General features: G+C 35.4%; 98 protein-coding genes and 2 tRNA genes (1 of these 100 cut by a window edge). 62 read left to right on the forward strand and 38 right to left on the reverse strand.

What is annotated here, in order from left to right; translation table 11 throughout:
- Positions 1-641 precede the first annotated feature (641 nt).
- A complete protein-coding gene (locus DIT68_RS05580; RefSeq protein ID WP_109358834.1) occupies positions 642-1,019 on the reverse strand; it encodes a hypothetical protein in 378 nt (125 codons plus the stop codon).
- A 466-nt stretch (positions 1,020-1,485) separates the two neighbouring features.
- On the opposite strand from DIT68_RS05580, the gene DIT68_RS05585 reads away from it, so the two are divergent.
- Genes DIT68_RS05585 through DIT68_RS05600 form a run of 4 tightly spaced genes read left to right on the forward strand, consistent with a single transcriptional unit; the run spans position 1,486 to position 5,657 of the window.
- Positions 1,486-2,280 carry a thymidylate synthase gene (locus tag DIT68_RS05585; RefSeq protein WP_109358835.1) on the forward strand — a complete coding sequence of 265 codons (795 nt, stop codon included), beginning with the start codon at positions 1,486-1,488 and terminating at the stop codon, positions 2,278-2,280.
- A 39-nt stretch (positions 2,281-2,319) separates the two neighbouring features.
- The gene (locus tag DIT68_RS05590; protein WP_109358836.1) at positions 2,320-2,832 is read left to right on the forward strand and encodes a dihydrofolate reductase; all 513 of its coding nucleotides are present in this window, start codon (positions 2,320-2,322) and stop codon (positions 2,830-2,832) included.
- A 3-nt stretch (positions 2,833-2,835) separates the two neighbouring features.
- Positions 2,836-4,953, forward strand: a complete 2,118-nt coding sequence (locus tag DIT68_RS05595; RefSeq protein ID WP_109358837.1) for a type IA DNA topoisomerase — start codon at positions 2,836-2,838, stop codon at positions 4,951-4,953.
- A gap of 35 nt (positions 4,954-4,988) precedes the next feature.
- Entirely contained in the window at positions 4,989-5,657 is a 669-nt protein-coding gene (locus DIT68_RS05600) for a hypothetical protein (protein WP_146194132.1), read from the forward strand.
- A gap of 482 nt (positions 5,658-6,139) precedes the next feature.
- Here the strand turns inward: DIT68_RS05600 and dinB are convergent, their stop codons facing one another.
- Genes dinB through xseA form a run of 3 tightly spaced genes read right to left on the reverse strand, consistent with a single transcriptional unit; the run spans position 6,140 to position 8,868 of the window.
- The gene (gene dinB / locus DIT68_RS05605) at positions 6,140-7,219 is read right to left on the reverse strand and encodes a DNA polymerase IV (protein WP_109358839.1); all 1,080 of its coding nucleotides are present in this window, start codon (positions 7,217-7,219) and stop codon (positions 6,140-6,142) included.
- Positions 7,212-7,421, reverse strand: a complete 210-nt coding sequence (gene xseB / locus DIT68_RS05610; protein WP_109358840.1) for an exodeoxyribonuclease VII small subunit — start codon at positions 7,419-7,421, stop codon at positions 7,212-7,214. The genes dinB and xseB overlap by 8 nt, the downstream gene beginning before the upstream one ends.
- Complete coding sequence (gene xseA, locus DIT68_RS05615; RefSeq protein ID WP_109358841.1) at positions 7,405-8,868, reverse strand: exodeoxyribonuclease VII large subunit; 1,464 nt, start codon at positions 8,866-8,868, stop codon at positions 7,405-7,407. Before xseA ends, xseB begins: the two co-directional genes overlap by 17 nt.
- Before the next feature lie 644 nt (positions 8,869-9,512).
- Here xseA and DIT68_RS05620 point away from each other — a divergent pair.
- Positions 9,513-10,082 (forward strand): hypothetical protein, encoded by a 570-nt coding sequence (locus DIT68_RS05620; RefSeq protein WP_109358842.1) that lies wholly within the window; start codon positions 9,513-9,515, stop codon positions 10,080-10,082.
- Between the two features lie 126 nt (positions 10,083-10,208).
- Here the strand turns inward: DIT68_RS05620 and DIT68_RS05625 are convergent, their stop codons facing one another.
- Genes DIT68_RS05625 through DIT68_RS05635 form a run of 3 tightly spaced genes read right to left on the reverse strand, consistent with a single transcriptional unit; the run spans position 10,209 to position 13,747 of the window.
- Positions 10,209-11,735, reverse strand: coding sequence for a Sau3AI family type II restriction endonuclease (locus DIT68_RS05625; protein WP_109358843.1), 1,527 nt, complete (start codon positions 11,733-11,735; stop codon positions 10,209-10,211).
- Positions 11,728-12,516: a BglII/BstYI family type II restriction endonuclease gene (locus tag DIT68_RS05630; protein WP_109358844.1), complete on the reverse strand. Its 789-nt coding sequence runs from the start codon at positions 12,514-12,516 to the stop codon at positions 11,728-11,730. Before DIT68_RS05630 ends, DIT68_RS05625 begins: the two co-directional genes overlap by 8 nt.
- A complete protein-coding gene (locus tag DIT68_RS05635; protein WP_109358845.1) occupies positions 12,506-13,747 on the reverse strand; it encodes a DNA cytosine methyltransferase in 1,242 nt (413 codons plus the stop codon). Before DIT68_RS05635 ends, DIT68_RS05630 begins: the two co-directional genes overlap by 11 nt.
- A gap of 266 nt (positions 13,748-14,013) precedes the next feature.
- Here DIT68_RS05635 and DIT68_RS05640 point away from each other — a divergent pair, with 266 nt between their 5' ends.
- Positions 14,014-14,259: a hypothetical protein gene (locus tag DIT68_RS05640; RefSeq protein ID WP_109358846.1), complete on the forward strand. Its 246-nt coding sequence runs from the start codon at positions 14,014-14,016 to the stop codon at positions 14,257-14,259.
- A 24-nt stretch (positions 14,260-14,283) separates the two neighbouring features.
- Here the strand turns inward: DIT68_RS05640 and DIT68_RS05645 are convergent, their stop codons facing one another.
- Positions 14,284-15,252, reverse strand: coding sequence for an HNH endonuclease (locus DIT68_RS05645; RefSeq protein ID WP_109358847.1), 969 nt, complete (start codon positions 15,250-15,252; stop codon positions 14,284-14,286).
- 553 nt (positions 15,253-15,805) lie between these two features.
- Between DIT68_RS05645 and DIT68_RS05650 the strand changes: the two genes are divergently transcribed.
- Positions 15,806-17,959, forward strand: coding sequence for a CHAT domain-containing protein (locus DIT68_RS05650; RefSeq protein WP_158276115.1), 2,154 nt, complete (start codon positions 15,806-15,808; stop codon positions 17,957-17,959).
- Here DIT68_RS05650 and DIT68_RS05655 read toward each other — a convergent pair.
- The 8 genes from DIT68_RS05655 to DIT68_RS05690 form a co-directional block, all read right to left on the reverse strand.
- Entirely contained in the window at positions 17,936-18,679 is a 744-nt protein-coding gene (locus DIT68_RS05655) for a tetratricopeptide repeat protein (RefSeq protein ID WP_109358849.1), read from the reverse strand. The genes DIT68_RS05650 and DIT68_RS05655 overlap by 24 nt on opposite strands.
- A gap of 4 nt (positions 18,680-18,683) precedes the next feature.
- The gene (locus DIT68_RS05660; RefSeq protein ID WP_109358850.1) at positions 18,684-19,232 is read right to left on the reverse strand and encodes an RNA polymerase sigma factor; all 549 of its coding nucleotides are present in this window, start codon (positions 19,230-19,232) and stop codon (positions 18,684-18,686) included.
- Positions 19,233-20,082: 850 nt separating this feature from the next.
- Positions 20,083-20,595, reverse strand: a complete 513-nt coding sequence (locus DIT68_RS05665; protein ID WP_109358851.1) for a transposase — start codon at positions 20,593-20,595, stop codon at positions 20,083-20,085.
- Between the two features lie 768 nt (positions 20,596-21,363).
- Positions 21,364-25,020: an AAA family ATPase gene (locus tag DIT68_RS05670; RefSeq protein WP_109358852.1), complete on the reverse strand. Its 3,657-nt coding sequence runs from the start codon at positions 25,018-25,020 to the stop codon at positions 21,364-21,366.
- A 12-nt stretch (positions 25,021-25,032) separates the two neighbouring features.
- A complete protein-coding gene (locus DIT68_RS05675; protein ID WP_109358853.1) occupies positions 25,033-26,235 on the reverse strand; it encodes an exonuclease SbcCD subunit D C-terminal domain-containing protein in 1,203 nt (400 codons plus the stop codon).
- 268 nt (positions 26,236-26,503) lie between these two features.
- Entirely contained in the window at positions 26,504-26,938 is a 435-nt protein-coding gene (locus tag DIT68_RS05680) for a DUF2147 domain-containing protein (RefSeq protein WP_233244164.1), read from the reverse strand.
- Positions 26,939-27,091: 153 nt separating this feature from the next.
- Positions 27,092-27,517, reverse strand: a complete 426-nt coding sequence (locus tag DIT68_RS05685) for a DUF2147 domain-containing protein (protein WP_233244165.1) — start codon at positions 27,515-27,517, stop codon at positions 27,092-27,094.
- A gap of 82 nt (positions 27,518-27,599) precedes the next feature.
- The gene (locus DIT68_RS05690; protein ID WP_109358856.1) at positions 27,600-28,025 is read right to left on the reverse strand and encodes a DUF2147 domain-containing protein; all 426 of its coding nucleotides are present in this window, start codon (positions 28,023-28,025) and stop codon (positions 27,600-27,602) included.
- Positions 28,026-28,200: 175 nt separating this feature from the next.
- Here DIT68_RS05690 and DIT68_RS05695 point away from each other — a divergent pair, with 175 nt between their 5' ends.
- Positions 28,201-29,484 carry a replication-associated recombination protein A gene (locus tag DIT68_RS05695; protein ID WP_109358857.1) on the forward strand — a complete coding sequence of 428 codons (1,284 nt, stop codon included), beginning with the start codon at positions 28,201-28,203 and terminating at the stop codon, positions 29,482-29,484.
- 47 nt (positions 29,485-29,531) lie between these two features.
- Here the strand turns inward: DIT68_RS05695 and DIT68_RS05700 are convergent, their stop codons facing one another.
- Positions 29,532-29,939 (reverse strand): hypothetical protein, encoded by a 408-nt coding sequence (locus DIT68_RS05700; protein ID WP_109358858.1) that lies wholly within the window; start codon positions 29,937-29,939, stop codon positions 29,532-29,534.
- Between the two features lie 210 nt (positions 29,940-30,149).
- Between DIT68_RS05700 and DIT68_RS05705 the strand changes: the two genes are divergently transcribed.
- The 3 genes from DIT68_RS05705 (at position 30,150) to DIT68_RS05715 (ending at position 33,262) form a co-directional block, all read left to right on the forward strand.
- The gene (locus DIT68_RS05705) at positions 30,150-30,779 is read left to right on the forward strand and encodes a 2OG-Fe(II) oxygenase (RefSeq protein WP_233244166.1); all 630 of its coding nucleotides are present in this window, start codon (positions 30,150-30,152) and stop codon (positions 30,777-30,779) included.
- A 497-nt stretch (positions 30,780-31,276) separates the two neighbouring features.
- Positions 31,277-31,792 carry a T9SS type A sorting domain-containing protein gene (locus tag DIT68_RS05710; RefSeq protein ID WP_109358859.1) on the forward strand — a complete coding sequence of 172 codons (516 nt, stop codon included), beginning with the start codon at positions 31,277-31,279 and terminating at the stop codon, positions 31,790-31,792.
- Positions 31,793-31,801: 9 nt separating this feature from the next.
- A complete protein-coding gene (locus DIT68_RS05715) occupies positions 31,802-33,262 on the forward strand; it encodes a fibrobacter succinogenes major paralogous domain-containing protein (protein WP_146194133.1) in 1,461 nt (486 codons plus the stop codon).
- 131 nt (positions 33,263-33,393) lie between these two features.
- On the opposite strand, the gene DIT68_RS05720 is transcribed toward DIT68_RS05715, so the two are convergent.
- From DIT68_RS05720 to DIT68_RS05755, 8 genes are all read right to left on the reverse strand, one after another.
- Positions 33,394-35,520, reverse strand: coding sequence for a M3 family metallopeptidase (locus DIT68_RS05720; RefSeq protein ID WP_109358861.1), 2,127 nt, complete (start codon positions 35,518-35,520; stop codon positions 33,394-33,396).
- 174 nt (positions 35,521-35,694) lie between these two features.
- Positions 35,695-37,545, reverse strand: coding sequence for a T9SS type A sorting domain-containing protein (locus DIT68_RS05725; RefSeq protein ID WP_109358862.1), 1,851 nt, complete (start codon positions 37,543-37,545; stop codon positions 35,695-35,697).
- A complete protein-coding gene (locus DIT68_RS05730) occupies positions 37,545-38,153 on the reverse strand; it encodes a T9SS type A sorting domain-containing protein (RefSeq protein WP_109358863.1) in 609 nt (202 codons plus the stop codon). Before DIT68_RS05730 ends, DIT68_RS05725 begins: the two co-directional genes overlap by 1 nt.
- Positions 38,113-41,973 (reverse strand): hypothetical protein, encoded by a 3,861-nt coding sequence (locus DIT68_RS05735; protein ID WP_146194134.1) that lies wholly within the window; start codon positions 41,971-41,973, stop codon positions 38,113-38,115. Before DIT68_RS05735 ends, DIT68_RS05730 begins: the two co-directional genes overlap by 41 nt.
- A 25-nt stretch (positions 41,974-41,998) precedes the next feature.
- Positions 41,999-42,847, reverse strand: coding sequence for an IS3 family transposase (locus tag DIT68_RS05740; RefSeq protein WP_109358865.1), 849 nt, complete (start codon positions 42,845-42,847; stop codon positions 41,999-42,001).
- Positions 42,844-43,122: a transposase gene (locus tag DIT68_RS05745; protein WP_109358866.1), complete on the reverse strand. Its 279-nt coding sequence runs from the start codon at positions 43,120-43,122 to the stop codon at positions 42,844-42,846. The genes DIT68_RS05740 and DIT68_RS05745 overlap by 4 nt, the downstream gene beginning before the upstream one ends.
- Positions 43,123-43,144: 22 nt before the next feature.
- A complete protein-coding gene (locus DIT68_RS05750) occupies positions 43,145-44,134 on the reverse strand; it encodes a WD40/YVTN/BNR-like repeat-containing protein (RefSeq protein WP_158276116.1) in 990 nt (329 codons plus the stop codon).
- 289 nt (positions 44,135-44,423) lie between these two features.
- Entirely contained in the window at positions 44,424-47,171 is a 2,748-nt protein-coding gene (locus DIT68_RS05755) for a T9SS type A sorting domain-containing protein (protein WP_109358868.1), read from the reverse strand.
- A 261-nt stretch (positions 47,172-47,432) separates the two neighbouring features.
- On the opposite strand from DIT68_RS05755, the gene DIT68_RS05760 reads away from it, so the two are divergent.
- The 11 genes from DIT68_RS05760 to DIT68_RS05810 all read left to right on the forward strand — a co-directional run bounded on the left by DIT68_RS05760 (position 47,433) and on the right by DIT68_RS05810 (position 60,586).
- Positions 47,433-48,026: a hypothetical protein gene (locus tag DIT68_RS05760; protein ID WP_109358869.1), complete on the forward strand. Its 594-nt coding sequence runs from the start codon at positions 47,433-47,435 to the stop codon at positions 48,024-48,026.
- Positions 48,027-48,101: 75 nt separating this feature from the next.
- Positions 48,102-48,992 (forward strand): hypothetical protein, encoded by an 891-nt coding sequence (locus DIT68_RS05765; protein ID WP_109358870.1) that lies wholly within the window; start codon positions 48,102-48,104, stop codon positions 48,990-48,992.
- Positions 48,993-48,994: 2 nt separating this feature from the next.
- A complete protein-coding gene (locus DIT68_RS05770; RefSeq protein ID WP_109358871.1) occupies positions 48,995-49,459 on the forward strand; it encodes a DUF4268 domain-containing protein in 465 nt (154 codons plus the stop codon).
- A 247-nt stretch (positions 49,460-49,706) separates the two neighbouring features.
- A complete protein-coding gene (locus DIT68_RS05775; protein ID WP_109358872.1) occupies positions 49,707-51,350 on the forward strand; it encodes an acyl-CoA carboxylase subunit beta in 1,644 nt (547 codons plus the stop codon).
- 12 nt (positions 51,351-51,362) lie between these two features.
- Entirely contained in the window at positions 51,363-51,818 is a 456-nt protein-coding gene (locus tag DIT68_RS05780; protein ID WP_109358873.1) for a GNAT family N-acetyltransferase, read from the forward strand.
- 9 nt (positions 51,819-51,827) lie between these two features.
- Entirely contained in the window at positions 51,828-53,876 is a 2,049-nt protein-coding gene (locus DIT68_RS05785) for a M13 family metallopeptidase (RefSeq protein ID WP_109358874.1), read from the forward strand.
- 15 nt (positions 53,877-53,891) lie between these two features.
- Positions 53,892-54,788 (forward strand): tRNA (adenosine(37)-N6)-dimethylallyltransferase MiaA, encoded by an 897-nt coding sequence (miaA, locus tag DIT68_RS05790; RefSeq protein WP_109358875.1) that lies wholly within the window; start codon positions 53,892-53,894, stop codon positions 54,786-54,788.
- Between the two features lie 73 nt (positions 54,789-54,861).
- Entirely contained in the window at positions 54,862-55,494 is a 633-nt protein-coding gene (locus DIT68_RS05795) for a carboxypeptidase-like regulatory domain-containing protein (protein WP_109358876.1), read from the forward strand.
- A 423-nt stretch (positions 55,495-55,917) separates the two neighbouring features.
- Positions 55,918-57,699: a 30S ribosomal protein S1 gene (rpsA, locus tag DIT68_RS05800; protein ID WP_109358877.1), complete on the forward strand. Its 1,782-nt coding sequence runs from the start codon at positions 55,918-55,920 to the stop codon at positions 57,697-57,699.
- A gap of 201 nt (positions 57,700-57,900) precedes the next feature.
- Positions 57,901-59,562: a YceI family protein gene (locus DIT68_RS05805; protein ID WP_109358878.1), complete on the forward strand. Its 1,662-nt coding sequence runs from the start codon at positions 57,901-57,903 to the stop codon at positions 59,560-59,562.
- Positions 59,563-59,677: 115 nt separating this feature from the next.
- On the forward strand, positions 59,678-60,586 hold the full coding sequence (locus tag DIT68_RS05810; RefSeq protein ID WP_146194135.1) for a DUF2279 domain-containing protein: 909 nt from the start codon (positions 59,678-59,680) through the stop codon (positions 60,584-60,586).
- A gap of 138 nt (positions 60,587-60,724) precedes the next feature.
- On the opposite strand, the gene fabF is transcribed toward DIT68_RS05810, so the two are convergent.
- On the reverse strand, positions 60,725-61,969 hold the full coding sequence (fabF, locus tag DIT68_RS05815; protein ID WP_109358880.1) for a beta-ketoacyl-ACP synthase II: 1,245 nt from the start codon (positions 61,967-61,969) through the stop codon (positions 60,725-60,727).
- 302 nt (positions 61,970-62,271) lie between these two features.
- Here fabF and DIT68_RS05820 point away from each other — a divergent pair, with 302 nt between their 5' ends.
- Positions 62,272-62,862 (forward strand): hypothetical protein, encoded by a 591-nt coding sequence (locus DIT68_RS05820; protein ID WP_109358881.1) that lies wholly within the window; start codon positions 62,272-62,274, stop codon positions 62,860-62,862.
- A 20-nt stretch (positions 62,863-62,882) separates the two neighbouring features.
- On the opposite strand, the gene DIT68_RS16295 is transcribed toward DIT68_RS05820, so the two are convergent.
- Entirely contained in the window at positions 62,883-63,056 is a 174-nt protein-coding gene (locus DIT68_RS16295; protein ID WP_158276117.1) for a hypothetical protein, read from the reverse strand.
- A gap of 398 nt (positions 63,057-63,454) precedes the next feature.
- Here DIT68_RS16295 and DIT68_RS05830 point away from each other — a divergent pair, with 398 nt between their 5' ends.
- A complete protein-coding gene (locus DIT68_RS05830) occupies positions 63,455-64,318 on the forward strand; it encodes a rhomboid family intramembrane serine protease (protein ID WP_109358883.1) in 864 nt (287 codons plus the stop codon).
- Positions 64,319-64,565: 247 nt separating this feature from the next.
- Here the strand turns inward: DIT68_RS05830 and menD are convergent, their stop codons facing one another.
- Genes menD through DIT68_RS05845 form a run of 3 tightly spaced genes read right to left on the reverse strand, consistent with a single transcriptional unit; the run spans position 64,566 to position 68,972 of the window.
- Positions 64,566-66,299, reverse strand: a complete 1,734-nt coding sequence (gene menD / locus DIT68_RS05835; protein WP_146194136.1) for a 2-succinyl-5-enolpyruvyl-6-hydroxy-3-cyclohexene-1-carboxylic-acid synthase — start codon at positions 66,297-66,299, stop codon at positions 64,566-64,568.
- A gap of 44 nt (positions 66,300-66,343) precedes the next feature.
- Positions 66,344-67,198: a substrate-binding domain-containing protein gene (locus DIT68_RS05840; protein WP_158276118.1), complete on the reverse strand. Its 855-nt coding sequence runs from the start codon at positions 67,196-67,198 to the stop codon at positions 66,344-66,346.
- Position 67,199: 1 nt separating this feature from the next.
- A complete protein-coding gene (locus DIT68_RS05845) occupies positions 67,200-68,972 on the reverse strand; it encodes an ABC transporter ATP-binding protein (protein ID WP_109358886.1) in 1,773 nt (590 codons plus the stop codon).
- 315 nt (positions 68,973-69,287) lie between these two features.
- Between DIT68_RS05845 and rlmB the strand changes: the two genes are divergently transcribed.
- The 4 genes from rlmB to DIT68_RS05865 all read left to right on the forward strand — a co-directional run bounded on the left by rlmB (position 69,288) and on the right by DIT68_RS05865 (position 74,522).
- Positions 69,288-70,043 carry a 23S rRNA (guanosine(2251)-2'-O)-methyltransferase RlmB gene (gene rlmB / locus DIT68_RS05850; protein WP_109358887.1) on the forward strand — a complete coding sequence of 252 codons (756 nt, stop codon included), beginning with the start codon at positions 69,288-69,290 and terminating at the stop codon, positions 70,041-70,043.
- Positions 70,044-70,372: 329 nt separating this feature from the next.
- On the forward strand, positions 70,373-71,884 hold the full coding sequence (locus DIT68_RS05855) for a DEAD/DEAH box helicase (protein WP_109358888.1): 1,512 nt from the start codon (positions 70,373-70,375) through the stop codon (positions 71,882-71,884).
- 98 nt (positions 71,885-71,982) lie between these two features.
- Positions 71,983-73,605 (forward strand): ABC-F family ATP-binding cassette domain-containing protein, encoded by a 1,623-nt coding sequence (locus DIT68_RS05860; protein WP_109358889.1) that lies wholly within the window; start codon positions 71,983-71,985, stop codon positions 73,603-73,605.
- 296 nt (positions 73,606-73,901) lie between these two features.
- Positions 73,902-74,522, forward strand: coding sequence for a LysE family translocator (locus DIT68_RS05865; protein WP_109358890.1), 621 nt, complete (start codon positions 73,902-73,904; stop codon positions 74,520-74,522).
- A 6-nt stretch (positions 74,523-74,528) separates the two neighbouring features.
- On the opposite strand, the gene DIT68_RS05870 is transcribed toward DIT68_RS05865, so the two are convergent.
- Positions 74,529-75,839 (reverse strand): NAD(P)/FAD-dependent oxidoreductase, encoded by a 1,311-nt coding sequence (locus DIT68_RS05870; RefSeq protein WP_233244167.1) that lies wholly within the window; start codon positions 75,837-75,839, stop codon positions 74,529-74,531.
- A 482-nt stretch (positions 75,840-76,321) separates the two neighbouring features.
- Here DIT68_RS05870 and DIT68_RS16645 point away from each other — a divergent pair, with 482 nt between their 5' ends.
- Positions 76,322-77,308, forward strand: a complete 987-nt coding sequence (locus tag DIT68_RS16645; protein WP_109358892.1) for a glucosaminidase domain-containing protein — start codon at positions 76,322-76,324, stop codon at positions 77,306-77,308.
- Positions 77,309-77,483: 175 nt separating this feature from the next.
- Positions 77,484-79,016 carry a hypothetical protein gene (locus DIT68_RS05880; protein WP_109358893.1) on the forward strand — a complete coding sequence of 511 codons (1,533 nt, stop codon included), beginning with the start codon at positions 77,484-77,486 and terminating at the stop codon, positions 79,014-79,016.
- On the opposite strand, the gene DIT68_RS05885 is transcribed toward DIT68_RS05880, so the two are convergent.
- On the reverse strand, positions 79,006-80,502 hold the full coding sequence (locus DIT68_RS05885; protein ID WP_109358894.1) for an OmpP1/FadL family transporter: 1,497 nt from the start codon (positions 80,500-80,502) through the stop codon (positions 79,006-79,008). The genes DIT68_RS05880 and DIT68_RS05885 overlap by 11 nt on opposite strands.
- Before the next feature lie 35 nt (positions 80,503-80,537).
- The gene (locus DIT68_RS05890; RefSeq protein WP_109358895.1) at positions 80,538-81,647 is read right to left on the reverse strand and encodes a hypothetical protein; all 1,110 of its coding nucleotides are present in this window, start codon (positions 81,645-81,647) and stop codon (positions 80,538-80,540) included.
- A 137-nt stretch (positions 81,648-81,784) separates the two neighbouring features.
- On the opposite strand from DIT68_RS05890, the gene proS reads away from it, so the two are divergent.
- The 7 genes from proS (at position 81,785) to DIT68_RS05925 (ending at position 86,823) form a co-directional block, all read left to right on the forward strand.
- Positions 81,785-83,254: a proline--tRNA ligase gene (gene proS, locus DIT68_RS05895; protein ID WP_109358896.1), complete on the forward strand. Its 1,470-nt coding sequence runs from the start codon at positions 81,785-81,787 to the stop codon at positions 83,252-83,254.
- Between the two features lie 4 nt (positions 83,255-83,258).
- The gene (locus tag DIT68_RS05900; protein WP_109358897.1) at positions 83,259-83,939 is read left to right on the forward strand and encodes a hypothetical protein; all 681 of its coding nucleotides are present in this window, start codon (positions 83,259-83,261) and stop codon (positions 83,937-83,939) included.
- A 74-nt stretch (positions 83,940-84,013) separates the two neighbouring features.
- Positions 84,014-84,085 (forward strand) — tRNA-Glu (locus DIT68_RS05905).
- A gap of 58 nt (positions 84,086-84,143) precedes the next feature.
- Positions 84,144-84,215, forward strand: a tRNA-Glu gene (locus DIT68_RS05910).
- A gap of 29 nt (positions 84,216-84,244) precedes the next feature.
- Positions 84,245-84,496 carry a 30S ribosomal protein S20 gene (gene rpsT, locus DIT68_RS05915; RefSeq protein WP_109358898.1) on the forward strand — a complete coding sequence of 84 codons (252 nt, stop codon included), beginning with the start codon at positions 84,245-84,247 and terminating at the stop codon, positions 84,494-84,496.
- A 118-nt stretch (positions 84,497-84,614) separates the two neighbouring features.
- Positions 84,615-85,655: a uroporphyrinogen decarboxylase gene (gene hemE / locus DIT68_RS05920; protein ID WP_109358899.1), complete on the forward strand. Its 1,041-nt coding sequence runs from the start codon at positions 84,615-84,617 to the stop codon at positions 85,653-85,655.
- On the forward strand, positions 85,639-86,823 hold the full coding sequence (locus tag DIT68_RS05925) for an OmpA family protein (RefSeq protein ID WP_109358900.1): 1,185 nt from the start codon (positions 85,639-85,641) through the stop codon (positions 86,821-86,823). The genes hemE and DIT68_RS05925 overlap by 17 nt, the downstream gene beginning before the upstream one ends.
- 370 nt (positions 86,824-87,193) lie before the next feature.
- Here DIT68_RS05925 and DIT68_RS05930 read toward each other — a convergent pair whose 3' ends face one another.
- Entirely contained in the window at positions 87,194-87,850 is a 657-nt protein-coding gene (locus DIT68_RS05930; protein WP_109358901.1) for an HD domain-containing protein, read from the reverse strand.
- A 94-nt stretch (positions 87,851-87,944) separates the two neighbouring features.
- On the opposite strand from DIT68_RS05930, the gene acs reads away from it, so the two are divergent.
- Together acs and DIT68_RS05940 are read left to right on the forward strand one after the other, a co-directional pair.
- The gene (gene acs / locus DIT68_RS05935) at positions 87,945-89,849 is read left to right on the forward strand and encodes an acetate--CoA ligase (protein ID WP_109358902.1); all 1,905 of its coding nucleotides are present in this window, start codon (positions 87,945-87,947) and stop codon (positions 89,847-89,849) included.
- Complete coding sequence (locus DIT68_RS05940; RefSeq protein WP_109358903.1) at positions 89,846-90,085, forward strand: hypothetical protein; 240 nt, start codon at positions 89,846-89,848, stop codon at positions 90,083-90,085. The genes acs and DIT68_RS05940 overlap by 4 nt, the downstream gene beginning before the upstream one ends.
- On the opposite strand, the gene DIT68_RS05945 is transcribed toward DIT68_RS05940, so the two are convergent.
- Positions 90,079-90,816, reverse strand: a complete 738-nt coding sequence (locus tag DIT68_RS05945; protein WP_109358904.1) for a biotin--[acetyl-CoA-carboxylase] ligase — start codon at positions 90,814-90,816, stop codon at positions 90,079-90,081. The genes DIT68_RS05940 and DIT68_RS05945 overlap by 7 nt on opposite strands.
- 65 nt (positions 90,817-90,881) lie before the next feature.
- Here DIT68_RS05945 and rsfS point away from each other — a divergent pair, with 65 nt between their 5' ends.
- The 8 genes from rsfS to DIT68_RS05985 all read left to right on the forward strand — a co-directional run bounded on the left by rsfS (position 90,882) and on the right by DIT68_RS05985 (position 98,094).
- Positions 90,882-91,256, forward strand: coding sequence for a ribosome silencing factor (gene rsfS / locus DIT68_RS05950; protein ID WP_199223384.1), 375 nt, complete (start codon positions 90,882-90,884; stop codon positions 91,254-91,256).
- A gap of 9 nt (positions 91,257-91,265) precedes the next feature.
- Positions 91,266-93,401: an ATP-dependent zinc metalloprotease FtsH gene (gene ftsH, locus DIT68_RS05955; RefSeq protein WP_109358905.1), complete on the forward strand. Its 2,136-nt coding sequence runs from the start codon at positions 91,266-91,268 to the stop codon at positions 93,399-93,401.
- Positions 93,402-93,477: 76 nt separating this feature from the next.
- Positions 93,478-93,627 (forward strand): hypothetical protein, encoded by a 150-nt coding sequence (locus tag DIT68_RS16680; RefSeq protein ID WP_233244168.1) that lies wholly within the window; start codon positions 93,478-93,480, stop codon positions 93,625-93,627.
- A complete protein-coding gene (locus tag DIT68_RS05965; protein ID WP_109358907.1) occupies positions 93,620-94,435 on the forward strand; it encodes a phosphatidate cytidylyltransferase in 816 nt (271 codons plus the stop codon). The genes DIT68_RS16680 and DIT68_RS05965 overlap by 8 nt, the downstream gene beginning before the upstream one ends.
- Before the next feature lie 110 nt (positions 94,436-94,545).
- The gene (locus DIT68_RS05970; RefSeq protein ID WP_109358908.1) at positions 94,546-95,211 is read left to right on the forward strand and encodes a phosphatidylserine decarboxylase family protein; all 666 of its coding nucleotides are present in this window, start codon (positions 94,546-94,548) and stop codon (positions 95,209-95,211) included.
- A gap of 36 nt (positions 95,212-95,247) precedes the next feature.
- The gene (locus DIT68_RS05975) at positions 95,248-95,481 is read left to right on the forward strand and encodes a hypothetical protein (protein ID WP_109358909.1); all 234 of its coding nucleotides are present in this window, start codon (positions 95,248-95,250) and stop codon (positions 95,479-95,481) included.
- A gap of 235 nt (positions 95,482-95,716) precedes the next feature.
- Entirely contained in the window at positions 95,717-97,195 is a 1,479-nt protein-coding gene (locus DIT68_RS05980; RefSeq protein WP_109358910.1) for a hypothetical protein, read from the forward strand.
- 359 nt (positions 97,196-97,554) lie between these two features.
- Complete coding sequence (locus tag DIT68_RS05985; protein WP_109358911.1) at positions 97,555-98,094, forward strand: MepB family protein; 540 nt, start codon at positions 97,555-97,557, stop codon at positions 98,092-98,094.
- A 10-nt stretch (positions 98,095-98,104) separates the two neighbouring features.
- Here DIT68_RS05985 and DIT68_RS05990 read toward each other — a convergent pair whose 3' ends face one another.
- Positions 98,105-99,091, reverse strand: coding sequence for a YihY/virulence factor BrkB family protein (locus DIT68_RS05990; RefSeq protein ID WP_109358912.1), 987 nt, complete (start codon positions 99,089-99,091; stop codon positions 98,105-98,107).
- A gap of 174 nt (positions 99,092-99,265) precedes the next feature.
- Here DIT68_RS05990 and DIT68_RS05995 point away from each other — a divergent pair, with 174 nt between their 5' ends.
- The 5 genes from DIT68_RS05995 (at position 99,266) to DIT68_RS06015 (ending at position 103,038) form a co-directional block, all read left to right on the forward strand.
- A complete protein-coding gene (locus DIT68_RS05995) occupies positions 99,266-99,688 on the forward strand; it encodes a DoxX family protein (RefSeq protein WP_109358913.1) in 423 nt (140 codons plus the stop codon).
- A 43-nt stretch (positions 99,689-99,731) separates the two neighbouring features.
- Positions 99,732-100,181, forward strand: a complete 450-nt coding sequence (locus DIT68_RS06000) for a MarR family winged helix-turn-helix transcriptional regulator (protein ID WP_109358914.1) — start codon at positions 99,732-99,734, stop codon at positions 100,179-100,181.
- A gap of 64 nt (positions 100,182-100,245) precedes the next feature.
- Positions 100,246-100,878, forward strand: a complete 633-nt coding sequence (locus DIT68_RS06005) for an NAD(P)H-dependent oxidoreductase (RefSeq protein ID WP_109358915.1) — start codon at positions 100,246-100,248, stop codon at positions 100,876-100,878.
- A 296-nt stretch (positions 100,879-101,174) separates the two neighbouring features.
- The gene (locus tag DIT68_RS06010) at positions 101,175-101,465 is read left to right on the forward strand and encodes a hypothetical protein (protein ID WP_109358916.1); all 291 of its coding nucleotides are present in this window, start codon (positions 101,175-101,177) and stop codon (positions 101,463-101,465) included.
- Between the two features lie 451 nt (positions 101,466-101,916).
- Entirely contained in the window at positions 101,917-103,038 is a 1,122-nt protein-coding gene (locus DIT68_RS06015) for a DEAD/DEAH box helicase (RefSeq protein WP_109358917.1), read from the forward strand.
- 122 nt (positions 103,039-103,160) lie between these two features.
- Here DIT68_RS06015 and DIT68_RS06020 read toward each other — a convergent pair whose 3' ends face one another.
- Positions 103,161-103,574 carry an OsmC family peroxiredoxin gene (locus DIT68_RS06020; protein ID WP_109358918.1) on the reverse strand — a complete coding sequence of 138 codons (414 nt, stop codon included), beginning with the start codon at positions 103,572-103,574 and terminating at the stop codon, positions 103,161-103,163.
- A gap of 346 nt (positions 103,575-103,920) precedes the next feature.
- Between DIT68_RS06020 and DIT68_RS06025 the strand changes: the two genes are divergently transcribed.
- The 10 genes from DIT68_RS06025 to DIT68_RS06070 all read left to right on the forward strand — a co-directional run bounded on the left by DIT68_RS06025 (position 103,921) and on the right by DIT68_RS06070 (position 114,149).
- Positions 103,921-105,393 (forward strand): T9SS type A sorting domain-containing protein, encoded by a 1,473-nt coding sequence (locus DIT68_RS06025; protein WP_109358919.1) that lies wholly within the window; start codon positions 103,921-103,923, stop codon positions 105,391-105,393.
- A gap of 528 nt (positions 105,394-105,921) precedes the next feature.
- Positions 105,922-106,305, forward strand: coding sequence for a peptidase associated/transthyretin-like domain-containing protein (locus DIT68_RS06030; protein WP_109358920.1), 384 nt, complete (start codon positions 105,922-105,924; stop codon positions 106,303-106,305).
- Positions 106,306-107,079, forward strand: coding sequence for a polyphosphate polymerase domain-containing protein (locus tag DIT68_RS06035; RefSeq protein WP_146194137.1), 774 nt, complete (start codon positions 106,306-106,308; stop codon positions 107,077-107,079).
- Positions 107,057-107,734 carry a DUF4956 domain-containing protein gene (locus tag DIT68_RS06040; protein WP_109358922.1) on the forward strand — a complete coding sequence of 226 codons (678 nt, stop codon included), beginning with the start codon at positions 107,057-107,059 and terminating at the stop codon, positions 107,732-107,734. Before DIT68_RS06035 ends, DIT68_RS06040 begins: the two co-directional genes overlap by 23 nt.
- Entirely contained in the window at positions 107,727-108,386 is a 660-nt protein-coding gene (locus DIT68_RS06045) for a DUF2490 domain-containing protein (RefSeq protein WP_109358923.1), read from the forward strand. The genes DIT68_RS06040 and DIT68_RS06045 overlap by 8 nt, the downstream gene beginning before the upstream one ends.
- A gap of 738 nt (positions 108,387-109,124) precedes the next feature.
- Positions 109,125-109,934, forward strand: coding sequence for an alpha/beta fold hydrolase (locus DIT68_RS06050; RefSeq protein WP_109358924.1), 810 nt, complete (start codon positions 109,125-109,127; stop codon positions 109,932-109,934).
- Positions 109,935-110,119: 185 nt separating this feature from the next.
- Positions 110,120-111,289, forward strand: a complete 1,170-nt coding sequence (locus tag DIT68_RS06055) for a serine hydrolase domain-containing protein (protein WP_109358925.1) — start codon at positions 110,120-110,122, stop codon at positions 111,287-111,289.
- 144 nt (positions 111,290-111,433) lie between these two features.
- Positions 111,434-112,054, forward strand: a complete 621-nt coding sequence (locus DIT68_RS06060) for an alpha-ketoglutarate-dependent dioxygenase AlkB family protein (RefSeq protein ID WP_109358926.1) — start codon at positions 111,434-111,436, stop codon at positions 112,052-112,054.
- Between the two features lie 23 nt (positions 112,055-112,077).
- A complete protein-coding gene (locus DIT68_RS06065) occupies positions 112,078-112,497 on the forward strand; it encodes a DUF1801 domain-containing protein (RefSeq protein ID WP_109358927.1) in 420 nt (139 codons plus the stop codon).
- Positions 112,498-112,640: 143 nt separating this feature from the next.
- Positions 112,641-114,149, forward strand: a complete 1,509-nt coding sequence (locus tag DIT68_RS06070) for a hypothetical protein (protein ID WP_109358928.1) — start codon at positions 112,641-112,643, stop codon at positions 114,147-114,149.
- Positions 114,150-114,198: 49 nt separating this feature from the next.
- Here the strand turns inward: DIT68_RS06070 and DIT68_RS06075 are convergent, their stop codons facing one another.
- Positions 114,199-115,343, reverse strand: partial view of a T9SS type A sorting domain-containing protein gene (locus tag DIT68_RS06075; protein ID WP_109358929.1) — the end only. 3,409 nt of this gene lie beyond the right edge of the window; 1,145 of the gene's 4,554 nt are visible here — the last part of the coding sequence; its start codon lies off the right edge, out of view; it ends in the stop codon at positions 114,199-114,201.

Consider the following 115,343-nt stretch of genomic DNA (forward strand, 5'->3'; position numbering starts at 1 on the left):
TTCTTAACAAAAAAATTTGTGGGTGTGCCTTGGGGGCCCCCCCCCCCCACCACTTCCAAACCCTGATTTTTGCCTTCTAGCACTATTGAGCTTGTCATCCTGATGTGAAAATAAAAAAATCTCTGTTTTTTATTTTTCGAAGGATCTGTTTTGATTTATTCCAATTCACAACAAGAGTATAGGGTGTTGATTATCAATATGTAGTCATAAACTTGGATGTACAGTAAATTGGCTGTTACAATCTGCGACTTAAAAGGGTAACCCTATTCATTTTTTTTAAAACTTCTCAATTGTCTGAAAAAAAGCTTGACGGTGACGATAAGATTTCCTTCAAATAAACTTTAGCTAACGTCCCACCTTGGTAACCCATTTATTTTATTTTATTTTATTTCTTTATGAGATGCCTTAGCATCAGCCGACAAGAAAAAAGATAAAATAAACGCAAAAGATTCAATTTTAAATTTGTTGTATTTCCGTCCAAGCATTACTTACAACCAATTAAAAAAAGAATTCCGCTTCGAGATGACATTGAGCTAGGGTCATATTTCAAATGAGAGGGGAAAAGCATTTTAGTAAAAAATAAAAAATTGCTCTGAATAGATCAAAAACCACGTAACAAACGTTATTGAAATGAGCAAGAATTACTCTGCTATGAAGATAACATCAGGTTTTGGAGCTATGCTCTTACGAATTAATTTTTCTCCTTTTTTCCATAATTGCCACTCTTCCACTACACCTGTTTCTAATTGAACGACCAAATTATAATACATCTCCGTTTCCAACTTCACTTCGTAGGTGGCTTCCAGTTTTTGTTTTGGAGAAGTAATCCAGAGCCTTCCATTATCTAAAAGCAGTTCGTATTCCGCAGCGGGAACTAAAATTGGTTCGCCATTCATACTTACCTCATAGGCTTCTTGGTTTCCTTTATATGTACCCAAATATTTTTTAGGGAAAACATTGCTCGTGCTACACGAAAATAAAAGTGTAAAAAGGATTCCGAAAAGTACTATGTTTTTCATTCAAATAATTTAAAGTGGAAAGTTAAAAATTAATTTGGAATTCAGGGATTGAAAAAATCAAAAATCCAATGATTCAATGATTATCAGAAAACATTATTCGAAGATATACTGTAGGGACGATTTGTAAACTTAGCGAAGCGATCTCATAACCAACGGGAGTTATCGTCCTTATAAATTTAAAATGCGATTTAAGAAATCCAATCGATTCAATAAAATATAATGTGGTTACCCGCTATCGTACCAGTTCTATATATTAGAAATAGCTATCGACTGCCATTCCGAAAATACCGAGTATTGAGGAATCTCTTTTGCTGATTAGAAAATCTTCATTAAATCATCTTAAACTAAACTCAAAGATTTTAAATTGAAATTAGTGGTAACTTTAAGTGGAGTCAAAAATATAAACATCAACCAGCGACAAAAATCGATAAAATCAACTATTTTTACCCCTTAAAATTTACAATTCATGGAGCAATATCATCAACTTTTAAGACATATACTTGATAACGGAACAGATAGAGGCGACAGAACTGGAACTGGAACACGTTCTGTTTTTGGTCACCAAATGCGATTTGATTTAAGTAAAGGTTTTCCTGTTATAACCACAAAAAAACTGCATTTAAGATCAATTATTCATGAATTGTTGTGGTTTATCAGTGGTGATACTAATATCAAATATTTAAAAGACAATAAAGTTTCCATTTGGGATGAATGGGCTGACGAAAATGGAGATTTAGGTCCTGTTTATGGTCACCAATGGCGTTCATGGCCCGATGGCAAAGGAGGAACAATTGACCAAATCAAAAATTTAGTTGAGCAAATCAAGAACAATCCGAATTCTCGCAGACATATCGTAAGTGCTTGGAACGTGGCTGATGTTGAAAAAATGGCTCTTCCGCCTTGTCACTTGTTGTTTCAATTTTATGTTGCCGACGGGAAACTAAGCTGCCAATTGTATCAACGTTCTGCGGATACTTTTTTAGGTGTTCCATTTAACATTGCGAGTTATGCCCTTTTCACCATGATGATGGCACAAGTTTGTGGTTTAGAAGCCGGAGATTTCGTTCACACGATGGGAGACACGCATTTGTATTCGAACCACTTTGAACAAGCAGAACTTCAACTTTCAAGAGAGATTTTACCGCTGCCAACAATGAAAATTAATCCTGATGTGAAAAGTATTTTCGATTTCAAATATGAAGATTTCGAATTAATTGGCTACGCGCCACATCCTCACATTAAAGCGCAAGTAGCCGTTTAGTCCCTTGATTGAAAGTTTAACACTAAAAATTCATATAATATGAAATGCTCGCTGATTGTAGCCATGGGGAAACACCGAGAAATTGGTAAAGACAATGATTTGCTGTGGAGATTGCCTCGTGACATGAAGTTTTTTAAAGAAACTACAGAAGGTCACACTGTGGTAATGGGAAGAAAAAACTGGGAATCCATTCCTGAGAAATTTCGTCCGCTTCCAAATAGAAAAAACATTGTCATTTCAAGAAATGTGGAGTACAAGGCTGAAGGAGCAATAGTGATTTCAGATTTAAAAGAAATAGAAGAACATTTTAATGCTGATTCAGATAAAAAGTGTTTTATAATTGGAGGAGCACAAATTTATCAATTGGCTTTAGCGGCTGATCTAATTGACGAAATGTACATTACACAAGTAAATGAAACTTTCGAAGCCGATACATATTTCCCATTTGTTAATTGGGATGACAAACAAGGCTGGGAGGAAGAGAAACTTTTTGAATCTGAAAAAGATGAGAAGAATCCGCATTCATTTACAGTAACAAAATATACACGATAATCCATGAAAGTTTGCATTGCCGAGAAACCGAGTGTCGCCAAAGACATTGCTAATACTATTGGGGCAACCCAACGTAAAGACGGTTACTATGAAGGCAATGGCTATCAAGTAACTTGGACTTTTGGCCACCTTTGCACATTGAAAGAGCCAAGAGATTATGTTGAAGATTGGCGTTATTGGAATTTGAGACACCTTCCCATGGTTCCTTCTCGATTTGGAGTTAAAGTCATAGAAGATGAAGGGATTCAACGTCAATTTCATATTGTAAAGAGACTATTGGTTGACGCCACAGAAATCATAAACTGCGGTGATGCTGGGCAAGAAGGAGAGGTAATTCAACGCTGGGTTTTCTTGAAATCTGGAACAAAAGCACCAATAAAAAGATTGTGGATCAGTTCTTTGACTGAAGAAGCCATTAAAGAAGGATTTGCCAACTTAAAAGACGGGAATAAATTCAATAATCTTTACGCTGCAGGAAGCGCTAGAGCAATAGGCGACTGGCTTTTGGGAATAAATGCCACACGTTTATTCACCAAGAAATTCGCTTTACAACGTCAGGTGCTTTCAATTGGAAGAGTACAAACCCCTACTCTAGCGATGATTGTGAATCGTCATTTAGAAATTGAGAACTTTAAACCACAGGACTACTGGGAATTGCGAACCGTTTATCGCGATACAGAATTCAACAGTGTTCTCGGGAAAATCAAGAAGAAAGAAAAAGCCGAATATGCTTTAAGTAAAATTAAAGATGAAGCTTTCGAAATCACTTCATTTGAACAAAAAGAAGGAAAAGAAAAGCCGCCAAGACTATTCGATTTAACAGCATTGCAGGTAGAAGCCAATAAAAAGCAAGGATATTCTGCCGATCAAACCTTGAAGTTAATTCAAAGTTTATATGAAAAGAAATTGGTGACCTACCCTAGGGTTGACACCACCTATTTACCCGATGATGTATATCCAAAAGTGCCTGGAATACTGCAAAACTTGACCTATTATTCTGAATTAACTGCTCCATTATTGCAGAAAAAATTACCGAAGAGTAAGCAAGTTTTCGACAATAAAAAAGTGACGGATCACCATGCAATTATTCCAACTGGAGTGAAAGTAAGTGGCGTAACTCCCGAAGAGCAAAAAATATACAACACTGTAACAAAAAGATTTATTGCTGTTTTCTATCCTGATTGTAAAGTGAGTAACACTACAGTTTTAGGCGAAGTTTTAAAATTGGAATTTAAGGCTACAGGAAAACAAATTTTATCTCCGGGATGGCGGGTAGTATATCAGAAAGACGATTCAAAATCGAAGAAAGATGAAAATTTAATGCCTGTCTTTGTGAAAGGGGAAAAAGGACCACACGAGGCGCGCATTGATACAAAACAAACTTCTCCACCAAAGCATTTTACCGAGGCCACTTTATTGCGTGCCATGGAGACTGCGGGAAAACATGTTGAAGATGAAGAAGCCCGTGAATTGATGAAAGACAATGGAATTGGTCGACCTTCTACTCGTGCAAATATCATAGAAACACTTTTCAGAAGACGCTATATTGAACGTTCGAAGAAAAATATTCTGGCCACACATACAGGAATTGATTTAATTCAGGTCATAGACAACGAAACCTTGAAATCACCTGAATTAACAGGAGATTGGGAACGTAAATTGCGTTTAATTGAGAAAGGAGAATATCAACCCGCTCAGTTTAAGCAAGAATTAATTGAAATGGTGGTGGAGTTAACCAACGAAGTACTGTTCAATACAGCAAAGAAAGCCATTCGAATTATGGATGATTCCAAAGAGGAGGAGAAAAAGGACAAACCGAAAAAGAAACGTGCAAAATCTGTAAAAGTTGACATTACGACTTTAACTTGTCCTAGTTGTAAAAAAGAAGGATTCTTAGAAGGGAAAAAAGCTTACGGTTGCGCGCATTATAAAGAAGGCTGCAAATTTGTAATTCCTTTTGAATTTATGGGGAAGAAATTAAGTAATAAACAGCTGAATGACTTAATTACAAAGGGAAAAACAACAAAGATTAAAGGATTTAAAAAATTAGGAAGCGAAGAAAGCATTGATGGAAAACTAGAGTTAACTTCCGACTTCAATGTGACTTTAAACGCTGATTAATTCTTATTTAAACACAATTAAAACACAAATCAAAAATGATTAGAATAGCACTTTCAGTAATCACATTAGTAGGATTGATTATATTTCATAATTCCATTATTTCATTTGGACTCAATCTTCGACTGTCCTTTACTTTTTCTAAAATTCTCCCATATATGTTGGAGTTTTTTGCTGTTTGTTTAATCATTTTTAATGTTTATCGTCAGTATTTAAGCAATGCTTCACTTACCCTGCGAAGATTAGTAAGCATCCTTATTCTTTTCGGAGGTTCGGGAATTGCATTTGCTGTTAACCCAATTTACGAAGGAGATTTTAGTCACCAATACAGAGAAATTAATTTAGCTGGCGAAAATGCCGATACTTTCCAACACGGCCTTACCATGATAGCCTTGCCAGGTTGTCCTTTCTGCTTTGAAAAATTGAAAGAAATGAAGATTGTCAACGAAATCTACCCAGAACTCCCGATGTTTGTCTTGGTCGTGAACAATGATTCTTTGGCGGTAGAAAGCTACAGAGAAGCGAGTAACGACAACATTCAAGTGAGCTTATTTCCTGAATCTACTTTATTGAAGTCAATTATTATGGGTGGATATCCAAACTTGATTTACAAAGATAGCGATGGTTCGTCAAGGTTAATTAACTGGAACAATAGTGGTTTTGGAAGTGCGAGTTGGGATTATATTCTTGAGGAGGAAGGGCTTTAGAGATTAACCGGAAGTTTTTTAACCACTGAGGAGGCAAAGGTTTCGCGGAGGTACGCAAAGGAGAAGAGATAAGCTGTGGGAAAAGAGAAAACAAGAATTACGCGGAGTTCCGCAAAGTTTTCGCAGAGATTCGCAAAGACACGGAGATACGCAGAGGAAAAAAAGGGATGCCTGTGGCATTAAAAGGTTCTTTCACAGAGATAAAGGCGATGCACTGAGCAGGTCGAATGTGAGGTTTTTCACAGAGGACCACAGAGAAAAAGGAAGAAATAACAAAATCTAACACCAACTAACCAACGAAAAAATCTGCGAAATCTGCAGGAGAATTACCTTATTTATAATCAATAAAAAACCCTGTTGCGTAAGCAACTTGTCCGAAAACTGACGGACGAATCATTCAACCTCAATCATTATTTCTTCTTCTTTGCGAAACTCCGCGCCTTTGCGAAACTCCGTATTATACTTCAAGTGGCGCAGCCGCTCTACCAAATAGTCAATTGCTGAACCTCCTTCTCCTCTTCCTCCAACTCAAACCCACTGATAGAAACCCCAATCAATCGCAATGGAACACCTTCCACTATCGATTCATGTAAAATCTGATCTAGTTTCTGACGAATATCTTCTTTGTCTGTCACAAATTCTGGTTCTGTGATGGAACGCGTAATCGTCTCGAATTCGTAATTCCTGAGTTTCAAAGTGACCGACCTTCCTCTAATTCCGTGTTTTTCATAGCGTGTCCACCAAGTATCAAAAACATGCGAAAACTTTTCATTGATGTCGATTTCTCCAATCACATCCTTAGAGAATGTCCTTTCTGCTCCAACGCTTTTCCTCACCCTTTCAGATTGTACTTCGCGGTGGTCAATTCCTCGGGCAATATCGAAAAGGAATCCGCCCGTTTTTCCGAAGAGTTGTTGTAATTCCCATTTAGAATAAGGCAACAAATCAGCACCCTTAAAAATATTATTGGCTTTCATTTTTTCAGCGGTAACTTTCCCCACACCAAAAAAATCTTCGATGGGTAATTCCTCCATGAATGCCGCTCCTTCATCGGGAGTAATCACAAAAAGTCCGTCGGGTTTGTCTTGGTCCGAAGCAATTTTCGCTAAGAATTTATTGTAAGAAACTCCTGCCGAAGCAATCAAATCGAGTTCGTTGCGAATGTCGTTTTTGATTTGCTGCGCGATTAAAGTAGCCGACTGCAATTCATATTTTGAATAAGTGACATCCAAAAATGCTTCGTCCAAAGAAAGGGGTTCAATAATGGAAGTATAGCGACTAAAAATTTCATTGATTTCTTTTGAAACCGCTTGATATTTCTCAAAAGTGGGTTTAACAAAAAGCAAAGTTGGACATTTTCGCAAAGCCACAAGCGAAGGCATGGCAGAACGCACTCCAAATTTCCTGGCCTCGTAACTTGCCGCGGCAATCACTCCTCTTCCATCCGAACCACCCACAGCCAAAGGTTTTCCACGTAAATCTGGGTTATCACGTTGTTCCACAGAAGCATAAAAAGCATCCATGTCAATATGAATTATTTTACGTGTGACCTCCTTACTCATTTTCGTCTTCTGGTGCAATAATGCGTTTGATGTCTTCTTCTGTTTTGTCCAACTTTTTTCGACAAAAATCTACCAATTCTTTGGCTTCGATTACCGTTTCAGAAAGATTATCAATTTTGACTTCTTTCAATTCCAAAGCGCCAACAATCTCTTTTAAACGTTGTAATGCTTCTTCGTAGGTGGTTTTATCCGTTATTTTCATGTTTTATATCTTTTTTTGAAACGACTTTACTCGTAATTAAATAATTGGAAGAAAGCGTTTTCATCTCGTCTCCTAGTTTTACTTCAATGTTCTTGATGTCTTGCTCAGCTATCGTTGAAATCGTATATCCTGATTCTAAAATTTTCAATGGATTCAACAAAGCCAACAATTCTTCTTGATTTCCAAAAACAATGTGCTCTCTGTCTATAATTTGCTGACTCAACAATTGAACAGAAGACAAAACTTGATTCAAATTTACATCTTTTTCTCGTTCAATTTGCTGTTGCACAAAATCTGAAATTCTGTCTAAAACCCTATCCAAATTACTTCCCTCCTGCTGAACCAAACGTTGCAATTGCGAAGAAGTTCGGTGACTCAAAACAGCCAAAGCGTCTTTCCCTTCAAAGAGTAAAGTTCTACTTTTCTGAACGATTTCATATTCTTTTTCTTGAAATATGCTTCGCCAATGGTGAATCAATTCGCGGCTATAATGAGAAAGATAATTGTTGTAATGCGAAAATTCTTCTTTGCTTTCGCCCAATAATTGAAGCGAAATCTGAATGGTTTTGTCATTTAATTCTCGCATAATTTCCTTGAAAGAACTGATTGCATAATGAATGTGTCGGGCAACTGCCGTTGGTGTAATAAAAGTGACCCTTGCCACCAAATCCGCCACCACCTCATCGTTTTCGTGCCCAATTCCAGTCATCACAGGCAATCTCGATTCACAAATAGCTTTTGAAATTTCATAATCATCAAAAAGCGCCAAGTCCATTTTACTTCCTCCACCGCGTAAAATCACAATTACATCCGCATCATGGAGATTAGCATCTTTTATGGCGGCCACAATTTCCTTCGCTGCGGCATCTCCTTGCACACGCACAGGAAATTCTTTAATCGCAAATTTATTATAGTCATGATTGACAAGCAATTCTTTTTGAAAATCGCGATACCCCGAAGTATTTGGCGATCCAATTAAAGCGATTCGTTTAATTATCGTTGGCAAACGCAATTGTTTCTGAAGATCAAAAACTTCTTCTTTTTTCAATCTTTTAATGACTTCTTGTCGCTTGCGTTCAATTTCTCCATAAGAATACGCCGGATCAATTCCACGAATTTTCAGTTTCAATCCATAAATCGTATGAAATTCAATTTTGACATTAATCAGCACTTTATTTCCCGCTTGAAGAATTCCCAAGACTTCATTGAGTCCAATTTCCTCCACAATAGTGCGATAAGTAGAAGCCCAAATCGTTGCGAAACTCCTTGCTGTCGTGGTATCGTTCACACTATCCGCCAATTCAATATAAAAATGACCACTTTTCTGATTGATTTTTATCAGCTCTGCAGTAATCCAAAAATCACGCTTAGAGAAAGTTTCCCAAATGTGCTTTTCGAATGATTGATTCAATTGTGTAAGCGAATATATTTTCCTTGTTTCTGGCATTAGAATAAAGGTAAGGGAAAATAATTATGAATGATGAATTATGATGAATGAATTTTTGGGAAAGGTGAAGATTTTGGCGGATGGGCGGTTAGGATATTGGCAAGGATTAGAGGGATTCATAGATTGAACAATAATACGGAGAGATAAAATCTTTAGAATTGTTGTTTGACAAGGTGCTTATTCCTGTAAAAAAGAATTACTCGAAGTAATTGGTTCAAATTTTTACTGCGAAATTAACTCCGAAGTTTTTCCAAAGTTAGTCCTAAGTCAACTCAACTGTCTGCACTCTGATTCTTTTGATTTTCAGATTTCCTTGATTTTTTGATACTAACTCAAAAAAACAACCAAACTTCAGGTAAAACAATCATAGCTTATCATTTAATCACACTAAATCACAGTGCAGATAATTTACTCAACTGTCCGCACTGTGATTCTTTTGATTTTCAGATTTACTTGATTTTTTTAATACATACCACTCAAACGTCAAACTCTTCAATAAATCCTTAAACTATCAGATTTAAATAGTTCAATGTTTTTTGAATCAAGCAATAACAAATTAAAATCCTTCCATTTCTTTTAGACTGGATTCATTTATATTCTGTATCTTCATTTGTAAACTTAACTTAAATCCTAAAATCACCACCATGAAAAATGACAACATTGGAAAATACCTAAACGACTTCAACTCACTTATTGACACGCCATTTATGAATCTGGACAAGATTGAATGGTGGCTATTAAAATATGCCGATTTCCATTTTGAAATCACAACGTATTATAGAGACAACAATATAAGTTATTCACCTAATTCGGACATAGAAGCCCACCCGCTTTACCCACTCATCATTAATCTTCATGCATTTTTAGATTTCTATCATTTTCTAAATGAAATTTCTGAATACGCCAGAAGAGAGGCTTATTTCAAAGAAGAAATAAAAGAATATCAGCGTGTAAAAACTTCAAAAGAAAAATCGAAAGAATGGCTGACTAAAAACTTAAAATTTGGACTTGGTCCTTACCCCCAATTTATTACAGACGCCAATGCCCTTGAAAACGACGAAATGATTGTGATTCATGAGCAACATGATGTGATTTTTTATTTGGATCGCAAGGACTTCAGCGCTGTGCTGGAGTTTATTGAAATTTTTGAGGAGGTGGTTTTTGAGAAGGAGTTGGAGGAAAAGGAGTTGGAGGGGTTTTGGGTTGGGGAGTGAGAGCAGACAGATTTCCCCTTTTTTTGTTTCTATAAGTGTCTTATTGAAGAATGAAATAGATGTATAAATAGCAATCCCCAATTAAGAAGATTTCAAAGAAAGATGCTTTCTGAAGCTAAAAAAAAATCAATAATAGTGCTGTTTAAAAATATTATCCCTCACATAACTTGCGTTCAACCAAAAGCAATGCTTAGTAAATTCAGTTAAACCGGTTAAAACATCTTTTACGGGCAATGGATATACATCTTCTTTATTTTGCGCATGAGGTCTAACGTGGCTTATTCTAAATTCCGATTTCTTAGGGAAATGAGTTTTTCTAATTCCTTTAGAGGTAACCTCTTTGACTATTTTACCAGTGGAAATCAACAATCTCATTCTATCCCATACCGTTTTAGCTTCTAATATATCTGAATAAGGCATGTTCCAAAAAGTAGCTTTCCTTAAGACTAACTCTTCACCACTATACTGATAAAAAATAAAGAAAAATTTACTTTCCAATACTGATTTAAACTCAGCGTCTTCCCAATCTCCAAGAATTAATTCTTCATATTTAAAAGTGGGAAAGGAAATATCCTCTTTTGGCAATAAATTTTCTTTAAGTCTAACTGTTTTTACTTGAATATCTGCTTTTTCAAACTCCTCTATTTTTTGTCCTAATTTAATACCTAATATGGCTTTTGAAAGATTTGCAAAATAGCTTTTTGCTTTTCTGTTTAAATCTAGAGACAAATCATTTTCTATTTCAATTGATGTACATCCATAGAAGGGTTCAAACTTAGAAACTACTACCTCTTCAATAGAAAGCTCATCGGAAATATCTTCTGAATTATTTAATACCTTGCCATAAGGTTCGAGGAAATCACTTGCAATACTTGGTAAGTCTTCCCTTTCTAAATATAATGGTTTAATTTTAGACTCGTTATCTCCAATCTGTTGGTCACGCTTATCTAGTAACTTTCCAAAAACATGTTTTTCATTCTGTGCTATTTTAGCAATTATATGATTTACATAGCCTTGTTTAAGTGAATAAGCTCTCTGCTTTGCTTTTTCTTCATTAAAAGGTTGTTTTCTATAAGATTTGAGAGCTGTTGAACCTTTGGTGCATGCTCCAAGGTAAAATGTATCTCCTTCGGAAAGCTCATGTGCTCTGCCCTCTTTAATTTTCTTGTTTATAAACTCCCAATCCCTTTTAATAATTTTCAAATCTTCTTCAGGATATTTCCAGCCATCAACCAATTTTATGAGATAATCTAATAAGTCTGTTTCTTTTTCATGTAAATAAAAAACCAATAAAAGATGTGCATTTTTTTGTAAGAACGAACTCGAATCAAACTCTTCTTTATGGACTTCTAAATAGTTAATAATATTTAGAACCAATCTTTCTTTTGAGCGGAACTCTCCATTTTTCAATACCTTTAATGGACTTGACTTCAATTCTAGTCCAGCCTCTAAAAAGTCAGGTGCAGCATCAGAATTTGGTTCATATCCAAAATAGAACTTTTCAAGTATTTGACCAAAATTTCCTTTTCCTTTATATCCATGTTTTTCAATTGCAGCTCCACAAACCTGCCTTAAAGTTTTGTTTTTAAGTTTTTTAGAAAACTCCACAATAGAGTCCGCAGAATGGATATCATATTTCAAATCGTTATCCATTTATTTTTATGTCTAAACCTATTACCCAGACAGGGACTGATATCACTTTTGAAAATTCTTCTAATATTTTTACCGTCTTGTCGAAAGTAACTATACCATCACTTAACATTAATTCTAAATCATTAGTAGGAACAATATATATTAGACAGTCAATAGAATTTTGAACATTAGCTTTCAGAACTTTGAAAAGATCCCTATAAACCAAAGCCCAATTTCCAAATTGAATTTCACCCACAATTAGGGGGAACATTGAATCCTCAGCAGGTAAAGGAATATCAATCCCTAATTTATCTTTTTGTTCTAGCTCTTTGGCAATTATTTTAAGCTCTGGATTTTTATTTAAAAAACTACTCCACTTTAAATCACCCTCAAAGTATTGCAATTCACCGAAACAAAGATTCCGCAAAGCAGAAATATTTTTTTTATGATTTAAAATGGCGAAATCAAAACCTCCTATTGCACTCTTTTCTGAGCTAAAATAAAAAACTCCTTTATCCTCAACAACTTCTAATTTTATATCATTTCTTAAACTATTCTTCAGCAAACTTCTAATCTCACTATTTAAAACATCAGCTTTAATTCCTCTTAAATTTTTCTTTTGTTGTTTTTTGATACGAGCTTCAATAGGAATTTCTGCTTTAAGTGATTTAATTATTTTATTCTTAAGATAATCATGTGTATTAAGAATTTCAAAAGCATGATGATGGTAAAATGTATTTCGAACATATAGCCGGCCACTTGTTTTACTCAACCACCTGTCGATCTCTCTTTTAGTGTTCATTTAATATATTTTTATAAAGTTCGACACCTATCTTTTCAATCACACCAACTACTAAAGCATTCCCCATAAAGAAAGCTCTTTTCGTATCTGATATTCCTTTGAACTCAGTATGGTTATCTGGAAACATATTTAACCTTTCCAATTCTACAGGAGTCAATCTTCGAAGTCCTCTATCCGTTTCAACGACATGTTTAAACCTTGAAGGTGATTTACCACCTTCTCCCGTAATTATAGTTCTAGAAGCATTATCAAGTGCGTCTGGATAAATCATTCCTCCCTCACTATAATTGTATTCAAAACCATCTTTAGTTGTCCTTTTCTCTTTTTTGGAACCTTTCAAATACTCCCATTTTTTAATATCCTTTTCATCAATGAAGAATTCTTCTGGTACTTCTCCATTTTGTAAAACATCCTTTAGGACAGTTTTTTCACCTTTATAATTAGGTTCAGTTTTAGTCGTATAGACCTTTCCATTTATAAGTAAACCCGTATTTAAAAATGGTGATAGTTTTTTCCCTTTATTAAAATTATCCGTGATTTCTACAAGATCCCCCTCTAATTTAATTTCGTGAATAGAGTTTGTGGTTTGAACAGGGAACGCATTTGCAATTGTCCCTTCTTCTGATAACCAATTCAATTTATTAGACTTTAGCAGTCTTTTATAAATCGGTGTAGACTTATGGTATCCAATAAAAAACACTCTTCTTCGTCTTTGAGGCATTCCATATTCTGCGGCATTAATTACGCGCCACTCAACTGCGTAGCCTAACATATTCAAACTTTGAAGCATAACTGCAAAATCTCGACCTCGCTGTGTAGCAGGTGATTTCAAAAGACGATCGACATTCTCTAAAAATAAATACTTAGGTTTGTTTTTTTTGTTGGCTAAAATTTCATGAATCGACCACCAGAGAACACCTTTCTTTCCTATGAGTCCTTTAGAATTGTGTAATGTTGTTGCAACCGAATAGTCCTGACAAGGAAACCCACCGACTAATAAGTCATGATCAGGTACTTCTTCTACATTGCGCGTAACAACTTCATTTATATCTTCATTTGAATGATTTTTCTTACCAAATTTATTCTCATAAACTAATGAAGCGTGTTGCATTTTTGTTGAAGGCTCCCATTGATTGCTCCACACAACTTCATAATTGCTTTTCTCCAACCCGAGTCTAAAACCTCCAACTCCAGCAAATAATTCAACTACTTTTATTTTATTTTCTCCCATTCTTATTTACATTGCAGTAATTAATGCTTCTCTGCCTCTCAAAACTAAAACCCTAAAAAAATTATGACCTTTTATTGTTTTTACAAAGCTTATCGATATTTTTTTTGGTTAAAAATAACTGATAAGTTCGTGTTATACAAATTGAGACATTTGCAATTTAAAAATAGTCTACCTCCAATAAATCTTTATCAAAACAACAACTCATAAATAATTGCTTAAAACTTTAAAATTCAGTATATTTACACTCACTCTAAATTTAAGTAAGTATGTATTCGAACAACAAATTCAACCATCCTTTTTATCAGCTCATGGAATTAAAAGACCAAGAGCTAAAAAATGAATTAACTTCATGGAGTCGCCTTGAATTAATAGAATGGTTATCTTGGAATGATAGAAACGGCGTTTATAACGATGAGGATTCTTTAAGAGAATTTGACAATATTCTAAAAAAGGATCAAGCCATTGAAATTATAACAAGACAAATAAACGAAGGTCGTCCTGTTGAAAGTTAAATTCAAATGAAAGCTTAAGAAACCTCACCCCAAAAAACACTCCCGCCTATGCCACCCCAAATTCTCCTGCAACGGATAAAATCGTTTTTCCAAAGGCAATAAAATCTTCTTGCCTTCAAACTGCTTCAACGAGTAAACCGAATCATTTTCAACAATACTTTTAGAAATTCGCACCAAATAATTCTCATCAATGGTGATTAAACCACGGTCGAAGGCACGATGAATTGTTGGGGTTAAGCTAAATCCATTTCCCACGGTGTCGTCTTGTGAAATTGAAAAGGGTTTTATATGACAGGCATCCACTAATTGTGCGTTAATTGTGGCTTCGATTCGTAATCCTGAAATTGCGCAGGTGTAATTGTAAAGTTTGGGGATTTCTTTTTTGAAAATTCCGTTTCTCACATAGATTTCTTCTTCAAAATCGCTGACTTTCATTTTACTTCGCAATTCTGCAATTCTCTCGGCATAGGTTAAACTATCACTCTCTAAAACTTGACTTGCAAGCTGATTGGCAAAATCGTTTTCTGAATTTATCAATCTTTCTTTTGTTTTCGGGAAGTAATGATTTAATAATTCAGATTTGATTACTTCTCTGGAAATTGGATTTAGCAAAAATGAAAACAACATCTTGTCCATTTCCGCAAGTTCAATAGCCTCTCTTAAGCCACTAAAAGATGAAATTGTTCTTGGGATAAACGCACCATGTTTGGAGTGGAGTTTCCAAAATCCATCTGATTTCAAACGAAAAAATGGCATTGCGAAATTCTGCAAATGATCTGTTTCCACTAGCTTCGACCAAATATCTTTAAAAGACAGCACCAATTCAGGAGAAATGGCAATGCGGTTGGAAATAATATCTCCATTTTCAATTCCTTCAATAATAGCCAACAACAAAACAGGTTTATGCGGTGCATCGCCCCTCACCTTATTCCTGTCTCGCCTTAATTTCTTAAGCTGAAATAGGTATTTTGAGATTTGTTCTTCGTTTTCCATAGCTTTCACAATAATACAAATTAATTAAGAACCCTCTTCCTTCCCTCTCTCCTCACTCCCTCTCCCTCTCTGCACAACCTCTCCCTCTCCCTCTCCCTCTCCCTCTCCCTTTTATTTTACTTCTCCCTAAGCTTCAGCGCAAACTCTCCCTCCCAATTTATCGGCTCCCCTGCCCCGACGAAACCAGAAAGCTTGGCGAACACAAAAGCTATTTGAACACGCAAAGAAAGAGCGACTTTAGAAGCTCCTTTGTTTGGGTTGTTTCAAAAGGATTTGGGGAGGCAACTTGGCGGTGTAGGCGGAAATAGGCCCTAAAAAAAAATGATAAGTAAGAATAAGGTGTTTTCTAGAATCTCATAATACTTTAGCTGACTCATTTACTGAGGAGTAATTGTTGTTCCTCTTGGAATGCTAGGGTAATTCGTCAATTAATTTTCGCCCATTAGTTATTGCCTAAACTCTTTTGAATGTTAAATTTGTAGGAATGAAGCTTAGCCGTTATATCGCGATATTTTTTATCTTTTTGTTTTGGAACAATTCCTACTCACAAAGCATGGAGAAGGAATTTGCTTCGGGAGATTACCTTAGCATAATTGATCATGCAGCGGAGATTGAAGCTGAGAATTCGTTTATGGATTTGTTTTATTTAGCGCGATCTTATACCAAATTGAATCTGCAGAGAAAGTCCATAAAAACGATAAACCGAATTAAAAAGTTTAATGAACCCTGCGAAAAGGTGGCGTATCACTCCCTACTCTCCTACTATTATCAGATCATGTTGTACAAGGATTCTTGCGCTTATCATGCTGATATTGCGATGAAAACACTTTACAATTCTCAATGTCAGGATTCTTTACTCATTTCTGAAACTTATCGACAATATGCCAACGCGATGCGAAATGGTGAAGGGTATCATAGTGTTTTAGATAGGTCACCCAATTTGAGAACGCGATTCAAATACCGGAATCGTTTTTTAAAGAAATACCTGGACACGGCCATGTTTTATGCTCCCTATGCAGAACAAAAGGGCAATGTATACCACACGATGGGGACAATGCTCTCAGATGCTATTTATCAATACTCGATTACGGGTGACCCGCAATATAAGCAATATTCAAAAGAGGCCATTGATTATTTAAACCAGTGTATTGCGCTTGAAACTTCGACTTTTCTGAATGCGAATGCCTATGCTATTATTGGTTTAATTCAGTATTATATTGAGGAATATGAGGATGCGGAACAAAGTTTTCTTCAAGGAATTGAATACACCAAAGTAGACGGAAAAGTAAAGTTTGCCCATCGATTTATTGTGATTTCTGACTGGTTGGGAATGACGTATGAAACCGTTTATCGGCACACGCAAAATAAAGAATACTTACACAAAGCGAATGAAATTTACAAGGCGAGCGTTAAAACTTGGGATTTAAACATTGGTAAAACTTTGTATAATGACGCTTATCACAATTCTGCGAAAGGTAAATTGATCAAAAACAATTTAGATCTTTTTGAGGTAAGCCATGACAGTACTTATCTTTTTGAAGCCTTTGATTACTTAGAAAGGTCTAAATATCCTGAATTTTATAATGAGCAGGTTTCTATCAATGAAATTCAAAATCGACTAAGTAATCATCAAGCTTTTGTGAGTTATGGTTCGGTAAATAGGCCGTGGAGAAACATTGCTTTTATTATTACCCAAAATGATTTTGAAGTCGTGGTTTCAAAGGGAGAATTGATGATGAATTCAATTGCTGAATTTCATACACTGTATCGTTTTAATGATTTTCAAGATTTCAAAAAAAGGAGCAATGAATATTACAAAGTGTATTTTGAAATGGTAGATACTCTTCTAACACAAAAGGGCATTGACAAAGTTATTGTTAGTAATTCGGACAATATGTCTTTACTTAATTTAGACGTTTTAGTTGCCGATACGCTGGGTGAAAAATGGAAGGATTTGAACTATGTTTTTCACCGCTTTAAATTCAGTTATGCACTTTCAGCGGGTGCTTTTCTCAATCAGAAAAAAACGGGTAATGCGCCTAATTCTTTCGGAATATCTTTAGGAAATTATAAAGAGGAAGCCAATTTGCGGTTCTCAAAACGTTTGACCCAAAACTTCAATGAATTGTATGGCGCGACGAACATTCCTATAGATGAAAACATATTAAAAAAAGACATCAGTTTATTATTAAGTCATGGAGAAGGGGGCTATAATCAGTCTAGCGCTGTGGTCAAACTCAATGGTGTTAAATCGGTATCTTCCAAAGATGTAGAAGAGATGAAACTCGACAATGAATTGGTGGTTTTCTCTGCTTGTAACACCAACGCTTCTCAACGTTATTTTAGCAGTGGCGCGATTGGGAGTTTTGCCAAAGCATTTCGAAAAGCAGGAAGCAAAGCGGTAATTACCACCAGTTGGGCGATTGATGATCAATCAAATGCTTTTATTTTGGAACGTTTTATAGACCATCTAGCGAAAGGAATAAGCAAAGACGAAGCTTTATGGCAAGCCCAAAAAGAATACTGGAATCAATGTTCTAGTGATGAAGAATACAATCCACTTTATTGGGCTCCTTATGTTTTAACGGGGAATAGTGAGGGATTGGTCTTAGAAAAGGAAACCCATAAATTTTATTTTAGCGTTTACTGGTATTTGCTTTTATTTCCGATTCCTCTATTTATTTTATTGAAACGCAGGTTCTCTTAAAAGCTGACTCGCCTTGGAATGATAATCGTGCTTTGAATTTTCGGTGATTTTTTTCAGCTCTTCTTTCGCCTTTTGTATTTCATCATTTTTCAACAACGAAAGGGCCAATCGATATTCTGCACCTTCTTTAAAAACACTATTGGAATTCACTTTTTCAAAATGAGTAATGGCTTCATCTATGTTATTCAACGCTAAGTTTGAACAAGCGACAAAATAATGCAAGGTGTCATTTTGTGCTTGATTTCCCATCAATTGTTCAAAGCCCATCAGCGCTTCTTCGTATGCTTCATCTTTAAACGCCGCCATTGATTCATCAAAATGTTTTTTGCTGTTTTCACTCATTAAAGTAGGGAGTCCGTTTTCTTTAATGGCATATTTAGCATAGAGCATGTCATTTTGTGAGGGCGTGAAAAACATGATGTAAAGAACAGCCCCTATTCCGATTAAAGGCACAAGCACCGCAGCCATTTTCAACCAGTTATTAGTTGACTTTTTGCGTTGAGGAATTAATTGTTCAAATTCTTGATGCGCTCTGTTTTCTCTTTCTTTTACTTTACCGTAGTCCCAATTGTTTTTCGCCAAGAAATCAATAAGTCCTTTCACGCTGTCTTCTTCGGAAGCTAGAACTTTTAATTGCTCAATAGTTTGTTCGTTAGTGCGGGGGTTATCCAATAACTCCTTTACTTCTTCGAAAGTGATATGTTTATTTAATTCTCTCAACTTTTTACATCAATTTATGCCACAAAACACGTAATTTCTTTTTGGATGTGCTCAATGTATTTCTGACTGTATTGTACGAAATATTTAGTTCTTCTGCAATAGATTGATTATCAAAACCATCTTTATGCATTTCAAAAATTTGTTTTTGTTGATCTGGCAATGCCGCAATTAATTCAAGATAATCAAACTCCGCTGTTCCATTGCTATATTCATAACGATTAAAAAGAACTTTTATACTATCTCGAATTGATTTTCTGTTCTTATCCGTTTTGATTTTATCCAAACATTTGTTCTTCACCATCACTTTTAGATAAATATTCAGTTTTTCATAAACTTCTGAGAGTATTACAGAGCGGTCATTAGTTGACATTTCAAGCAACTTTAGAAACACATCATTCACAATATCATTGGCTTCATTTTCATCTTGAAGATAATGATAGGCCGTAAAATAAAGTGGTGAATGCAATTCTTTATATACCACGGACAGTGCTGAGTTGTCTCCTGCAATATACTTTATCCAATTCGTATGAATATGATTAGGCTTATCTATCATCCCAGCAATAATATTGTTCTATCGAAAAGTATGGTTTGTAAAATTTCGTCTTCTTTCAAATATAGCACAACTAGCGATATACTTAGGGTTTATTGGGTATTGAATGTCATAATAATTTTCTGATTTTAGCGAAATGACATTTTAAAGTCTGTATAAAAAACTTTTAATCAGCACATTGAAATCAAAAACAGTGAATGAAATAAAATTGCTTTTTTTTGAAGTTGAGTTATGGTTTTAGACAACAAAGGCACTTGGGTTTAGATTTTTTATTTCATTCCAATAGTACAACTTTAAAAGTTACTCGTTCTGATATTGCATGCTTACTGTAAAAGGTCAGATGGTGCTAGTGTAGTTAGCTTTTCCAAGTATTTTTAAGGAGCTAACAAACATTTGATTTTTAAAGTTGAAATGCGGTTTTAATGATTTTCACATAAAAGAAATACTGTGGATTTTGTCTGCAGTCTTCTTTTATGAAAATTATGGTTTGAAAAATTGAATAAAATATAAGAACCGCCCCTAAATCGATAACTACCATCAAGACGGTCTGACAAAACTCAGCCGTTTTGGGGTATTTATTCAGCAAGTGAGCTGGAAAAGAAATACAAAAAATTCATCTTCTATTTTTATCTATGAGCATGCTCAGGGAAAATTTCATAAATGAAATTTTGGGGGGGAAAGTAATAGATTATTTTTCGGCTTCTTAATTGCTTTTTGAAAAGAATGGTTGGGCTTCGCTTTTGGGGTTTTGCTTTTTGGAATGAGCGGTAGAGGACGATTTGCTAATCGTCCGTACTACCATGCTCAGGAAAATTTCATAAATAAAATTTTGAGGAAAAGGGAATCAAAAAGCTCAAGTTCCTCCTCTTTTCTCTTCCCAATCTTTCACATTATTCTTTATATAATTTGTATGATATAAAAAGGATTTTTCGTTTCGGATGATGTGGTCATTGAATTTTCCATGCCAAACTGTTTTTTCGTTGCCTAATTCTAAAGATTTATATTTTCTGGTTACTGCTCCTTTGAATCCTCTCATTACGGCAGAAAGTGTATGTTTAGGGGCAATAAACTCACCTGGTACATTTTCTTTATTCAGGGAATAACAGATTTCCACGATGGCATGGAAGTGATTGGGCATAACGACATAAGAATGCAATTTTATATTTTTTCGAATTTCAGCGCTTGCTAGCCATTCTTCTTCGATAATCTCGCCCAATGTAGTGGGGTGCATTTTTCCTCCTGTGATTTTCCCGAAGATGTGTTTCCATTTTACTGCATTGATGGTTACAAAATACCATCCTTGTGATGCGTAATCATAGCGTTCTAAACGAATGCTTTTTCGATTGGGATACTTAGGTTTTTTCATTTCTTTTGATTTAGGTTTAGTTAAGATAGTGAAAAATGTGAGGTTATAGAAGAAGATTTGAGTTTTATTTTAAGTGGGTTGGATTGGAAAAAAGAAAGTGTTGATTAGAAAGGGAGTCTTGGGCTTTGATTATTGGGTTTTGCTTTTGGAAGGAGCGGTTGAGGACGGTTTGTAAACCATCCGAGCCATGCTAGTTGGAGTTTCAAAATTTAAGGAGAAAGGAAATTGCTTTTATAAAAAGAGAGATTGGGCTTCGCTTTTGGGGCTTTGCTTTTTGGAATGAGCATTAGAGGACGATTTGCTAATCGGCCGTACTACCATGCTCAGGAAAATTTCATAAATGAAATTTTTGGAAAAAAAAGAAAATCCATTATTCAAAAATGAGAATCATTTTTTGCCTCATTAATCGATTGCGATTAAGCATAAGAGTGGTACGGACGGTTTGTAAACCGTCTGCGCCCTGCTAGTTGGAGTTTCAAAATTTAAGGAGAAAGGAAATTGCTTTTTTAAAAAGAGAGATTGGGCTTCGCTTTTGGGGCTTTGCTTTTTGGAATGAGCATTAGAGGACGGTTTGCAAACCGTCCGTACTACCATGCTCAGGGAAAATTTCATAAATGAAATTTTTGGAAAAAAAATCCATGAATCAAAAATGAGAATCATTTTTTGCCTCCTTAATTGTTGCGAATAAGCATCAGATTGAATTTCTTAAATGAATTTTTTGGGGGAAAAGCGTCTCCTCTCCCCAAGCGCTTCAGCGCAATCTCTCCCTCACCCTGCGAAGCTCACTTCGCTTATTCCGTTGCTTCTTTTCTCAATCATAATTTGTGTTGGAATTCTTTCTTTCAAGTTCTCTACGTGTGAGATAATTCCTATCATTTTTCCTTGAGATTGTAGGGTTTCTAAGGTGGAAATAACTGTTTCTAAGGTGTTTTTATCTAGGGTTCCGAAGCCTTCATCAATGAAAAGGGAATCGATTTTGACGTTTTTACTGGCTAAATCGGATAATCCTAAGGCTAAAGCCAAACTGATGATAAATTTTTCTCCACCGCTGGATGTGTCGACGAGTCGGGCTTGATCGGTTTGGTAGTGGTCAATGAGATTGAAATTGAGCTCTTCTTTTGGCTTGTAGTCTTCCTCCATTTTTAAGGAATAGCGCTTGTTCAATTTGAATAAATGCACGTTGGCTAAATCCAACAAATGCTTTAGGGTTAAGCGCTGAACATAAACGTTGAAGGCGTCTTTGGAATTTCCGATGATTTTGAATAATTCCCTCCAAACATTGCAAATGGCTTCTTGGGCTTCGATTTGCTTGTAGACTTCCTGATTTCTGTCCTTGATTTCTTGGTCTTTCCGAAAGGCTTCTTTCACTTCTCCTTTTTCTGCTGAAAAACCATCTCTTTTGCTTTTCAACTCTTCAAAAAGTGTTTTACTTTCTTCTTCTATAGTTTCGAAAGTTTTCGTTTCGTTTTGCTTTTCTATGGCTTTGAGGTTCGTTTCTTTTAAGGTTTTTAATCTCAATTGTCTCTCCTTGATGCGCTCTTTATTTTCGGTATATTTCAGTTTATCCTCTCTGCTCAACAAAGCTTTTTCGATCCCTTCTTTTGAATCGAATTCACTTTCTGAAATTTGCGTATCCAAGGCCGATTTTAGCGAATCGTGCTCTGTTTTCAACGCCGTTTGCTCTTTCTTGTTTTCTAGTTTTACGGCTTCTTTCTCTCGTTGAATGTCTAACTGCTTTTGTAATTCGGTTTTACTCAATTCCAGTTTATCGGACAATTCTTTTCGGTTTTTTTGCAAACTATTGCGTTTACTTTCTACCGTAATTTCCAATGGTAAAACAGCTACTCTGTCTTTTTTGAGTTGCCTTGACCTTGTTTCACTTTCAGCAATAGTTTTTGTACATTCTATTTGGGATTTTTCAGCAGATTCACTTCGCTTTTTAACATCGATTAAACTGTTTTTATATACCCTTAAATCACCCTTTAAATTTTCTAATTTCTTCTCAGTTGAATTAAATTCAGCAATCTTGGCTTCAACTTCTTGAATGAATGAACTTGTATTTTCAATGGAAGGCAATTCATAATTGAAACGAGACAATTTAGATTTCAATTCGCCTTCTAAATCGGTACAAGTTTTTGTTAATGAATCAATCGTTTTTTGCTTAGATTCTATTTCTGATTCAAGATTTTTGATTTTCTCTTCGAGTGTTGCATCTTTCTTTTTTAAAGCTTCGATGGATTGATTTTGAACATTCAAAGATTCAGATAATTTATCTTTGTCCGATTGTAATTTCTGAGCAACTGTAATCTTCTCTCCCAAGGAATTTAACTGATTTGAAGATTGATTAATTTCGATTTCAATCTTTTGCAAATTGGATAAATCTGTTTCAATTCCTAATTCTTTGGACTTGGCCAAAATAGATTTTAAATCTTCATTAATTGAATTGATTTGCTTCGTTAAATTTTCAATATCTGTTGAAATCTTGACCTCGCTTTTATCTAATTCAGATTTTGAATCGAGCAATGATTTTAATATCTCTTTTCTGTTTATTAATTCTAATTCAGATTGAGAAATTCCTTTGGCTTCTAATTTTTCAGCGAAAGGATGTTCTTCGGAACCGCATAATCCGCATGGCTGACCTGCAATTAAGTTTTTTCTGTCTCCCTCATATTTGGCAATGCTTTTCTCTAAATCTAAAATCTTCTCTGCATCATTTACCGCTGTTTCTTGCTTTTTGATTTGCTCTTGAAGCTCAACCCTTTGCTTTTTGACCTTTTCCAATTGTGCTTCGAAGGCTTTCTTGTTTGTTGTGCATTTCAGCAGTTCCTTTTCGTCCTTGCTGTGCTCCTCTGAATAGCTTTTTAACTGTTTCCAATTGGAATTGATCTCGGAGAATTTCTTCTCTTCTACCAGCAAATCAGTCAAATTATTCTTGTCTAATTCTTCATTGATGGACTTGATATTTTTGTTAATCTCATCAATTTCAGAATTCTTAGCGTTCAGCACTTTCTTATTGGAAGTCAATTCGACCTTAGTGGCTTTAAGTTCTTCCTTCTTTTGTCCGAGGGAAGAATTGTTTTCATTTAGCGCTTCTTTATTTCCTTTTAAAGTGGCTAATGAAGCGTTCCAAGTGGAAATTTCCTGACTTACTTCCGTCAAGAATTTGTTTTGGGTGACAAAATCTTCAGCGAGCTTGATCTTCTTTTCTGTTTCTTCGGAAAGCTGTGTGAATTCATTTTTCTCCTCACTCAACAATTTTAACGAAGTCTGTACCTCATCGAGTAGCTTTTTAGATTTCTGTTGATTGTCTTCTTCGTTTTTTAATTGACCATCCAATTTCGTGACTAAATCAAATTTTGGTTGCCATTCAGAAAATTCTTGATCCGCTTTTTCTAATGCTTCCGTTTGAATTTTAGCAGACGCTTTTAATCGCTCAATTTCTGGTTTTAGTTTCAACAATTGTTCTTCTAAATCTTTGAGTTGTGCTTCCTTTTCTCGGCTGGACTTCTCATTTCTATTGAAATTCTGAATCAATTCTTTAAACGGTTCAGCTTTTTCGTTTAAATCCAACAATTCAAATTCGGATTTATGCTTTTCGAAATCTTCATCTATCTGAATAGAATCTTTTGCTAATTTTTCAGTTTCAGCAGCAATTTCCTTCGATTTCAAATACCAATTCACAATCGTTTGAATGGAATTTATTTCTTTATCAGTAGTTAAAATCTGAACATCGAGTTCTTTATCTCTTGTGGTCAATTCAATTTTCGCTTCTTCAGAAAGGACATCATCAGCATTAATTTTCGATTGAATTTCCCTCAAGGTATTTTCCTCTTTGGCTTTTCTATCCAAAATGCCTTGACCAATTTTCTTATAAATTTCTTCGCCCGTAATTTGCTCCAGCAATCTTCCTTTTTCGGGACCTTTTGCCGTTAAAAAAGAAGCAAACTCTCCTTGAGCCAGCATTACAGATCTCAAAAACTGGTCATAATCTAATTGTGTCACACGAATCACATCTTCTGCCACCGCTCTTTTTTGAGAAGATAAAATGGTGTCAGAAGTAAGATTTTTCAAACTTACCTCCTCTTGTGGATTCACCAACATTTTTCCAGTTTTGGAAGCCAATCGCATGCCCCAAAACGCTTCGTAAACGACATTCTCGTTTTCGAAAGTTACCCGACTAAAAGCATCTGTAGCGCCATGACTCACAACATCCAACAAGCTTCCTTTGGTATTCCTGAAGCGCGGAACACTGTGATACAAAGCAATCGTTATGGCATCCAAAATTGTGGTTTTCCCCGCTCCAGTTGAACCGGTTATGGCAAATAAACCCACATCTCTAAACTGCTCGTTTTCAAAATCGATAGCTATGGGAGCATCCGATTTTAAAGAATTTATATTTTGTAATTCAATTTTTAAGATTTTCATTTCAAGTGGGGCTTATTGATTTTTAACGGATTGTAAAATTTCGTTGAATGCATCTTCAATCGCTGGATTTTCTTCCAAATCATAGCCAATTTCTTTGCATTTCAGCTTAAAAACTTCGGTAGGCAACAATTCCTTAATGGATTTTGTTTCTTTCAGCAATTCTTCAATTCCACGTTGTCTTCTTTCATTTTTCAACGCTGTTTTGAGAATTTCGAAAGGATAATCTTCGGCCGCTTTTTTTAATTCGTCGGTGTTGATATTGTGTTCTTCCGTTAATGCAATTTCAACCCAAGGCGTTAATTGGTATTCATTCGAAATCAAATCAGGAAACTTTTCAATACATTCCTCTACCGTTCCCTCAATTTTATAGAAATTTCTAAAACGTGGAACGGTGAAATCGTTGATCTCCGAAATCTCGTTGTTTTCAATCGTCAGCACGATGATTTTCTTGTCGTATTTAATTTCACTAAAACTGAGAATATTTGGCGAGCCAGAATACCTTACTTTTTCGTTTCCCGCTACTATTTGTGGTCTGTGCAAATGTCCCAAAGCGATATAATCGAAATACGTTGGAAAATCTCCTACTCCAATGTGTCCCAAAGTTCCCACATAAATATTTTGTTCACTTTCAGACACCGAACCTCCTGTGGCGAATAAATGTCCCATCGCGATCACGGGTGCATTTGAGAAATTGATCAACTCACATTGCTCGGCAGATTTTTCATAATGATTCATCAGCGCCTGCTTGTATTTGTCGGTCAACTCTTCGAAAGATTCTCCGGCAACCGCTTTTCGAATATCTCCATCACGCAAATAAGGAACTGCACCGATAATTACTTTTTCGTCATTCACATCAACTTCAAAAACTTCATCTGCTATGTTTTCAGCTGCTTTTCCCACCACTTTTATATTCAAAGCGTTGAGCAAGCCTTTTGGTGCATTCAAAGTGCCTGGAGAATCGTGATTTCCGCCAGTAATCACAACCGACTGACAATTGCTTGACTTTAACTTTACAAGAAAATTGTAATACATTTCCAAACTTTGATTTGAAGGCGCGTTGGTGTCAAAAATGTCTCCTGAAATCAACAGAACATCGATTTTTTGATCAATGATAAATTGTTCTATCCAAGTAAGGAAAAGCGTTTGCTCTTCAAATTGAGATTGTTCATGAAGTCGATGTCCGAGGTGCCAATCGGCGGTGTGAAGTATTTTCATCAGGGAAGATTATATGTAATCGAAAAATCAGTTACCAAATTATGCTTTAAATATAAGAAAATTGTGTGGAAAAGGGGGATTTGGGTGTGTATGAAATGTTGCGCTTTAATGGCACGCGGGCCTTCGACAAGCTCAGTCACCGCAATAATTTCAGATCGGCGAACGCGGATTTTCACGGATTTTTTTTCGGATTTTAGGAATGAGCGTTAAGAAAGAAATTGAAAAAAGAACCGTTAATCATTAATAATCAAACATTAACCATTAAAATTCATTTCCTAATCCAATATTGCGTTCTAAAAAACCAACCCTCATATCCACGCACGGCGAGTTTATTATCACTTTTAAGCCAAACTGTTGCGTCGTAAAGTTTTCCGTCATTTGGATCTAAAAGCGCCTTATCGCCTTTCCAATCTCCTCTTTTGTTTTGCTCTAATCCTGTGATTATTTCCATTCCCATTACGTGCTGGTCTTTTCTATAGTCTGTGCAGTAATAGCATTTTGCTTTATCGTAGGGTATTTTAAGGTTGTGTAGCTTAACAATTTTGCCGTAAAGTTTACCGTCTTTCTTGTAAATCTCCACTTCCGATTTTAATTCTCCCGTATCGTCACTGTAGGTTTCCCACACACCTTCAATGGATTGTGCGAACATCATCTGGCTAACAGCAGTTAAAAATAGTATGAGGAGAAATTTTGTTGTATTCATATCTCAAAAATAGAATTAAAACATAAATTAACAGCGCATAAAAGGGACTTTTATTGTATTAAATGTTAAGACTTTTCCAATGAATTCAATACGAGCTATGATTTTCATTTTTCATTCTCCAATTTTCACTTTCAATTTTTCATTTTTAATTTTCTACTTCCTTATCCAGTATTGTGTTCTAAAAAACCATCCGATATATCCCCTGACTGCCAACTTATTATCATCAACCAACCAAACTTCACCATCGTATGTTTTTCCATTTTCTGGATCTAGCAAAGTGCCATCTCCCTCCCATTCCTTTCCGTCTTTTACCAAAGCAGTCATGACCAACATTCCAAGAATTGGTTTGTCTTTTCTATAATCTGTGCAATAGCGGCAAGTGGCCTCTACCTCTAAATCATCCACCACGTGCAGTTGAACAACTTTTCCATAGAGTTTTCCATCTTTTTTATAAATCTTGACATCAGATTTTAACTCTCCTGTTTCATCATCATAGGTTTGCCAAACTCCTTCAATGGACTGAGAATTCCCATTTAAACTCATCATAGCCAGGCACAAAATCAATAGGTACTTTATCATTATCCGTTTTCTATTTTATAAACAATGTGAAATTCAGTTGGTCTTAATTCGCTTGACAGCAGTAGAACTTCGCTCGCATTTATTACTTCCTCTTCCAATATTTTGTTTCGTACAACCAACCCAAATATCCACGAACGGCAAGTTTATTTTCGTTTTCAAGCCAAACTACTCCGTCGTATTCTTTTCCATTTTTAGGATCAAGTAAAACTGCGTCGCCTTTCCACTCCTCTCCAGATTGCACAAGACCATCCATAAAAATCATTCCAACAACGGGCTTGTTCTTGCGGTAATCTTTACACGCCGTACATTTAGCGTTTTTCTCGGCTTCTGGCATGTTGTAGAACTTGATGATTTTGGCGTACAACTTACCGTCTTGAATATACACTTTTACATCGGATTTAATTTTATCGCTGCCTTCATGATAGGTCTCCCAAATTCCTTCTACAGATTGCGAAAAAGAATTCAATCCAAAAATCATAAAACTCAACAGTAAAAAGTATTTCATCATATTTTAGTTTAAAAGCTAATAAAAGTAGCGACAATATCGAAAAATGGAGTGCTCTCTTTGCGAACATTAACATTTTTGAACACAGAAAGTTCAAGTGCTTTCATTCAAAAAGCTTCATCCCGAAAGTCATTTGAATCTCATCCTAAATGCCTACTTTTGTGTAAAATTTCGAATTATGTTAAACCCTCCAACAACTCCTTTAGCAGAAAGAATGCGTCCAAAAAACTTGGATGAATATGTGGGTCAGGAACACTTGCTGAAAAAGGGCGCTAGTCTAAGAAAATCGCTTGATGCTGGAGTTTTACCTTCTTTAATTTTGTGGGGACCTCCGGGGGTTGGTAAAACAACTTTAGCGACATTATTGGCAAACCAACTGAAACGTCCTTTCTATACATTATCAGCTATTTCTTCTGGAGTGAAAGATGTGCGAGAAGTCATAAAAAAAGCGGAGAATCAAGGAATGTTCGAGCGTGCGGGATCAATTTTGTTTATTGACGAAATCCACCGATTTTCAAAAGCGCAACAAGATTCACTTTTAGGAGCTGTTGAAAAAGGAGTAGTGACTTTGATTGGTGCCACAACAGAAAACCCTTCTTTTGAGGTGATATCCGCATTACTTTCTCGTTGTCAGGTGTACACTTTGGAGTCCTTGGAGAAAGACAAATTGGAATTGTTGCTTAAAAATGCTTTGCAACGCGATGAATATTTATCCCAACTTAACATAGAATTAAAGGAAAGTAACGCATTAATTCGCATTTCTGGTGGAGATGCTAGGAAACTACTTACTTTGCTGGAAATTGTTGTGAGCACTTTTGATCAGGATGCTAAAATAGAAATTACCGATGATGAAGTTTTTTCGATTGCACAGCAGAATATTGCCCGCTATGACAAGGATGGAGAACAACATTACGACATTATTTCGGCGTTTATAAAATCAATTCGTGGCAGTGATCCAAATGCTGCAGTTTATTGGTTAGCAAGAATGATAGAGGGTGGCGAAGACGCGAAATTTATCGCAAGAAGATTGATTATCTCTGCAAGTGAAGACATTGGTTTGGCGAATCCTACCGCTTTAATCATGGCCAACAATACTTTTCAAGCGATAAACACCATCGGTTTCCCGGAAGCGAGAATTATTTTGGCACAATGTACCATTTACTTGGCCACTTCTCCCAAAGGAAATGCTTCTTACATGGCCATTAATCATGCTCAGGAATTGGTGAAGAAAACAGGAAATCTGCCTGTTCCATTGGCTTTAAGAAATGCGCCTACTAAATTAATGAAAGAACTAGATTACGGAAAAGGCTATAAATATTCGCATGACCATCCTGGAAATTTCGCTTTTCAAGAATTCATGCCCGACGAAGTAAAAGGTGCCTCGTTCTTTAATGCCGGAAGTTCGAAACGCGAACAAGAAATTGAAAACGACATCAAAAGGCTCTGGAAAGGGAAATACTAGGTAATTATTAATGTTTAATTATTAAGAACGTTAACCATTAAAAAAGATTAATTTAAATTCTCAAAAATCAATTTATTCGGTTCTTCTGGTGCTAAAACTTCAAGTACTATTCTTTCCTCGTTGAGTTCTTCGATTAAGAAATTAGCTGTGCCGCGTTTGTAAAGAAAACGCTCTTCATATCTATAATCGACCAATGTTAATGTGTCCCCAGAAATAGTGTACAATCTTGGGTGCATCAAAACCACAACTTGTCCTTGCGAATCAACATCAAATACCTGTTTGTCCTCAGAGAATTTCAATCCTGACTGAAAGCGTTTATAGGGTTGCTCGGAATTGACCAATTTCCAGTTTCCCTTGGTTAAAATTTCATCTATCTTTTTTTCACTTGATGAATCTACTTGCTCCTGACATGAAGAAAAAGTCAATCCAACTAAAATCAAAATCAAAAATCTCATCTATATAATTCTTTAAATCAATAATAAAACAGGTTAATTTCAAAGATAAGTAAAACAAATGATTAAAATTTAGAATTAGGCATTTGGTAACAAACTAAAGTCAGGACTGATTTCTTTTTAAGAATTTTTCAGTCTAATCCAGTTGAAATAGTTCGAATATTTTAATCATACCTTCTGTAATTTAATTGTAATTTTACACACGTAAAATCAATGCAAAAAGAACTCAATTTTTGGGAGGAGCAAATGGATTTGTTGGCCCAGCAGGATTACGTTATTATCGATAATTTTTTCAATGCAGAAAAGCTAAATGCTGCACATCACTTTTTTAATCAAAAACAAGAGGAAGGCGAATTTAAAAAAGCGGCCATTGGTGCTGCGGGAACGGAGAAAATTATTCGAGAAATTCGAGGAGATTATACATATTGGTTGGAAAGAGGAAGAGATATTGAATTACAACCCATTTTTGAAGTCCTGGACGAGGTGAAGTCTGTTTTTAATCGACTGCTCTTCCTAAGTTTGGCCGATTATGAGTTTCATTTGGCACATTATCCTCAAGGCTCATTTTATAAGAAGCATTTAGATCAATTTGAAGGTCGGAAAAATAGAATGATTTCTGTAATTATTTATTTGAATAAAGGCTGGAAAACTGGCGATGGTGGCGAATTAAGAATTTTTCCTGAAGGAGAAGAACCAATGGACATCGCACCGCTAGAAAATCGTTGCATTATGTTTAGAAGCGATACACTATTTCACGAAGTGCTGACTTCCAATACATCAAGAAAAAGCATCACGGGGTGGATGTTGTATCAACCCGCTGTTCTGCCGTATATCGTTTTATGATCGAGCCAGTATAGTTTAGATTGATTAAGAAAAAACCATGAAAAAGCACTTTTTAAGTTGGGTTCTGCCACGAATTTAGTGCTTTATTCCTGATTCAGTAATTTTGACATAAAGAGAATGTAAAAAAATAGAAGAGATTCATCGGCGTTTTACTTTGTCCTTTAGATTAGCAAAAGTATAATTATCTAAAGGACAAAGTTTTAATCCCTAAAAAATTAAGACGCCGAGGAATATCTTTTTTATAATTTTGATATGTTGGCTGAAATATAATTTAAACAATATTCTTCCATTAAATTCGTGATAGAACCTTAAGTCGAATAAAGAAAGTAATCTTACATCATACTTGCTCTCTTTCTCGCTCATTTTCTCAGCAATGTTAAGCACTATGGCTCTTTCATTTACTAGAACATTGAAAAAGATGGGAAAAAGCTATATATTTGACCAATGAAATAGCTCAGCTTATTTGGAGATCACGGCGTTTATTAAAACACAAATTCATGAAAAAAAACCAATTAAAAAATTCAATCCTTATTTTAATCACGCTACTATTTAACTTAGGATTAAATGCCCAAAAGCTAATAGTAACACTCACTAATTCTTCCACTCAATCGTTTCTTACATCAGATATTCAAAGTATTAAATTTGGAGCAAGTTCAATGATTATTTATGAATTAAATGGAACCGTAACGAATTGGAACATTGTTGATATTGACAACTATGCTTTTGAAGAAACTTCAGGAATAGCAGATCAATTTAATATTGATAATAGTGGCTTAACGCTATTCCCAAATCCTGCAAGCAGTTTAGTGAATATAAAATATAGTTCTGATCAAAATACTTACATCACTATTGATATCATTGATGAAAACGGAAAGCAAATTCAGCAGGTATACCGGGGAATGCATCAAGAAGAAAAGCTGTACAAATGGAATATCAACATAGCAAATGGGACATACTATTGCCGTATAACTTCTGAAAACAAAACACTTACGCAACCAATCATCATTCAATAAAAAAGATTTATGAAGCATCTAATTATACTACTGTTCGTGACAATGAGTCTTTCAGCATTTGGACAAATTGAACATGACGTTAATAAAAATGGAGGAAATACAGAATCTAATTCTATCAATGACATAGATAGCATTCGATTTATAGGAAATAGTATGGAAATCATTTTAAACAATGGTACCGTTGAAAGTCACACAATTTCACATATAAATAATGTTACATTTTCAGGTCAATCAATAGGGTCAGTCGATTATATGAATTGTGAAGCCGCTACAATCAACGGATTAATAGTTGAAGGAACAGGAGTTTTAAATGGTGTCTTTATTGAAGTGGATTACACTGGAGGAAACGGTGGATTACATAATGGACAAATTGTAAACTCAACAGGTGTTACAGGATTAACTGCGGAACTTGTAGCGGGTAATTTTTCTATTGGGGCAGGCACTCTAACTTTCATAATAACAGGAACACCTAACTCTTCTGGAGTAGCAACATTTCCTATAAATATAGGTGGTGAAACATGCGATTTAACCGTTTATGTGAATCCAAGTGAAGTACAATCATTAAACTGTTTTGGAGCAACTATCTATGGAACATTACTTGAAGGAGCCGTTGCAAATGGTGTCTACATTGAAGTGGATTATACTGGTGGAAATGGAGGATTTCACAATGGACAAATAGTTAACTCAACAGGAAATACGGGATTAACTGCAGAACTCATGGCCGGAAACTTTGCTATTGGGGCAGGAACATTAACGTATACAATTACAGGAACAGCCAATTCTTCTGGAACAGCAATATTTGCTTTAAACGTGGGTGGTCAAACATGCAATTTAGAAGTGGCTGTTGTATACCCATGGGCTCTTGGAGCTGTTTTCTGCAGCGATACTACAGAGATTGTTAATGTAACTAATCCTATTACTGGAAAAGTATGGATGGATAGAAATTTAGGTGCAGTACGAGCAGCATTTCACGGCTCAGACTATGGTTCTTACGGTGACTTATATCAATGGGGACGAGGACCTGATGGACATCAATGCCGAAACTCTGCAACAACTTACACTTTGAGTGCGAGTGATCAGCCTGGTCACGGTTTGTTTATTCTTTCAAATAGCCTTCCGTGCGATTGGCGAACACCACAAAACGGTACATTATGGCAAGGAACTAATGGAATCAACAATCCCTGTCCTATCGGTTATCGCTTACCTACAAAAACAGAATTTGATGCAGAACTTTCAAGCTGGATTAGTAACGATGCTAGTGGAGCTTATAACTCCCCTCTTAAATGGTCATTAAATGGAGGCCGTTATCCTACAGACGGCTCTATTAACGCGGTTGGTAATGGAGGAAACGCTTGGAGCAGCACTTTGAATGGCTCTTATTCTTACACAATAGGTTTCCTCAGTAACAATGCCTTTGTGAATTCACCACTGAGAGCGAATGGGGCAGCAGTACGCTGTATAAAGGACTAAGTAAGAAAAAAGGACGAACACAATTAAGCGTCGACCTTTTTATAATTTTAAATAACTTTTAACCTTATTCAGCATAAGAAGAGTTCAATCAATGAAGGAAATCCTTTCTCATTCTAAATCTCTTTCTCGCTCTACTTCAATCCTCTCGCCTTAATCATTGGGGCAATCTCAGGATCTCTTCCGCTCCAATCTTTGTAAAGTGCGTCATATTCTAAAGTATTTCCTACAGAAAGCACCATATCTCTAAAGCGTTGACCATTTTCTCTTGTCAAACCACCATTGTTTTCAAACCACACATAAGCATCGTGGTGCAACATTTCTGTCCACAGGTAGGAATAATATCCAGCACCGTAACCTCCGCTAAAAATGTGTGAGAAATACGTTGATCTGTATCTTGGTTTTACCGCATGAACTTTGTCCAAACCATATTTAGCCAACGCCTCTTTTTCAAATTTATTCGCATCATCAATTTCCGTATCTGCTGAAATGGTGTGCCAAACGTAATCTAAATTTGAAGCAGCTAAATTTTCTGTAATTCCATAGCCTTGATTAAATGTTCCAGCAGCTTTAATTTTCGCCAATAATTCAGCTGGAATTACTTCTCCTGTTTCATAATGTTTCGCGTAATTCTTCAAAATATCGGGATGAGTTGCCCAGTTTTCATTGAACTGTGAAGGAAACTCAACAAAATCTCTTGCCACATTCGTTCCTGATAAAGTAGGAAACTTTTGATTCGCAAAGAATCCGTGAAGTGCATGCCCATATTCATGGAACATCGTAATTGCATTGTCAAAACTCAACAATGTTGGCTCTCCTTCTGCTGGTTTTGGGTAATTGCAAATGTTGTAAATCACTGGTTTTGTCCCAAACAATTCCGACTGACCAACAAAATTACTCATCCAAGCTCCTCCTCTTTTGCTTTCTCTTGAATAGAAATCAGCGTAAAACAAGCCTAATTCTGTTCCATCTTCTTCAAATAATTCATAAACCAACACGTCTTCATGATAAGTCGGAATATCAGTTCTTCTTTTGTGTGTAATTCCATATAATTTTTCAGCTGCATAGAAAACACCGTTTTCCAAAACTGACATCATTTCAAAATAAGGTTTAATTTCTTCCTCGTCTAAATCATACTTTGCTTTTCTTACCATTTCAGCATAATAATTCCAGTCCCAAGGTTCTAAATCGCCTTCTTGACCTTTACTGTGCATCATTTCCTCAATCATTTTCGACTCTTCAGAGGCTTTTGCAATTGCAGCAGGAATTAATCCATCGAAGAATTCACGAACATTTTCTTTGTTCTGAATCATCGTTTTCTGCAAACTCCAATCTGCATAAGTTCCAAAACCTAATAATGCGGCTTTTTCAGCTCTTTTTTGAGCAATCTCAGTAACAAGGTGTTTTGTATCGTTCCCTGAACCATCAGCTCTCATCCAAGCATTTTCAAAGACCAATTTACGTGTTTCTCTGTTTTCTAAAGAAACTAAAGTTGGCTGCTGCGTTGTATTTTGAATTGGAATTTTAAATGTTCCTTCTTCGGTTTTTATTGATTTTAGAGACGACTCACTCATCCCTTTCAACTTATCCTGATCTTCTACAATGAGCGCACCTGTGTTTGTTGCAGCCAATAATGTTTTACCGAATTCAGCAGAAAGCGAAGCCAATTGAGAATTAATTTCTTTCAATTTATCTTTCGCCTCTCCTTCTAATTCTGCACCTGCGATTACAAAGTTCTTGTAATATTCGTCTAGCAATTTTGTAGATTCTGCATCTAAAGCTAAATCACCTTTTTTATTGTGGAGTTCTTTAATTCGTTTAAATAAATCCTCATTCAAATAAATCTCGTCATTCAACTCAGAAAATTTAGGAGCCAATTCTTGATTTAAATCTTGTAAAGTATCGTTTGTGTGCGCTCCTGTTAAAGCATAAAACACATTCGTTGCTCTGCTTAATTGCTGACCACTTTTCTCCAATGCAACAATCGTATTGTCGAAAGTTGGGTTTTCAGTTTGATTAATAATTGCTTTGATATTCTCTCTTTTCACACGAATCCCTTCAAAAATAGCAGGTTCAAAATGCTTATTTTTAATTTTCGAAAAGTCGGGCGCTAAATAAGGCAAAGCACTTGGCTTCACCAACGGATTATCTGCTAAATTTTCTTTCATTGTCTTTTTTGGAGATGTTGCCTCGTCCTTATCGGCGCAATTGGTTAAACTTATGGTCGCTAAAGCAAACAGGATTAAACTTGATTTTTTCATTGAATTGAGCTTTTAGTATTTTTACTTTTGATAAAGATAAGAGAAAGTTTGAGAATGAAATAGGGTAGATTATTCAAAAAATAGGTGCCGGAAATCCCTTGGATGTTTTCAAAAGAAAATATGTATACTGCTTTTAACTTAAAAATAAACCATCGAAATTAGGCGAAAATAGTTTTACCCACCGCTCACCACTATTTTTTTTCTTTGCAGTAACTTTTCTTCTTTATAAAGCTGAACAGAATAAGTTCCTGAAGTGAAATTATGCTCAATAAAATAAATACTCTTCGCTTGAGGAAGTGGAGCAGATTTTAGCATTTTACCTTGCATGTCATAAAATCTTAATTCTCCATCTTCAATATTCCCAGTTTCTATGGTTATTACACCGCCCTGTTGCACAGGATTTGGGTAAAGGTTAAAGTAGTTATTACCAATATCACCAAACGTTTTTTCTTGTTTAACTTCGATATTAAAGCTTACCGTATCTGCATAACCATTGCAACCATGCGCGACTAGAGTAACGGTGTAATTCCCATTTAGATTATAGGTATGAAAAACGGAATCTATGTGCTCACTTGTACTTAACGAATCGCCATCACCAAAATAATAAGTGTAACTCCCAGCATTCATACTGGTGTTAGTGAACTGAACTTCTCTTCCTTCACTTTCATAAATCAAGGCTGCACTTGGAGGACTTAAATATCCTAAGCAATTTGTACGCAATAAATACGCAAATTGATAAGGAACATTATCATTAAAACGTTGATAATTTAATACTTCACCTCCCAAAATAAAACCACCATCAGGCATTAACTCTAGATCAGCAATTCGGTATTCGGGATCATTAAGCGAATCCAGTTCATAATAGAAATAATCTCTGTGCCAGATCACGTCTCCATCAGTTGAAAAATTTAATAACCTAACTAAACTTAAATACTTTTCGTAATATACAATTTCTTCTGTATAGTTAAATGCAGTAATAAATGATGTATCATTTAATTTACGCATTTTATGAATACTATAATAAATACCTATATTCTCATGCCAAATATTGGTTAATGGTATCCGCCAAACTGTATCCATATTTTCGTCAACTCTAGAAAGCATAGGCATGTATTTAAAACGATCTGTATTGGGATGGTCGCCCACTAATTTTGAATCAAAATACTGCAAGTATGTTGTGTCTTCGTCAAAATAAGAACCCCTAAATGAATAACAGTACTGCCCATCTTGAAACTGCTTTTCTGAAAGAGTGTTTCCGTTTGCATCAATTCTTATGAACTTTTGAATAGCCCAGCTTAAATCGGCCAATGTCTGACCATAATTCGTGACATCCATATAATGCAGCATAAATGAACCGTCTTCCAAGTCAATAAGATTTATTGCCGAGCTTGTTGGTTTACTTGGATGAACAGCATTGTAAATCTCTTTTTTCCATTTAATTGCTCCATCAAAGGCAACGTTTAACAACATTGTTCCTTGAACCTCAAACGTTGCACTTGATTCTTTTTTATCGATATAATTGAGTCCTATTAAATAACTGGAATCTGGTAAATGAAGCAACCTAGAATAATCAAAAAATTTTACACTGTCTATTGTCCAAAAATCGCTAAACACAGTATCTAAATAAATTTGCCCATCGAGGTCATACTCAATGAGTCGAAAACTATTTGCATAATTGGAAACATCTTTGTAACAATTCACTAAATTTCCGCGAAAATTTGTATCTAATTCAACGAAACTATACATACTGCGCTGTAAGTGTCCTACATCATAATATTCCAGAATATTTTCATAATCGCCCTGCTCATTCACTTTACCAAAACGGAAATTGATGCGGTATGGATTTCCACCGCCAGAACCCAAGGTGAGGTAGGGAACAGAGTCATGAATATAGATATCACTTATCAAAGAAAAGGTGTCTATTTCATGATGGTCATACACCTTTTGAAAGCCGTTTTGGGAAATTCCACAGATGTTAAATAGCAACAAACAGGACAGTAATAATATGTGTTTATTTTTTCTCATTACTTAATTACAAACTTTGTTGAATAATTAATTCCTTTCACTGTATTCACTATCAACCAGTAGAGTCCTTTCACTGGTGTTTCAACTTGAATTCTTGAAGATGAATTACTTAATTTTTCACTCTTAAAATTTAGTATTTTTCCATCAATACTAAAAACTTCAAGGGTTTTAATTTCTGAATGTTCACTCAATTCAACAATAAACGCACCTCGGTTTGGGTTTGGAATAATTCTAACATCATCTAAAGACTCAAAAATCATTTCTGTTTTAGGTGAAAAGTTTTGCTGCATACTTTTTGATTCAGAATCAAAAATAACAACTGGGGATTCACATAAACCTTCAAAGAAACACAGTAAGTTTTGAGCTTGGACTCTGGCTCTACCCGTCAACTCTTCAGAAAAATTAATCAGGTCAAAAACTTGTTGATCGTTTAATCCTTTCACTATTCCAGAGGAGTCAGTTATTGAAAGGATATACTTTTTAAAAGTATAAAAATCTAACATTTCTTGTTGCGTATTTAAAATTTGATATTCACTAATATTTAAGTAAATATCATCCAGTATAGAATCACTTTGAATTAATTGCTTCCTTCCAAAAATAACTATCAACCAATTGAGATTTACTCACAACATCTTCTCTTAAAGCAACTAAATTATTAAATGATGACCAATTTATAGCTGTAGTATCACTCAGTTCGTTTGTAATTAATAATTTAATAATATTTGATTTTCGAGTATCCAAATCAATTATTTCATTCACTTTTTCTCCACGTGCTGTAATACTTTGATTTCTGACATCATTAATTTCATCATATAAATTTTGAGGCAAAGGATTATTTTTTGTTAATAAATACTCCATGAAAGTATTATCCTGAGCCACCTCGATATTCATAAGAATTAAATCTTTATACCATAAATGTGGATATTGAGGTGCGGATCTAGTTCCAACTAATTTCAGAAGTTCTGTAGATAAATAAGGACTTGCTAACTCTAAAGAATTACGTACCTGCATCATATTGTCAACATTCAAATTATTGACTGTACTATACATTTCAGATGAATTCGCTACATTTTCAAGACTATCTAACGCAATCATTTTCAGACTTAATTCCTCACTATTCTCAGCAAACTCACTTTCTAAAAATTGTTTTGTTGGCTCTCTTAAAAAACGTGATGATACTCCAGTAATTAGTGTATTAAAATTACTTTGACATACGTTTTCTTTATTAATTACTTGAACACCTACATTTCCTGTTAATTCAGTAGGGATTTCAATAGGATTATCAAAAGCGTAGTAAATTAGGTTGTCTGGATCTGTTGTGGAAAAATGAAATTCATTTTGCTGATCATCAAAACCATTTGTAAATTTATTACCGGCAGCTTCATTTGCAAAACCTTGTTTTAAACGAACACCATGCCCATCCCCTTGGGTAGAATTAAATGAAAATACAAATTCATCGAATTTATAATTATTATAATCATTACATAACCATTGTAGACCTGAGGCTAACAAAGGACCACTTAGGTCATTTGTATTTTTGCCTATGGCATAATTTCCTAAATAAGTGCCTTCATATTTATTTCTATAGATTTCGTTTTGTTCCATTCCTGTGTTTGCCTGAATAGTTCCAACAATTGCTGATCCAATTTCACTATTTATAAAATGATTTCCTTCTACAGTAAAACTTGTTGGTTCATTTAAACTTAATTGATTCATTTGAGAGATATCATTTGGATGGTCTGAATTATATTCAAATAAGTTTCTTGTTACTGTGCTATTATCAACAGCGCTAAGAATAACACCAGAACGGGAATTCAAAAACTTAATATGATCTATAATTACAGTTGCTTGAGAGTTTGAGTTAGAAGCTCTAACCCCTTCTTTTAAATTAATAAATTTGCCAATATCATAGTCTGTTTCATTATATTCTGTGTGGGTGGTGTTAGGGGAGAAAGTTAAACTTTTCCCAGCGACTCTATAACTAGCATCAATACTTAGTATGCCCGTCGGTCTATTATTAAAGTTACTAATATATGTCCTGTTGTCAATAAAGTCACATCCATGAATACGCACACCATTAACATCATACATAGTGATACCTGTATAAGTGTCAGTACCAAAAATGTCCTCATATTCATCATCCCAAAGAAATTCACAATTTGAAAATAATCCTCTATTCGTTCTTTCATGACCAGAAGGCAGGAAGTCGTGATAGGAAATATATTCAACAGAACGCCAATTGTTTTTAAACGTACTGTTATATGCCATAACTATTCCTCCAGTAGAATTCCAGTTACCTGATTCCCAAACATGAATGGCAGTTCTTGCATTTTCAATTAAAGCTCCATTGTGGATTAGTAAATATCCTTGATTAGTAGTTAATTGAGATTCTTGTGGATTCCCCCAAACTTCAATCCCACCCCAAGCCGAGCCACATTCAGAAGTAATAATTCCACCATCAACAACTAATTTCCCACCAGGTTTTACAACAATCTTCTGATTACCAAATACATATAACTCACCTTTGATTGTTAGTTTAGCCCCTGGTTCTATAACAAGCGTGCAAAACAAGTTCATTCTTTCCACCCATGTCTCAATACCTGTAATTTTCCATTCTAACGGTGGAGTGTTCTCATTTCTCAACAGATCAGCGTACCATATTCCTCTGTAAGAAGTGGATGTAAATAACTCTCCAGTGCAATGTCTTATAGATATTTTAGATTTAAACATCGGAACATCTTTGGAATACCTTCTCCAAATTTCATTTTCTCTATCAATATAATAAACACCATGTCCAGTACCTAGATATAAAACTCCTGTTTCCCTATCCATTTCAAGACTATTAATATGCATCCAACTTGGAAAGATCGAATTTGATTGCGGATCGTCATCTATAGGGTAGGATAAATCAATAAATTCATCATAAACAGGATCATATTCAACAATTCTTCCTTTTCCAGTGATGCCCCATTCAGGACTAGGTTTCAAAATTGTCCAGAATTTGCCGTTTCTACGATGATCAAAAACAAAATTCATTACATTAGTTTGGAGACCAGGTGTACCATCAATAGTTTCATAAATTTGAGTTAAGTTGAAGTCTTTTTCTAGATTCTGTTCAGGTGTTGTTTTGTTAAGGCCACCATAAATATGTAACATTTGGTCTTCATTTTGATTTGTAAACAAAACAGCAACTTTATCCGGTTCGTTAGGAATGACTATTGGTTCAGCTTCTGAATAAACGCTAGGATAAGTATTATTATTGAATATCGTGATAGCGGTAAAGTTGTCATCGTCAGTATTATATGCTAACTTATCGGTTAAACCAGCTGGTTTAATAAAATACGACCTTTCATACAAATTTTCTGAACCTTTAAAGTTATTTCCTTGATTAGTGTATAAATGAGTAAAATCATTGAATTTTTTTATAATTCTAGAATTAGATTGAGTATTCTCAAAACTAAAAATCTCATTGTTGAGGAAAAAGACCTCACCACCTTTAGCATCAGTCATACTCCCCCAATGCCAAATATTTTCATCAGGGTTGTAAACTTGTAGTCCACTATGCCAAAATCCTGAAGCAACATAAAATGGAGGTTGCTGCGCTAAACCTAATGAATAAGATTGTGCCATATTCAATCCCTCTGAGGAAATATCCATTATATGGTCATTTGCTCCTATTGTAGTTCTATAAACACCTCCATCGGTTGCTGCCAAAATCTCATCACCTATGATTAGTATGTCACGTACATCGGGATGAAAACCACCACCATATAAACCGGTAAGCTTGGTTAAAGTACCATTTTCAAACTTATCAACGTCATTGGTGTAAAACCACCAGTTATCCTCATTTGAGGGATTTAATGCAAAACCAAAAGGTTGAGCCCCAATACCAGTATAAAAACCTGTTCTAGATAAATCTGACCAAGAAGAATTAATAATATCGAATTTATGTAAAGAGTAAGAATTGGTATTTTCAAGTATTGTAGGATTAATATGTTCCATTTGAGTTGAGACTATGTATAAGACATTAGGATTATTCTTTTTCACCTCAATGTTACTTTGTCTAAATTGATAGGATAAGTCAGCTTTCAAAACCTTCTTTCCATCGGGTGAGTTTGGATTCCCAACTCCCATAATACTCCATGAAAGCCCAAAATCATTTGAAGTTAGTAAATATTGCTTTATATTTCCAATGGGAGTACCACCAGCATCAACTTCCATTATATGAATCAGAGTTAAATATGTAACAGATCCATTTCTTTCATACCATTCAAAATCACTAAACTGTATAACTTTATCTGGATTAGACGATAAATTATCAACTATGCTACCTAAATTAGAATTTTCATTAAAACTATTCCATATTATTTGATTATTTACACCTTGTGGTGTAACGGTCAAATATGATACCCCCCAAAGGTTGGACAACTTTTAACAGTTTCTTAGTTTGATGCTAAGATGCTACTTTTTTCTTAAAATACAATTTATCTGGCGGTACTTTTCCTATTTCCGTATGCCTTCTCTCTGTATTATAAAAAGTAATATACTCATGAACATGATTTCTTAAATCAACACCGCCATTTGGAGGATTTAGATAAATTCTCTCATATTTTATTGACCTCCAAAAGCGCTCTATGTAAATATTGTCTATTGCTCTTCTGCGTCCATCCATTGATATTTCTATCTCGTTTCTTTTCAAAACCTCAATATATTCTGTGCTTGTATATTGCGAGCCTTGATCAGAGTTGTGTATATCTGGTTTGCCATGTGTTTTTATAGCGCCTTCCAATAGCTCTATCACCCATTCTTTTGTCATTGTATTGGACACGTCCCAAGCTATGATTTTGCGACTATAAACGTCGATTATTGCAGCTAAGTACATAAAGCCCCTTGCCATAGGAATATAGGTTATGTCAGTTTGCCATACTTGATTTGGTCGATTGATGTCTAAATTTCGCAATAAGTACGGATATATATAGCTGTCAGGATCTCTTGTTGTTGTCTTTGGAGCTTGATAAATAGTCCTTAAATTCATCAACTTGTAGAGTCTGCTTACTCGCTTTATATTCACATTATGACCTAAATCTAGATTAAGGTAATCTCGCATTCGTTCTTGGCCATAATAAGGGTGTTTAAGAAAATATCTGTCAATTTCTCTCATTAATATTTCATTTAAAGCGCTCTCGCCCTTTGGTTTATAATAAATCGTTGATCGACTAACTCCTAGAATTTCACATCGTTTTGAAAGGCTTAGTCCTGGGTAAGTTTTAACTGCTTGTTGCCTTTTATCAGCAGTACTCATTTTTCCAAGACTTTCTTTAAAAAATCGTTCTCAACTTTTAATTCGCCTATTGTTTTAAGCAAAGTATCAGAGTTATCTTCAACCTCCTTTTTCTGATTTTCTTTTTCAAAAACCGATGAAGCATTAACTAAAAACTCAGCTTTCCATTTAGATATTTGATTAGCATGTAGTTTGTGTTTACTTGCTAAATCTTGCATTGTAGATTGCTCTTTAATCGCTTCAATAGCCACCTTTGCCTTGAAAGATGCACTAAATGTTCTCCTTTTATTTCTCATATTTATTGTTTAAAATTACAACTTAATATGTTGTCCTAAAAATGGGGAGTACTATAAAACTTGCATTATGATTATCAGAATAATAAAGACCTCCTTCTCTAGCGACAACCAATCTCGAAGATACTCCTGAAGAACTATTCTTCTTAGTCATAACTAGTTCATTTGAGTGGTTTCTTGAAGTCCAACTAAAGTTAAAGGTAGTAAAATCATAAGGCAAGGAGTAGGGATCATTGTTGATTTGACTCCCGTTGTATGGAAAAGCGTTCACACCATTATATCCACATTCAACCCATGTATTGCCATTATCTGCAGTTCTATACACTGCACCTGTTGCCAAGGTGATAAAGATGTATTCCATACTAGCCGCAGGTTGCTCACCAATAGGCTTTACGGCCAAAGATGTAATCTTCGGTTCATGTATTTGGTCTGTTCCAAAAACTTTCCAATTATATCCCTTATCAGTACTAACAAATACACCTCCTCCGCAATGTTCAACATCTCCACCCAATGCATAAATTATATCAGCGTTAGTCGGGTGTTGATAAAGCTTCCTTACTTTACCCACATGCGCTCCAGATTTTATATTCCCAGTGTTATTTTGATGAACTTGTTTCCAAACAGAGGTATTATCATCTGTCTCAGTATAAATCTGAGACAAATTATAAGGCCCTAGTTCGTGCCAGTTTACTGGATTTACAATTAAGGCGTTATTACCACTACTGCTTAATGTATTGAGATGTAATTGTTTCTGAAAATCTTCATTTTTTTTATAAATCTCTAAGGCATGCTGATAGTTCCCTGTCGTTGGCATATATAAACCCCAATATTCTTTCCATCGCAGAAAATCAGTATAACCTGTTCCTTTCATGGAGGAATCACCTTGACTTAACCTATATGCTCTTATGGAATCAAAATGCGCTTCTTTTTCTGCTACATCAATATTAAAATTCCCGTTTGTAGCTCCACCAATTTGTGAGTATATTGGAAAAATACAAATAAAAAAAATGCCCACTGAAAAAAATCGTTTAAACTTGCTCATAGCTATTCTAGATTTAATAAGTAATAATTGTTTATAATATAATGGTGCTTTTAAAAAGACACTGTAAAACAATAAACTAATAATATTAAGTAAGTTTAACATTATTTAATTAATAACCTAGTATATTTCCTTATTTATTTTTTGGACAAAAAACACCTTACATAATTGAAATAGATAATTCTAAATAAGCAAAGCAATTATATGATTAAATCTTTAGTAAAAAAAGATTAGCTCAATATCAGGATAATAAAAATGATTTCGTCTACTGCATCACACTTATCCTATGCGAATTCCTACCCCCCAACTTATCTGCAATATTCAAGTAATAAATTCCATTCGCAATATTTTCAAAATTAATGGAGTTTTGACCTATTTTCAATTGTTTAGTTAAGATTTTTCTCCCTACCGAATTGTAAACTGCCACTTCAGCTTCCCTATCAATATCTATTGTAAAACTCCCGTTATTTGGATTCGGATAGAGTTTTAAACTACTCTCATTAAAATTATTATTAACAGAAGCATTGGCGATATTTATACACGTCGAAGTATCAACACAATTTGTCGTATTGGAACTCACAATCACTGCATAGTCACCATCTTGGGTAACATTAAAAACTTGCGAAGTTTCATTCACAATAGGTGCATAATTATTGTTACAATCCACCCATTGATAAGTTGCGTCTGAATTATTTGCTGTTAGAACAGACCAATTAACATTAACTGAAGCATCTACACACCCTGTTATTAGTCTTGCAATTCTGTTTCTACCTATTCCATTGTAAGAAAGAAAATCTCCTCCAACAATTAATTTGTCATTATCCTGAAATGCCAGAGAAAAAACAGGTTTATCGAATCCAGTTCCAATTTCAAAGGACTCATCAATGCTTCCATTATTATGTAATCTTACAATGTTACTTCTAGCAACACCATTATATGAGTTAAATACTCCACCTACAATTATTTTCCCGTTATTTTGAATGACAATTGAACGAGCACCATTTAGGCCTGAACCTGAATCAAATGATTGATCTTGTGTTCCATCACTATTTAATCGAATGATACCCTTTACAGCGTTATCATTAAAAGTAGTAAAAGAGCCACCCACTAAAATTTTTCCGTCGTTTTGAACTTTAATTGTATTCACTCTTTCATTAAATCCAGAACCAATATCGAAAGTATAGTCAAATGAGCCATCCGCATTTAATCGCACAACATTACTACTTGGTTCACCATTGAAGGAATTAAAATATCCTCCTATTAACATTTTACCGTCAGTCTGAATAACAATATCAAACACCCTTCCATAACCAAAACCTGAACCTGGATCAAAGGAATTATCAATAGAACCATCTGCATTTATTCGCACAATACTATTTCTTGGAGTTCCATTAAAAGAATCAAAACTTCCGCCAACAATAATTTTATCATCATTTTGAACTTTAATTGAATGTATCTCCTCGCTAGGACCCGAAATACCAACTCCCATATCGAAAGAAGTATCTAAAGCCCCATCTGTTTTTAACCGAACTAAACAGTTAATACTTGATCCATTATAGATATCTAAAAGACCTCCACCTACTAGGACTTTCCCATCATTTTGCATTGCAACGCTATTAACCCTTCTAGCATATCCAGAAAATCCAGACCCCGTATCAAAACTACTATCCTTTAAACCATCGGTGTTTAAACGCACAACTCTTTTAAGAACACTTCCATTAAAGGAGGTGAATAATCCACCACCAATAATCTTTCCATCGTTTTGAATAGCAATCGAATTTACTCGGTTATTAAAACCAGTCCCTAAATTGTAATTATTGTCCAGCGATCCATCAGTATTTAACCGTGCGATCCTGTTTTGAGTGGTTCCGTTATATGAAATAAAATTTCCACCAGCAATAACTTTACCGTCATTTTGTATAGAAACAGTATATACTCTGTTATCGAATCCAGAGCCGACATCAAATGAATTGTCTTTTGAACCATCGCTATTCAAACGAACAACCCTATTCGTTCCATTTCCATTTTGAAAAGTAAACTTCCCCCCAATTACAATCTTCTGATCACTTTGTATAGCCAATGAATACACGAAGTTATTTATTAAAGATCCTGAATCAAATGATGTATCCAGTGAACCGTTTGTATTTAAACGAGCAACATATTTGGCAGAGTTACCGTTGAATGCTAGGAAAATTCCTCCCGCTACAATCTTCCCATCATTCTGAAGTTTTAGTGTATTTATCGAAGAATTAAAACCTATTCCCGGATTAAAAGAACTATCCATGGATCCATCTGAATTTAACCTTAAAATGTGATTTATAGAAGTTCCATTGCAGGACCAACAGTTCCCTCCTACAGCTATTTTACCATTATTTTGGATAACAATCGAACTGAATTCGCCATTAATTTGAGGGCCTGGATCAAAAGAATTATCTAGTGTACCGTCAGGATTCAACCGAACAATTACAGTTACAGGTATTCCGTTGTATTCATCGAAACGGCCACTTGCTATTATTTTATCATCATTTTGTATAGCTATTGCTTCAATCCATAATGGAACCGGAACCCCTGTCATCGAACTATTAAATCCAGAACCTAGATTAAAGGATGTATCAAATGTTCCATCCGCGTTTAAGCGAGCTATATTGTTACAGGCATTTCCGTTATATGAAGTAAATCCACCTCCGGCTATTATTTTGCCGTTACTTTGAAGAGCTATCGAATTCACAACGTCATTAAACCCAGTTCCAACAACAAAAGAAGAATCTATAGAACCATCTGGATTTAGTCGGGCTAAAGTATATCTTTCAATACCATTATACATTGAAAAACCACCACCTGCAATCAATTTATTGTCGCTTTGAATTGCTGATGCATGAATTTCGCCACTAAAACCATCCCCAATTCCAAAACCGAGATCAAAAGGATTAAAGGTTGGATCATTCTCACCATTTTGAGAAAAAATAAAAGGTGATAAAATTAAGATAAGTATAAATAGTAATGTCTTTTTCATCTTTTATAATTTTTGAATTCATCAACCAGACTTGGGTTTAGTGTGAAATAGAACCTATTCTAATAGTTATTTAACTATAACAAATAAATTTCACCTCAATTTCCAATTCCTAATAACATCCTCTAAATTAGTTATTTTATTTAAGAAAAAGAAAAAATCAAAAACCTATCCCTCAAATCCAACCACAATCAAATGCGGATATTATTCTCAGGTATTCTAAAATGCATTACTTTCGTTGTGTACTGTACACAAATTATTTCCATGAATAAATTACTCCAAATCCTCCTTTTACTTTCTATCTTAAACGCTTGCCAATCACCCGAAAAAGTAAAAGACCAAGAAACCTACACCTATTTAAAGGTATGTTTCGAAGATTATTACCTTAATTACGATGTTGAAATAACACCACTTTTGGATGAATTTGAACTTTTGCTATTAGATGAAGGACATATTTCGGATACTACTGGAGTAGCTTACAAAACGCTATTTGATAGTTTAGCGGTGAATGATTATTTCAATCCTCCATTAAAAAAAGAAGATTTTGACAATACAGTTTTGTATAAAAATCCTTCTAATATAATTAGCTGTGCAAGTGCATTATTCGCCGTAGATTCTAATGAAATAGTAAAGACAAACTTTTCTAAAATCGCTAGTAAAATCAACCAAGAAATCGAAAAAGGGGAAGACATTTCAATTCATTATTTCTTTGATATCTATAAACGAGAATTAAGCGATGAAGAATTGCGAGCTCCTTATGTAAAGCAATCCGTTTTACTTTTATTGTATCGCTGGTATTTTAAAAGTAAATACGATAGAGATATTCAAATTGAACTGCGTCAAGAAACGCAAAACTAAAAAGTGTAATTCTAAAAATTTTAGATTAATGCTAATTGGATTGTAAAATGTATCTTTGTTAAAAATTATTCAATTATGAGACTCGCTCAAATAGCCAGAAAATTAAAAGTAAAGACTTCCGAAGTTGTTGCTTTTGTTGATCAAAAATTTGAAGAACAAATCGTTCACGCTCCAAACACTAAAATTCCTGATGATTACGTAAATGACATCATCGAACATTTTACGGTTGAAGAGAAAGCTGAAAGCGAGGTGAAAGCTACTCCTGAATCAACAATTATTGAAGAACCGAAAGGGAAAATAATTGCAGAAGAGGAAACTCATGAAATAATTGAGCAAACTGAAGTTGACGAACAAGTTGAATCTATTGAGGAAAGCGAAGAAACTCATGAATTAAATATTGAAGACGGAGTCATTAAAGCTCCAAAAACTGAAGTTCAGGGGATTAAAGTTGTGGGTAAAATTGAATTACCTGGGGATAAACCAAAAGAAACCGAAAGAACTCCAGAAGATCTCAATGACGAATCAGCACAGGAAGAAAAAACCGTTTATAATGCAGATAATCCTTCTGAATCGACTGAAGAAGAAAAGTCTAATGCAGAGGTAAAAAAAGAAGTTGAAACTCCGACCCGAGAATCAAAACCTGTTCAAGAAAAAAAGAAAGTAACAAATAAGAAAGGGAATAAGTCACGAAAAAACAAGAATTCGCTTACTTATGAGGAGGAAAGAAATTTAGCTCAGAAAAAATACAGGGAGGAACTTCAGAAGCAAAAAGAGATTGATAAAAAGAAAAAGAAAGCCAAATATGAACAAATGATGCAGAAAAAAGCTGCTAAAAGTTCATCAAACAAATCTAAACAAAAGAAAAAATCTAAGCAAACTCCAAAGACTATTTCAAAAAAACAAGTTCAACAAAAGGAAAAACCAACATCACTTTGGGGCAGATTTATCTATTGGCTTAATCATTAATCATGTTTACAAAAGAAGAAAAAAAAGAAATTACAACTGCATTTTGGACAAGGTTCAAAGAACAAGCAGGTGTAAATAAAGGTGCGAACGGAAAACGCATCAATTGGGTGAACTACCCTACTCATCTCAAACAATTGTACGTTCGACTGCATGCCGATACAGAAATCGCACGATTTTCTATTGACGTTCAAGCAAAAGACGATGGAGTGCGTGCTATTATTTGGGAACAAATGACAGAACTCAAAAAAGTGATGGAGGAAGAAATGGTTTTCCCAGGAATTTGGGAAGAAACTGCATTTAATTCGGCTGGACAAACTATTTCGAGAATTTCATGGACATTGGAAAATGTGAACATGTACGTTAAAGAAGATCAAGAAAAAATCTTTAATTTCTACATTTCATTATTACTTGGTTTCGACCGTTTTTACAATACTTACGACGAGGTTTTGATTGGGCTGGTGAGGTAATTACGAATGGTTGAATTACGCATTACGAATTTTTTAAAAAATAAAAGTTAGAAGCTTCTGCGAGATTGCATCTCATGGTCTTACAACTTTTATTTTTCTACCCATTAATTGAACTTAAATTTAGATTCCAATTCGTAATTCCTAATTCATAATTCGTAATTGATTTTTCGTAAATGAATTTTTCTCTTCAAAAATCCATCTAAAATCAGCTAAATCAACTATTTTTATCGCACAACAATTTCAAACTATGGCAATTTCGAAAAAAGAACTAGATTTTAACAAAAACGAGGATGCAATGCGTCTCAAAATTTCACAACTGGAACGTGAGCTAGCTAAGGTTTACGAAGGTGGTGGAAAAAAAAGAATAGAAAAACACCACAGCAAAGGTAAACTTACGGCCCGTGAAAGAATAGACTTATTGCTCGACAAAGACACCTACTCTTTTGAAGTAGCTGCATTTGCAGGAAAAGGAATGTACGAAGAGCATGGTGGTTGTCCTGCGGGTGGAGTGGTTATCAAAATAGGATATGTTTCAGGAAAACAATGTATCGTTGTCGCCAATGATGCCACTGTAAAAGCGGGTGCTTGGTTTCCGATTACAGGAAAGAAAAACCTAAGAGCGCAAGAAATTGCAATGGAAAACAATCTTCCAATTATATATTTAGTCGATTCTGCTGGAGTTTATCTTCCAATGCAAGACGAAATTTTTCCCGACAAAGAGCATTTCGGTCGAATTTTTAGAAATAATGCTGTAATGAGCTCAATGGGAATTACACAAATTGCCGCTGTAATGGGGAGTTGTGTTGCCGGTGGAGCTTATTTGCCAATCATGTCTGACGAAAGTTTGATTGTGAACAAAACAGGAACGATTTTTTTGGCGGCTTCTTATTTAGTGAAAGCAGCAATTGGAGAAACAATCGACAATGAAACTTTAGGAGGCGCAACCACACACACCGAAATCTCTGGAGTTTGTGACTACAAATCAGAGAATGACGAAGAATGTTTAAAAACAATTCGTGAATTAATGAGTCAAATCGGAGCACCACAGTCTGCTGGTTTTGACAGGAAAGAGGCTATTTTACCCAAAAAAGAATTGAAGGATATTTACGGAATTCTACCAAAGGAAAGAACAAAACCTTATGACGTTCGTGATGTGATCGAATGCATAGTAGATGATTCTAAATACACGGAATACAAGAAAGAATACGGTCAAACCATCGTTACAGCTTATGCCAGAATTGATGGTTGGAGCGTTGGAATTGTTGCTAATCAGCGTTTGCTCACCAAAAGTGGAAAAGGCGAAATGCAATTTGGTGGAGTAATTTATTCTGATTCTGCCGATAAAGCTGCACGTTTTATAATGAATTGTAACCAGAAAAACATTCCTCTTGTATTCTTGCAAGATGTTTCTGGATTTATGGTGGGATCAAAAAGCGAACACGGTGGAATAATAAAAGACGGAGCGAAAATGGTGAGCGCAATGGCTAATTCTGTTGTACCTAAATTTACTGTAGTTTTAGGAAATTCTTACGGAGCAGGAAATTATGCAATGTGCGGAAAAGCTTATGACCCTAGACTAATGCTGGCTTGGCCAACGGCAGAATTAGCAGTAATGAGTGGGGCTTCGGCAGCTAAAACCTTGATGCAAATTGAAATGGCTTCTCTCAAAGCAAAAGGTGAGGAAATCACAGCAGAAAAGGAGAAAGAAATGTACGATAAAATTAAAAATCGTTACGACGAACAAATTAGTCCTTACTATGCTGCCTCAAGAATTTGGGTAGATGCCATTATCGATCCTGCGGAAACTAGAAATATAATTGCCCTGGGAATTGAAGCGGCCAACCTAAAACCCGCAGAAAAGCCATATAACGTAGGAAACATTCAAACGTAAAAACAAATCAATATGCTGAATTGGCAATTTAAACATTACAATGACCTTTCACTAAACGAATTTCATGATATTCTCGCTTTAAGAATTAAAGTTTTCGTGGTTGAACAAAATTGTCCTTACCAAGAATTAGATGGAAAAGATAAAAAATCTTACCACTTAATTTGCCGAAATGGAAAAGGAGAATTGGTGGGAACTATGCGTATTTTACCACAGGGAGTAGCATACGATGACATAGGTTTTGGAAGGGTTGTTTTGGCAGAAGAAGAAAGAGGCGAAAAAGAAGGACACCAAATGATAGAAGAAGCCTTGGCCTTTTGCAGAGCCGAATTTGGCGACGTTCCTGTCTACCTCTCAGGACAAAAACATTTAGAAGCATTTTACAACAAACACAATTTCAAATCTACCGGAAAAGAGTACTTAGAAGACGGAATTCCACACGTGGAAATGTGTTTAAAATCAAACAAATAAGAAATAGAAATGAAAATAATTAATAAAACTTTATTGTTCGCCGCTGGAGCTTCGATTTTAGCTTCTTGCGGAACCTCTAAAAAGGACACCAAAGAAATTAATCCAAAAAGTCCATACACTATTAATGTAGACTATTTGGACAAATCAACTGCTCCATCTGAAGATTTCTTTCAGTATGCCAATGGAACTTGGATCAAGAACAATCCTGTACCGGCATCAGAATCACGTTGGGGAAGTTTTAATGAACTAGACCAACGCAACAAAGAAAAACTAACGGTAATTTTAGAGGAAGCTTGCTCAGTTGAATCGGCTATAGGAAGCGATCTTCAAATCATCGGTGACTACTACGAAGCAATGAAGGACATGGACTTAAGAAATGAACTAAGTCCGAAAAAGATTTTCTTAATCAAAGAAGAGTTAAAACAAATCAAAGACCATTCATCACTTCCTGATGCGGTAATGAAAATGAAAAAGAAAGGAATTAGTGCCTTTTCTAGTTTATATGTAGGTCAGGACCTTAAAAGCGTAGATAAAAACACGCTCTATCTTTCTCAAGGTGGTTTAGGTTTGCCCAACAGAGATTACTATTTCGATGATTCAAAAGCGGAAATCCGTGATCAGTATCTAGACTACATGGCCCTTGCTTTCGAACTATTTAGATTTGAAAATCCATCAGAAGTAGCCCAACGTGTAATCAAGTTCGAAATGAAAATGGCAGAATCAATGATGAAGCCTGCAGAATTAAGAATTCCTGAGAACACCTACAACCCAATGGTTATTGATGACGCAGACGAAATCGTTAAATTCTTAAACATAAAAGAAACTGCAGCGAAATACGCCAAAGACAAAAAAATCGAAAACATCATCGTCGGACAACCAAAGCACATTATTTCATTGGGTGAGGTTATTGCAAGCGAAAACTTCGAAACTGTTAAGGAATATTTAGCATGGAAATACATCAACCACTATGCTCCATATATGGACGAAAAATTGGTGAGGCTTAATTTTGACTTTTATGGAACAGCCCTTTCTGGAATCAAAGAAATGAAACCAATGAATGAAAGAGCCATCGAAGAAATGACGAATAAAGCGGTAAGTACTGCATTGGCAAAGGAATTTGTTGCTCGCCACTTCTCTGAACAAGCAAAAAACAAGGTTAACACAATGGTTGACAACCTACTTGCTGTTTATGAAACGAGAATCAACAATTTAGAATGGATGACCGATGAGACAAAAACTGAAGCTTTAAAGAAACTACATGCTATTGGTCGTAAATTAGGATATCCTGATACTTGGAAAAACATTAAAGGTTTAAAAATTAATGCCCAGGACTACATTGGTAACGTTGATGCATGTCACAGTTTCTCTTTTGAAGAAAACATGTCTAAATTAGGAAAAGCTGTAGACAAGGATGAATGGGGAATGCCCGCTCACCTAGTAAATGCGTATTACCACCCTTTACTAAATGAAATCGCTTTCCCAGCGGGTATAATGCAAGCTCCATTTTTTGATGTAAACGCTGAAGATGCTGTAAATTACGGAGGAATTGGAATGGTAATCGGTCATGAATTTACTCATGGTTTTGATGACATGGGAAGTAAATTCGCTGCCGATGGATCATTCACTAACTGGTGGTCTGAGGAAGACAGAACTAACTTTGAAGAAAGAACAAATCGTTTAGGAAAGACTTTTAGTGGCTTTTGTCCAATTGACGGTCACTGTGTGAATCCTGATTTAACAATGGGTGAAAACATTGCAGATTTAGGAGGAATTACAATGGCCTACTATGCTTATACAATGACAGATGAGTTCAAAAAAGGAGACAAAAGAAGTGGGTTTACTCCAGCTCAACGTTTCTTCTTGGCGTATGCTCAGTTGTGGAAAATCAACTATACGGATGCCGAACTAAAAAAACGTTTGGCTACAGATCCACACAGTCCTGGGAAATATAGAGTAAACGGACCATTAATGAACTCCCCAGAATTCTTCGAAGCCTTTGGTGTAGAAGAAGGAGATGCTATGCGCAAAAGTGAGGAGAAAATTTCTAAAATCTGGTAATCCCTTATTTTACCAATGAAAAAAATTATTGTAATTGCAGGACCTACAGCAAGCGGAAAAACTTCGCTTGCTGTGGCTTTGGCAAAGCAATTGAATTGCTCCATCATTTCTGCAGATAGCCGACAATTTTATAAAGAACTATCCATCGGAACTGCAAAACCAAGCGAGGAAGAAATGGAGGGAATCCCACACTATTTCATCGATTCCCATTCCGTAGAGCACCCCTTATCTGCTGGTCAATTCGAAAAACAAGCCTTAGAAAGAGTAAAAAACCTTTTTGAATCTGATGACACCATCATTATTGTTGGAGGTTCTGGCATGTTTATTAACGCACTAATCTACGGAACCGATCAATTGCCTCACAATCCAGAAATAAGAGATTTTTGGAATCAAGAATTAGAAGAAAAAGGCATTGAATTTCTTCAAGAAAAACTTAAAACAGTTGACCTCGCATATTATAATGAAGCAGACATTAAGAATCCAGTCCGTCTCATAAGGGCATTAGAGATTTTCGAAATTACAGGTCAGCCTTTCTCACAATTGAGAAAACAAAATGTAAAAACACCTCGATTTCCTACTTATTATTTTGTTATTAACCATCCGAGAGAAGAGCTTTACAACCGCATTAATCAGCGCGTAGAAATCATGATAGCCAATGGCTTGATTGATGAAGTTAAAAACAACATTCAACACCGATCATTACAAACACTAAATACTGTTGGCTACAAAGAAGTTTTCGAATACTTAGACGGTGAGATTTCCAAAGAAAGAGCTATAGCATTGATTCAACAAAATACGCGAAGATATGCCAAGCGCCAATTAACATGGTTTAGAAAGGAAGACAGCGCCCATTGGATTTCGCCAACAACTACCGAAAACATGGTTAAAGACATCATTTCTACACTACAATAGTTAATTCTTCTCCTCCGCTCCTATTTTTGATAAAATTCGATTATTTCCATATATTTGGTAGAAATTACCGAAAATGAAATATTTAGTAGTCACCTCTTTACTGGTCTTCATCTCCCTTTTTTCCTGTAAAAAAGAGGAGCTCGATTTTAAATTCTCAGGAAATGTAAAAGCACCTGAAACGGGCGAAAACATCCAAAATGCCGCAGTTAAAATCTATACTTATAGCACAGGAGACAATATAGAAACATTGAAAGGAAGTACGACCACTGATGCCTCAGGAAACTATGATATAGCAGTAGAACGCTCCAAATTTGAAACATTGGTTATTCGAGTTTCGAAGAAAAACTACTTTATCGATGAAAAGACATATCCCATTGACGACTTAACGACTGAAGATCAAAACGCAATAACTCACTTCTTAAGTCCAAAATCTTGGACCAAATTTATTCTGAAGAAAGGTGGTGTTACTGCTTCAAATGACCATATAAAAATCCAGAAAGTTTCAGGAAAAACCGACTGTGAAGACTGCTGTAAGAACGAGACAAAATTCTATTACGGAAATGAGGACCTCGACGTTTATTGCCTAAATGATGGAAATAAATACATGAAGTTTTATTGGTGGACAATAGGCTCGAATACTTCCAATGGAATAGATAGTATTTACAACACGCCATTTGATACAACGAGTTTTACTATCAACTATTAATTCAGCCAACGATTTAAACAACTGTTGCACAAATATTTAAAATTAGTGGCTAAGCTATTTAAATCGCAATAAGCATTATCCTTTAATCCTATTTATATTTTATCCTAAAAAAACACTGATGATAAATGGATTAGAAGAAGTCCTTACCTCAGAAAAAGAAAAATTTCTCCAAGGTCCAAGATGACAGAATAATGGCGATATCTTTCAAAAAGTGAGTAGAAAATAATGACAATGAACAACATAAGATTGTTCAAAACATTAAACATTTCTTCCCTTACATTTTGTCATTCAATTAAATAATCTCTATCTTTGCACTCCAATTTAGAGAAAATTGGGTTTATCGTTAATCTTATATAAGACGATTTAATATAAATTTCTTTCAAGTTTTTAAGATTGCTTGAAATACAATTAAAAGGTGCCAATATGGCTGAAAACAAAATTATTGATCAGGGAAATCCTGAGTTTGACTGGGACGCGTTAGCTAACGAAGGGTATAGTCAAGCACAACACGCTGAATACGCAGATCAGTATGAAGCAACATTAACTTCTATTACAGAGAAAGAAGTAATTCTTGGAACTGTTGTAGCAATTACAGACCGTGAGGTTGTTGTAAACATTGGTTACAAATCTGAAGGAGTTATTGCAATTAACGAATTTCGTTACAAACAAGATCTTGCAGTTGGAGATGAAGTTGTAGTATTTGTTGAATCACAAGAAGACCGCAATGGTCAACTAGTAGTTTCTCACAAAACTGCACGTATGCACCACGCATGGGATCGTGTGAACGAAGTGTTGAAAACTGGTGAAGTGATCACTGGACATGTTAAATGTAGAACAAAAGGTGGACTTATCGTTGATGTATTTGGAATTGAGGCATTCTTGCCAGGTTCTCAAATTGACGTTAAACCTATCCGTGACTACGATATGTACGTTGGTAAAGACATGGAATTCCGTGTTGTTAAAATCAACCAAGAATTTAGAAACGTTGTTGTTTCTCACAAAGCGCTTATTGAAGCAGAGCTTGAAGAGCAGAAAAAACAAATTATCTCTGGTCTTGAAAAAGGACAGGTTCTTGAGGGTACAGTTAAAAACATTACTTCTTACGGTGTATTCATCGATTTAGGTGGTGTTGACGGTCTTGTTCACATTACAGATCTTTCTTGGGGACGTGTTAACCACCCAGAAGAGATTGTTGAATTAGATCAAAAATTAAACGTTGTAATCCTTGATTTCGATGACGATAAGAAACGTATCGCTCTTGGATTGAAACAACTTCAAGCACATCCTTGGGATGCATTGGATGAAGGTATGAACGTAGGTGATAAAGTAAAAGGTAAAGTAGTTGTACTTGCTGATTACGGAGCATTCGTTGAAATCGCACCAGGTGTTGAAGGATTAATTCACGTATCTGAAATGAGCTGGTCACAGCACTTAAGAACAGCACAAGATTTCCTTAAAGTAGGAGATGAAGTTGAAGCTGTTGTTTTAACATTAGATCGTGAAGAGCGCAAAATGTCTCTAGGTATTAAGCAATTGATGCCAGATCCATGGGAAGCTATTGAAAACCGTTACCCAGTTCAATCTAAGCACAAAGCTAAGGTTCGTAACTTCACTAACTTCGGTGTATTCGTTGAATTAGAAGAAGGTGTTGACGGATTAATTCATATTTCTGACCTTTCTTGGCAAAAGAAAATCAAACATCCATCTGAATTCTGCAAAGTAGGAGAAGAAATGGAAGTTGTGGTTCTTGAAATCGACCAAGAAAACAGAAGAATCTCTCTAGGTCACAAACAACTTGAAGAGAATCCATGGGATGTATTTGAAACAATCTTCGGAGAAGGTTCAGTACACCAAGGAACAATCGTTGAACAAAAAGATAAATCAGGTATCGTATCTTTACCTTACGGTGTAGAAGGAATTTGTCCTGCTAAACACATGCGTAAAGAAGATGGTTCTAATGCGAAAGTAGAAGAAACTCTTGATTTCAAAGTAATTGAGTTCAACAAAGATGCTAAGAAAATCGTTGTTTCTCACTTGAGAACTTTTGAAGAAGGCGAAGATAAGCCAACTACGAAAAAATCTAGCGGTAAATCCGGTGGAGGTTCATCAAAAGCTGTTAGTGATGTAAACAAAAACTCTGAAAAATCTACTTTAGGTGATTTAGATGCTCTTGCAGCCTTGAAAGAAAAAATGGAAGGAAAGTAATTTTCTAACATCATATATCTGAGAAGCCCCGATTCTTTCGAATCGGGGCTTTTTTTTGGTTTGGGCGTTTAGTATGGGCGATTTGTAAGGGCGATTTGCAAATCGCCCATGCAATCTCCAGACCACAAAAACAATCTACCATTATCCTTGTTATTACTACTCGTCAAAAAAAATTCATTATTTTTATCTTAAAAACTAAATATGTTAACAATAACAGCCGTTTTCCTAATCATATCAGGAATATTTGCAGCGATAGCTAAAGTGAGTAAAAACACCAAACCAAGCGAATTTATCGCGGTTTACATCTTAGGGATAAGTACACTTATTCTCACCAAAGATTTTCTCAACGATGAAAAAGGAGTAAACCAAAGCTTAACCTTTTTATTAATTGCCATACTGAGTATCAACTTTGCATTGGGTGAGTTTTTGAAAAAGAAAAAACATTTGGGACTTCTAATTATTCCTGTCCTGACCAGCGCAGGATTCTTTCTTTATCCAGAGTTGGCCCAACACAGTTATATGGGACAACAAATAGATGATATTTTAGTCTTGTCAGGATTGGCCCTCTTGAGTGCACTTGCTCCACTACTCATACATGTAATCAACTTAATTTTAGCTAAAATGTTAGCCAAAATGAGCCCAATTAAATGGGATGAAAAGGACGCTAATTTACTCCATAGTGCTCTGCTTTTTACTTTCATTGGTGTGATCGCATCGCTAGGTGGATTTTTACTTGGAAAAGTGGGAATATTAATCGCAGCTACACTCTTCCTTTCCAGTTCATTCTTAGCACGCAACAAAACCACAATTCCATCTAGTCTTCTAATTAGTGCTTCTGGAGCAATGTTTCTTATCTCCGCAGCATTTATAGTCCTAGAGCAAGCGGGCTTTGCATCATTAGACCTTACCAATGGTGAAGTAATTCAAGGTGTATTTTTAGCAGGATTTATAGTGACAATCTATGAACTACTTACCAGATTGGCTTCTGAGAATACCGGAAAATGGAAATTTTTACTAACAGCTAAGGCCATTCTAGTTCCACTACTTATTATTTTATTATTAGGTTTTGCCTATACACAATTAGAGAGGTTAGGAGGAATTTTAACACTCTCGTCACTTTTAATTTCTCTTGGGTTGCTCTCAGTTCTTTACGCTACGTTCACATCAAAATTGAACATCATAGGTTTAAAACTGTTTTCTCTAGGTTTTATACTGCTTATCGCTCCCAATTTCCATCCGGTGAAGCAATCATCAGGAATTGATTTAGCCTCTCTGGGAATTGAGCAATCTGAAGACAGCAACTCAGGAAACTCAAATGCTCAGAGCTATCACGATAAATTAGATGAACCCAATGGAAAAGATATTGCAAATGCAACAGGCAACTGGAAAATCGATGATGAAAAATCAAAGATTTTCTTTGAACTAGGGCCTCCTAGCGGAAGAACGAGCGGTGAATTTAAACAAGTGATTGGAGACTTTAAAATAACAGAAAATCTATCCAATACCTCGATTAACGTTGTTTTACCCGTCAAAAACATCTCAACTTACAATTCTATGCGTGATGAATCTTTAATGGACGAAGAATATTTCCACGAAGAAAAATATCCTGAACTGAAGTTCGAATCTAAAAACTTTACAAAATCTGGAGATGCTTACTTAGTCGAAGGAGATTTCACTTTACTGGGCATTAGTAAACCTGTCGAAGTTACTCTGAAATTAGTAGGTACAGGAGAACAAGATGGCAAAGAAATAATGGTACTTTGGGGAAAATCTTCTCTTAATAGAACAGATTACGGAATGCCTTCATCTGCTAAAATTGGAGATGTTGTTGATTTTCATTTTGAGATTCAATTAACCAAATAGATTTACATTAGGGGCGTTTTGCTTTAATGGTGTTCTGTTTCCAGAACATGATAGAAAACGCCCCCATAGTAAAACAATTTCGCTTGTCAATCAATTATTCCTTACTTTTAGACTTGTGAAAAATATACTCTTAATCAGTTTTGTTATTTTGACCCTTTTGGGTCGAACACAAACTTTCTTTGAGAATGATTCAACACTAAACCCTAAAAGAACAGCTTGGACAAGCGCCACAATTGCAACTGGTTGGACAGGGAGTATTCTTGCGTTAAAAAACGTATGGTACAAAGAAAGTTGGACAAATAGCTTCCATTTATTTGATGACTCCCAACAGTGGTTGGGAATGGATAAAATAGGTCATGTCTACACTGGAAACCTCATCACCAAAAATATCGCCTCCTTATACCGCTGGTCTGGAGTAAACCGAAAGCAAAGTTTATTGATTGGTTCGTCAGTTGCTTTTGGATATCTCAGCAGTTTGGAATTGCTGGATGCTTATTCCGAGAAATGGGGCTTTTCCTGGTCCGACATTGGAGCCAACACATTAGGAATAGCTTGGTATACTTGGCAAGAATTGCTTTGGGAAGAACAACGCCTAAAACTAAAGTTCAGCGCACATTTATCTCCTTATGCGCAATACAGACCCAACACATTAGGTGGAACAGTTTCCGAAAGATTATTAAAAGACTACAACGGTCAAACCTACTGGTTATCCATCTCGCCTGCCCAATTTATGAACGAAAGCTCCTCTTTTCCAAAATGGTTAAGCTTTAGTTTTGGATACAGCATAGATGAAAAAATACATGGAGATTTTAATTCATATACAGTATTAACCGGAAAACCAGGATTAAAAACATTTAATGCAAAAAGCCAATATTTGTTTTCCTTGGACATAGATTTTCAAGGATTTAATCCCAAGAGACAATGGATGAAGACTTTGTTTAAGGTAATAAATCATGTAAAAGTCCCATTTCCAGCAGTAATATTTAGTGGTGGTAAACTAGAGGTGAGTTCGCTTTACTTTTAATTTAACCGCAAAGCCCACAGAGTTTTTCGCAAAGTGCACAGATAAAAAATGCTATTTCTGTAAATAAAACCCATTTCCAATCTTTGTGAACTTTACGTGTTCTTTGCGAACTTAGCGGTTATAATCATGTAGCATATACTACTCCTCGTAACGTTTCAAAAGCACTGCTGCAATATGTCCGCCAAATCCGAAAGTATTACTTAAAGCGTAATCTACTTTGGCAGGTACACCTTTACCAACAGGGAAGTTGTAGCTATTTTTACAAGCTTCTTCAAAATTTTCCACATTAATAGTTGGAGCGACCATTTGGTGTTTGATGGATTGTGCACATAGAATAGTTTCTATGGCCCCAGCAGCACCTAACAAGTGACCTGTCATGGACTTTGTACCACTTACCAATAAAGAATTTCTTTTCTCAAAAACTGCATCCAAGGCTTTAATCTCACTTACATCTCCATTTGGAGTTGAAGTTGCATGCATGTTGACATAATCCACTTTATCAGCAGTGATTTCCGCCTCTTCTAGGGCTAAATTCATTCCTCTAATTGCACCTTCTCCTTCAGGATGTGTTCCTGTTAAATGATAAGCATCGGCAGCCATTCCACCGCCTACAATTTCAGCTATTATGGTTGCACCACGCTTCTTAGCATGCTCTAATTCCTCTACAACTAATGCTCCAGCACCTTCTCCCATTACGAAACCATCTCGGTTTACATCAAAAGGACGAGAAGCAGTTGCATGGTCATCATTTTTTGTAGATAAAGCTTTTAAAGAACCAAAACCGCCTATGGTCGCCGCTCCAATTGGAGATTCTGAACCACCAGAAACAATCATATCTGCTTTGTTCCAACGCACATAGTTAAAGGCCTCAATAATCGCAGTTGTAGAAGTTGCACAGGCCGAAACTGGTGCGAAGTTTATGCCTTTTAGTCCATATTTCATTGAAATAACACCTGCAGCAATATCGACTAATATTCTTGGGATGAAGTAAGGATTGAAACGAGGCGTTCCATCTCCATCATGATACTCTTTCAACTGATTTTCAAAAGTTTGGATTCCTCCGTTTCCAGATCCCCAAATCACACCTACTCTATTCAAATCAATATTTTCGAAATCAATTTTGGCTTGTTTAATCGCTTCGTCTACAGCCACCAACGCGTATTGCGTAAACATATCGTACTTCTTACGCTCTTTCCTATCTAAATGATCCTCTGCCTTAAAGTCTTTCAACTCACAAGCAAATTGTGTTTTAAATTTAGAGGCATCAAAAGTTTTAATTGGAGCTGCTCCGCTCGTTCCAGCAATTGCATTTTCCCAAAAAGCATCCACTGAATTTCCAATTGGAGTAAGGGCTCCCATCCCTGTGATTACAACTCTACGCATATTATTTTGTTTTTTATTGCGGGGCGAATATAAGAAATAATACAGTAAGGAGTAGCGAGTATCAAGTCGGGATTTGAAAACACTCAGTATTGAAAAATTAATAAACAAGCTTTATGAAGCCCCCAAAAAAAATTGTAAATTAGTGAGATTAATATGAAATCAAAACTATTATGAAGCCATTAAAACTCATTCTATCAATATCGCTAAGCATATTATTATTGGCATGCAACAAAAAAGATATTGAGAAAAAAAGTAGCAGTAGTGCCAAAAACAACTGTTTTCTCAACTCTAACCTTCCTTCAATGGGAAATATATTATCACAAAATCAACAAAATGAATACTTTGAAATATGGAAGTCTCTCGTGATGAATAAAAGCGCTATGTCGGAATCATATTTTGATGCACATATAGTTGATTACAAAATTTCATCAATAGCTTGGAATGCCGGTGTTTCATTTAGAATCGATTATCAATTAAAAATCGATTGGATGACTATTAATTGCCAGGATGAGTTTCTAGTAACAATGAATTCTTCGTACGAAGCGTTTGAACACCTAAACATACCTAGAGATGTAAATTTTGATGAAAGCCAAATTGATTTTAACATTAATAATATGGTTCATTCCGAAATTAGTTCATATAATTTGTTAGACCAATTAAAATACAACAATTGTGATGAATTGAAAACAGCCATTAAAGACTCTACGGGGTACCAAGTTGCAGTGCCCGATCGCGCAACATATTATGTTCCTGGTAAATTACCAAGAGAAGATGGAGATCCTTATGTTTTAATTATTGGTACAATTAACAACCAAGAAAACAAATGCCTAAAGGGACACATAAACTTAAACACCGGAGAGTGGGAGGCTTGGGAAGATGTTTGCGTGCAATAACAGCATTTGAATATTAGCTATTACTTCTTACAACATCCATCCAAACTATTGTAGGCTTCCTCAGTTGGTTCAACATCATTGGCTTTAAAACCTGAAAGGGCAATTGCTTTTTCAATTTCTTCTAAATTCGTCTTTTTTGAATTGTAAGTAACCGTAATTGTGTTTGTTTCTGCATCGATTTTCACCTTTCTCACTCCTTTGGTATTTTGATCTACCCTAAGGAATATATTTCGATCACATGATTCACATTCAGAACAATGGTCACAGAAAATTTCAGTTTCAATTACTGTAGTTTTAATTTTTCCTTCTTGACTTTATGCAAAGTGGATTGAGCCAAGAAATAACAATGTTAAAAGCAGATTTTTCATTTATTTAATTTTAATTAATAAGCATTTTTTTCTGTAAACTCGCTTTAGCTTTAAATAGCGTTGAACAGTAAAAAAACAATACAGTTATTGTATCTTTAAACTATTTCATTCAAAAATACTTAATTGCTAATATAAAAAAATGAAACGATTTATCACACTTCACATCAACTTATGCCATAATGACGCATAAAAATTCAAGGAACAGATTTTGACATCCAAAAACCATGAAGACAATCCAAACTCAAAAAGGAAGAACATTAGAAGCTATAATCTATCCATTATTGGTTTTGATTATCATGTGGGTTGTATTTTTAATTGACAGATATTTTCATTTAGATTTATACAAATACGGTGTGAAACCGCAAACCGTAGAAGGTATCAAAGGAATTTTCCTGATGCCTTTTATCCATGGTCAACGCGATTTTTCTCATATCATTAACAATTCAATCCCCACGTTTATGCTACTTGGTGCGTTGATTTACTTTTATAGAGAAATTGCCTTGTACGTTGTACTATTCATTTGGCTGGGTGCCGGATTTTTATTGTGGTATTTAGCTGTTAACACACAATCTTACCACATTGGAATGTCAGGGGTAATTTACGGTTTATTCGGATTTTTATTCATCAGCGGTTTCTTCAAAAAGTATTTACCATTACAAGCCATTTCCTTGGCTGTGGCTTTCGTTTATGGCTCTATGATTTGGGGGATTTTCCCGATGGAACAAGGCGTTTCTTGGGAAGGGCATTTATCCGGTTTCTTGGTTGGTGCTATAGTCGCAGTTGCCTTCCGTAAAAAAGGACCTGTCCCACCAAAATACCGCTATGAAATTGAAAAAGAAATGGGAATAGAGCCACCGGATTTAGAGGGTGAATGGAAAGAACGCAGAAGAATTTGGGAAGAACAACAACTACAAAAACAAGAGGAAATTCAGCAAAGAGTTGAAGCCCTAGAAGCCAAAAAACAATTGCAAGAAAACCCAAAGAATCAATCAACAGAAAACAGTTCAACCGATTCAAAAAACAGTTCTTCAACACAAGGTTTTGGAGTGAATTACCATTTCATTCCCAAGAAAAAGAAGGAGGATTGATACAACAAAAAACACAATTCGAAGATACACCGTTGGACTGTTGGTTAAATCGTCTGTTGTTGTTCTTCAATGACTCAATTAATCGAAGCCCATTTCTGCGAAAGGGATAGTAACGGCATCCTTTGCCCCTTCAGGCAGAGATATAGTGGAAAGTCCGACGCTGACATTTTTTTCTTGTTTAATAAAAATTATTTACTCAAGAAAAAAATGGCTGGGATTCGCCCAAGAAAAAAGCACTAAAATGATTCTACATTTCCAAAACCGGAATATCCTTCACCTTTGTTTTCTCCAAATAATCCAATAGAATCTTTCCACTTTCATCACCATCTGTGAAGACCTCCATTATTGCTGGTCTGTCGTTGTCTTGAATTTCCATAAACACATCGAGTTGACTGTCAATTTCTAACATGGAATTCGCTGCGTAATAATTCACATTAAAAGCTTCTGCAATAGATTTGGCAGAGAAAGAATGTTTGGCTACAAAAAACTCATCACCTTGCGGAGTGCTTTTTGGACCTGGAATAATATTAAATATTCCGCCTCCTCCATTGTTAATCAAAAACACTCGGAAATTTGAAGGCACATGGTGATTCCAAAATGCATTGCTATCATAGAAAAAGCTAATATCGCCGGTGATGAAAGTATGCAATTGTGTATCTCCAGCAATTGCATTTCCGATCGCTGTGCTTGTTGAACCGTCTATCCCACTTGTTCCGCGATTACAGTAGTAACTAATGCTCTTAATAGGATCAAAAAGCTGAGCATAGCGAATAACTGAACTGTTGGATAAATGCAAGCTACTTTGGTCTGGAATAGCATCCAAGATCAAATTAAAAACAGATAAATCTGAATACGGAGCCGTCTCCAAATACATCATGTGATTGCCTTGCGTTAAATAATCTAACTGCTTCCATTGTTCTCCGTATCGTGAAGAGTTTCGATTAAAACCATCTTCTAAAAGGAAATCTAAAAAGGCATTCGCTTGTATTGGAATTGTCTTCGTTAAGGATTGGTAAGTATCCATATACGGAAACTCTTGCCCGATTTTCCAATTGTGTTTTGGCTTGAATTTCCTTAAATAGGTTTTTATCTTCTTGGAAATTACGGCTCCTCCAATGGTAATCAACAAATCGGGCTGATAGAGCGCTGGATTTTCTTCCAAGAAACTCGAGATCGTTCTGTCAATGCAATGAATAAAACCCCTATCCTGAAGATTACTTGTATTCTCCACAACAATGGCAACACTTCTATCATTGGCTAAATTCTTCAATTGTTCATTCAAATATCCGTTTTTGGGCATTTGACCACACAATATTAATTTCCGAGGAGAATTATTCCAGATCTTTGTTAATTCCTCCTTCTGAGTAGAAGATAACTGAGGGTGAAGGTCTAAAACCTCTATCGAAGCTTGTGCATCTTTTGAAGATTCTACATTTTCGATCGTTTTATATAAAGGCTCTGTAAAAGGAAAATTGAAGTGAACAGGTCCTCCTTTTGGAGATTTAGCGGTATTCAATACTTCATCAAGAGACCTATTATTGAACCATCTTTGATCATCAGAGTTTGGATTTTCAAACAAAGCCACCGAAGCACAAATATGATTATGAAAAACATTCTCTTGCCGAATGGTTTGTCCATCTCCTTGGTCTGTCCATTCACTTGGTCTATCTGCAGAAACAACGATTAAAGGAATATTTCTGTAAAAAGCTTCACTCACGGCAGGATAATAATTTAAAAGCGCAGAACCAGAAGTACACATGACAGGAACAGGTGTGTTCGATTGTTCAGCCATTCCCATTGCATAAAAAGCAGCGCTTCTCTCATCTGGAATTACGAAACATTTAAAGCGTTCATCGTTCGCAAAACTAACCACAAGCGGTGCGTTTCTGGACCCAGGAGAAAATACAACATACTTCACTCCATGATTAAAAAACGATTCTACCAACTGTTGTACTCCAGCTTTTTCACTTACTTTTCCCATTTCACTTTTCACTTATTCATTTGTATAGAAATATACTTCGTATGCTAAAACAATTTAGTCTTATAATTTTCTGCCTCTTGCGCACTAATTAACTTCAGTTTTAGCAAGTATTTAATAACATTATCAAAGTCCTCATCAAACTTTTCACCGTCATAATTCCACTCGGTTTCGCTCAACCATTTGGTTACATCGTCTAGCTTTAAACCATACCTCCAGGCAAGGACCTCTGGGGTATTTTCATTTTCTTTTACAGACCTTGCTTTTTTGTTTACTACATCAAGCATTGTTTGCAATTCTTCCTCATACTGCTCTGCTATTTCACTGCGCACTGCCACAACGAAACAAGGCCAAGGCGTAACCACCTCATCAATATAGCGACATTTTTTTTGCTCTGTGTAGGGATGTGTTGTATACTTCTCCCATAAAAACGCTTGCGCTTCGTTGTGCGCCAATGCCCAAAGTCCACCATAAACGTCCCCCACACTGTTGAATCTCAATTTATCAATATTCCACCCTTTCTGATCTGCCAAAACATAAGACATCAAGTGCGAACCAGAACCTTCTCGCGAAATAGCAAAAGTCTTCCCTTCTAATTCATCTGTTTGCTGAATCGATTTATCGTCGAAGGGTACGTGAATTCCCCAATGTAAGGGAGACTTCACATAAACCTGCAGTATCTTCGCATCCAATCCTTGCAAAATAGCTCTTGAGATTCCTTCTGTTAACAAAACAGCTACATCTATGGTTTTGTTTTGTAAACCTTTGATCATTTGTCCTGTTCCTCCGCCCATATCTTCCCAGTGTAAAGCAATGTTTTCCTTTAAGAAATCTCCTTCTTGCATTGCCAACCTCCATGGTAAATTAAAGTGTTCTGGAACTCCTCCTATTTTTAACTTCATTTTATTCTTCATTACCTAAAAATTGTTTTTCGTATAAATTCTTATAAAAACCATCTTTTGCCAAAAGCTCTTGATGACTTCCCCCTTCCATTACACGACCTTGATCTAATACTATTATTTTATCTGCGCGTTGAATTGTTGACAACCTGTGCGCAATTACAATAGATGTTCTTCCCACTGTTAACTGCTCTGTTGCTTTTTGAATTAATTCTTCACTTTCATTGTCTACACTTGAAGTGGCCTCATCCAAAATTAAGATATGTGGGTTAAAAACATAAGCCCGAATGAATGCCAATAATTGCTGTTGCCCAGTAGAGAGCACTCCTCCTCTCTCGCCAATTTCATATTCATAATTGTTTGGCAGTTTCATAATAAATTCATGAGCTCCAACTGCTTTCGCTGCTTCCATTACCTGCGCTTTTGAAATACTCCGATCCCCCAAGGTGATATTGTTCATAATTGTATCAGAGAATAAGAAAACATCTTGTAAAACAATGGAAATGTTCTTTCTTAAATAAGTTAAATCAATATCTCGAATATCGGTTTCTCCAATCGTAATTGTTCCTTTCTGATATTCATAAAAACGAGAAAGTAAATTGACGATGGAAGATTTTCCTGCACCTGTAGCTCCAACAAAAGCCACAGTTTGGTTAGGTTTTATGGTCAAATTAATATCCTTTAAAACCCAATCTTCGTCTTGGTAGGCGAACCAAACTTTATCAAAATGAATGTCTTTCTGAAAATCCAAACTCTTGATCTCCCCGGCATCCTGAATTACTTCGTCTCTATCCAGCGTTTTAAAAACACGTTCTGCACGAACAACTCCCCTCTGCAAGACATTAAATTTATCTGCTAATTGTCGAATTGGCCTATACAACATGTTTACCCACAAAGTGAATTTCACAATTGTACCCGTTGAATCTGCTGAGATTGAAAGTCCACTTGCGATAGACCATGCGCTAAACACAATAAGGAAAGCGATGGATAAAGAAGTTAGAAATTCCACAACAGGAAAAAATATTGAATTGGCCCAAATGGTATCTACATGCGCTTGTCGGTGTCGTGCGTTAATTTTTGCGAAGCGTTCCTTCTCTACTTCCTCACGATTAAACAACTGCAAAATAGACATTCCTGTTAAACGCTCTTGCACAAAAGTATTTAACCTGTTTACCTCAACACTTTCTTTTTGATAAGCCTTTTTCATTGCTTTTGCAAAAATTCGAGTAGCCATTAAAAGCAAAGGAATTGGCAGTAAAACAAAGATTGTTAACATGGAGTTTGACATGAACATCCAAACGATAATGGTGAGCAGCACCAGGATGTCCTTGAACATGTTAATGAGTCCTTGAGAGAATATTTCGGAAATAGCTTCAAGGTCAGAAACAATTCGTGTAACGACAGAACCAATTGGAGTTTGATCAAAGTACTTCATCTTAAAAGACATGACATGCTTAAACAGCTTGATTCTGATGTCCTTAATTACAGATTGCGCAAGAAGGTTAGCGAAGAATGTCGTAAAAAACTGAAATACCGCTTCTAAAACCAACATTCCAATAATAATCATTGTCCATAGCCATAACGCGTCTGCATTTTGATCTTTTTCAATGTATTCATCCACCATATTCCCAATAATACTCGGTCGAAGTGGAGAAACCACCGCTAGACCTAATGTAAAAATAAAGGCTAGAAATAAATATTTCTTATAGGGATTAACGTAAACGAACAAGCGTTTAAGTATATAGAAATCAAATATTGGTTTTTTAGTGTCACCCATACCGCAAAAATAGCCTGTCAGATGAGATTTTCATACTTTTGTGGCATAATTTATCCTAATAACAAAAGATAGCCAATAATTCGAAGATACAATGTAGGGAGGTTTTGTAAAACGTCCTTGCCATTGTTAAAATATGGACAATTTCAAAAATTGAACATGTCAAAAGATAATCATCAATCGAATATACAATGTAGACGATTACTCCCTTTGGTCATGAGATCGCTTCGCTAAGTTTGCAAATCGTCCGTTATCATTGTTAAAAATACAAGCTAATTCAAAAACTAGCATTAACTTTGCACTTTACAATAGTAAGATATGTCAAATAGAAAAGGTGAGATAGAAGATTTAATTTTTGGAGTTCATGCTGTAATTGAAGCAATTGATGCCCGAAAAGAAATCAATAAAATAATGATTCAGCGCGGAATGGATAAAGCGCTTTTTAAAGAATTAAAAGAAGCTTTAGCAAATAAAAAGTATACTTTACAGTTTGTTCCTGCTGAGAAGCTAAACCGCCTAACGCAGAAAAACCACCAAGGAGTAATCGCCTTTATTTCGCCTGTTATCTATCATGAACTGTCTGATGTTTTAGCGGACGTTTTTGAAAGAGGAGATATTCCCAACTTCTTAGTACTCGATAGAATTACAGATGTTAGAAATTTTGGAGCAATTGCAAGAACGGCAGAATGTTCAGGTGTTCATGCCATCATTGTTCCGGACAAAAATTCCGCTTTAATTACCAGCGATTCCATCAAAACTTCTTCTGGTGCTCTACATAAAATCCCCGTTTGCAAAACAAGAAATCTTGAAGAATCTGTGGCTTTTTTAAAGGAGTCAGGATTGCGCATTGTAGCGTGTACAGAAAAAACGCATGATTTAGTTTTTGATGTAACCATGACTGGCCCAACTGCGATTATTATGGGTTCTGAGGAAGACGGAATTTCTGCCGAACTTTTAAAACTAGCTCATCAACGTGCTAAAATTCCATTATTAGGTACTGTTTCTTCCTATAACGTTGGGGTTTCTGCAGGAATTGTATTGTACGAAAAAATGAGACAAATGATTTTGAGTTAAGTCAATTCAAAAATATAATATAGCTAATGACCGAGAATAAAAGTTCTCGGTTTTTTTATGCCCGTAGAATCATTATCCCTGCCATCAATCCAAAACGCTAATTCCTTTACTTTTGTCTTTCATTGAAAGTTAAATCAAGATTAAAAATTAATCAAAAATTCGAAATGATTCAATAAAGTAAAGCACATATGATTTTCTAAGATAAGGCGCTATAAAGCTTAATGAGAGAACCATAAAAAAGACCTTTAAAAATTAAATATTAGTCTATTATTTTTTTGTTCCCGAAAAAGGGCGTACTTTTGTACCCCAATTTTTGAGACAATCAAGATATGATAGACGAAGCACTTTTTGAGCCCAAGACCCTTTACCCGTTCCAACAAAGAACTGTTAACCAAATAATTGAAGAATTAAAGGAGAATGGAACTGATTTTAATTTACTCTTCCAACTACCTACTGGAGGTGGTAAAACTGTGATTTTTTCTGAAATTACTAAAAACTACATCGAGACTTGGAAGAAAAAGGTGTTGATCCTTACCCACCGTATAGAGTTATCGGTACAAACTGCCAAGCAACTTTCTGCAATTGGAGTAAGTAATAAAATTATTAATAGTGAAGTAAAAACACTAGATGATCAAGAAAACTACAATTGCTTTATTGCAATGGTAGAAACTTTAAATAATCGTTTACAGGATGATGAGAATTTTATTAAAGAAATAGGATTAGTAATCGTCGATGAGGCACACTACAATAGCTTTAGAAAAATTTTTCAATATTATTTACAAGCGAATATTTTAGGTGTTACCGCTACTCCTTTAAGCTCAAATAAAGCACTTCCTTTAAATGATCACTACGACAAGTTAAAGGTTGGAGAAAGTATCTCTTCATTAATTGAGGCAGGTTATTTGGCGAATGCTGAAACCTTCACTTACGACGTAAACCTTCATGGATTAAAAATTGGGTCCAATGGTGACTTTACCGTAAGCAGTTCTGAGCAAGTATATGGAAACTATTTCATGCAGGAAAAATTACTTTTTGCCTATGAAGAAGTTGCTGTAAATACAAAAACCTTGATTTTTAATTCGGGGATTGAAACCAGCATCCGGGTTCAGGAGACTTTCCATAAACGAGGATATAAAATTCGTCACTTAGACAGTACTTTTTCAGATAAGGATAGAAAAGACATTTTAAGTTGGTTTAAAACGACTCCTAATGCCATTCTTACTTCTGTAGGAATTTTAACAACAGGTTTCGATGAGCCAACAGTAGAAACAATAATCTTAAATCGTGCTACGCGTTCCTTAACTTTGTATCATCAAATGATTGGGCGTGGTTCAAGAAAATTGCCGAACAAAGATATTTTTAGATTAATTGATTTAGGAAATAATGTACGTCGTTTTGGATTATGGCAAGATTACATCAATTGGGATGATGCCTTTCAATTCCCTGATCGTTTCTTAGAAGCTCGATTATCTGAACAAGAAGACATCATGTTTGAGGCTGCTTACGCTCTTCCAAAGCACGTAAAAGAACGAGTAGACACTGAAATTTTGGATCAATTCAAGATGAAGGAGGTTTATGAAGACTATATAGACCGTGGCGAAAAAGGGAAGTATGCCGTGGATGATTCCTTAGAAAATCATTACCAAGCGATTTTTAGTAAAGCGACAGATTTTTATGATGGCTTAGAAATACAAGAAGCACTTCAAGAGCATATAGAGCACCGTTTAAAACAATACACAAAATGTATTGCGAAAAGCACTCGAAACTATTTCAAGTATTTGATGGAAACATACAACCGTCAATTGCGCCAAAAACTTCGTGCCACGCTTGAAGACGAATAATATAAACATCCTTTCAATACCATATATTTCAATTCTAAATCGCAAAGTAATGGATTGAACATATTTAGCGTACCTTTGCACAAAATTTTTGAAAAGCTATGATTACAGTTAATAATTTAACACTTCAGTTTGGGAAGCGCGTCTTATTTGACGAGGTTAACCTAAAGTTTTCACACGGAAACTGTTACGGGGTTATTGGTGCCAATGGTGCTGGTAAATCTACATTTCTTAAAATATTAACGGGAGATCAGGAACCTACGAAAGGACAAGTTGCACTTGAGCCAGGAAAACGAATGGCTGTTTTAAAGCAAGACCACTTTGAGTTTGATGAATACGAAGTATTACAAACCGTACTTCGTGGTCACCAACGTCTTTTCGAAATCATGGTAGAAAAAGACGCACTTTATGCTAAACCAGACTTTTCTGATGAAGATGGGATGAGGGCATCAGAATTGGAGATTGAATTCGGAGACATGGAAGGTTGGAATGCAGAAACAGATGCTGCAACCATGCTTTCAAATCTTGGAATCGATGAATCCATGCACACCACATTAATGAAAGATATGCCAAATGCATTGAAAGTTCGTGTACTTTTGGCTCAGGCACTTTTCGGAAATCCAGATTTGTTGGTACTCGATGAGCCTACCAATGATTTAGATTTAAAAACTATAGAGTGGCTCGAAGACTTCCTGTTGGACTTTAAAAACACGGTGATTGTGGTATCTCACGACCGTCACTTCCTGGATACTGTGGTTACACACATTTGTGATATAGATTATTCAAAAATCAATCTATTCACAGGAAACTATACTTTCTGGTACAAATCTTCTCAATTGGCGGCAAGACAACGTGCAGACAAAAACAAAAAAGCAGAAGATAAAAAGAAAGAACTTCAAGACTTTATTTCTCGATTCTCTGCTAATGCTTCAAAATCGAAACAAGCAACGAGTAGAAGAAAACTAATCGAAAAATTAGATTTGGATGAAATCCAACCTTCTTCTAGAAAATATCCTGGAATTGTATTTGAACAAGAAAGAGAAGCGGGAGATCAAGTGCTTCATATCAACAATCTATCTTTCGAACAAGATGGCCAAGTACTATTCAAAGACATTAATATAAATGTAGGGAAAGATGATAAAATCGCTTTTATTTCTAAAAACTCTCAAGCGCTAACAGCATTTTTTGAAGTTTTAAACGGAGAAAAAGAACCAAAAACGGGGGATTTCAAATTTGGAACAACAATAACAACAGCTTATTTGCCAAATGAGAACCATAAGTTTTTCCAAAAAGACGAAAGTTTGGTAGATTGGCTTAGAAACTATTCCGTAACAGAGGAAGAACGCGAAGAGGTTTACATTCGTGGATTCTTAGGAAGAATGTTGTTTTCTGGTGAGGAAGCATTGAAGAGTGCAACCGTTCTTTCTGGAGGAGAAAAAGTGAGATGTATGCTTTCAAAATTAATGATGGTGAAAGCCAATCTATTAATGATGGACGAGCCTACAAACCACTTAGATCTAGAGTCAATTACGGCATTGAATAACGGAATGAGTGATTTCCCAGGAATCATTCTCTTCACTTCTCATGACCAGGAATTGGTGCAAACTGTAGCCACAAGAATTATCGAAATCACACCTAATGGAATGATTGATAAATTAGTTCCTTATGACGAATATTTGAAAGATGAGAAAATCGCTCAACTTCAAGAAGAACTTTACGCGTAATTAGTGCTTGGTCGGAAACAGACGATTTTTACAAATTGTATAGATTTTGAGAATTATTTTATTTCTTTAGGAGATGTGCCACATAGAGCCTGCCGAAATGCCGCATCAGCCGACAAGAAAAAAGATGAAATAAATTCAAAAGATTCAATTTTAAATTTGCTGTGTTTCCGTCCAAGCAAATAGTGAAAGAATCTTTTGTTCTTTCCAAATCAACTCATTCGTGTAATATGATATTCAAAGGCTCCGACAAGTATGTTGGAGCCTTTGAACTTTAAATTAGAAATTAATGGACTAAAATGGGAATAGATAATTATTTTGCTTTTATTTTAACAGGCTTGTTTTTGGTTATGACCCCAGGAATGGACACTCTGTTGGTACTCAATAAATCCATTGTTCAAGGAAAGAAAGCGGGCATTTTTGCAACCTTGGGAATAAGCACTGGAATTCTATTTCACACCTTTTTAGGCGCTGTTGGGTTATCGATGCTCATCGCTAACTCTCCAACTGCATTCAGTATCATTAAATATTTAGGTGCGGCATACATTATCTATTTAGGAATAATGAAGTTTCAGGAGCAGAAACAAGAAATAAAAATAGGGAAAGAAATAAAGCCTAAATCACAAAATGATTTTTTAACAGGCCTTCTTACTAATATTCTAAACCCAAAAGTGGCCATCCTCTTTTTAGCACTATTCCCACAGTTTATCAATCCTGACCATTTAGACAGCCCTACACCCTTTATTTTATTGGGAACAACCATGACTGCAATAGCCACAACATGGTTTCTTTCATTGAGCTTTTTTTCAAACTATTTTGCTCAAAGATTTAAAAACTCCAACCATTCTAAACTTTCACTAAAGAAAATTAGCGGCGTTGTTTTTATTATCATGGGACTATTAGTTGCGTTCTCGAATTAGGATGAATTAATGCTTTTTATTTCTTCCCTTATATCTTCTCATAATTAAACGGTTTCCTTTATCATAGGTAAAGTAACTCCAAATCCAGTTGATTCCTACAAAAAGTTTATTCTTGAATCCACTGATAGACATGAGGTGAACAACAGACCATAAAATCCATGCGAAATAGCCACCAAATTTAAATCGTCCAATATCTGCAACTGCTTTTCTTTTCCCTACAGTGGCCAAAGACCCCTTATCATTGTACTCAAACTTTTTTAAGCTTTCTCCTCCAATCTGACGTAAAAGGTTCTTAGCCAATAAATCTCCTTGTTGGATCGCTGTTTGAGCTACCATAGGATGTCCGTAAGGAAACTCTTCCGAAATCATTGCAGAAATATCTCCAATAGCATATACATTTGTGCAGCCTTTAACTTCCGAGTACTCATTCACTAATAAACGATTTCCTTTCGCAAAACACTCTTCATTTATTCCTTCAGGAATATTACCCTTCACTCCCGCTGTCCAAATTACACTTTTGGCAGTAAAACCCTCTCCATTAAATGTTTGGATTTTATGTCCATCATATGAGGTTACTCGGGTATCCAAGTGCACCTTTACGCCCATTTCCTTCAAATACCTTAAGGACATTTCCGAGGATTTTTCAGACATCCCCTTCAGTAACCGATCATTTGACTCTATCAAATAGATAGACATCATAGAAACATCTAAGTCAGGATAGTCCTTTGGTAAAATGTACTTTTTAAATTCCGCAATTGCACCCACTGTTTCCACTCCTGCCGGCCCACCACCAATAACAGCAAAATTGGTAAGCGCATCTCTCGTTTCATCATCTGTAGTGACAACAGCCTTTTCAAATCGTTGCAAAATTAAACTGCGTATATCGAGTGCCTCTTGAATTGTTTTCATTCCAAGGCTATTTTTTTGAACATCTTCCAAGCCAAAGAAATTTGTTGTGCTCCCAGTGGCCACCACGAGATAATTGTAATGAACATGTCCAATATCCGTCAGTACTTGTCTATTTTCAGTATCAATTTTCATAACTTCTGCCATTCTAAAAAATACATTTTTGTAATTTTTAAACTGCTTTCTGAACGGAAAAGCAATACTGTCTGGCACAATTCCACTTGTAGCTACTTGGTAGAGCAAAGGTTGAAATTGGTGAAAGTTGTTCTTATCAATCACAACCACCTGAAACGCCTTGTTTTTCAATTTTTTCACAAATGACAGTCCAGCAAAACCTCCTCCAATAACTACAATTCTGGGTAAACCATTCTCTGGTAAACGAATTGTATTGGTCACTTTCTTCCCTTCCATCTTAATGCTATTTATAAAAATTATACTGGAAATAAAATTACTCATTTCAACAACGGAATACAATCGAATGGTGTTAAAATAGTATGAATTCAAAAGCTTGCAAACGATAACAAAAGTCCCCTGTCCCTTTTCAGAAATGAGATTGAGCTATAATTATGGTTCAATACAAAAGAAGCAATCCCTGTAATGCTGAAAAGTCTGTGAGCTTGCAGCAGGAAATAGTTGGTGAAATCAAGACTAAAGCAAACTACTGAGCCATAGTTTATAAATGAAATTTTGAAAGTTCCTAGACATCGATGATTTAGCGCTTGTCTTCGCAATAATACATTGACTGATAAAGAATCAGCTGGGCTTTATGCTTACTTTCCATACTTCTTTCATGAAGGAATAAATAGTTTTCAACACAAAAAAATAAAGTTTTCAACAAAACATGTAACCATTGTTAGTAACTTGCGTATTGTTATTAATAAAACCTTTGAGCGATGACTAAACTTTTGGCACTTACCTCAGTACTTTTTTTCAGCTTTTTAGCATTTAGTAATGATTCCAAAATTTCATTAGAAAAATACATTGACACCTGGAAAGATGTTGCCATAAATCAAATGCTGACTCATGGAATACCTGCTAGCATCACCCTTTCTCAAGGAATTCTAGAAAGTGGGTTTGGAAACTCTGCACTTGCCGTACAGGCCAACAACCACTTTGGAATTAAGTGCCATGACTGGAAAGGAGAAACATTTTTAAAAGACGACGACAAGAAAAATGAGTGTTTCAGAAAATATGATGACGCGGCTCAATCTTATCAAGACCACAGCCTCTTCCTAACTACTCGTTCGCGTTACTCCTTCTTATTTGAATTAGACATTACCGATTATAAATCTTGGGCAAAAGGATTGAAAGAAGCCGGATATGCGACGAATCCTCAGTACCCGAAAAGATTAATTGACATAATAGAACGTTATGAGCTCCATCAATACGATGTGCTTGGTGCTAACGATTATTTAGCAGATAATCAGAGTCAAACCCAGTCAGAAGGAAATGAAACAGTAACTCCTAAAGAAACCAAAGTTTCAAAAGGGAAAAAGACTATAAAAAACGGCATTTCTGCTCAAAAGTCGGAAAGCACTAAAAGAAAAGTATACACCAACTCAAATCGCACAAAATATGTAATTGCGGGGAAACATGACACCTTCTATTTAATAGCAAAAGAGTATGGGTTCAGCCTTCGTCAAATGAACCGTTGGAATGATTTCCCACCAAACAAAGATGTGCTGTCCGAAGGAGATAAGGTTTACATTATGCGCAAGCGCAAAAGAATAGACAACGCAGAGGTAGAGCAAAAAATTGGGCAAATGAATAATCTTTGGGAGCTTTCGCAAGATTTGGGCGTTCAACTAAAGTCATTGCTAGAATTCAATACCGAAAACAAACCTAACGTAGCCATGACCAAAGCATTTAGCATTGAGTAAAGCATTGACTACAAACACGCTACAGATCTAGGTATTTCTCTTGATTTGAATCTTTGAATAGATTTATTAATCCCCAAAAGAAAGTCATTTTTATTTTAAAAATAAGACCTAGTCTTCCTTTTTTTTATGGCCAGAATTCCTTAGATTCGTGAGGTAGACCAAAGCAGATTCCTTTATGAAACCAAGTAATGAATTATTTCATTTAGTAAAATCCCTCACAAAATCTGAGAAACGTTTTTTCAAACTTTCCTCATCAATTCAGGCTGGGGAAAAAAATTACTTTAAATTATTTGATTACATTGATAGTCAATCAGCTTATGACGAACAAAAATTAAAGGATCATTTTAAGAAAGAACGTTTTATAAAGCATCTTCCTTCTGAAAAAAATCACCTGTACAAGCTAGTTTTAAAAAGTCTTCGTCAATTCTATGGTGAGCAATCTGCCTCGAATATTCTAAAGCAAGAAATTAAGAATATTGAAATTCTTTATAATAAGGCTTTGCATAAAGAGTCTATTAAATTTCTAAAACGTGCGAAAAAATTAGCGGTTGAACACGAAGAGTTTTACTTCTCTATCGAATTAATTTCATGGGAAAAAGTACTTACCGAAGAATCTTATGAATCTGGTGATTTTGACGTCGACCTTAACAACATCATTAAAGAAGAAAGTGAAATTATAGACAAGTTGCGAAACTTAGCGGAATACCATATTTTGTATTCCAAAATTAACGCCTTGTTTAGGAGTGATGCCTTTACCAAAAACGAAGAGGAAAGAAGAATGGTGAATGAAATTGAAAATCACCATTTAATAAAAGGTAAAAACACAGCGTTATCAAAACGCGCAGCTTCTATATGCTACTACATTCAAGGGCTTTGTGCGGCTACGAACAGAAATTTTGAACTAAGCTATAAGAAGTTTAATCGCGTGAGAACAATTCTTGATGCAAATCCAAAAATAAAGGTCGACCTTGGTCAACGCTATGTCCTGACTTTATTTCACTTAATGCAAAGCTACATCAATGGGAATGACTTTACGATGGCGCAAGAGATGATTGACCAAATTAAAGGATTAAAAGGAAAAAAGGGATTCAACTCACTCCATCTGACAATACGCATAAACAACATCTTGTTAACTGATCAAATGAACCTATACAATTTCCAAGGTTACTTTGACAAATCACTTGCCGTTTTTGAGAATCAGTACCTTGAAAATGAGGAATTGATAGAAAGGTCTAGCAAGGAACAAAAAATTAAATTCTATTTCAGTGCTGCTTACACATTATTTGCAACCGCTGATTACAAAGGCGCGTTACAATTTCTAAACCTTATTCTAAACGACAACGAACAGCAGCTTCGTCAAGATATTTATAGCTTTGCCCGCATTTTAAATTTGTTACTTCATTTTGAATTGGCCAATTATGATTACTTAGAATATTCCTCAAATTCGGCTATGCGTCACCTTAACAAAACAAAGAGGGACCACCAAATTGAAAAGGTATTCATCAAACAGATTAAAAAGATAGCCAAAACAGTTACAGAAATTGAAACAATTCCAATTTATAAAAACACATTGAGTCAAATTGAATTGCTGTTAGAAAACGAGAATGAGAATGTGATTCTTGATTACATTAACATTGTTGCATGGTTAAAGTCAAAAATAAACAATCAATCCTTTTCAGAAGTTGTTCAGCAGGAATTTAAAACTTAAGTCTACCACTCAATACAACACTATGCATATTCGTTTTAAAATCTGTCCTGTTCTCTATCCTTGAAGGATCAAAAGCATAGTATTCCTCTTGGACTTGAAACAATCGGTAGCTTAAGTCGATAGAAAGATACTTGTTGTCCCATCCTATTCCTCCGGAGTAGGTCATATTAGGACTTGTTATATCAATGAATTCTTTATCGTAAGGTTGCGGTAAGATAGCCACTCCACCTCTCAAATAAAAATCAGGATAGACCATATATTCCATTCCAATTCGTGTATTCACAATTGTTCTGTAAAGTAACATCACCCCTTCATTTTCGTAATCAAAAGTATATGCGTTTCCATAAAAAGAATTATCACTAGAAGGCCTTATTCTTCCATTTGTCAAACGAGACATTTCTAAATCAACATTAATGGCACCTCGCATTCCAAAAACATAAGCAAAAGACCCCCTAAGTTTCATAGGTGTTTTAATTCTGTATCCAAATTGCCCTTCAGGCACATCTGTCGCCTGAATACTTTCATAACCATAATTGTGAGTAGCATTCATTGTGGCAGTCCACTCATCATTTAGATTAATAATTGTTGGTGATTCAAAAGCTAATCCAATTCGAAATTCTTCAGTAGGCAAGAATAGAACACCTAATTTTAGATTAAAACCCGTCCCTTCTGTCACCTGTTCATAATCATATTCAAAAGACCTTAAAGACACACCAACTGTATCCAACACATTTTCACTATGGACATAGCTTTCGCTATAATTCACTCTTCTTATTCCTAAACTTGCTCCGTAATAAAACCTGTTCATATAATTCTCAGAGTAACCAATATGAAATTCACCAATTCCACCATCTGTTTGAATGGAACGTTCATGATACATATTCCCTGTAGGTGTTAGTTCTGGGTAATATTGGAAATTAGATTCATCATAATAGACAGCACCAACATCATAAGCCAGTCCAGTTGAAAAAGGTCTGTCAGTGAAAATATATTCTGGATCTATACCTAATCCATCATTTGCATAAACGTCCAATAAAGAATATAAATTTTGCCCCTCATATCTTCTAGAATTACTAAAATTCTTTAATCGAGTATATCCTATAGTAAACTGACTAAATTTCCTCCCCTTATTTTGCGCGCTTAAGTCCGTAGTAAAAACCGCACCCCCACTACTTATTGTAAACTTGTTTTGTTGTGTTTCAGTCGCAGTTCCATTATACAACGCTTCATTTTGCAGAGAACTGTTATTTAAGCTAATCGAAAGATTGGAAGAAGAAAATCTTCCCATACTGGCAGGATTAATTTGTATCGCACTAAAATCAGCACCTAAAGCTCCAAAAGACCCTGCCATGGCTTCAAATCGTGCAGACCCAAAAACATCTGTATTACTATACCTTAAAACATCGTTTTCATTTTGAGCAAATAAATTAGCACTTGTGAATGTAACAACAGCCAAAAAAAGCCCTATACTATTAATCTTTTTCATAGTTAAATTATTATTATTTAATAAATGACTTATCCCTATCTTCTTCTGGAAGAAGGAGAGGATGTTCTATTTGAACTTCCTGACCTCGACGCCGGCGATACGCTTCTTCCACTAGAAGGTGTCTGCTGCATTCTCGGGGAAGATGGAGCTGTTCTAGTTGTTGATCGTGGCGAAGCACTGCGTGGAGACGATGAGCGATTAGGACTAGCACTCCTACTCTGCTGTACGTTCACATTTGATCTACTTGGTGCTCTCACAGTTCCTGACACCCTAGATGATGTACTTGGAGTGTAAGCGCTATTTACCACATTTCTTTGTGTAGGCATTGCACTTGGAGCTCTATACCTTTCTTGCTTTCCAAACCTGTCATCTGATGATCGCACCACTTCTCTTGACTTAAAGCTGTAATCACTACCTGTAGCCTTCCTTTTTTGAATATCTCTACTCATAACAACGGCAGATTTGCTCATACCACTTTTACTCTTTTGAGTATAGACTGAAACTGCAGACTTTGGTATTGAGTAATAACTTGAGCGATTCGAATTTGAAATTGGCGATCTTCTAGGTCCCTGAAAGACTTTTTTTCCTTGGGCTATAGCACCGCTATTTCCATTTCCGTTATAACTCCCACCATAGTAGTCATTTCCGTAGTAACCGTTTCCGTAATAAGATCCGTAATGACCTCCGTAATAACCATAGTACCCACCATTGTGATAAGGACTATAACCATAACCGTATCCAAAAGGAGAATACCCATAGTAATATTGGCTGTGATAGCCTCCAAAGCCAATTCCAGAATTAAACCCACGATATCCGTACATATTTGGGTGATTGTATCCCATACCATAATATCCATAAGGACTATTGTAGAAGTAACCATATCGGGGATAAAGACTCATGATCATTAAGGTATTCATTCGCACGCGCTGATTTACTCGTGGATCCTGATACTCTTGCTGAAATGCCCCCTTCTGACTAGCTTTATAAGCATTAAAAGAGGTAATATCGTTTTCATCCTCTTCCAAATTTAATTCTGTTGGAGCCTGCATGTAAACATCGTTTTCAGAAATATAACCAACGTTGGCACACGAGCTCAAAATAGCGCTTGCTCCTAATGTGAATAATATTTTAATTGTTGCTTTCATAAAAATCTATTTGATTAAACTTACAACTAATTTGAAGGTATTCCAAATTGAGTTCTTATTTTTGTCATTATTAAACGATTTTTTCGAAAAATGCGTTAATAATTTAAGAGTAAATTAACAAAAACTGTTCCAAAAAAATGGCAAAATACACTAAAAGGTCTGAGGATTATTCCAAATGGTATAATGAAGTTATCGAAAGAGCTGGATTAGCAGAGCATTCAGATGTTCGTGGTTGTATGGTTATAAAACCTTATGGCTATGCAATTTGGGAAAATATGAAAAGTGTTTTGGATGCAAAATTCAAAGAAACAGGCCATTCTAATGCCTACTTCCCCTTATTCATTCCAAAGTCGTATTTAAACAAAGAAGCCCAACACGTGGAAGGCTTTGCAAAAGAGTGTGCGGTTGTTACTCACTACAGGCTTAAAAATAGTGAAAACGGCGACCTAATTGTAGATCCCGATGCAAAGTTGGAAGAAGAACTCATTGTTCGTCCTACTTCAGAAACCATTATTTGGAACTCATTCAAGAGTTGGATTCAGTCTTATCGTGACCTACCGTTAAAAATTAACCAATGGGCAAACGTTGTGCGTTGGGAAATGCGAACCCGATTATTTTTGAGAACAGCTGAATTTCTTTGGCAAGAAGGCCATACCGCTCATAGCACAAAAGAAGAAGCCATTTCAGAAGCAGAACAAATGTTGCATGTTTATGCCGATTTCGCTGAGGACTACATGGGAATGCCAGTTGTGAAAGGTTTTAAAACTGCTTCCGAAAGATTTGCAGGAGCAGATGAAACCTATTGTATAGAGGCAATGATGCAAGACGGAAAAGCCCTACAAGCAGGTACTTCTCACTTTTTAGGACAAAACTTTGCCAAAGCTTTTGATGTGAAATATGCCGACAAAGAAGGGAAGTTAGAACACGTTTGGGCAACTTCTTGGGGAGTTTCAACACGACTGATTGGTGGATTAATCATGACCCATTCAGACGATGAAGGCCTTGTTCTTCCTCCAAAATTAGCACCGATCCAAGTAGCTATTGTTCCAATTTACAAAACTGCAGAACAACTAGAAGCAATTTCGGAAAAAGTTGCTGTACTAAAGTCTGAATTACTAAAAAAAGGAATCTCTGTAAAATTTGATAATGATGACAACCGACGTCCAGGTTGGAAATTTGCTGAATACGAAGCAAAAGGAGTACCTGTGCGTGTTGCCATAGGCCCTAGAGATTTAGAAAACAACAAAGCAGAAGTTGCTAGAAGAGATACCAAAACGAAAGAAGTAGTGGATTGGGACGGTATTTCAACGCATATCGAAGCGTTGTTGTCAGAAATCCAAGACAACCTACTCAACAAAGCCAAAGAGTTCCGAACACAAAACACGAGTTCTGTTGACTCTTATGATGAATTCAAAAAGGTTTTAGAAGAAAAGGGAGGGTTTATTTCTGCACATTGGGACGGAAGCTCTGAAACAGAAAATAAAATTAAAGAAGAAACCAAAGCGACCATAAGATGCATTCCTTTAGCTGCGAAAGAAGAGGCTGGGAAGTGTATTTATACTGGAAAACCTTCTTCTAAAAGAGTTTTATTTGCTAAAGCATATTAAAAGTATGGAAATCAAAAAGAAAAGCGTTGTAGAACTATTGGAGGAGCGCTCCATCTTGAAACAAGACGTATACGCAACAACTTTAGCTTGTTATAAAAAATTTAAGTCCGTAGTTGAGGAAGAGCTTGCAGAATTTAGATTGAAAATCACAGATGAGCGGGTACGCTTAAAGTTTGACTACAATGGAGACTTTGAAACCCATGCTTATGTAGGAAGCGATGTACTCGTTTTTAATATGCATACGAACGTATTCACTTTCCCACCAGACAATCCTATTTGGAAGAACTCCTATATTGAAGAGGATAATAAATTGGGCTACTTTGGTGTGATAAATATTTATAATTTCTTAGCTGAATCTTTCTTACAAAAAAGAATGAATGATGCGGGTTACCTTATTGGTAGAATCTTTATTAATAAAGATGGCCATTTTATGATCGAAGGAAAAGGAGAGCTTTCATACTATTTCAAAAATATTAGGACTAATACTTTTGACCTGGCCACAATGAAATCCATATTTGAAGTTGCTGTAAAACATGCAGCAGAATTTGATTTACAAACACCGCCTTACAACAAAGTGAGTATAGTAAGTGTACAACAAATAAAAACTTTGTCTTCGGCTCAAGAATTAAAAACTGGTAAAAGACTGGGATTCAAGTTTAAAGCAGAAAACGAAAAAAAATATTGAAATTTTAATTCAAAAAGCTTTGTTTTAAAACAAAATGCATATATATTTGCACTCCGAAATTTAAAACAAACAACGGCCCATTCGTCTAGTGGTTAGGACATCAGGTTTTCATCCTGAAAACAGGAGTTCGATTCTCCTATGGGCTACTAAAGAAATTCTAACGAGAATTCTTAAAATATTAAAAAGCATACTGTTTTAAATTACGGCCCATTCGTCTAGTGGTTAGGACATCAGGTTTTCATCCTGAAAACAGGAGTTCGATTCTCCTATGGGCTACTTAATAAATATTATAATAACAATAAATTATGGCGAATCATAAGTCAGCACTTAAAAGAGTAAGATCAGACAAAGCGAAAACGCTTCGTAATAAATATCAGCACAAAACAACACGTAACGCTATCCGTAATTTACGTGCAACAACAGATAAGGCAGAAGCAGAAAAACTTTTACCTTCTATCTCTGGAATGCTTGATAAATTAGCGAAGAAAAACATCATTCACAAAAACAAAGCGGCGAACCTAAAGTCTGGTTTAGCAGCACACGTAGCGAATATGTAATTGATCGTAACAAACATATTTAAGGGAGTCTATACACTAGGCTCCCTTTTTACTTTGCCAAAACTTTTTTAACTATTACTACAACCAATATCCATAACGAATGCTTATCTTTGCTACTATGGATTATAAAAATGATTTACTCTTAAAAGCGGCACGTGGAGAAAATATCGAAAGATATCCAGTTTGGTTAATGCGCCAAGCAGGAAGAATTCTTCCTGAGTACAGAGCCGTTAGAAGTTCTTTAAGCGGATTTAAAGAATTAGTAGAAACTCCTGCTCTAGCTGCAGAGGTAACAATTCAGCCCGTCGACCACTTAGATGTTGATGCAGCGATCATCTTTTCAGACATTCTTGTGATTCCAGAAGCAATGGGCCTAGAATACCAATTGATTGAAAAGGTTGGTCCTCGTTTTTCAAAAACCATCAAAACAGAAGCAGATCTTGTAAAACATGCAGAGACAGATTTCAATGTTGAAGATCGTTTAGGCTATGTAAAGGAGGCCATTGAAATTACGAAGAAAGAACTAAACAACCGCGTGCCTTTAATTGGGTTTGCCGGAGCCCCATGGACTATCTTTTGTTATATGATTGATGGTGGAGGCTCTAAAACCTTCTCAGAATCCAGAAAAATGCTTTACCAAAATCCGGCTTTGGCACACGAGTTGCTTGAGAGGATAACAGAAGTAACAATTCGCTATTTGAAAATGCAAATTAAAGCAGGAGCTGATTTAGTGCAAATATTTGATTCTTGGGCTGGAGTTTTAGGAAACAATCAGTACAAAGAATTCGGTTTAAAGTACATCAACAAAATTGCTGACGCGATCAACGAAGTTCCTGTAACACTATTTGCAAAAGGCGCTTATCAGGCGATGCCTAGTTTAGCAAATTCTAATTGTAACACCCTCGGAATGGATTGGAACATGGAGGTTACAGAAATAAGAAAAATGGTAGGTGAGAATAAAACCTTACAAGGGAATTTAGATCCTTGTGCACTTTATTCATCACATAGCGAAGTTGAAAGACTCACGAATAATATGTTAGATAGTTTCAAAAGTAAAAGACATATTGTAAATTTGGGTCACGGAGTTTATCCAGATATAGACCCTGAAAAAGTTAAAACATTTATTAAAACTGTTAAAAACTATGAAATTAAACACTAAAAATTTAAAAGGTTGGTTTTACACACTTCCCTTAGCTATATTGTCTTTTTCAACAATTGCACAGGAAGCTGAAAACTTAGTTGTAAACCCTAGCTTTGAGGATGCGCAAAGCAGAAAAATCCGAAGAATTGGAGACATTGATAAGGCAGAGGGATGGTCCTCAGCTACAGGAAATAGAGCAGACCTTTATTCTTCTGATGCGGGAGCACCAGATGTTCTAACTCCTGATAACATCTACGGAAGAGAAGATGCAAAAAGCGGTTCCAACTACGCAGGAATTATTGCTTATTCTTACCGAGAAAAAGAAAATAGAACCTATCTTACTGCGCAGCTTTCTACAAGTTTAAAGAAAGGAATGCGCTACAAAGTTCAATTTTATGCATCTCTTGCAGAGCTTTCTAAATATTCTGCCAATAGATTAGGTGCTCATATCTCCAGAAAAGGAATTGGAACTGATGATAAAATCCCAGCAATAATTGCAGAAACTCATATTGAACATCCAAAAAAGGAAGTTTTTGACGGTATGTATGGTTGGGACTTAGTTTGTGGTGAATATGTGGCAACCGGAAAAGAGAAATACATTACTATCGGTAACTTCTCTGAAGATGGTGATATTGTAAATGGTCGTGCTAGAAAACCAAGAGACATGTCTGGTAAGCAAATCATTGCTGCATACTACTATATAGACGATGTTTCAGTGCAGCTATTGGGACCAAACGAAACTTGCAACTGTGACTACGGAGACGAAGCTCAGCAAGTAGCTTCAACTGTATACCAACGCTCACCTGAAATCACAAAAGACATGTCCCTCAGTCAAAAAGTAAATCAGTACAATATTTACTATGCAGGAGGAAGATATGATGTAAAAGTGGATGGTGAAAAAACTTTGGAAGTACTTACAACAATGATGAAAGAAAATACAGACTTGAAAATTCAAATTTCAGGGCATACTGATGCGACAGAAGCAGCAAGTGCGACAGACAATGTACTTTCTATGCGAAGAGCTGAATATGTAAAGAAACTACTAGAGGAAAGAGGAGTTGCAGGAGAACGATTAATCATTGAAGACTTAAAAGATGGAAAAGATTCTATCTACATTAGCGAAAGCGATGATGATACCCTAAGAGACGCTAAAAACCGCAGGGTTACTTTTACTGTAGTGGAATAAACTATAGAAGATTTTACTTTTTAAAATACGCTTCATGACTGAAGCGTATTTTTTTTGAATTACTTTTTTAATGCTTTATCAATTACTGAAACAAAAGAATTTCAAATCATTCATAACTTTTGACCTAAGCTCCCCTTGCTTTTGGGCGTTTGTCTAGTACTTTACAATAAATATTTCCCTGTATTGCATTAGTCGGGCAAATAACGAAATCCTTCGCGTATTCCTATTTTGAACAATTTAAAACAATGCTATACTCTAGGATAACCTTAGCCTAGGGAGGTAATTCCAACAATCGGAAAAGACAGCAGAATGAAATTTATATAAAAAACAACTTTCGTAAGAACTTTGCTAAAAACAACAGAGATAAACATTATATTTTGAGGTGATCTACCTCCCACTCTGTATAAAACTGAGTCAAAAAATCTTCCATATACCTTGTGCGCTTCTTAGCAATAGCTTTACCTGTAGGCGTATGCATTCTGTCTTTCAAGAGCAAGAGTTTTTCGTAAAAATGATTAATAGTGTGGGTCCTGTCATTAACGTAACTTTCGGTAGATTGCTTCTGCTTTGGAGAAATTGAAGGGTCGTAAATAGCTTGTTGAATAGCTCCTCCATAAGCAAATGTTCTTGCTATTCCAATAGCTCCAATGGCATCAATTCTATCGGCATCTTGTACAATTTTACCCTCCAAAGAATTCATGACATCTTTCACTCCACTTCCCTTAAAAGAGACACTCTTCACAATTAAAGCAACCGCTTTCTTGGTTCTATCATCCACTCCCAAATCCGATAAGATTTGATCAGATATCAGCGCTCCTTTTTCAAAGTCACCACCATTGAATTTATGATCAGATATATCATGTAACAAAGCAGCTAATTCAATTATTTCCTTATTTCCTCCTTCTTTCTCATGAATTTTAAGAGCAATTTTCCTCACACGATCAATATGAAACCAGTCATGGCCTGTAGCTTCATTATCAAATAGTTCTTTTACTTTTTGCTCCACTGATTGAATGTATTTTTCCATCTTCTTCTGTTAATTTTTAAATCAAAATCGTTGTCCAACAACTAATTTCAAACAATATTAGTAAATTTAACTTCCATCATAAACATATAAAACCATGAAATATATTGTTAAAAGTCTTCCTGAATATTTTAAACATCAAGACAAAGCACTTGAAAACCCCGAGCTTTTTTGGAGTGAAATTGCTGAAAGCTTTACTTGGAAAAAACCATGGAAAAAAGTCTTGACTGCCAACATGCACAAAGCAGAGATAAAATGGTTTGAAGAAGGACAATTAAACATCACAGAAAATTGCATTGATAGACATTTACAAGAAAAAGGCAGTGACACAGCCATCATTTTTGAACCGAATTCAACACAAGAAAAAGCGCAACACATTTCTTTTAAGCAATTATCTGAGGAAGTAAACAAAATGGCTAATGTGTTAAAGCAAAAAGGGATTCAAAAGGGAGATAGAGTTTGTGTTTATCTTCCAATGATTCCAGAACTGGCCTATACAATGCTGGCCTGTGCCAGAATCGGCGCCATTCACTCTGTTGTTTTCGCAGGATATTCCTCTACAGCATTGGCGTCTAGAATTAATGATGCCTCATGTAAAATGGTGATAACTGCCGACGGTTCTTATCGTGGTGCCAAAGAAATTAATCTAAAAAGCATCGTGGATAAAGCGCTCTTAGATTCTCCTAGTGTTGAAAATGTTCTTGTTGCAAAACGAACCCAATGCGAGATAGAGATGACCAGCGGAAGAGACTTCTTTTTATCTGATCTAATAAGTGCAGCAAGTACAGTGTGTTCACCGGAAACAATGAACGCCGAAGACCCTTTGTTTATACTTTACACTTCTGGTTCCACAGGAACTCCAAAAGGCATGGTCCATACCACTGGGGGCTACATGGTTTATACAGCGCACACTTTTAAAAACGTTTTTCAATACGAAGATGGTGATATTTATTGGTGCACGGCAGATATTGGCTGGATAACGGGACACTCCTATATTCTATATGGCCCTTTGTTAAACGGTGCAACAACAATATTATATGAGGGAGTACCCTCTTATCCAGATCACAATAGATTTTGGGAAATAATTGAGAAGCATAAAGTAAATCAATTTTATACAGCACCAACTGCAATTCGTTCTTTGGCCAAACAAGATATTTCTCACGTAGAAAAGCACGATTTATCTTCATTAAAGATTTTAGGAACCGTTGGAGAACCAATTAATGTAGAAGCTTGGAATTGGTATGATCATCACATTGGCCAACAGCGATGTCCGATAGTTGATACTTGGTGGCAAACAGAAACAGGTGGAATTCTTATTTCTCCCATCCCTTTTTCCACACCAACAAAAGCAACATTTGCAACATTTCCACTTTTAGGAATTCAACCGGTTTTAATGAGCGATGAGGGTAAAGAACTTGAGGGAAATCTTGTGAATGGTAATTTATGTATTAAAACACCTTGGCCAGGAATTGCAAGGACCATTTGGAACAACCATAAGCGTTATCTAGAAACTTACTTTTCGGCTTATCCTGGTTATTATTTCTCTGGTGATGCGGCATTAAGAGACCCGGCAGGATATTATAGAATTACAGGTAGAGTTGATGATGTTGTCATTGTTTCAGGTCATAATTTGGGAACCGCTCCTATAGAAAACACAATAAATGAACATCAAATCGTTGCAGAATCAGCCATTGTTGGTTATCCTCATGACATCAAAGGAAACGCTTTATTTGGATTTGTGACCTTAAAACGACCAATCAGCGAAGCCGAAAAATCAGCCTTAAAAATCGCAATCAATGAATCCATTTCAGACCAAATTGGTCCCATTGCAAAATTATCGAAAATTCAATTTACATTCAGTTTACCTAAAACAAGATCAGGGAAGATAATGCGACGTATTCTGCGAAAGATTGCCGCAAATGAATTTACAAATTTAGGTGACACTTCAACTTTACTAAATCCAGAAGCCGTTCAAGAAATAATTAAAAATAGAGAAAAATGAAAATTACCTTAAAAACCTTATTTATACTAAAAGGATTGATCATTGTGGGGTTAGTAATATGGGGTGCTTCAATGATAAAAAGTGAGACTAAATTGAAGTTAAAGATCCAAGAACTAGAACAAAACTACAATGCATTAGATGCTTATAATGAGGTTTTAAAATATGATTTAGAAACAACTAGGGACAGCGTAAGAATATTGTCAAAAAATATGGAAAACAATATCAATAATCAATAAGCTACTTGTCCATTTAAAAAGGATTTTTGTCCATTGGGAAATTCCACAACTAATTCACCAGATGAAGTTGTGGAATTGATTTTTCCATACTGTTCTTGATCGTTAAATTTAAAAAGGTGATCAGTTTTAAGCTTCCAAAGTTGTTGATTGTACAACTCTTGTATCCAGCTCTCCCCCCTATCATGATAAACCTCAATAAAATGGTTAAAAGTTTCTATTAGCTCATAGATTAGCTCTTTCGGATTATAGAATTTTCCTGTGGCTAAACTTAAAGATGTAGCCCTAGGAGCCTCGAAATTTTGTTGATTTATATTTGCACCAAATCCAATTACAGACTTTCTTTGAGATGAAGTAATATAAGATTCGATTAAAATACCAACGGCCTTCTTATCTTTAATCATTATATCGTTTGGCCATTTAATCTTAACGTTTTCTGTGTGTTTCAGTAAAAAGGATTGAATAGCCAAAGCTGTTAGGTGATTCAAGGAAATCATACTGTTAATTTTCCACAAATTTAAGTCGGCAGTTATGCTCACTATCAAATTTGAAAATGCGTCAGATTGCCACTCTCTTCCACGTTGACCTCTGCCATTTGTTTGAATATCTGTCAGAATTACCGAGCCAGAATCAATACCCCCAGATTTGAACCTCTTGGCAGCATAGTTGTTAGTACTGTCGACACGATCGAGAAATATTATTTTATGACCTATACAAGCTTTTGGTTTATCCATGAAACAGTTTAAAAGTAAGGGCGCAAAATTAAAATTTAATTAGCTTTGTAGGCAATTATTGGAGAATGATAAAATTAGTAAAAGAAATAAGTGCAGAAAAACTTTGCGAGGTAATCGTTGAAGGAATGCAGGACAACAAAGCTGAAGACATTGTTGTTATAGATTTAAGAGAAGTGGAAAGTGCGGTAACAGACTTTTTTGTTATCGGAAGTGGACAATCAACCACACAAGTCGACGGTATTGCAGACGCAATAGTTCGCTCCACTCGCAAAACGTTAAAAGAAAAGCCATGGCATCAGGAAGGGAAAAACAGTTCTCAATGGGTATTGTTGGACTACGTTAACGTTGTTGTGCATATTTTTCACAAAGATGTAAGAGAATATTATGAACTGGAAGATTTATGGGCTGACGGTAAAAAGCGTGAGATTGAAAATCTATAAATATTAGAAATGGCAAAAGAAAACAAAGAAAATCAAAACAAGGGTAAATCTCCGAAGAAGAATCCTTATTCAATTTATTGGATTTACGCAGCGATAGGTATCGCTATAATTGGAATTCAACTATTTATGAGTTCCTCTACAACCAAAGAATTACAATCGAAACAGACCTTTTTAACACTAATGGAAGAGGGATATGTTGAAAATACAATTCTATGGAGAAACGTTGGACGTGTAGATTTCAAAATCAACGAATCTGGAATCACTGCTGTGAATCAGGGTGATTTCTCTGGATCAGATTTTGAAGTGATGAGACGAGCAATGAACAACTCAGGCAAAACTTTAGGTTCAGCCTCACCACAATTCTCCTTTGATATTGCCTCGACAGAAGCTTTTATTAAAGAATTTGAAGCGGTTAATGACAAGCGAAAAGCAGAAGGATTCGATGTGATATCTTACCGGGTAGACGAAGAACATAACTATGTTGGACAAATATTTAGTTTCTTGCTGCCGATCATCATCATTATTGCCATTTGGATGTTTATCATGAAGAGAATGTCTGGTGGTGCAGGAGGTGGTGCAGGAGGACAAATCTTCAACATCGGAAAATCAAAAGCTAAAGTATTTGAGAAAGGTAAAGGAACTGATGTTACCTTTAAAGATGTCGCGGGACTTCAAGGTGCTAAGGAAGAGGTTGAGGAAATTGTAAACTTCTTGAAAAATCCTTCAAAGTACACAGAACTAGGAGCTAAAATACCAAAGGGCGCCATTCTTGTAGGCCCCCCGGGAACTGGTAAAACACTCTTAGCCAAAGCAGTAGCGGGTGAAGCAGACGTTCCATTCTTTTCACTTTCAGGATCTGACTTTGTAGAAATGTTTGTAGGTGTTGGTGCATCTCGAGTAAGAGATTTGTTTAAACAAGCGAAAGAAAAATCTCCATCGATTATCTTTATTGATGAGATTGATGCGATCGGTAGAGCACGTGGAAAGAACAACAACATGGGTTCTAACGATGAAAGAGAGAACACCTTAAACCAGCTTTTAACAGAAATGGATGGTTTTGGAACGAACTCAGGTGTTATTATTCTTGCCGCTACAAACCGTGCGGATGTATTAGACAAAGCTTTAATGCGAGCAGGTCGTTTTGATCGTCAGATTTATGTAGACATGCCTGACATTAATGAGAGAAAGGCAATTTTCAAAGTGCACTTAAAACCAATTAAGTTAGCCAAAGAAATAGATATTGATTTCTTAGCAAAGCAAACTCCTGGTTTCTCTGGTGCAGATATTGCCAACCTTTGTAACGAGGCTGCTTTAATTGCTGCACGTATGGATAAAAAAGGAGTTGAAAAACAAGACTTCCTTGATGCCGTGGACAGAATCGTTGGAGGTTTAGAAAAGAAAAATAAGATTATTACGAAAGATGAGAAACGTTCCATCGCATTCCATGAAGCTGGTCATGCCTCTGTTTCTTGGTTAGCTGAACATGCTCACCCATTAGTTAAGGTGACGATCGTACCAAGAGGACAATCATTAGGTGCTGCATGGTATCTACCTGAGGAGAGAAGTATCACAACAACTGAGCAACTCTTAGATGAAATGTGTGCAGCTCTTGGGGGTCGTGCAGCAGAAGAAATTACATTTGGAAAAATTTCAACGGGAGCTTTAAGTGACTTAGAGAAAGTAACTAAACAAGCTTACGCGATGGTTTCGATTTATGGACTAAACAAGGTGGTCGGAAATATTTCTTTCTATGATTCTCAAGGTCAGAACCAGTTTACTAAACCTTACTCTGAGGAAACAAGTCGAATTATAGACCAAGAAGTGAGTAAATTGATAGAAGAGCAATATCAGAGGGCTAAAGATATTTTATTAGCAAATCAAGATAAATTAGATCTTTTAGCCAATAAGCTCTTGGAGAAAGAAGTAATATTTAAGGAAGATTTAGTAGCTATTTTCGGTGAGCGTCCTTGGGATAAACTTTCACCTGCTGAGAAAATTAAAATAGCAGGAGAAAATGCTGAAGTAACTGCAGAAGATGCCGAAGTAATAAATGAAAATGACACTGCAAGCTCGGATAAGGGCACTGCAGATAGTGAAACAAACTCAGAATCAAATGTGGAAAAGGATAAAAAAATGGATTCATAATATCCTTCCTAAAGACACAGAATTTGAGAAAAACAAATTAGTCTATCGCACTTCTGAAGTGCATATGGCTAATATTATGAAATTAAAACTTGAAGAAGAAGGTGTCCATGTTATTGTCATCAATAAGATGGACACTTCCTATAATAATTTTGGTCAAATCGAAATCTACGTCAATCAAAGTGATGTGATTCGAGCAAAATACATCATAGAAAAACCCTATGAATAACATTATTACGCGTGCCGTTTGGGGAGCTTTGTTTGTTGTAATCATCATTAGCTCATTTATTGTTGGAGCTTATGCTGCTGCTATTGTTTTAGGATTTTTTATGTGCATAGGCGTTTTTGAATTCTATAGGTTCTTCGAAAAATCTAAAATTGTACAACCCAAATCATACAGTGGAATTCTTGGCGCAGCCCTCATCTATACCTTACTTATTCTCAAGCAAATCAACCTTGTTGAATTCCCTATCGAATTAATTCTTATTCCGATCGTATTTCTACCTTTTCTATTTGTCCTTTTTAGCAAACAAAAAAATCCCTTACTGGATTTAACAGTTACATTCTTCCCATGGATTTATGTTATGCTTCCCTTCTATCTTATGTTTTCTATCTACAATTACGGATTAGAAACAGAACCCCAATGGCTATATATCATTGGACTTTTTGTTTTGGTTTGGACCAATGACACATTTGCTTATTTATCTGGTAGAAGCTTTGGGAAAAACAAACTATTTGAACGTATCTCACCTAAAAAAACTTGGGAAGGTACAGTTGGTGGTTTTCTTTTCACCATTATTGCAGGTGTAGCCTACGCCTACTTTATGAACGGAGATTTGATCTTTTGGATTATCGCTTCTGTAGTGATTTCCCCGACTAGTGTGCTGGGTGACTTAATAGAATCTAAATTTAAAAGAATTGTTGAAGTAAAAGATTCTGGAACTATTCTTCCTGGACACGGTGGTATTTTAGACCGTTTTGACGCTGTAATTTACGCAACACCATTCTTCTATTTGTTGCTCACTGTCTTAGGATAATCCAAGCTCATATTGATTATTTTTCGTATTATTGAAGCAGTCCTCAATAAACGGTATTACATTATCGATTATTAGATTAATTTTACACCCTTAAAAATAAAAATTAGTAAATGAAATTACACAGGGAAGGATACCTCATCATAACAATCGGATTAATAATTTTAATCGCGATTCAAGGTCTAAACTATTACTTATGGACAATAGTTGGTTACTGGTGGCTTTATGCTTTGCTCACTTTAGGCGTTATCGTAATGGCTTATTTAATTATTCAATTTTTCCGCGTTCCTAAAATCAATTACGTTGAAAAGCCAAATGAGATTATTTGTCCAGCCGATGGTAAAGTTGTGGTAATAGAAGAAGTGGAAGAAACAGAATACTTTAAAGACAAGAGGATTCAAATCTCTATATTTATGTCACCCTTGAATGTTCATGCCAACTTTAATCCTATTTCTGGATTGATGAAATACGCAAAATACCACAAAGGCTTATTCCTTGTTGCATGGCATCCTAAAAGCTCTACAGATAATGAAAGAACAACATTTGTGATTGAGCATGAATCGGGTAAAGAGGTCTTGTTTAGACAAATCGCAGGTGCACTCGCTAGACGAATTTGTTACTACGTAGAACCGGGAGATAAAGTAATAGCAGCGGAAGAATTCGGGTTTATAAAGTTCGGTTCTCGAATAGATTTATTACTGCCTTTAGACACGAAAATTGATGTGAAAATTGGAGATGTTGTAAAAGGAAGAATCACGAAAATTGGGGAATTAAAATAATTAGTTTATTTTTGGTTAGATTATAAAACTATAAAGATGAAAAAAGGACTAATGATTTTGACAATGGGATTGTTTTTTGGAGCAATCGGATATACATCTACTGCCACTGCAGGTGAACCAGTTAAAACAGAAAAAAAGGATTGTAAAGAAGACTGCAAGAAGGATTGTTGTAAAGACAAAGCGAAAAGTGAGAAAAAATCTGAAGCTAAATCTTGTAGTAGCAAAGAAGGTAAAAAAGCTTGTTGCAGTAAAGGCAAAAAGAAAGCATAATCCAAAGCAAATAAAAGTTTAAAATAGAGCGGAAACTATAGAGTATTCGCTCTTTTTTTTTTAAAATGAATGTGCTTAACGCTCCTTTACAATTCAAAGAAAAAAGTATCTCACAATTAGCTTGAAGACCTTCCATTGATCATATTCTCTTTCTTTTGCTAGACCTGAGCCCCACAAGTCATTTTAAAAAGTGAAGAAATCCGGATAATCCATTATCAATATCTTAAAACAAATCATGATGCAGAAATTAATTCACTTCTTGAGTATCCTTTTTGTGTTCTGCACAACAGGTTTTTCGCAGATTGTATCGATTGACTATATCCTTAATCAAGAAGTTGAGGACTTAGAAGAATCCGAATACTTTAAGAAAGGGGAAGTTAAATTTTTTCAAACCGCCTTAGAGACAGGTTTTAATCAATTTAAAATTGAGGATTCATCAACGATAAAAAAACTAGAAGATAAAACCATTTACAAAGTTGAGCTCTACTACTCTAGCTACAAAGAATCTGACGGTTTCTCTCAAAATATATTGAACAAGAAACGATTGTCCTATTTAATGCAAGTTCTTCCTTTTGTATTTGAAAATAATGCGATTGAATGGAAATTAGTGAATCAGGTGGAAAATGAGGATAAAAACAAAGCGCAAGACTTATTTCATGGCTTTGTTTTCTATTCTCGCGAACCTATTATAGCATTAAAAGATGGAACACTAATCACCTTAACAACCGAAGACGAAATCAACATCATAAAAAGTGCATTAGGAGAAACCATTCCAAGAGATTCCTCAAGCGCTTTATCAAAGCTATGTATGACGATTTGTGATTCTATTGGTGCTGACACACTCATCACCTATACTGAACATAAGGTTTATTCTGGTAAATATTGGCCCAATAATGCCAGGAGAAAAGCAAAAGGGAAGTTATTGAAAAGAAAAAGCATTTGGAATAGAGCTCCGGAATATCGGATGATAAGAGACAGTGTGCTCACGATAAGTATTCGATCAGACTGTTACGGCGATGCGCTTGCAAAAATTTTAGAGGATTCTAAATCGCATTTTTATTCTAGCTTTAGCAATCATAAGTTTCTGGACACCGTGGTCAAAAAAACAATGATGAATAACACTTGGAAAAATGCCTTAGTTGTTGAAGATGTTACAGGAAGTATGTATCCCTATTTGACCCAAACATTGCAATGGAGAAGATTAAAGTTTGCGACTTCAAATTTAGATAATTTTGCTTTTTTCAATGATGGAGACAATCGACCTGACGGTAAGAAAGGCATGTCTTATGGCGTTTACAATGTTCATTCCGATAGTATTACCGCCATAGAAAAAATGGCATTTGCCACTATGCGTAAAGGAAATGGTGGGAGAAGTCCTGAAAACGATGTCGAAGCGATGATTAGGGGAGTGGAACAATCAAAGAGGCAGGTTGAACATATCATTCTGATCGCAGACAACCTAGCAGCAGTTAGGGACATGTCCATTTTGGATGAGTTTATGGGTAAAAATATTCCCGTTTCGGTGATTGTATGCGGAGCAACTAAGGGTAGAGTAAATTATCAATATATTGATATCGCACGAATTTCAGGCGGGCAACTTTTTACAATTGAAGAAGATATCCGCTTCACAACTCCTCTTGCAGAGGGTGAGGAAATTACACTTGGTGTTCAAACATTTATTATAAGAAATGGGAAATTGGTATTAATAAAATAATTAGTGGTTGGTCTGAAACAGACGAATTTTATAAAATAGATTATTTTTGATGAGCGTTGAAGTTATTTTTATGAGGTGATGCCTTAGCATCAGGCGATTAAAAATAAAGGGGACTATCGCAAAAAGAACAATTTTTAATTTTAATATGATTCCGCCCATCCACTTATTAACTTGCAGCCGAAGCACAGCAATAAAGATGAAATTAAACAAAGCAACTAAACTATTAATATCGGGATTATTTCTTACGTTTCTAAGTCTAAGTGATTTAGATAACTTTAGTATTTCATTACATGGTTTTTTCCTTGTAATTGGTATCACAGCAATTGTAATGTCGGTTTTTGTCCATTTAAAAGCGAAAGATGAATAAAACACAGGAGAACATTAAGCCGCTTTATAAGCCTTCTGAATTAGAGCTTCTTGTTAAAAAGATTTTTATACCGAGCGCAATTCGTTTAACAGGGCTTTCTCTAGAAAAGGAAAGCAAAGCATATTTAGCGTATACATTTCTTCTTAACGGCAGGAAGTCCATTTTTAGAAAAGCAAAAATTACACCCACCAAAACAGGACAATTTGTTGCCATTTGGAAACGCAATAAGGAAGGTATTACAGCGCCATACAGTATTTTTGATTCGTTGGAATACATGATCATATTTACAGAGAAAGAGCAAGAAAAAGGAGTTTTTATATTTCCGAAAGAAGCCCTGCACCAAAACAAGATTTTATCCGATGAGAAGCTGAATGGTAAACGAGGTATTAGAGTTTACCCTCCTTGGGATGAGCCTAAAAACAACCAAGCGATGAAAACTCAAATTTGGCAGAAGAAGTATTTCTTACACTTAAACGACTTGAAAGCCAATCAAACTAGACAGAAGGAAATACTTTACTCCATTTGTGAATAAGCTAGGGTTTTTACTTTGCTCCACTATTGTTTTTATCAACTTCAGCTTGCTCGTCGTTGTCATAAAATCTCGACTTATATGTTTCATAGTCTAGCTCCTGAATGGTTACTTTGGCAGCATGTTCCGATGGTCGAATTGGATTCTTTTTATAAATCATAATAGCCCTTGTGATCTCTGCACCTATCAGCACCACAACTGTTGAATAATAAACCCAAATTAATAAAATCACAATTGAACCCGCGGCTTGATACGTTTCAGCAAAATTACTTGTTGATAAGTAGTACTGAATTCCATATTTCCCCAAAATAAACAGAGCTGCTGTAATCAGTGAAGCCATTGTAACGTCTCTCCAGCGCAAAACCACATCTGGTAAAAACTTAAAAATCATTCCAATAATAATAAACACAATAGCAAAGGAAACAATGCTGCTGGTAACATTTAGAAGAAAACTTGGCTCCTCTCCTATTATACTCTGTATCTTCCCAAAGAATATTTCTAACAAAGTATCGCTAATTAAGGAAACAATTAAAATAAAGCCCATCCCCACAATCATTCCTAAAGACAAAACCCTATTGATTAAAAACTTTACAATGCCTCTTTTAGGCTGGGCTTTCACATCCCAAATTTTATTCAACCCTTCTTGTAAACTCATAAAAATAGTGGTGGCAGAAAAAACTAATGTTCCCACACCAAAAATAGTTTGTAAGGTACCTTCCTCTGATATATTAACTTGAACAATAATCTCCGATATAGAATTTGCTATTTCTGGTCCAATAAATTCGCTTAGTTGCATGGTTAACTCGCCTGTAGCGGCCTCCTGCCCTAAAAAAACACCAGCAACCACTACAATTGTCACGATTAATCCGGGAAGTGAAAATATAGTATAGAATGCAATAGCGGCAGCAAAGGTCATTAAACTATGTGTACCCATTCCATCAATCACCGTTTTTACAACTTCAATTAGTGGTTTTAAAACTTGAGTTATTTTTTTTAGCATGGAGATAATTTAGTTCGACGTGAGTATTAACAGTCTACAAGATAGAATTATTCATGAGGTTCAATAAAATTAAAAATAAAAAAAATCATAAAAATTGAATTTTGTGAATGAGACAAAAATAAAATAGTAATTTTGCATCGCGAACGATATTAACGCTAACGATTAAATTAAGTTATGAAAAATTACGTAGAGACAACATTAACACAGAAAGTTTTCAGAGTTATAATTGCACTATTTATGATAGTTGCAGGATTCAGCCATCTCACCTTTAACAGGGTGGAGTTTCAAGCTCAAGTACCTGAGTGGTTACCCATGAGCAAAGACTTGGTTGTTATTCTTTCTGGAATTGTTGAAATGATTTTAGGTTTAGGCTTAATGTTCTGGAAAAAACAAAGAGTTAATTTTGGTTGGGCTTTGGCCATTTTTTATGTTTTAATATTTCCAGGCAACATTTCACAATATGTAGAGGGAAAAGATTTCGCTTCATTAGATTCCGATACCGCGCGACTCATTAGACTTTTCTTTCAACCTGTACTTATTGCGTGGGCATTGTGGTCTTCTGGAGCTTGGAAGGCTTGGAAAACCCGAAATGACTGATTTTTCATAACCACTTCGGAAACACAATAAAAAAATAAGAAAAATGGAAGAACAATTAAAGTTAGAAAACCAAGTTTGCTTTCCTATTTATTCAGTTTCACGATTGATAACTAAAGCATACAAACCTTTTTTGGATGAAATGGGAATCACCTACCCACAGTATTTAGTACTGATGGTATTGTGGGAGAACGACACCATTTCAGTCAATCAAATAACAGAAAAACTGATGCTCAACACCAACACTGTTTCTCCCCTACTAAAAAGGATGGAAAAGTTGGACTTAATCGAACGTAAACGATCGGAAAAAGATGAAAGAAGTGTCTTGGTTAATTTGACAGATAAAGGAGCTCAATTAAAATCCACCGCACAACCAATTCCAGGAGAGCTTGTAAATATTTTACACGACGGAAATATCGCTTTAAATGAAGTGATGCAAATGCGAGAAGTTTTAAACAATTGGATAAAAGTTCTTTCCAAAGACAAAGAACTTTAGGCCAAATAAATGAAGAATTGAAATACAGTTTTTCGAATTAATTTTAAAAATCAAAGAATAAGAAATGGAATTATTAGACAAATTAAATTGGAGGTATGCTGCAAAAGCAATGAATGGAAAAAAAGTCCCTCAAGAAAAAATAGACAATATTATTGAAGCCATATCACTTTCTCCAACTTCAAGTGGTCTGCAACCTTTCGAGGTAATAGTGATAACAAATCAAGAATTAAAAGAAAAAATAAGACCAGCTGCGTGGAATCAATCAGTAATAACCGACTGTTCTCATTTACTGGTTTTTGCTGCTTGGGATACTTATACACCAGAGCGCATCAACAAAATGTTTGATTTGACGAATGATATTCGTGGTTTTAAAAATGAAGGTTGGGAAAACTACCGTCAGATGCTATTGGCCAATTATCCTCCAAGAGATTCAGAGGTCAATTTCAATCATGCGGCGAAACAAGCTTACATTGCATTTTCACAGGCCATATCCGCCGCTGCATTTCAAGGATTAGACAGCACTCCTATGGAAGGATTTGAACCAGAAGTGATTGATGAAATTCTTGGATTGAAAGAAAAAGGTTTAAGGAGCTGTGTTATGCTGCCCGTCGGATACAGAAATGAATCTGAAGATTGGTTAGTAAACCTACCAAAAGTGCGCAAAAGCAAAGAGGATTTAGTCACAGTGATTGAATAAGCCAATACTGCTTGCAAAGTTTCGAAAGCGATCTTAGAAATATTCTAGATCGCTTTTTTTTTCCTATCTTTTTATCTTTATTTGGGCCTTGAAAATAATCTGATAAAAAACGAGGACTATTTTTTTTTTTATTCTTGTTGGGTAAGAGTCAAATTTCAAAAACAAACAAATCATTATGAATCGCGGATTCATTTTTACAAGTAAAAACGGATAAAACAAACAATTTAAAACATTAACAAGCTCACAGTAATCACTAGTAAAAAGTCTATCCAACTACTACTTAAAAATTAAACACCATGAAAGACACACAGACGATTACATTTTCGGAAGACATGTTTGATAAACATTCAAATTGTTTTGACGGTTGGAGTGAAAGTTACGCCCTTTTAATAATTAATGAAGCATTAAAAGAGCTAAAATATGAAGGAATAATTGATGATATTGCGATTAGTAAATATGCTTGCCGTGAAATCATAGAGGGAAAAAACAGGACAGAAGTTTGCTATGCAGAAACTGACATTGGCTATTTTTATCTTATTCGCGATATGGTGGACCACATCAATGTTGTGTATAACAGATGGGATTAATGATATAAAATAAAATGCTTATCGGGAACTTTACCCATTATTTAATATTCTACAATAAAAAGTATTTATTTAACTAGGCCAGATCCTTCCAGAGTTGAAAATTAAGATTTTCAACCCTAGTCAGGATGACAGTTGTAGGCGCTGGGGGGCAAGTGAGAGGGGAAAAGCAAAAGCGCTAGAGCGTTTTTGCTTTTCCCCTCTCACTTGAAATATGATCCCAGTTTAATGTCATCCTGATGCGGATTTCTATTTCCAACCAGTTGGAAATAGAAATTTGCGAAGGATCTTGTTAGTTTGACGCTGAATCAAATTATGGTTGGGTTAAATATATTTACTGGTAAAGTATCGGATTGGCATTTAAAATAATGACCACAGACCGTATTACACTCTTTTACTTTAATACTCCTCCCAGCTTTTATGTACCTTTGTAACCATAATTAATACAATTGTTTTGAAAAACTTTGAAAATTTAGGAATCAATGCGCGACTCACAAAAGGACTTGCGGAATTAGATATTATTGTACCCACTGACATTCAGAAGAAGGTTATACCTGTTCTTCTGGCTAAAAAAACTGATATTGTTGCTCAAGCGCAAACAGGAACAGGAAAAACAGCAGCGTTTGGACTTCCACTTTTGGAGCAGATAGATCCCAATATAGCAGCTGTTCAAGGTCTTATTTTGTGTCCAACTAGAGAATTAGCCAAGCAAGTCGCTAAGCAGCTTTTCAAGTTTATCAAATATTCTGATAAAGTGTTTATTGAAGCCGTTTATGGTGGTGAAAAGATGGACAGACAAATTGCTGCATTACAAAGACCAACACAAATCATTGTAGCCACACCTGGGCGGTTAATCGACTTATTAGAAAAGAAAGCAGTTGATTTAAAGAAAGTGAAAACCGTTGTTTTAGACGAGGCAGACGAAATGTTGAGTATGGGATTCCAAAAAGAATTGGATGAAATATTAAGTTTTCTCCCTTCCATTGATAATAAATGGCTCTTTTCAGCAACTATTCCTCACGGAATTCAGCAAATTATTTCAAAACACTTGTCTAAAGATGCCTTAAAGATTGAAGTAAAAAAAGAAGATGTTGTTAATAAGAACATTTCTCATCAATATTTAGTTTGTGATGAATCTGAAAAACTGAATGCATTACTTTCTTTCCTCAAATCTCAGCATAAGAACAGAGGTGTTGTTTTTTGTAAAACAAAAGCAGCAACCCAAAAACTAGCCAAGCAATTAATCGCCAAAAACATCTCAACGGATGCTATACATGGAGACTTGCTTCAAAAAGAACGCGATAAAGTAATGCGTGCCTTTAAAAATGAAACACTCCGTATTTTGGTTGCTACAGATGTATCTGCACGTGGAATCGATGTTTCAGGGTTAACTTTTGTTGCACATTATCAACTTCCAGAAAACGCAGAATACTACACACACAGAAGTGGAAGAACAGCTCGCGCCGGAAAAGAAGGTGTTTCAATGTGTTTCGTAAATAACGCAGAAGCCAAAACACTAAAAGAATACGAAAGAAAACTAGGAATTAAGTTTTCGAAAATAAAAAAAGTGGGCTAATTCTTTCTGCCTTTTATTGATGAGAGCATATTTCTAAAATTTAGGCCTTAAAAAAAGCGGAACCTCTTAGCTGAAGTTCCGCTTTTTATGCTCTATAACTAAAGAATATTACATACTAGATACTAATTACTCAAAGTGTACTCAAGGTTAATTCTGGTATCCAACAATAAAGAAATTGGACAATTCTGTTTGGCATCCTCTGCCAATTTTGAAAATTCCTCCTCTTTTATTCCATCCACCTTTGCTGCGAGCTTCAAGTTTGAAGAAACTACTTTCCCGTCTTCAAGCTGAACAGAACCACAAGTCTCTAAGCTATTGGCAGTAAATCCTGCTTCTTGTAAATTAAAGGTTAATTTCATTGTAAAACATCCCGCGTGGGCTGCTGCTATTAATTCTTCAGGATTTGTTCCTTCCCCCTCCTCAAATCTACTTTTGTAAGAGTAATTTGTTTGATCTAAAACTTTGCTTTGAGTTGTTAAATGTCCTTTTCCTTCTTTTCCACCTCCCCTCCATAGGGCCGTTGCTTTTCTTTCCATAATTTGCTTTTTATTTCAAAACGCATTGGAAGACCTGAAAGTTTGTTTGATTGCTATAAACAATATTAAAGAGTTGGGATTTAAATAAGAAAAAATCACTTTGCTAGGCTATTCCTTCTTTTCAAATAAGAAAGCACTCAAAAAGAGGAGATTTAAGCATTATAACAATAATCACCTCCTGTAGAAGGGGTTAAGCTTAGATTAACAAAAACTAAGCTTATTCCTTGATTTCATTGGCCTCAACCACTTTTAAAGCCTTAACTTTGTACCTAATTCGATATAAATTAAAGGTCATCTCTTTCAGCAATTTTGCTGAGGTAATACCTTACAACAAAAGCAGTAAATTATGAAAAAAGTTACTTTATTGGCCTTGGCCATTTTAGGAGGAACGACTTCCTTCGCTCAGTTAACAACCCCAGATAATGGAGTGAACTACAGTTTATCCACTCTATCTGCATTAGATCCATCTGTTTTATCTTTTGATGGAACGAAGTACACACTCAGCGATGACTTAATTATCGCCGAAAGTGACACATTAGAAATTTCAACTTCCGATACCTTGCTCTTGGATACAGACAAGCGCATTACCGTTGAGGGAAGCTTTATTGTAGACCCTGCTTCAAACAATGGTAAATTCATTATTAGCTCTATGGATACGCTTAATCCTGCGGACGGAATTCGTTTTGATGAGTTTTCAGTAGCTTCAATTAAGAATACAGAAATCACATACATTGGAGGCTTAAAAGTGCTTACTGAAGACTTTACAATTTCAGACTCCTATTTAGCTCATAATGTTTCAGGTGCTTCTACAGGCGCTGTCATTTCATTGTCTCGAGGTGCCGCTTTAATTCAAAATAACACCTTTTACAAAAATGATTTACCAGCTGTAGGTTCGGGAGCAAATCAAACCGTTGCAGCGCAAATCTTAAACAATTGGATTGAAAAAAACGGTCAAAGCAATGCCAATCGTCCACAATTAAATATGGGACCAACAGGAACAGATACTTTACGCATCATTGGAAATACAATTATTGGAGACGCTGCAATGGTAAAAGTTGGAGGAATTGCGGTTTCGAATTTCTTGGGAGCAAATATTAACGCAGAAATAGAAAATAATGTGATTCGAAACAATAGATATGGAATTTCCATAGGCGGACCAAATGCTATTGTACTGATAAAGGGAAATACTATTGAAGATAATATTACCCAAAATGATCCCAACTTAGGAGGTAGTGGTATTTCTGTGAATAGCAGCTCCGATTCGCAAAGGATACGTGTTAGAGAAAACAAAATCAGGAGAAATTTATGGGGAATCACTGTAATTGGAGATGCTTCCGTTGATTTAGGAACAACCACTGATTATGGAAATAACCTCTTTTCAGAAAATGGAAATAATGGAGCTATTTACGCCCTCTTCAACAATACATCTTTAGACATTAGCGCTATGGGAAATTGCTGGATAGAGTCTAACGAAAATGCAGACGCTCCTCTTATTGAAGCTATAATTTCTCACCAATTAGATGATCCAAGTTTAGGATTAGTTGACTTCAGTAATTGGTCCTGCGGAATCTTGTCAACCGACAAATATGAGTTAGCGGATATAAATGTTTATCCTAACCCAGCAGAAAATCTGATTTCAGTTGCTAATGATCTAGATTTTGAAGTTGTTCGCTTTTTTAATGTCAGAGGGGAATTGGTTAAAACCGAAAGCTTAAAAAAAGGAGAGAATCAAATTAATTTGGAACTTCCAACAGGGCTTTACATCATAAAATTTGTAAACAAAAGTCAAAGTGTAAGCAAGAAATTGGTGGTGAGGTAAACACTACACCCAGAATTCAAAAGCTGTTCGCTAACTCAATTCATCAATAAATTGGGTTAATGAACAGCTTTTTTTTATGAATTGCTTTCCACGCTAGGGTTTTGAAATAAACTATTTTCAAATCATTTACTTTAAAATTCAAAGTTAATTGCTGCAAGAATTTTTAAGCCCATGCCAACTAAAACGCTTTGAGTTAAAAGAATTACATGCTATTTTGAGCTTATGACGCTACAAGCATCAAGCAGTAAAACTTAAAGAACTGATTTATTACCAAGCAATCACTCCATAAATTTTAAAATTATAGTTCATTAAGAGTTTGCTTGTATTAAGGCCTATTCAGCAACCCCAATAATTACATCCTTACTACAGTTCTCAATAAAACACCCATTTTATTTAGGCTCTAGTCGTAATTGATAAATGAAAAGAGCAGGCTTTCAGTGAAAGTTCTTGATTTTTAAGCGAAATAGGAAATAGTATATTAATTATTCGTTAATAATTACTAATTTTGTTTTACACCAACCGTCTTTTATGATGAACAAATATGCTGTAATTTTTTTAGTTACTCTTTTACCCCTTTTCTCTTGTAAAAAAATTGAGGGAGAAGGAGGACGATCTACCATTGTGGGTAAAGTTTTTATGTCAGATAAATCTGGCAACAATCAAGGTGAATATTTCATTCCTGACTATGATGTTTTCATTATTTATGGTGAAGAGAACGACATCTACGATGAAGATATGAAAACGAATTTTGATGGGTCTTTTGAATTTAAAAACTTAAGGGAGGGAACTTACACCATCTATTCTTACAGTGAAGTTTCTACTAACCCATCGGGTTTAGAGCCTGTTTTTAAAACCGTTACAATAGGTAAAAAAGAAACAGTAGATATTGGAACAATTGAAGTAAGTAAATAATTGAAAAATTTCACTGACATACTTCAAGACTTTGAACCTATTTCTCTAAAGGAAATGGATAATGTGAAGCTGTTAAACAGATCAGACACTAAGTTTATATTAAACACTGATATGTTGGCCGAAATATTAATGGAAGTTCAAGACAAATATCGGGTTCTTTCAACAAATGGCAAAAGAACGAATAGCTACAAGACGCTGTACTTCGACACGAAAGATTACTCAAGTTACATCAATCATCACAATGGAAAACTAAACCGGTTTAAAATTCGATTTAGGGAGTATATTGACTCTGGAACTATATTTTTAGAAATCAAATTCAAAAACAACAAGAAAAAAACTATAAAATCCAGGGTTAAAAACCCAATTATAGAAGGCGAGCTTAGTCCTAGTTCAAAAGCTTTTATTGAAGAAAACTCCATTTATAAAGCGGATGATTTAAAAGCCGTTTTATGGAATAGCTTTACACGAATTACACTGGTACATAAAACAAAAAAAGAAAGAGCTACCATAGACCTCAACTTAAGTTTTAGCAGTTACGATGGCGAAATTAAGAAGGAGTTACCGCATTTGATTATCGTTGAGATAAAACAAGAAAAAATGTCTGGAAATTCCGACTTCATAAAGGCTTTAAAAAAGAATTACATTAGACAAAGTAGTATGAGTAAATATTGCATTGGTACAGTTTTAACCAACAAAATAGTTAAGGCGAACAAATTTAAAGAACAAATAATAAAAATTAATAAACTAAAAAATGATAGAGGTATTATTGCTTAAAATTCCAATCTTAGGATCTAAATTAATAGATACCGACAGCTTTTTTGAAATGCTTATTCGTTTTTCAATCAACCTCATCGTTGCATTTATTGTAATTAGAAAGATATACTATCCTATTCACAAAAGAAAGGATTACTTATTCACCTACTTCCTCTTTAACATTCTTATCTTTTTTGTTTGCATTCTATTAAATGGTGTAAAGCTAAAACTTGGATTTGCTTTTGGTTTATTTGCCATTTTCGGAATACTTCGATACAGGACAGAACAGCTTCCGATAAAGGAAATGACTTATCTTTTCATGATTATCGCGATTGCAATTGTCAATTCTCTATCTGACCAAAAAGTAAGTTTAGCAGAGCTTTTGTTGGTAAATGGAACAATCGTTTTGGCTACTTATTTACTGGAAAAGGTCTTTCTTCTTAAACATGAATCTAGAAAAGAAATTATTTACGAGAAAATTGACAACATTAAACCAGAAAACCACAATCTATTAATTGAAGATTTAAAAGACAGAACTGGACTAAATATTCACCAAGTTCAAATTGGTAGAATTGATTTTCTGAAGGACACCGTGAGAATTATGGTTTTTTATTTTGAAGACGAACCTAACGACAGTATTGTCGCCAACACTTTTATAAATAATAAAAATGAGTAAGTACTTCCTCTTTTTACTTTTATTGGTGCTTAGCACAATAGCCAGCGCACAAATTACTGAAGATGCACGTTTGTGGACTGGGATTTCAATTAGTAAAGAATTCAACGATCTAGAGTTTACTTTAGGCACTGAATATAGACTTGATGAAAACTTCTCCCATACAGATAAAGTTTTGGGTGAAATCGGAGCAGAATACAAGCTTTCGAAAAGATTTTCAGCAGGAGCAAATTACAGATACGCAAGAGATAACGACTATGAAGAATACAGTTATGAATTGAGCCACCGTTTCGATATCGGGGTGGAATACGACATTAAATTTTGGGAGTTCAAATTCAAAAACAGAGTAAAATATCAAATCCAGACTGCTCCTATTGAAGAAAATAACCCCACCTACATCAGGAACAAAACAACATTGGAATACAAAATTGAAAACAAGAAAAAAGACATAAAACCCTTTATTTCCTATGAATTCCACTATCAGCTGAATGACCAAATGACCATAAATAGATCAAGATTCTCTGCAGGATCGAAATTTGATCTCAACAAAAGAAATAGCATTAAATTGTTCTATATTTATGAGTATAAGTTTAATAGAAAAAACTTACAGGTTGGACATATTTACGGAGTGAGCTACAGCATTGATTTAAAATAAATGAATGCTTTAATCAATCAATTGGCATCAAAAAGAAGTTTTTTTAACTAAGCTTAATCCTATTTCCTGATTCTTAACTTTATTTTCATAGGAATCAATTACGCTACCAGTACCTCAAGAGAATAAACATCAGCTGACCAGTTTGGAGTGGACATTAAGAAGTTCTATTGGTATCAAAACCTGAGGTAACCTGCACAAAATCGAGAATCATATAACGCTCAGGGAATGTGTTCACCTATTTTCAAATTACTGTTTACCCATCACAAACTAAGCACTGATTTTGGAGTTCATTTACGTTTTGTTTTGGGGAGCTGCCCCAGGAAAAATGATAATTCGTCATTGTTTCAAACTAATTTAGTGTTGCAAAGTTTATAGATAAATCACCAAAAAACGGGCTTCCTACCATAAATAAGAAAACGAATTGCGCAATAGAAGATCAAAACCCAATGCGGATAAGTGGTTGACCATTTTTAGTAGGTGAGGAATATTGATACACGAAATTAAGTTACTATGAGAAAAGCTTATCATTCAGAAATTGTTTCATTTTCACATTAAACAATCCATGAAACGCTGAGTTGTAATGACTTCAGCCATCCACTAAATAGAGTAAAAAAGGACAGCAAGTCGAGGACGAAAAAAAATAGCATTCACAGAAATGATTAATTCATTTTTTTTTGATTAACTTGCGACTTATTACAACCATAAGATCTTTTAAACCAATCCCTAACACCTTAGAAAATGAAGAACATCGTTCGCTTTGCTTCAAATATAATTCCACAAACCATTGCCAATTTTGCTTATAAAAAATTGACGAATCCTCAAATCAGAAAACTAAGAGAAAATGAGTTAACTGTATTGGACAAGGCTACTAAAGAAAGCTTAAATTACAAGGATTTTAAAATACAACTTTATACTTGGAAAGGTGGAGATAAAAAAGTTTTATTGATCCATGGCTGGGAAGGTCAAGCTGGCAATTTCTCAGATTTAATTGAAGAACTCTTAATTGAAGGTTACACCGTTCATTCCTTTGATGGTCCATCTCATGGATTTAGTAGCAAAGGAAATACTAGCTTATTCCAATTCTCTGACTTGGTGGGGACTTTAGTTCAAAAGTATCGCGTAAAAATGTTGGTCAGTCATTCATTTGGAAGTGTTGCCACAACCTTTGCCTTATACAACAATTCAAATCTACAAATAGATAAATACGTTTTAATCACAACTCCCGATCGCTTTATTGATAGAATAAATCAAGTTTCAGAAACTGTTGGAATAAATAAAAAAGTTCGGAAAAAATTAATTCAAAAATTAGAGAAAGAAACAAAAATGACCATCAATTCACTCAATGTAAGCGATTTCGTGAAATTTGTCGCTGTAAAAAAAGCTTTAATCCTACATGATAAGAATGACAGGGTGATCCCAATCGAACATTCAAAAAACGTTAATAAAAATTGGGCTAACGCTGAGATAAAAGAAGTTGATGGGACGGGGCATTTTAGAATCCTAAGAACCAAAGCAGTCATCGATGATATTATCGCATTTTTGAAATAATTAATGTGCTTAACTGCTCTCCAATAACACTGTATTGTTGATTGCTTCTACTTTTTAAATAAAAGAAGAATCTCAAAAACAACACAACCAATTGGGTGAAACAAGTTTTTTTATTTACGATTTTTCACACATAGTTTTGTAAGCTAATGATTATCAATTAAATTTATAAAAATTAAGATCGTACTATGAAAAACATACTCTTTTTACTCCTTATAGCTTCTTTTACAATAGTTACCCAAAGCTGCAAGAAAAAAACAATAGATCCAATTGTTCTCCCCGAAACTTCAGAAGAGGAGAATTCAGATATTAAAGCTTTCAACACCTACTTAACAGCCCAACTCAACACGCTCAACATACCAGGAATATCGGTAACTATATCTAAGAAAGACAAGATACTGTACAACGATCAAATAGGTAAAGCGAATATTCAAAATAATGAAGCCCTCACAAAAGACCATTTATTTCTAATGGCATCTGCCTCCAAAATAGTGACTGCCACTGCCCTACTCCAATTGAACGAATATGGTCATTTTGCATTAGATGATGATATTAACAATCATTTACCCTTTGCAGTTTCTAATCCAAACTCCACTACTCCAATAACTTTTAGAATGTTATTAACCCAAAGTTCAGGAATTGCAGATGGTAGCGCACTAGAGAACCTTTATTATGAAGACTATGACAGCCCGCTACCACTAGACTACTTTGTGGAGGAATATCTCTTACCCAATGGAACTTTTTACAATGCCTCTGAAAACTTCAAAAACTTTGAACCGGGCACAGATTATGAATCCTCGCAAGCGGCTACCACTCTAATGGCGTATTTGGTAGAACAGATTTCAAGTCAAGATTTTCATCTCTATTGCGAAAATAAAATCTTTACTCCCATGGGAATGACGCAAACCTACTGGAAATTAAACAGGGCAAAACAGTCAGGTTTCCCATTAGCTTCCCCTTACACCTTTTCCAATGGACAATTTAATCCATTAGAAAATTATACTGTTACGCATTATCCAAGCATTGGCCTCAGAACAACAGGTAAAGACTTTATGAAACTAGTTTCAGCACTTTCAAACGATGGGTACTACAATAACATACACGTTTTAGATGAAACTACAGTAGATGAAATGTTTACAAGTCAAATCCCTACAATTAACAATCAAATTGGCTATCATGTTACTTTATTAGACCCTGTCAACTTTCTCTGGGGAGACGATCGTTCTGCCAAAGGAGCATCAACTATTGTGGCAGTGGGGCCATACACCGAGTTGGGAATTGTAATAATGACCAATGAAGGAAATGTAGATTTGAATGAGATCTTAGATGAAGCCTATAAACTAGCTTTAAAATTATAAGTCAAAAATACAAGAAGTAACATTTAGTTGACAACATTAACGCCATTATTAAGGAGTCTATTGCGGACTTCTTTGTAATTTTGAAATCCAAGAAGAAAGCTAAAAGACTCGAAACTGCATTTCTATTGAAAAAATTGAGCAATGATGGATTTATTTAATGATAGCCTCAACATCCTACCTTTTGATGGCGAAGTCAATTATCACGGACCTATATTTTCACTAAAGCAAGAGCAGGAGTACTTTGAAAAACTAATTGAAACCATTGATTGGCGCAACGATCAAGCAGTTATGTTTGGAAAAACCATTATAACAAAACGAAAAGTTGCTTGGTATGGGAGTCAACCTTTTAAATATACTTATTCCAAAACCACCAAATTAGCTTTACCTTGGACAAATGAGCTTTTGGCGATAAAAAAAATAATTGAAGATAAAACTGGAGTAAGTTACAATTCTTGTCTTTTAAACCTTTATCACAGTGGCGAGGAAGGAATGGGCTGGCACAGCGATGACGAAAAAGAGTTAAAGGAAGATGGTGCAATTGCTTCCCTTAGTTTTGGTGCAGAACGTAAATTTCTTTTCAAACACAAAAGCAGTAAACAAAATATTTCTGTCATTTTGGAGAAAGGAAGTTTATTGGTTATGAAAGGAACAACACAAAAGAATTGGTTGCATAGACTCCCTCCAACTAAGAAAGTAAAAACTCCTAGAATAAACCTCACCTTTAGAACGATCAACACTAAACCAAAAGACCAGCACACTGAATAACACTTTAAGAGAATAAAGACCGAATGGAAATAAAAACAGATCCGAAGTTTGAAGAAGTCATGGATGCTTATCCAGATTTTGTTATTGCTAAAATGAAACTGCTAAGAACCTTAGTTTTAGAAACTGCAAGAGAAATTCACGAGATAAAAAAAATAGAAGAAACCTTAAAATGGGGAGAACCAAGTTTTATTACTAAAAATGGTAGCACTTTAAGAATGGATTGGAAATCAAAATCTCCTGATCAATACGCTATGTATTTTCAATGCAGCAGCAGATTAGTGGACACATTCAGGTTGTTATTTGATCAAAAATTTCAATTTGAAGGTAGCAGGGCCATCATTTTCCAGCTCAACCAAAAAATTCCAGAAAAGGAACTAAAACAGTGCATTAAAGCAACTTTCACTTATCATAATGTGAAACACTTGGAGACTTTAGGCTTGTGATAAAATTAATCTCCATCCCCTATGGCCTTCCGCATTTTATTCTCATTTAAGGAGCTTTGTGTTTCATCAAAAATAAACCAAGCTTTAGTAATCAATACATTAAAGTAGAAATAATTATTATTTTCAGCATTAAATTAACGTGAATGCAAAGAACAGCACTATTCATAGCCCTATTATCCCTCATGAGTGCTTTTACATTCAATGAAATAAACCTCTATTTCTTAAAAAAAGATGGTGTATCACTTAGATTTAACGAAACCGTAAAAACCGCTGATGACATCAGTTATCTTAGACCTGCTCAAAACTATCTTGAAACCGGAAAGTTAAAAAACAACGATGCCGGAAATGGAAGTTACTTTCTGAGGCCTCCCGGTTATTCATTTTTATATATTGTTTTTGGTTCAGTATTAGAAACTGAAAACGCTATAAAAGCAATAAAATACACACAGCTTTTACTCTTTGGGTTTTCGGTTTATTGTCTATTTTTTATTGCCTTGGGGTTTATAAAATCAAAGAAAATAGCCGTACTTATCACTGTAATTTACGGTGTCAGCAATCTGGCTTCAAACTTTCTTTATTATACCTTAACAGAAGCTGTTACCCCATCGCTGGTCATCTTTTTTGTATATTTTTTAATGCAAGCGAAAGCGGAAAATAAGAAGAGAAGAAAACTAATATTGTACTACATTTCAGCTTTAGTTTTCTCCCTTTTATTCATCACACGTCCTGTTTTAGCCATTTTAGGTTTTGCTTTTCCCTTCTTTATCAATTCTGATTTTTGGAAAGAAAAAAAAGTTTTTTTCACTCAATTATTTCTCATTGGTGCAATTGCATCCAGCGGAATAATCATTTGGCAAATTAGGAACTACAACATCACCAACCAGTTTGTTGGTTTGAATCCTATTTATTACGCAGAAAATAGTCAATCGAGCTTTAGACCAACGCACGAAGCGCTCTGGGACTTATGCAAAGGATGGGGGGAAATTGGTGCCAACTTCCATTCTTATGTTGGTCCATTTTGGAGTTCTGCCATTCATGGCACTGGAAGCAAAAAAGATATTGAGCAAATCATAAGTCATTTACCGAAAGAGGTTGTAAAGGGATTAGGGCATAATCAACTCGCGAATATGTTTACAAACTATCAACGTTCTATTGAAAATCAAAGTTTCTACTACAAAAATCGTTTACCTATGCCGCAAGCTATTCCTGAAATAGAAACCAAAACCATACAACAAATCAAGGCCTTGACTTCGGAATTTAAAAAAGAATTTTGGTTTCAATACTATATTGCGAGTCCATTAAACGTCTTTAAGGAATTGGCTTTTCATTCCAATTTGTCAATGTATATTTTTCAAAAAACCTTTAGGGGCAACTTCTTTATGGAATTATTTCGAGTTTTTGCATTTTCGATTCATGCCTTGGTTTTTACTACCGTAATTATTGGCGCATTTTACAAAACACCTCTATATTTAAAGTCAATTATCAGCTTTGCGCCATTAATTTATGTACTCTTTTTAATCTTTATTCAAAGGGGAATTGAGGAGCGGTATTCTTTACCTATTTTGCCTTTGGTTATGATAAATTTTGGATACTTATTTAAACTAATACTGGATGGCTTAATTTCGACATTCCGAAAAAAGGGCGTGCAATAAAACAATCATTGAGGCATTTTTTATTAGCCATTTAAAGTTGGCGATCAAACTACTTTACAACTAGTTTCTTCACTTCAACACCTTCCGTATTATAAACCTTTACGAAATACAAACCTGAAATCAGCTTTAGACTTTTTAACTCCACCAAATTACTATCGCCTGAAAAATTGGACTGATCTATTAACTGTCCCATTTCATTAATAATACTTATTTGATGTATGTCATGTGATGAGGAAATTGCTAATTTGCCTCCATTTCTTAGTGGGTTAGGATAAATATTAACATAATCCCAAGCATCAAAAGCTGCCGATTTTATATCAGAGTAAGTAAATTCTCCATCAAAATCAACTTGTTTTAAACGGTAGTAGTTTATGCCGTTGCCTGGTGTTCTATCCACGTAATTATAGTGTATCGCTGAACTACTGTTTCCAGCACCTTCAACAACACCAATGACTTCAAAGTTATAACCATCCATTGAATGTTCAAGCTCGAAATAGTCGTTATTAAATTCTGATTCTGTTGTCCAATTTACATAAGCCTCTCTTGTTTTACCCTCTACCTCAAATTCTGTTAATTGAATTGGGAGCGGATTAATAGCATTTGTTGAAGCCAAAGTAAAAGGACTAAAGCTAGTGACCTGTGACATTGTTTGTACGCTACCACTAGCCGGTGACCCACCAATACCTCCATTCCCTAAATCTTCCCAGGAAGCGCCATTCCATCGACTTACTACTACAGTAGATTGATCAACAACACCACTGCAACTTCCTGGAGAGGAATCGCCATAATAAAGTTTTACAGAGGCAGGACTTGTAGAAGCGACCCTGTCTAACATCCAGTATTCACAGGAGCTAATTCTATCAATAGTTACATCCAATGGACTATTAGGTGTCCCACTTGAGGTAACGTTCTGCGGAAAATACTCTGCTTTAAATTGAGCTGAAGTAGTATTTGGTTTAGAAGCTAGAGCAATAGGTCTATAGAAGTTAGCCTTCCCAACAGGAAAAACAAATTTATCATCTCCTATTTTTGTTACTGGCCCGTTAACATAAGCATTGTTTGAAACAGCAGTCACAAATGAATTATCAGACATGAATAGCATGTTTACATCCGAAGTATTAATATTTCCTTGGAGCAGTGAAAGCAGACTAATTATTTCTATCGGGGTATTTAATGTAATGTTGTCTACCAGGT

Source organism: Brumimicrobium oceani (assembly GCF_003143775.1).
GTDB lineage: Bacteria > Bacteroidota > Bacteroidia > Flavobacteriales_D > Crocinitomicaceae > Brumimicrobium > Brumimicrobium oceani.

Bases quoted from the DNA above. Each gene is read 5' to 3' on its own strand.
- DIT68_RS05580 (WP_109358834.1), bottom strand. From the start codon at position 1,019: ATGAAAAACATAGTACTTTTCGGAATCCTTTTTACACTTTTATTTTCG.
- DIT68_RS05585 (WP_109358835.1), top strand. From the start codon at position 1,486: ATGGAGCAATATCATCAACTTTTAAGACATATACTTGATAACGGAACA.
- DIT68_RS05590 (WP_109358836.1), top strand. From the start codon at position 2,320: ATGAAATGCTCGCTGATTGTAGCCATGGGGAAACACCGAGAAATTGGT.
- DIT68_RS05595 (WP_109358837.1), top strand. From the start codon at position 2,836: ATGAAAGTTTGCATTGCCGAGAAACCGAGTGTCGCCAAAGACATTGCT.
- DIT68_RS05600 (WP_146194132.1), top strand. From the start codon at position 4,989: ATGATTAGAATAGCACTTTCAGTAATCACATTAGTAGGATTGATTATA.
- dinB (WP_109358839.1), bottom strand. From the start codon at position 7,219: ATGAGTAAGGAGGTCACACGTAAAATAATTCATATTGACATGGATGCT.
- xseB (WP_109358840.1), bottom strand. From the start codon at position 7,421: ATGAAAATAACGGATAAAACCACCTACGAAGAAGCATTACAACGTTTA.
- xseA (WP_109358841.1), bottom strand. From the start codon at position 8,868: ATGCCAGAAACAAGGAAAATATATTCGCTTACACAATTGAATCAATCA.
- DIT68_RS05620 (WP_109358842.1), top strand. From the start codon at position 9,513: ATGAAAAATGACAACATTGGAAAATACCTAAACGACTTCAACTCACTT.
- DIT68_RS05625 (WP_109358843.1), bottom strand. From the start codon at position 11,735: ATGGATAACGATTTGAAATATGATATCCATTCTGCGGACTCTATTGTG.
- DIT68_RS05630 (WP_109358844.1), bottom strand. From the start codon at position 12,516: ATGAACACTAAAAGAGAGATCGACAGGTGGTTGAGTAAAACAAGTGGC.
- DIT68_RS05635 (WP_109358845.1), bottom strand. From the start codon at position 13,747: ATGGGAGAAAATAAAATAAAAGTAGTTGAATTATTTGCTGGAGTTGGA.
- DIT68_RS05640 (WP_109358846.1), top strand. From the start codon at position 14,014: ATGTATTCGAACAACAAATTCAACCATCCTTTTTATCAGCTCATGGAA.
- DIT68_RS05645 (WP_109358847.1), bottom strand. From the start codon at position 15,252: ATGGAAAACGAAGAACAAATCTCAAAATACCTATTTCAGCTTAAGAAA.
- DIT68_RS05650 (WP_158276115.1), top strand. From the start codon at position 15,806: ATGGAGAAGGAATTTGCTTCGGGAGATTACCTTAGCATAATTGATCAT.
- DIT68_RS05660 (WP_109358850.1), bottom strand. From the start codon at position 19,232: ATGATAGATAAGCCTAATCATATTCATACGAATTGGATAAAGTATATT.
- DIT68_RS05665 (WP_109358851.1), bottom strand. From the start codon at position 20,595: ATGAAAAAACCTAAGTATCCCAATCGAAAAAGCATTCGTTTAGAACGC.
- DIT68_RS05670 (WP_109358852.1), bottom strand. From the start codon at position 25,020: ATGAAAATCTTAAAAATTGAATTACAAAATATAAATTCTTTAAAATCG.
- DIT68_RS05675 (WP_109358853.1), bottom strand. From the start codon at position 26,235: ATGAAAATACTTCACACCGCCGATTGGCACCTCGGACATCGACTTCAT.
- DIT68_RS05680 (WP_233244164.1), bottom strand. From the start codon at position 26,938: ATGAATACAACAAAATTTCTCCTCATACTATTTTTAACTGCTGTTAGC.
- DIT68_RS05685 (WP_233244165.1), bottom strand. From the start codon at position 27,517: ATGATAAAGTACCTATTGATTTTGTGCCTGGCTATGATGAGTTTAAAT.
- DIT68_RS05690 (WP_109358856.1), bottom strand. From the start codon at position 28,025: ATGATGAAATACTTTTTACTGTTGAGTTTTATGATTTTTGGATTGAAT.
- DIT68_RS05695 (WP_109358857.1), top strand. From the start codon at position 28,201: ATGTTAAACCCTCCAACAACTCCTTTAGCAGAAAGAATGCGTCCAAAA.
- DIT68_RS05700 (WP_109358858.1), bottom strand. From the start codon at position 29,939: ATGAGATTTTTGATTTTGATTTTAGTTGGATTGACTTTTTCTTCATGT.
- DIT68_RS05705 (WP_233244166.1), top strand. From the start codon at position 30,150: ATGCAAAAAGAACTCAATTTTTGGGAGGAGCAAATGGATTTGTTGGCC.
- DIT68_RS05710 (WP_109358859.1), top strand. From the start codon at position 31,277: ATGAAAAAAAACCAATTAAAAAATTCAATCCTTATTTTAATCACGCTA.
- DIT68_RS05715 (WP_146194133.1), top strand. From the start codon at position 31,802: ATGAAGCATCTAATTATACTACTGTTCGTGACAATGAGTCTTTCAGCA.
- DIT68_RS05720 (WP_109358861.1), bottom strand. From the start codon at position 35,520: ATGAAAAAATCAAGTTTAATCCTGTTTGCTTTAGCGACCATAAGTTTA.
- DIT68_RS05725 (WP_109358862.1), bottom strand. From the start codon at position 37,545: ATGAGAAAAAATAAACACATATTATTACTGTCCTGTTTGTTGCTATTT.
- DIT68_RS05740 (WP_109358865.1), bottom strand. From the start codon at position 42,847: ATGAGTACTGCTGATAAAAGGCAACAAGCAGTTAAAACTTACCCAGGA.
- DIT68_RS05745 (WP_109358866.1), bottom strand. From the start codon at position 43,122: ATGAGAAATAAAAGGAGAACATTTAGTGCATCTTTCAAGGCAAAGGTG.
- DIT68_RS05755 (WP_109358868.1), bottom strand. From the start codon at position 47,171: ATGAAAAAGACATTACTATTTATACTTATCTTAATTTTATCACCTTTT.
- DIT68_RS05760 (WP_109358869.1), top strand. From the start codon at position 47,433: ATGAATAAATTACTCCAAATCCTCCTTTTACTTTCTATCTTAAACGCT.
- DIT68_RS05765 (WP_109358870.1), top strand. From the start codon at position 48,102: ATGAGACTCGCTCAAATAGCCAGAAAATTAAAAGTAAAGACTTCCGAA.
- DIT68_RS05770 (WP_109358871.1), top strand. From the start codon at position 48,995: ATGTTTACAAAAGAAGAAAAAAAAGAAATTACAACTGCATTTTGGACA.
- DIT68_RS05775 (WP_109358872.1), top strand. From the start codon at position 49,707: ATGGCAATTTCGAAAAAAGAACTAGATTTTAACAAAAACGAGGATGCA.
- DIT68_RS05780 (WP_109358873.1), top strand. From the start codon at position 51,363: ATGCTGAATTGGCAATTTAAACATTACAATGACCTTTCACTAAACGAA.
- DIT68_RS05785 (WP_109358874.1), top strand. From the start codon at position 51,828: ATGAAAATAATTAATAAAACTTTATTGTTCGCCGCTGGAGCTTCGATT.
- miaA (WP_109358875.1), top strand. From the start codon at position 53,892: ATGAAAAAAATTATTGTAATTGCAGGACCTACAGCAAGCGGAAAAACT.
- DIT68_RS05795 (WP_109358876.1), top strand. From the start codon at position 54,862: ATGAAATATTTAGTAGTCACCTCTTTACTGGTCTTCATCTCCCTTTTT.
- rpsA (WP_109358877.1), top strand. From the start codon at position 55,918: ATGGCTGAAAACAAAATTATTGATCAGGGAAATCCTGAGTTTGACTGG.
- DIT68_RS05805 (WP_109358878.1), top strand. From the start codon at position 57,901: ATGTTAACAATAACAGCCGTTTTCCTAATCATATCAGGAATATTTGCA.
- fabF (WP_109358880.1), bottom strand. From the start codon at position 61,969: ATGCGTAGAGTTGTAATCACAGGGATGGGAGCCCTTACTCCAATTGGA.
- DIT68_RS05820 (WP_109358881.1), top strand. From the start codon at position 62,272: ATGGGAAATATATTATCACAAAATCAACAAAATGAATACTTTGAAATA.
- DIT68_RS05830 (WP_109358883.1), top strand. From the start codon at position 63,455: ATGAAGACAATCCAAACTCAAAAAGGAAGAACATTAGAAGCTATAATC.
- menD (WP_146194136.1), bottom strand. From the start codon at position 66,299: ATGGGAAAAGTAAGTGAAAAAGCTGGAGTACAACAGTTGGTAGAATCG.
- DIT68_RS05840 (WP_158276118.1), bottom strand. From the start codon at position 67,198: ATGAAGTTAAAAATAGGAGGAGTTCCAGAACACTTTAATTTACCATGG.
- DIT68_RS05845 (WP_109358886.1), bottom strand. From the start codon at position 68,972: ATGGGTGACACTAAAAAACCAATATTTGATTTCTATATACTTAAACGC.
- rlmB (WP_109358887.1), top strand. From the start codon at position 69,288: ATGTCAAATAGAAAAGGTGAGATAGAAGATTTAATTTTTGGAGTTCAT.
- DIT68_RS05855 (WP_109358888.1), top strand. From the start codon at position 70,373: ATGATAGACGAAGCACTTTTTGAGCCCAAGACCCTTTACCCGTTCCAA.
- DIT68_RS05860 (WP_109358889.1), top strand. From the start codon at position 71,983: ATGATTACAGTTAATAATTTAACACTTCAGTTTGGGAAGCGCGTCTTA.
- DIT68_RS05865 (WP_109358890.1), top strand. From the start codon at position 73,902: ATGGGAATAGATAATTATTTTGCTTTTATTTTAACAGGCTTGTTTTTG.
- DIT68_RS05870 (WP_233244167.1), bottom strand. From the start codon at position 75,839: ATGGAAGGGAAGAAAGTGACCAATACAATTCGTTTACCAGAGAATGGT.
- DIT68_RS16645 (WP_109358892.1), top strand. From the start codon at position 76,322: ATGACTAAACTTTTGGCACTTACCTCAGTACTTTTTTTCAGCTTTTTA.
- DIT68_RS05880 (WP_109358893.1), top strand. From the start codon at position 77,484: ATGAAACCAAGTAATGAATTATTTCATTTAGTAAAATCCCTCACAAAA.
- DIT68_RS05885 (WP_109358894.1), bottom strand. From the start codon at position 80,502: ATGAAAAAGATTAATAGTATAGGGCTTTTTTTGGCTGTTGTTACATTC.
- DIT68_RS05890 (WP_109358895.1), bottom strand. From the start codon at position 81,647: ATGAAAGCAACAATTAAAATATTATTCACATTAGGAGCAAGCGCTATT.
- proS (WP_109358896.1), top strand. From the start codon at position 81,785: ATGGCAAAATACACTAAAAGGTCTGAGGATTATTCCAAATGGTATAAT.
- DIT68_RS05900 (WP_109358897.1), top strand. From the start codon at position 83,259: ATGGAAATCAAAAAGAAAAGCGTTGTAGAACTATTGGAGGAGCGCTCC.
- rpsT (WP_109358898.1), top strand. From the start codon at position 84,245: ATGGCGAATCATAAGTCAGCACTTAAAAGAGTAAGATCAGACAAAGCG.
- hemE (WP_109358899.1), top strand. From the start codon at position 84,615: ATGGATTATAAAAATGATTTACTCTTAAAAGCGGCACGTGGAGAAAAT.
- DIT68_RS05925 (WP_109358900.1), top strand. From the start codon at position 85,639: ATGAAATTAAACACTAAAAATTTAAAAGGTTGGTTTTACACACTTCCC.
- DIT68_RS05930 (WP_109358901.1), bottom strand. From the start codon at position 87,850: ATGGAAAAATACATTCAATCAGTGGAGCAAAAAGTAAAAGAACTATTT.
- acs (WP_109358902.1), top strand. From the start codon at position 87,945: ATGAAATATATTGTTAAAAGTCTTCCTGAATATTTTAAACATCAAGAC.
- DIT68_RS05940 (WP_109358903.1), top strand. From the start codon at position 89,846: ATGAAAATTACCTTAAAAACCTTATTTATACTAAAAGGATTGATCATT.
- DIT68_RS05945 (WP_109358904.1), bottom strand. From the start codon at position 90,816: ATGGATAAACCAAAAGCTTGTATAGGTCATAAAATAATATTTCTCGAT.
- rsfS (WP_199223384.1), top strand. From the start codon at position 90,882: ATGATAAAATTAGTAAAAGAAATAAGTGCAGAAAAACTTTGCGAGGTA.
- ftsH (WP_109358905.1), top strand. From the start codon at position 91,266: ATGGCAAAAGAAAACAAAGAAAATCAAAACAAGGGTAAATCTCCGAAG.
- DIT68_RS16680 (WP_233244168.1), top strand. From the start codon at position 93,478: ATGAAATTAAAACTTGAAGAAGAAGGTGTCCATGTTATTGTCATCAAT.
- DIT68_RS05965 (WP_109358907.1), top strand. From the start codon at position 93,620: ATGAATAACATTATTACGCGTGCCGTTTGGGGAGCTTTGTTTGTTGTA.
- DIT68_RS05970 (WP_109358908.1), top strand. From the start codon at position 94,546: ATGAAATTACACAGGGAAGGATACCTCATCATAACAATCGGATTAATA.
- DIT68_RS05975 (WP_109358909.1), top strand. From the start codon at position 95,248: ATGAAAAAAGGACTAATGATTTTGACAATGGGATTGTTTTTTGGAGCA.
- DIT68_RS05980 (WP_109358910.1), top strand. From the start codon at position 95,717: ATGATGCAGAAATTAATTCACTTCTTGAGTATCCTTTTTGTGTTCTGC.
- DIT68_RS05985 (WP_109358911.1), top strand. From the start codon at position 97,555: ATGAATAAAACACAGGAGAACATTAAGCCGCTTTATAAGCCTTCTGAA.
- DIT68_RS05990 (WP_109358912.1), bottom strand. From the start codon at position 99,091: ATGCTAAAAAAAATAACTCAAGTTTTAAAACCACTAATTGAAGTTGTA.
- DIT68_RS05995 (WP_109358913.1), top strand. From the start codon at position 99,266: ATGAAAAATTACGTAGAGACAACATTAACACAGAAAGTTTTCAGAGTT.
- DIT68_RS06000 (WP_109358914.1), top strand. From the start codon at position 99,732: ATGGAAGAACAATTAAAGTTAGAAAACCAAGTTTGCTTTCCTATTTAT.
- DIT68_RS06005 (WP_109358915.1), top strand. From the start codon at position 100,246: ATGGAATTATTAGACAAATTAAATTGGAGGTATGCTGCAAAAGCAATG.
- DIT68_RS06010 (WP_109358916.1), top strand. From the start codon at position 101,175: ATGAAAGACACACAGACGATTACATTTTCGGAAGACATGTTTGATAAA.
- DIT68_RS06020 (WP_109358918.1), bottom strand. From the start codon at position 103,574: ATGGAAAGAAAAGCAACGGCCCTATGGAGGGGAGGTGGAAAAGAAGGA.
- DIT68_RS06025 (WP_109358919.1), top strand. From the start codon at position 103,921: ATGAAAAAAGTTACTTTATTGGCCTTGGCCATTTTAGGAGGAACGACT.
- DIT68_RS06030 (WP_109358920.1), top strand. From the start codon at position 105,922: ATGATGAACAAATATGCTGTAATTTTTTTAGTTACTCTTTTACCCCTT.
- DIT68_RS06040 (WP_109358922.1), top strand. From the start codon at position 107,057: ATGATAGAGGTATTATTGCTTAAAATTCCAATCTTAGGATCTAAATTA.
- DIT68_RS06045 (WP_109358923.1), top strand. From the start codon at position 107,727: ATGAGTAAGTACTTCCTCTTTTTACTTTTATTGGTGCTTAGCACAATA.
- DIT68_RS06050 (WP_109358924.1), top strand. From the start codon at position 109,125: ATGAAGAACATCGTTCGCTTTGCTTCAAATATAATTCCACAAACCATT.
- DIT68_RS06055 (WP_109358925.1), top strand. From the start codon at position 110,120: ATGAAAAACATACTCTTTTTACTCCTTATAGCTTCTTTTACAATAGTT.
- DIT68_RS06060 (WP_109358926.1), top strand. From the start codon at position 111,434: ATGGATTTATTTAATGATAGCCTCAACATCCTACCTTTTGATGGCGAA.
- DIT68_RS06065 (WP_109358927.1), top strand. From the start codon at position 112,078: ATGGAAATAAAAACAGATCCGAAGTTTGAAGAAGTCATGGATGCTTAT.
- DIT68_RS06070 (WP_109358928.1), top strand. From the start codon at position 112,641: ATGCAAAGAACAGCACTATTCATAGCCCTATTATCCCTCATGAGTGCT.